General features: G+C 54.3%; 102 protein-coding genes and 2 pseudogenes (2 of these 104 running past the window's edge). 32 read left to right on the forward strand and 72 right to left on the reverse strand.

Features of this window, described 5'->3' with window-relative positions:
* Window positions 1-1,198: the beginning of a discoidin domain-containing protein gene (locus C7820_RS23010; RefSeq protein ID WP_258875357.1), read on the reverse strand. The gene continues 2,648 nt to the left of window position 1, outside the view; only the first 1,198 of its 3,846 coding nucleotides appear in the window; it begins with the start codon at window positions 1,196-1,198; its stop codon lies beyond the left edge, outside the window.
* A 537-nt stretch (window positions 1,199-1,735) separates the two neighbouring features.
* The gene (locus C7820_RS23015; RefSeq protein WP_116233005.1) at window positions 1,736-2,584 is read right to left on the reverse strand and encodes an SGNH/GDSL hydrolase family protein; all 849 of its coding nucleotides are present in this window, start codon (window positions 2,582-2,584) and stop codon (window positions 1,736-1,738) included.
* Window positions 2,585-2,953: 369 nt separating this feature from the next.
* Between C7820_RS23015 and C7820_RS33545 the strand changes: the two genes are divergently transcribed.
* Window positions 2,954-3,121, forward strand: coding sequence for a hypothetical protein (locus tag C7820_RS33545; protein ID WP_181909166.1), 168 nt, complete (start codon window positions 2,954-2,956; stop codon window positions 3,119-3,121).
* Between the two features lie 143 nt (window positions 3,122-3,264).
* Here C7820_RS33545 and melA read toward each other — a convergent pair whose 3' ends face one another.
* Window positions 3,265-4,563, reverse strand: a complete 1,299-nt coding sequence (gene melA / locus C7820_RS23020; protein WP_076173052.1) for an alpha-glucosidase/alpha-galactosidase — start codon at window positions 4,561-4,563, stop codon at window positions 3,265-3,267.
* Between the two features lie 275 nt (window positions 4,564-4,838).
* Here melA and C7820_RS23025 point away from each other — a divergent pair, with 275 nt between their 5' ends.
* Window positions 4,839-5,684: an AraC family transcriptional regulator gene (locus C7820_RS23025; protein WP_116233006.1), complete on the forward strand. Its 846-nt coding sequence runs from the start codon at window positions 4,839-4,841 to the stop codon at window positions 5,682-5,684.
* A gap of 186 nt (window positions 5,685-5,870) precedes the next feature.
* On the opposite strand, the gene C7820_RS23030 is transcribed toward C7820_RS23025, so the two are convergent.
* The 8 genes from C7820_RS23030 to C7820_RS23065 all read right to left on the reverse strand — a co-directional run bounded on the left by C7820_RS23030 (window position 5,871) and on the right by C7820_RS23065 (window position 15,123).
* Window positions 5,871-6,365 carry an SRPBCC family protein gene (locus C7820_RS23030; RefSeq protein ID WP_258875358.1) on the reverse strand — a complete coding sequence of 165 codons (495 nt, stop codon included), beginning with the start codon at window positions 6,363-6,365 and terminating at the stop codon, window positions 5,871-5,873.
* A gap of 103 nt (window positions 6,366-6,468) precedes the next feature.
* Window positions 6,469-6,783, reverse strand: a complete 315-nt coding sequence (locus tag C7820_RS23035; RefSeq protein WP_089549304.1) for an ArsR/SmtB family transcription factor — start codon at window positions 6,781-6,783, stop codon at window positions 6,469-6,471.
* 206 nt (window positions 6,784-6,989) lie between these two features.
* Window positions 6,990-8,363, reverse strand: coding sequence for an alpha-L-fucosidase (locus tag C7820_RS23040; RefSeq protein WP_116233007.1), 1,374 nt, complete (start codon window positions 8,361-8,363; stop codon window positions 6,990-6,992).
* A gap of 16 nt (window positions 8,364-8,379) precedes the next feature.
* Entirely contained in the window at window positions 8,380-10,053 is a 1,674-nt protein-coding gene (locus tag C7820_RS23045; protein WP_116233008.1) for an ABC transporter substrate-binding protein, read from the reverse strand.
* Between the two features lie 13 nt (window positions 10,054-10,066).
* Window positions 10,067-10,966: a carbohydrate ABC transporter permease gene (locus tag C7820_RS23050; protein WP_089549307.1), complete on the reverse strand. Its 900-nt coding sequence runs from the start codon at window positions 10,964-10,966 to the stop codon at window positions 10,067-10,069.
* Window positions 10,967-10,978: 12 nt separating this feature from the next.
* The gene (locus tag C7820_RS23055; RefSeq protein ID WP_116233154.1) at window positions 10,979-11,935 is read right to left on the reverse strand and encodes an ABC transporter permease; all 957 of its coding nucleotides are present in this window, start codon (window positions 11,933-11,935) and stop codon (window positions 10,979-10,981) included.
* Window positions 11,936-12,164: 229 nt separating this feature from the next.
* Complete coding sequence (locus C7820_RS23060; RefSeq protein WP_116233009.1) at window positions 12,165-14,495, reverse strand: helix-turn-helix domain-containing protein; 2,331 nt, start codon at window positions 14,493-14,495, stop codon at window positions 12,165-12,167.
* A gap of 175 nt (window positions 14,496-14,670) precedes the next feature.
* Window positions 14,671-15,123 (reverse strand): VOC family protein, encoded by a 453-nt coding sequence (locus C7820_RS23065; protein ID WP_116233010.1) that lies wholly within the window; start codon window positions 15,121-15,123, stop codon window positions 14,671-14,673.
* Window positions 15,124-15,287: 164 nt separating this feature from the next.
* On the opposite strand from C7820_RS23065, the gene C7820_RS23070 reads away from it, so the two are divergent.
* Both C7820_RS23070 and C7820_RS23075 read left to right on the forward strand, forming a co-directional pair.
* The gene (locus C7820_RS23070; protein WP_116233155.1) at window positions 15,288-15,722 is read left to right on the forward strand and encodes an Lrp/AsnC family transcriptional regulator; all 435 of its coding nucleotides are present in this window, start codon (window positions 15,288-15,290) and stop codon (window positions 15,720-15,722) included.
* 153 nt (window positions 15,723-15,875) lie between these two features.
* Window positions 15,876-16,424 carry a GNAT family N-acetyltransferase gene (locus C7820_RS23075; protein ID WP_116233011.1) on the forward strand — a complete coding sequence of 183 codons (549 nt, stop codon included), beginning with the start codon at window positions 15,876-15,878 and terminating at the stop codon, window positions 16,422-16,424.
* Window positions 16,425-16,437: 13 nt separating this feature from the next.
* Here C7820_RS23075 and C7820_RS23080 read toward each other — a convergent pair whose 3' ends face one another.
* From C7820_RS23080 to C7820_RS23095, 4 genes are all read right to left on the reverse strand, one after another.
* Window positions 16,438-16,713 carry a hypothetical protein gene (locus C7820_RS23080; protein WP_116233012.1) on the reverse strand — a complete coding sequence of 92 codons (276 nt, stop codon included), beginning with the start codon at window positions 16,711-16,713 and terminating at the stop codon, window positions 16,438-16,440.
* A 49-nt stretch (window positions 16,714-16,762) separates the two neighbouring features.
* The gene (locus C7820_RS23085; protein WP_116233013.1) at window positions 16,763-18,361 is read right to left on the reverse strand and encodes an ATP-binding protein; all 1,599 of its coding nucleotides are present in this window, start codon (window positions 18,359-18,361) and stop codon (window positions 16,763-16,765) included.
* 190 nt (window positions 18,362-18,551) lie between these two features.
* Window positions 18,552-19,400, reverse strand: coding sequence for a MurR/RpiR family transcriptional regulator (locus C7820_RS23090; protein WP_116233014.1), 849 nt, complete (start codon window positions 19,398-19,400; stop codon window positions 18,552-18,554).
* 67 nt (window positions 19,401-19,467) lie between these two features.
* Entirely contained in the window at window positions 19,468-20,604 is a 1,137-nt protein-coding gene (locus C7820_RS23095) for a serine hydrolase domain-containing protein (protein WP_116233015.1), read from the reverse strand.
* A gap of 352 nt (window positions 20,605-20,956) precedes the next feature.
* Here C7820_RS23095 and C7820_RS23100 point away from each other — a divergent pair, with 352 nt between their 5' ends.
* Both C7820_RS23100 and C7820_RS23105 read left to right on the forward strand, forming a co-directional pair.
* Window positions 20,957-21,274, forward strand: a complete 318-nt coding sequence (locus C7820_RS23100; protein WP_076173065.1) for an LSm family protein — start codon at window positions 20,957-20,959, stop codon at window positions 21,272-21,274.
* Window positions 21,275-21,320: 46 nt separating this feature from the next.
* Window positions 21,321-21,611, forward strand: coding sequence for a transporter (locus C7820_RS23105; RefSeq protein WP_089549316.1), 291 nt, complete (start codon window positions 21,321-21,323; stop codon window positions 21,609-21,611).
* Window positions 21,612-21,733: 122 nt separating this feature from the next.
* On the opposite strand, the gene C7820_RS23110 is transcribed toward C7820_RS23105, so the two are convergent.
* The 5 genes from C7820_RS23110 to C7820_RS23130 all read right to left on the reverse strand — a co-directional run bounded on the left by C7820_RS23110 (window position 21,734) and on the right by C7820_RS23130 (window position 26,778).
* Window positions 21,734-22,912 carry an MFS transporter gene (locus C7820_RS23110; RefSeq protein WP_258875360.1) on the reverse strand — a complete coding sequence of 393 codons (1,179 nt, stop codon included), beginning with the start codon at window positions 22,910-22,912 and terminating at the stop codon, window positions 21,734-21,736.
* A gap of 325 nt (window positions 22,913-23,237) precedes the next feature.
* On the reverse strand, window positions 23,238-23,837 hold the full coding sequence (locus C7820_RS23115; RefSeq protein WP_258875376.1) for a peptide-methionine (S)-S-oxide reductase MsrA: 600 nt from the start codon (window positions 23,835-23,837) through the stop codon (window positions 23,238-23,240).
* A gap of 93 nt (window positions 23,838-23,930) precedes the next feature.
* Window positions 23,931-24,437, reverse strand: coding sequence for a DedA family protein (locus C7820_RS23120; RefSeq protein ID WP_076173067.1), 507 nt, complete (start codon window positions 24,435-24,437; stop codon window positions 23,931-23,933).
* A 139-nt stretch (window positions 24,438-24,576) separates the two neighbouring features.
* Window positions 24,577-25,674 (reverse strand): threonine aldolase family protein, encoded by a 1,098-nt coding sequence (locus C7820_RS23125; RefSeq protein ID WP_116233017.1) that lies wholly within the window; start codon window positions 25,672-25,674, stop codon window positions 24,577-24,579.
* A 237-nt stretch (window positions 25,675-25,911) separates the two neighbouring features.
* Entirely contained in the window at window positions 25,912-26,778 is an 867-nt protein-coding gene (locus tag C7820_RS23130; RefSeq protein ID WP_116233018.1) for a hypothetical protein, read from the reverse strand.
* 164 nt (window positions 26,779-26,942) lie between these two features.
* Here C7820_RS23130 and C7820_RS23135 point away from each other — a divergent pair, with 164 nt between their 5' ends.
* Both C7820_RS23135 and C7820_RS23140 read left to right on the forward strand, forming a co-directional pair.
* Complete coding sequence (locus C7820_RS23135) at window positions 26,943-27,680, forward strand: response regulator transcription factor (protein ID WP_116233019.1); 738 nt, start codon at window positions 26,943-26,945, stop codon at window positions 27,678-27,680.
* Complete coding sequence (locus C7820_RS23140) at window positions 27,658-29,067, forward strand: sensor histidine kinase (RefSeq protein ID WP_116233020.1); 1,410 nt, start codon at window positions 27,658-27,660, stop codon at window positions 29,065-29,067. Before C7820_RS23135 ends, C7820_RS23140 begins: the two co-directional genes overlap by 23 nt.
* 41 nt (window positions 29,068-29,108) lie before the next feature.
* On the opposite strand, the gene C7820_RS23145 is transcribed toward C7820_RS23140, so the two are convergent.
* From C7820_RS23145 to desA, 3 genes are all read right to left on the reverse strand, one after another.
* The gene (locus tag C7820_RS23145) at window positions 29,109-29,708 is read right to left on the reverse strand and encodes a response regulator transcription factor (protein WP_116233021.1); all 600 of its coding nucleotides are present in this window, start codon (window positions 29,706-29,708) and stop codon (window positions 29,109-29,111) included.
* Entirely contained in the window at window positions 29,705-30,847 is a 1,143-nt protein-coding gene (locus C7820_RS23150) for a sensor histidine kinase (protein WP_116233157.1), read from the reverse strand. The genes C7820_RS23145 and C7820_RS23150 overlap by 4 nt, the downstream gene beginning before the upstream one ends.
* A 69-nt stretch (window positions 30,848-30,916) precedes the next feature.
* Window positions 30,917-31,975, reverse strand: a complete 1,059-nt coding sequence (desA, locus tag C7820_RS23155; RefSeq protein WP_116233022.1) for a Delta(5) desaturase DesA — start codon at window positions 31,973-31,975, stop codon at window positions 30,917-30,919.
* Window positions 31,976-32,258: 283 nt separating this feature from the next.
* Between desA and C7820_RS23160 the strand changes: the two genes are divergently transcribed.
* A complete protein-coding gene (locus tag C7820_RS23160) occupies window positions 32,259-33,227 on the forward strand; it encodes a hypothetical protein (RefSeq protein WP_116233023.1) in 969 nt (322 codons plus the stop codon).
* A gap of 204 nt (window positions 33,228-33,431) precedes the next feature.
* The gene (locus tag C7820_RS23165) at window positions 33,432-34,175 is read left to right on the forward strand and encodes an MBL fold metallo-hydrolase (RefSeq protein WP_258875361.1); all 744 of its coding nucleotides are present in this window, start codon (window positions 33,432-33,434) and stop codon (window positions 34,173-34,175) included.
* A 77-nt stretch (window positions 34,176-34,252) separates the two neighbouring features.
* Here the strand turns inward: C7820_RS23165 and C7820_RS23170 are convergent, their stop codons facing one another.
* Window positions 34,253-37,609 carry an S-layer homology domain-containing protein gene (locus tag C7820_RS23170; RefSeq protein WP_116233024.1) on the reverse strand — a complete coding sequence of 1,119 codons (3,357 nt, stop codon included), beginning with the start codon at window positions 37,607-37,609 and terminating at the stop codon, window positions 34,253-34,255.
* A gap of 467 nt (window positions 37,610-38,076) precedes the next feature.
* Window positions 38,077-39,048, reverse strand: coding sequence for an acetylxylan esterase (locus C7820_RS23175; protein ID WP_116233159.1), 972 nt, complete (start codon window positions 39,046-39,048; stop codon window positions 38,077-38,079).
* 292 nt (window positions 39,049-39,340) lie between these two features.
* Here C7820_RS23175 and udk point away from each other — a divergent pair, with 292 nt between their 5' ends.
* Window positions 39,341-39,976, forward strand: a complete 636-nt coding sequence (gene udk / locus C7820_RS23180; protein ID WP_089549327.1) for a uridine kinase — start codon at window positions 39,341-39,343, stop codon at window positions 39,974-39,976.
* Between the two features lie 193 nt (window positions 39,977-40,169).
* On the opposite strand, the gene C7820_RS23185 is transcribed toward udk, so the two are convergent.
* The gene (locus C7820_RS23185) at window positions 40,170-41,084 is read right to left on the reverse strand and encodes a polysaccharide deacetylase family protein (RefSeq protein ID WP_076173078.1); all 915 of its coding nucleotides are present in this window, start codon (window positions 41,082-41,084) and stop codon (window positions 40,170-40,172) included.
* Entirely contained in the window at window positions 41,056-42,378 is a 1,323-nt protein-coding gene (locus C7820_RS23190) for an MFS transporter (protein ID WP_116233025.1), read from the reverse strand. Before C7820_RS23190 ends, C7820_RS23185 begins: the two co-directional genes overlap by 29 nt.
* A gap of 244 nt (window positions 42,379-42,622) precedes the next feature.
* Between C7820_RS23190 and C7820_RS23195 the strand changes: the two genes are divergently transcribed.
* Entirely contained in the window at window positions 42,623-42,907 is a 285-nt protein-coding gene (locus C7820_RS23195) for a hypothetical protein (RefSeq protein WP_116233026.1), read from the forward strand.
* Window positions 42,908-43,085: 178 nt separating this feature from the next.
* Here the strand turns inward: C7820_RS23195 and C7820_RS23200 are convergent, their stop codons facing one another.
* From C7820_RS23200 to zwf, 6 genes are all read right to left on the reverse strand, one after another.
* Window positions 43,086-45,293, reverse strand: coding sequence for an ABC transporter ATP-binding protein (locus tag C7820_RS23200; RefSeq protein ID WP_116233027.1), 2,208 nt, complete (start codon window positions 45,291-45,293; stop codon window positions 43,086-43,088).
* Window positions 45,294-45,334: 41 nt separating this feature from the next.
* On the reverse strand, window positions 45,335-45,898 hold the full coding sequence (locus C7820_RS23205; protein ID WP_116233028.1) for a DUF1854 domain-containing protein: 564 nt from the start codon (window positions 45,896-45,898) through the stop codon (window positions 45,335-45,337).
* Window positions 45,895-48,189 carry an ABC transporter ATP-binding protein gene (locus C7820_RS23210; protein ID WP_116233029.1) on the reverse strand — a complete coding sequence of 765 codons (2,295 nt, stop codon included), beginning with the start codon at window positions 48,187-48,189 and terminating at the stop codon, window positions 45,895-45,897. The genes C7820_RS23205 and C7820_RS23210 overlap by 4 nt, the downstream gene beginning before the upstream one ends.
* Before the next feature lie 327 nt (window positions 48,190-48,516).
* Window positions 48,517-49,182, reverse strand: coding sequence for a fructose-6-phosphate aldolase (gene fsa, locus C7820_RS23215; protein WP_076173083.1), 666 nt, complete (start codon window positions 49,180-49,182; stop codon window positions 48,517-48,519).
* A 271-nt stretch (window positions 49,183-49,453) separates the two neighbouring features.
* Window positions 49,454-50,347 (reverse strand): phosphogluconate dehydrogenase (NAD(+)-dependent, decarboxylating), encoded by an 894-nt coding sequence (gene gnd / locus C7820_RS23220; protein ID WP_116233030.1) that lies wholly within the window; start codon window positions 50,345-50,347, stop codon window positions 49,454-49,456.
* Between the two features lie 76 nt (window positions 50,348-50,423).
* Window positions 50,424-51,926 carry a glucose-6-phosphate dehydrogenase gene (gene zwf, locus C7820_RS23225; RefSeq protein ID WP_116233160.1) on the reverse strand — a complete coding sequence of 501 codons (1,503 nt, stop codon included), beginning with the start codon at window positions 51,924-51,926 and terminating at the stop codon, window positions 50,424-50,426.
* A 310-nt stretch (window positions 51,927-52,236) separates the two neighbouring features.
* On the opposite strand from zwf, the gene C7820_RS23230 reads away from it, so the two are divergent.
* A complete protein-coding gene (locus tag C7820_RS23230; protein WP_076173085.1) occupies window positions 52,237-52,554 on the forward strand; it encodes a winged helix-turn-helix transcriptional regulator in 318 nt (105 codons plus the stop codon).
* A gap of 193 nt (window positions 52,555-52,747) precedes the next feature.
* On the opposite strand, the gene C7820_RS23235 is transcribed toward C7820_RS23230, so the two are convergent.
* From C7820_RS23235 to C7820_RS23250, 4 genes are all read right to left on the reverse strand, one after another.
* Entirely contained in the window at window positions 52,748-53,566 is an 819-nt protein-coding gene (locus C7820_RS23235) for an SDR family oxidoreductase (RefSeq protein WP_116233031.1), read from the reverse strand.
* A 75-nt stretch (window positions 53,567-53,641) separates the two neighbouring features.
* Window positions 53,642-54,220 carry a TetR/AcrR family transcriptional regulator gene (locus C7820_RS23240; RefSeq protein WP_116233032.1) on the reverse strand — a complete coding sequence of 193 codons (579 nt, stop codon included), beginning with the start codon at window positions 54,218-54,220 and terminating at the stop codon, window positions 53,642-53,644.
* A 219-nt stretch (window positions 54,221-54,439) separates the two neighbouring features.
* Complete coding sequence (locus C7820_RS23245) at window positions 54,440-55,015, reverse strand: NADPH-dependent FMN reductase (protein ID WP_116233033.1); 576 nt, start codon at window positions 55,013-55,015, stop codon at window positions 54,440-54,442.
* A gap of 180 nt (window positions 55,016-55,195) precedes the next feature.
* Window positions 55,196-55,534: an antibiotic biosynthesis monooxygenase family protein gene (locus tag C7820_RS23250; protein ID WP_181909168.1), complete on the reverse strand. Its 339-nt coding sequence runs from the start codon at window positions 55,532-55,534 to the stop codon at window positions 55,196-55,198.
* 262 nt (window positions 55,535-55,796) lie between these two features.
* Here C7820_RS23250 and C7820_RS23255 point away from each other — a divergent pair, with 262 nt between their 5' ends.
* Window positions 55,797-56,873, forward strand: coding sequence for an LCP family protein (locus C7820_RS23255; RefSeq protein WP_076173090.1), 1,077 nt, complete (start codon window positions 55,797-55,799; stop codon window positions 56,871-56,873).
* A gap of 210 nt (window positions 56,874-57,083) precedes the next feature.
* Here C7820_RS23255 and C7820_RS23260 read toward each other — a convergent pair whose 3' ends face one another.
* The 11 genes from C7820_RS23260 to C7820_RS23310 form a co-directional block, all read right to left on the reverse strand.
* Window positions 57,084-57,677, reverse strand: a complete 594-nt coding sequence (locus C7820_RS23260; RefSeq protein WP_116233163.1) for a YdhK family protein — start codon at window positions 57,675-57,677, stop codon at window positions 57,084-57,086.
* Window positions 57,678-57,981: 304 nt separating this feature from the next.
* A complete protein-coding gene (locus tag C7820_RS23265; protein WP_116233034.1) occupies window positions 57,982-58,767 on the reverse strand; it encodes an AraC family transcriptional regulator in 786 nt (261 codons plus the stop codon).
* Window positions 58,768-58,774: 7 nt separating this feature from the next.
* Entirely contained in the window at window positions 58,775-59,371 is a 597-nt protein-coding gene (locus tag C7820_RS23270) for a LysE family translocator (protein ID WP_116233035.1), read from the reverse strand.
* 189 nt (window positions 59,372-59,560) lie between these two features.
* Complete coding sequence (locus C7820_RS23275; RefSeq protein WP_116233036.1) at window positions 59,561-59,944, reverse strand: VOC family protein; 384 nt, start codon at window positions 59,942-59,944, stop codon at window positions 59,561-59,563.
* Between the two features lie 63 nt (window positions 59,945-60,007).
* On the reverse strand, window positions 60,008-60,286 hold the full coding sequence (locus tag C7820_RS23280) for an ArsR/SmtB family transcription factor (protein ID WP_116233037.1): 279 nt from the start codon (window positions 60,284-60,286) through the stop codon (window positions 60,008-60,010).
* Between the two features lie 128 nt (window positions 60,287-60,414).
* Window positions 60,415-61,254, reverse strand: coding sequence for a phosphonoacetaldehyde hydrolase (gene phnX / locus C7820_RS23285; protein ID WP_116233038.1), 840 nt, complete (start codon window positions 61,252-61,254; stop codon window positions 60,415-60,417).
* Complete coding sequence (gene phnW, locus C7820_RS23290; protein WP_116233039.1) at window positions 61,251-62,348, reverse strand: 2-aminoethylphosphonate--pyruvate transaminase; 1,098 nt, start codon at window positions 62,346-62,348, stop codon at window positions 61,251-61,253. The genes phnX and phnW overlap by 4 nt, the downstream gene beginning before the upstream one ends.
* A gap of 54 nt (window positions 62,349-62,402) precedes the next feature.
* On the reverse strand, window positions 62,403-63,407 hold the full coding sequence (locus C7820_RS23295; protein WP_258875362.1) for an extracellular solute-binding protein: 1,005 nt from the start codon (window positions 63,405-63,407) through the stop codon (window positions 62,403-62,405).
* A 223-nt stretch (window positions 63,408-63,630) separates the two neighbouring features.
* Entirely contained in the window at window positions 63,631-65,250 is a 1,620-nt protein-coding gene (locus C7820_RS23300; protein ID WP_116233040.1) for an ABC transporter permease, read from the reverse strand.
* Window positions 65,243-65,992 carry an ABC transporter ATP-binding protein gene (locus tag C7820_RS23305; protein ID WP_116233165.1) on the reverse strand — a complete coding sequence of 250 codons (750 nt, stop codon included), beginning with the start codon at window positions 65,990-65,992 and terminating at the stop codon, window positions 65,243-65,245. Before C7820_RS23305 ends, C7820_RS23300 begins: the two co-directional genes overlap by 8 nt.
* 217 nt (window positions 65,993-66,209) lie before the next feature.
* Window positions 66,210-67,103 carry a LysR family transcriptional regulator gene (locus C7820_RS23310; RefSeq protein WP_116233041.1) on the reverse strand — a complete coding sequence of 298 codons (894 nt, stop codon included), beginning with the start codon at window positions 67,101-67,103 and terminating at the stop codon, window positions 66,210-66,212.
* Between the two features lie 158 nt (window positions 67,104-67,261).
* Between C7820_RS23310 and C7820_RS23315 the strand changes: the two genes are divergently transcribed.
* The 3 genes from C7820_RS23315 (at window position 67,262) to C7820_RS23325 (ending at window position 70,554) form a co-directional block, all read left to right on the forward strand.
* Complete coding sequence (locus C7820_RS23315; protein ID WP_116233042.1) at window positions 67,262-68,644, forward strand: MFS transporter; 1,383 nt, start codon at window positions 67,262-67,264, stop codon at window positions 68,642-68,644.
* 19 nt (window positions 68,645-68,663) lie between these two features.
* A complete protein-coding gene (locus C7820_RS23320; protein WP_116233043.1) occupies window positions 68,664-69,602 on the forward strand; it encodes an NADP-dependent oxidoreductase in 939 nt (312 codons plus the stop codon).
* 187 nt (window positions 69,603-69,789) lie between these two features.
* Window positions 69,790-70,554, forward strand: coding sequence for a DeoR/GlpR family DNA-binding transcription regulator (locus tag C7820_RS23325; protein WP_116233044.1), 765 nt, complete (start codon window positions 69,790-69,792; stop codon window positions 70,552-70,554).
* Between the two features lie 99 nt (window positions 70,555-70,653).
* On the opposite strand, the gene C7820_RS23330 is transcribed toward C7820_RS23325, so the two are convergent.
* Window positions 70,654-72,045, reverse strand: a complete 1,392-nt coding sequence (locus C7820_RS23330) for an MATE family efflux transporter (RefSeq protein ID WP_116233045.1) — start codon at window positions 72,043-72,045, stop codon at window positions 70,654-70,656.
* Between the two features lie 397 nt (window positions 72,046-72,442).
* Here C7820_RS23330 and C7820_RS23335 point away from each other — a divergent pair, with 397 nt between their 5' ends.
* Window positions 72,443-74,353, forward strand: a complete 1,911-nt coding sequence (locus C7820_RS23335; protein ID WP_116233046.1) for an S-layer homology domain-containing protein — start codon at window positions 72,443-72,445, stop codon at window positions 74,351-74,353.
* 141 nt (window positions 74,354-74,494) lie between these two features.
* Window positions 74,495-74,869: a hypothetical protein gene (locus C7820_RS23340; RefSeq protein WP_116233047.1), complete on the forward strand. Its 375-nt coding sequence runs from the start codon at window positions 74,495-74,497 to the stop codon at window positions 74,867-74,869.
* A gap of 53 nt (window positions 74,870-74,922) precedes the next feature.
* On the opposite strand, the gene vanT is transcribed toward C7820_RS23340, so the two are convergent.
* The 4 genes from vanT to C7820_RS23360 form a co-directional block, all read right to left on the reverse strand.
* A complete protein-coding gene (gene vanT, locus C7820_RS23345; protein WP_258875363.1) occupies window positions 74,923-76,134 on the reverse strand; it encodes a serine racemase VanT catalytic subunit in 1,212 nt (403 codons plus the stop codon).
* The gene (locus C7820_RS23350) at window positions 76,131-76,955 is read right to left on the reverse strand and encodes a D-alanyl-D-alanine carboxypeptidase family protein (RefSeq protein WP_258875365.1); all 825 of its coding nucleotides are present in this window, start codon (window positions 76,953-76,955) and stop codon (window positions 76,131-76,133) included. Before C7820_RS23350 ends, vanT begins: the two co-directional genes overlap by 4 nt.
* A complete protein-coding gene (vanG, locus tag C7820_RS23355) occupies window positions 76,952-78,013 on the reverse strand; it encodes a D-alanine--D-serine ligase VanG (RefSeq protein WP_116233048.1) in 1,062 nt (353 codons plus the stop codon). Before vanG ends, C7820_RS23350 begins: the two co-directional genes overlap by 4 nt.
* A gap of 170 nt (window positions 78,014-78,183) precedes the next feature.
* Window positions 78,184-79,173 (reverse strand): zinc-binding dehydrogenase, encoded by a 990-nt coding sequence (locus C7820_RS23360; protein ID WP_116233049.1) that lies wholly within the window; start codon window positions 79,171-79,173, stop codon window positions 78,184-78,186.
* A 129-nt stretch (window positions 79,174-79,302) separates the two neighbouring features.
* On the opposite strand from C7820_RS23360, the gene C7820_RS23365 reads away from it, so the two are divergent.
* Complete coding sequence (locus tag C7820_RS23365; RefSeq protein WP_116233050.1) at window positions 79,303-80,169, forward strand: LysR family transcriptional regulator; 867 nt, start codon at window positions 79,303-79,305, stop codon at window positions 80,167-80,169.
* 55 nt (window positions 80,170-80,224) lie between these two features.
* On the opposite strand, the gene C7820_RS23370 is transcribed toward C7820_RS23365, so the two are convergent.
* The 5 genes from C7820_RS23370 to C7820_RS23390 form a co-directional block, all read right to left on the reverse strand.
* On the reverse strand, window positions 80,225-80,839 hold the full coding sequence (locus C7820_RS23370; RefSeq protein ID WP_116233051.1) for a DUF2812 domain-containing protein: 615 nt from the start codon (window positions 80,837-80,839) through the stop codon (window positions 80,225-80,227).
* The gene (locus tag C7820_RS23375; RefSeq protein WP_116233052.1) at window positions 80,826-81,164 is read right to left on the reverse strand and encodes a PadR family transcriptional regulator; all 339 of its coding nucleotides are present in this window, start codon (window positions 81,162-81,164) and stop codon (window positions 80,826-80,828) included. The genes C7820_RS23370 and C7820_RS23375 overlap by 14 nt, the downstream gene beginning before the upstream one ends.
* 200 nt (window positions 81,165-81,364) lie before the next feature.
* Window positions 81,365-82,474 carry a hypothetical protein gene (locus tag C7820_RS23380; RefSeq protein ID WP_181909169.1) on the reverse strand — a complete coding sequence of 370 codons (1,110 nt, stop codon included), beginning with the start codon at window positions 82,472-82,474 and terminating at the stop codon, window positions 81,365-81,367.
* 248 nt (window positions 82,475-82,722) lie between these two features.
* Entirely contained in the window at window positions 82,723-83,451 is a 729-nt protein-coding gene (locus C7820_RS23385; RefSeq protein WP_116233054.1) for an amino acid ABC transporter ATP-binding protein, read from the reverse strand.
* Window positions 83,444-84,895: an amino acid ABC transporter substrate-binding protein/permease gene (locus tag C7820_RS23390; RefSeq protein WP_116233055.1), complete on the reverse strand. Its 1,452-nt coding sequence runs from the start codon at window positions 84,893-84,895 to the stop codon at window positions 83,444-83,446. The genes C7820_RS23385 and C7820_RS23390 overlap by 8 nt, the downstream gene beginning before the upstream one ends.
* Before the next feature lie 374 nt (window positions 84,896-85,269).
* On the opposite strand from C7820_RS23390, the gene C7820_RS23395 reads away from it, so the two are divergent.
* From C7820_RS23395 to C7820_RS23405, 3 genes are read left to right on the forward strand one after another with little or no spacing between them, the layout of a single operon-like run.
* Window positions 85,270-85,935 carry an ArsR/SmtB family transcription factor gene (locus tag C7820_RS23395; protein ID WP_116233056.1) on the forward strand — a complete coding sequence of 222 codons (666 nt, stop codon included), beginning with the start codon at window positions 85,270-85,272 and terminating at the stop codon, window positions 85,933-85,935.
* Entirely contained in the window at window positions 85,908-87,053 is a 1,146-nt protein-coding gene (locus C7820_RS23400; protein ID WP_116233057.1) for a cysteine desulfurase family protein, read from the forward strand. Before C7820_RS23395 ends, C7820_RS23400 begins: the two co-directional genes overlap by 28 nt.
* Before the next feature lie 55 nt (window positions 87,054-87,108).
* Window positions 87,109-88,413 carry an MFS transporter gene (locus tag C7820_RS23405; RefSeq protein ID WP_116233058.1) on the forward strand — a complete coding sequence of 435 codons (1,305 nt, stop codon included), beginning with the start codon at window positions 87,109-87,111 and terminating at the stop codon, window positions 88,411-88,413.
* Window positions 88,414-88,652: 239 nt separating this feature from the next.
* Here C7820_RS23405 and C7820_RS23410 read toward each other — a convergent pair whose 3' ends face one another.
* The 5 genes from C7820_RS23410 to C7820_RS23430 form a co-directional block, all read right to left on the reverse strand.
* Window positions 88,653-89,129 carry an SgcJ/EcaC family oxidoreductase gene (locus tag C7820_RS23410; protein WP_251677815.1) on the reverse strand — a complete coding sequence of 159 codons (477 nt, stop codon included), beginning with the start codon at window positions 89,127-89,129 and terminating at the stop codon, window positions 88,653-88,655.
* Window positions 89,130-89,485: 356 nt separating this feature from the next.
* Window positions 89,486-90,874 carry an FAD-dependent oxidoreductase gene (locus C7820_RS23415; RefSeq protein WP_181909170.1) on the reverse strand — a complete coding sequence of 463 codons (1,389 nt, stop codon included), beginning with the start codon at window positions 90,872-90,874 and terminating at the stop codon, window positions 89,486-89,488.
* A gap of 299 nt (window positions 90,875-91,173) precedes the next feature.
* Window positions 91,174-91,620 carry an Hsp20/alpha crystallin family protein gene (locus tag C7820_RS23420; protein WP_116233060.1) on the reverse strand — a complete coding sequence of 149 codons (447 nt, stop codon included), beginning with the start codon at window positions 91,618-91,620 and terminating at the stop codon, window positions 91,174-91,176.
* A gap of 189 nt (window positions 91,621-91,809) precedes the next feature.
* Window positions 91,810-93,063, reverse strand: a complete 1,254-nt coding sequence (locus C7820_RS23425; protein ID WP_116233061.1) for an MFS transporter — start codon at window positions 93,061-93,063, stop codon at window positions 91,810-91,812.
* Between the two features lie 362 nt (window positions 93,064-93,425).
* Complete coding sequence (locus C7820_RS23430; protein WP_116233062.1) at window positions 93,426-94,370, reverse strand: helix-turn-helix transcriptional regulator; 945 nt, start codon at window positions 94,368-94,370, stop codon at window positions 93,426-93,428.
* 142 nt (window positions 94,371-94,512) lie between these two features.
* On the opposite strand from C7820_RS23430, the gene C7820_RS23435 reads away from it, so the two are divergent.
* A complete protein-coding gene (locus C7820_RS23435; RefSeq protein WP_220376669.1) occupies window positions 94,513-95,691 on the forward strand; it encodes an epoxide hydrolase family protein in 1,179 nt (392 codons plus the stop codon).
* A gap of 72 nt (window positions 95,692-95,763) precedes the next feature.
* On the opposite strand, the gene C7820_RS23440 is transcribed toward C7820_RS23435, so the two are convergent.
* Window positions 95,764-96,651 (reverse strand): ADP-ribosylglycohydrolase family protein, encoded by an 888-nt coding sequence (locus C7820_RS23440; protein WP_116233063.1) that lies wholly within the window; start codon window positions 96,649-96,651, stop codon window positions 95,764-95,766.
* A 255-nt stretch (window positions 96,652-96,906) separates the two neighbouring features.
* Window positions 96,907-97,491 carry a TetR/AcrR family transcriptional regulator gene (locus tag C7820_RS23445; RefSeq protein WP_116233064.1) on the reverse strand — a complete coding sequence of 195 codons (585 nt, stop codon included), beginning with the start codon at window positions 97,489-97,491 and terminating at the stop codon, window positions 96,907-96,909.
* Between the two features lie 243 nt (window positions 97,492-97,734).
* Between C7820_RS23445 and C7820_RS23450 the strand changes: the two genes are divergently transcribed.
* The 4 genes and pseudogenes from C7820_RS23450 to C7820_RS23465 all read left to right on the forward strand — a co-directional run bounded on the left by C7820_RS23450 (window position 97,735) and on the right by C7820_RS23465 (window position 103,359).
* Window positions 97,735-98,169 carry a DUF6526 family protein gene (locus tag C7820_RS23450; protein ID WP_116233065.1) on the forward strand — a complete coding sequence of 145 codons (435 nt, stop codon included), beginning with the start codon at window positions 97,735-97,737 and terminating at the stop codon, window positions 98,167-98,169.
* Window positions 98,170-98,194: 25 nt separating this feature from the next.
* A complete protein-coding gene (locus C7820_RS23455; protein WP_116233066.1) occupies window positions 98,195-98,686 on the forward strand; it encodes a DUF6022 family protein in 492 nt (163 codons plus the stop codon).
* The gene (locus C7820_RS23460) at window positions 98,683-99,081 is read left to right on the forward strand and encodes a DUF6220 domain-containing protein (RefSeq protein WP_116233067.1); all 399 of its coding nucleotides are present in this window, start codon (window positions 98,683-98,685) and stop codon (window positions 99,079-99,081) included. The genes C7820_RS23455 and C7820_RS23460 overlap by 4 nt, the downstream gene beginning before the upstream one ends.
* 227 nt (window positions 99,082-99,308) lie before the next feature.
* Window positions 99,309-103,359: pseudogene (locus tag C7820_RS23465) on the forward strand (glycoside hydrolase family 10 protein).
* 74 nt (window positions 103,360-103,433) lie between these two features.
* On the opposite strand, the gene C7820_RS23470 reads toward C7820_RS23465, so the two are convergent.
* The gene (locus tag C7820_RS23470) at window positions 103,434-103,949 is read right to left on the reverse strand and encodes a hypothetical protein (RefSeq protein ID WP_116233068.1); all 516 of its coding nucleotides are present in this window, start codon (window positions 103,947-103,949) and stop codon (window positions 103,434-103,436) included.
* Between the two features lie 571 nt (window positions 103,950-104,520).
* On the opposite strand from C7820_RS23470, the gene C7820_RS23475 reads away from it, so the two are divergent.
* On the forward strand, window positions 104,521-105,213 hold the full coding sequence (locus C7820_RS23475; RefSeq protein WP_116233069.1) for a hypothetical protein: 693 nt from the start codon (window positions 104,521-104,523) through the stop codon (window positions 105,211-105,213).
* A 124-nt stretch (window positions 105,214-105,337) separates the two neighbouring features.
* On the opposite strand, the gene C7820_RS23480 is transcribed toward C7820_RS23475, so the two are convergent.
* From C7820_RS23480 to C7820_RS23490, 3 genes are all read right to left on the reverse strand, one after another.
* A complete protein-coding gene (locus C7820_RS23480; protein WP_116233170.1) occupies window positions 105,338-106,414 on the reverse strand; it encodes a bifunctional glycosyltransferase family 2/GtrA family protein in 1,077 nt (358 codons plus the stop codon).
* Window positions 106,415-106,445: 31 nt separating this feature from the next.
* Window positions 106,446-107,459 carry a phosphodiester glycosidase family protein gene (locus C7820_RS23485; protein ID WP_116233070.1) on the reverse strand — a complete coding sequence of 338 codons (1,014 nt, stop codon included), beginning with the start codon at window positions 107,457-107,459 and terminating at the stop codon, window positions 106,446-106,448.
* 285 nt (window positions 107,460-107,744) lie between these two features.
* Window positions 107,745-108,374, reverse strand: a complete 630-nt coding sequence (locus C7820_RS23490) for an HD domain-containing protein (protein WP_089549375.1) — start codon at window positions 108,372-108,374, stop codon at window positions 107,745-107,747.
* A gap of 254 nt (window positions 108,375-108,628) precedes the next feature.
* Here C7820_RS23490 and C7820_RS23495 point away from each other — a divergent pair, with 254 nt between their 5' ends.
* A complete protein-coding gene (locus C7820_RS23495) occupies window positions 108,629-108,958 on the forward strand; it encodes an ArsR/SmtB family transcription factor (protein ID WP_116233071.1) in 330 nt (109 codons plus the stop codon).
* Window positions 108,959-109,024: 66 nt separating this feature from the next.
* Here C7820_RS23495 and C7820_RS23500 read toward each other — a convergent pair.
* Both C7820_RS23500 and C7820_RS23505 read right to left on the reverse strand, forming a co-directional pair.
* A pseudogene (locus tag C7820_RS23500) lies at window positions 109,025-111,610 on the reverse strand (metallophosphoesterase).
* A gap of 5 nt (window positions 111,611-111,615) precedes the next feature.
* Window positions 111,616-112,881, reverse strand: coding sequence for a class I SAM-dependent methyltransferase (locus C7820_RS23505; protein WP_116233072.1), 1,266 nt, complete (start codon window positions 112,879-112,881; stop codon window positions 111,616-111,618).
* Between the two features lie 232 nt (window positions 112,882-113,113).
* Between C7820_RS23505 and C7820_RS23510 the strand changes: the two genes are divergently transcribed.
* Both C7820_RS23510 and C7820_RS23515 read left to right on the forward strand, forming a co-directional pair.
* Window positions 113,114-114,421, forward strand: coding sequence for a helix-turn-helix transcriptional regulator (locus tag C7820_RS23510; protein WP_116233073.1), 1,308 nt, complete (start codon window positions 113,114-113,116; stop codon window positions 114,419-114,421).
* A complete protein-coding gene (locus C7820_RS23515; RefSeq protein WP_116233074.1) occupies window positions 114,408-115,253 on the forward strand; it encodes a WYL domain-containing protein in 846 nt (281 codons plus the stop codon). The genes C7820_RS23510 and C7820_RS23515 overlap by 14 nt, the downstream gene beginning before the upstream one ends.
* A 22-nt stretch (window positions 115,254-115,275) precedes the next feature.
* Here the strand turns inward: C7820_RS23515 and C7820_RS23520 are convergent, their stop codons facing one another.
* A protein-coding gene (locus C7820_RS23520) for a cation diffusion facilitator family transporter (protein WP_116233075.1) crosses the window boundary here: on the reverse strand, window positions 115,276-115,343 show its 3' end. 823 nt of this gene lie beyond the right edge of the window; 68 of the gene's 891 nt are visible here — the last part of the coding sequence; the start codon falls outside the window, past its right edge; the stop codon is at window positions 115,276-115,278.

Consider the following 115,343-nt stretch of genomic DNA (forward strand, 5'->3'; position numbering starts at 1 on the left):
CGCCCAGGCTGAGCGTCAGCGTGTTCGGGTATGCATTCGCGGCCCCTTCCCAATAGGTGGTCAGGCTGCCGTCATTGGCATTGGCTGGCACGTAGATATATTCATTCGAGGAAGCGGTGATCGGCTTGTTCAGCGCCAGATTCGTACCAGTGCCCCCACCCGTGCCGGTTCGGGTCACGGTATTGCTGGCCGCGGATACGTTGCCCGCAGCATCCTTGGCTTTGACGTAATAGGAGACGGTGGCCGATGCCGGCTGGTTGTCGGTATACGTCAGAGCACTGCCGGCAACGCTCGCACGCAAGGCGTTATTCGCGTAGATATCATATCCGGTTACGCCCACATTGTCCGCTGAAGCGGTCCACGTCAGCTTGATCTGTCCGGAAGCCGGCTCGGTAAAGGCCAGGTTTCCCGGGGCGGAAGGGGCCTGCGTGTCGCCACCCGCGGCGGAGCCGTACACCTCAAACTCGGAAATCTGCCCAGCAGGCCAGCCCGAGTTTGCCGTAAAGACCAGCTTGACGTATCGGGCAGGAGCCGCGGTAAAGCTGACCGTCACCGTATTGTTACCGGCCGGATCGAAGGTGTAGCTCTGCGAGGCGGCCAAATTTGTAAAGTTTGCCCCGTCCGCGCTGCCCTGGACCGACAACGTCTGGCTTCTCTTCTCCCAGCCGCTGACTGGAAGCTTCAGGACCACTTTGTTAACATTGTAGGACCCGCCAAGGTCAACCTGAAGCCACTGCGGAAAAGCGTTATTATTGCTCTCCCAGTATGTAGCCTGATTGGAGTCGCCTGCATTCGCCGGCGCGTAGGTCTGGGTATACGAGCTCGCGCTCATGCTTTTGCCCGCCGCCAAGTTGCCCGGCTCGGCGGACGCAGCGGCGCCCTCTGCCGTTGCTGCCGGCTCAGCGGAATTCAGCCCACCGGCAGAGCTTCCAGCCGGTATATCCGCAGCTCCATCGGCCGGATTGCCCGCGTCTGCGGAGCCTGCAGCCTCGCCCGGAGAATCAGCCGGGCCCTTACCGCCGGCCGGATCCGGAGTGTCACTGCCGCCTGGCTGCTGGCTCCCGGAGGCAGGTACAGCCCCCGCGGGTTCTGCATAACTCCAGGACGGGGAATAAAAAAACTGCGAAATGAGAAACACGAAGATCAGCGCATACAGAGCCGCCGTTTTCCGTAAAGCCTGAAAATGGTGAGCCGTCATAATCATCCTCCTGAATGAGATACTTGGACCTGGACTACCTGCGACAGGAACTGCCCCGTCTTTAAAAATAAACCGCTTTCATTTTTCTGGGAACCCGGTAATTTCTGGAGCTCACCTCCTTAGCAGCGTGGACGGATATTGGCGTTTGTTCGGACGCCCTTCTCGGGATGGGATGGTATGGGCAGACAGGCTGGACGAATTGTTGGAATGCGAAGGGGTTTTGGTTTGCTGCAGAGTCCACCACTACAAATGGTTGGGTCTGTGGCCGGGCCTTGGTGCCGGATTTGTGTTTCTGGGAAGGAGATGTCAAGTTACGCATTCACTATACTGGAAAAATCTTACGTATGACGATGCGTGTTTGTAAGCATTTTGTGTCTGTTCCTATGATTTTGGTGAATTCAACCATACGGAAAACATAAAGACCGGCAAAAGGTGTCCCCCTTACCGGTCTTCGCATGACTTGATATACTTTCGGCTTACCCAAAGCGTCTGAAAAATCACCTCGGTCGGAATGATAAACCACAGAGCGCACATAAATTATTCGTTGAATGCCATAAGAGTCTTTACAAGCAGGGTAGCGTAAAATTCCGAACCACTGCTGTTCAAATGCACGCCATCCCGGGAAAAGAAGCCATTGTTGCCTTTGCTGGCCGAATACCAGTCTACTACCGCAGCATTGCTGAATTCATTGGCAACTTCTGCGATATCCCTGTTAACGGCAGCCTCCCATTGCCTCGGAACACGCGTATTCACCAGCAGGACCCGCTTGTCGCTGCCCAGCGACTGCAGCAGAGATTTTAATTGCCTTTTGTTAAAAGGCCCGTTGGTGCCGAGCTCGATGATAATCCGGTCGCCGAGCCGGCCCTGGGCTTTCAACCGGTCGACCGTCTCCCCTGCCTGACGCATTTGCCGGCCGACCTTGCCGTCCACGACGATGCCGGGAAGCATCTTTTCCAGGAAAGGCGCGGCGTCCAGCATGACGGAATCGCCGATGGCGGTGATGCCTTTGCCGGAACGCGGCAGCGGATCAGTGGTCTTGGCTGCGGCTGCAGCCGGCCGCCCGTCTGGCTCTTTTGCTTCCGTGGCCTGAACCGGCTTGTCCGCTCTGTTGTTCGGTGCGATCGCCTCGCTGTCGGTCTTGTCATCCTTTTTTTCTTTCGCCTTTTCATTCATTTTCACATTCGTCTTTTCTTCGTCGGGCTCATATGTACGCTGCACCGGTTGAGCCTCTGTTCTTCCCGCTTCGACAACATGTGCGGCCGGCTCGATCTTGTTCAAGACGTAGTAACCGCAAGCGGCCATGATCAAAATCACGGGAATGAGAGCGCTTAGTACGATGGAGTGAGTAGTTCCTTTTTCAGCAAAAAACAATCGGTTTCTTTTCAATCTGAATCCTCCTCTATGAGACGGTACTTCTTCGATATATTGATAGGAGCATCGAAGGCAGCCCAAAACTTTCGAAGTAGGATACTTTATGATAGATAAGCCACTAATTATTCATATGAAATAGCAATGATAGAAAAGCTCCTTGCAGATCCTGTAACTTGCCGGACTCAATCAGTAATAGCCAGAGGGCAACGTAGGCAAGAAGCAGAATGTGATATTTCCAAGCGCTAGAAAATCTTCCAACAAAACGGCATCCGGAAACGTTATAATAAATAACAACCGATTGAAAAAGTGCCGGATATCCCTTCCCGTCGCCTGAGCCAGGCACTAACAAGGGCCGGATCATTTCCAACCGAAAGGAGAATGGCTATGGATTTTCGCAACCCTCCCGGACAGTATGACCCCGACATTCACAAGAAGCGCCACGATGAAAAGGTAAATCAAGGTGCCGGCCGCGGATTTCTCTGGAACCTGGTCAATCTGCTGATCGGTCTAGCCATTGTAGCCGTGATCATCCTGCTGGTATGGCTGTTTTGATGTACGGAATTAATCGGTGGGAAACGCCGGGCCTGTCCGCCAACCGGACTACCGGAAGGAATGCAAAAACGGGCTTACCCCGTCTCTGCCTCGAAGCAGCAGAGAGAGGTAAGCCCGTTCATTTTTTACATCACAGCTTGCCTTTATTTGAATTCAGGCAGCCAGCTGCCGTGCGCCTCGATGAGATCGTCGCACAGCGCCACGATATCGTCGATGGACAGCTCCGCGGATGTGTGCGGATCGAGCATGGCCGCGTGGTAGATGTGCTCTTTTTTCCCGGTGACGGCCGCTTCCACGGTGAGCAGCTGCGTATTGATGTTCGTCCGGTTCAGCGCGGCCAGCTGCGGCGGCAGATCGCCCACGTACGTCGGAGTCACGCCGGAGGCATCCACCAGGCATGGCACTTCGACGCAGGCTTCCTTCGGCAGGTTCGTGATCAGGCCGGTGTTCATGACGTTGCCGCCGATTTTGAACGGCTGGTTCGTCTCCATCGCCTCCATGATGTAGGATGCATACTCCTTGGAACGGCTGTGCCCGATGCTTTCGCTCGCAAACAGCTTCTCTCGCATTTCCTTCCATCCGTTGATCTGGTTAACGCAGCGGCGCAGGTATTCGTCGAGCGGAATGTTGTATCTTTCAATGAGTTCGGGATAATTGCGCTTGATGAAATACGGATGGTATTCGGCATTATGCTCGGACGATTCCGTGACATAGTAGCCGAAACGCAGCATCAGCTCGAAACGCACCATGTCATGATGCTTCTCCTTCTGCTTCTCGGCGGCACGGCGCTTGATTTCGGGGTACAGGTCCACCCCGTCCTTCTTGACCTCGAGCAGCCAGGCCATATGGTTGATGCCCGCGATTTTGGATTCCACGCCGGTCGGATCCATTTCGAGCGTTCTGAACAGGTCGGATACGCAGTGCTGCACGCTGTGGCACAGACCGACCGTTTTCACACCGCCCACGGTGTTCATGACGTTGGTCAGCACCGCCATCGGATTGGTGTAATTGAGGAACCAGGCGTCCGGGCATACTTCCTGAATGTCCTTCGCAAAGTCCAGCATGACTGGAATCGTGCGCAGGTTGCGGAAAATCCCGCCGATGCCCAGCGAGTCCGCAATCGTCTGGCGCAGGCCGTATTTCTTCGGTACCTCAAAATCGGTGATCGTACAAGGATCGTACCCGCCTACCTGGATCGCGTTAATGACGTATTTGGCGCCGCGCAGCGCCTCTTTGCGGTCCGTGTACGCCTTGATCTGGCACGTGCTGCCCAGCGTCTCCTTGATGCTGTTCAGGAGCCGTTCCGAATCGTTCAGCCGCTCCATGTCGATATCGAAAAGGGCCAGCTCAAACCCCTGCAGCGCCGGAGTTGACATGACGTCTCCAAGCACGTTTTTTACAAATACCGTACTGCCTGCACCGATAAACGTAATTTTGGCCATATTGATTCAATCCCTCCCGTAAATGTTGGCTTTCTTCAAGCCCGTCGCATGACCTAAATATATAGGCCCGGCCCTGGAAATAACATGGAGCAACCCCTGCAATACCTGTCATAATCCCATTTTAGAATTCGCTTTCATCTCGTTTTACAGCCGTTTTACCTGTTATAATGTAAAAAAAACGTCTATCGACTTACCTTCATAGAAGACAGACCGCGTTTTCTTGCAATATCAGGAAGTGGCAGCTCCGAAACAGACGGGAGGGACTCAGAGCGCAAATGACCCGGATCAATGTCGACTACTATATGCCCGCCTTGCAGGGCCAAACCGATCTCCGCCTGCACTTTTTCGGCATGGAGGAATGCCTGCCGAACCATTCGTGGGGGCCCGGACTGCGGGACGCCTACATCCTCCACTATGTTCACAGCGGCACGGGGACTTTCACCACCGGCGGCACCACCTACCGGCTCGGCGCGGGACAGGGATTCCTGATCGTGCCGGATATGCTGGTGCAATACACGGCCGACGAGTCGGATCCGTGGACGTATACATGGTTCGGCTTTCAAGGTGTGCTGGCCAAAACGCTCCTGCAGCGCGCCCACCTGAATGCGTCCCATCCAGTCTACGAGGCAGGTCCGGACGGCGGTTTTCCGCGGTTTTACGGACAGCTGCGCGCCGCGATGGAAGGACCCGGCGGCGACGTGCTCAGCCAGGGCATCCTGTACGGGCTGCTGGGCGAGCTGATTCGGGACTGCCGTGACAACGGCGAAGCCCCGCGGCCAACCACCTCGAAGGAAGCCTACGTCCGCAAGGCTGTCGGCTATATCGAGAGCAGCTACAGCCAGAAGATCAGCATCCAGGACATCGCCCGTTCCGTCGGGCTGGACCGGACATACCTGTCCGGCCTGTTCAAGGACCAGTTCGGCGTGTCGCTGCAGGCTTTCCTGCTGGAGTACCGGATGAAGCGCGCCGCTGTGCTGCTGCACAACCTGGAGCTGTCGGTAAGCGACGTGTCCCGCTCGGTCGGCTACACAGACCCGTTCCTGTTCTCCAAAATGTTCAAAAAAACGATCGGCTGCTCGCCCCGATCCTACCGGGAGCAGCAGATTTCCTCTGGTAGCTGAGGAGCAGATCATTCTGCAAAGATACTGCCGGCTCTGGCTTTCAGCCCATCGACTGTGCACTTTGAGGTGCCCGAAACGCCGGCTGAAGATCGTCCCCAACGCCAATGCCACGCCAAAAAAAGCCCTCTTGTCCTATTAGACTGGGGGCTCCTTGGCTGTATAACTCGGTTGCCTGCCGCTCAGGGCTTATCCCTGCCGCAGCTCCGCAAACCGATTGTGGTATTGCTCGTATTTCTCTTCCCAGATGCCCTTCCGGGAAGCAATGGTCCGGCCGTCGAGCAGTGCCTCGATAACGTCCAGGCAGACATCCCATCCGGCAACGTCCTTAGGCGTATGATCGGTGACTCGGACGATCGTCTCGATCAGGACGAGGCGGCAGCCCTGCGGCTCGGGATACAGCTCAAACCGGACGCGGTCCTCCGCCCAGGTATACTCAAGTACCGACAGGGGCTTCAGCTCCAAAATTTCAAACTTTTCATAAGTACCGTCCTGCATATCGAATGAGATGACTCCGCCTTCACGCAAATCTTCGACGCGAAGCTCCGCAAACCACTGCTTCAGCTGGTCATTCTCGGTCAGCGCCGCCCATACCTTCTCCACCGGATGCTTCAAATGCCGCACGAACCGCACACGGGTTCCCTGCTCGTCCTGCTCAACCACGGCCAATTCATTGGAATTCACGTCTGATCCTCCTTTTTCGCATGCTCCTTAAAGTTTGTCATTCCGTCAGAATACCCAATCCAACTTAAATTCTGCCATATCCCTGCAAGCAGGTATTTCCTGCTCAGGGCTCTTCTTCATCGAGGAAGCGCTCCAGGTCGTCCAGCTTGCCGGACCAGAACCTGCGGTAGGGCCCAAGCCAATCGTCAAGCTGCTCCAACGGCTTCGCGTTCAGGCTGTACATCCGCTTCTGGGCATCGCTGCGGACGGTCACAAGCCCCGCTTCCCGCAGGATCCGCAAATGCTTGGACACCCCCGGCTGGCTTAAGGACGACAGCTCCACAAGCTCGCCCACAGAACGGTCCCGCACTCGCAAATATTCCAGAATGCTCCGCCGGTTCGGTTCGGATAACGCTTCAAACAGTTTGTCTGTGTTCATGTTTATTATATTACCTTTTGGTTATATAAATGTAAAGAAATATAGTAACACCAAATCGTTCTTCCACAACAAAAGGGCCAACCCTCCAAGGCTCAGCACGTGCTTCCCCGGAAGAAAGGCTCCAAGGGAAAGCACACGGCTGCCTAGTATGAGATGGCCCTATGGTTACAGGGTCAGGGTTTGCATTTTAGTTAAATCCGGCTGAGCTACCGCTCGGCCCCATCGGCGAATACCGATGTGCCCCGCAAGCGCGCCCAGTCGGCTACCCGGGCGGGATCGCCTTCCCACAGCCGCTCCCTGCCCCACTGATTCGCCTCGGGCTTGCCTTCGCATTCCACGCGGATCACCGGGAAGAGCCGCGTCGGCGCCTCCCGCGGCAGCCCGTGAATCCACAGCTCATCGCCGTTCTGTTCGAACGCGAGCTCCTGCCCTGTGGTCAGGAGCGTGACGCCCTTCACCCGGGTATTTAAGTCGGCCAGCCTCATGTCCGGGCGGCCGTCCCAGAACCGGATGATCAAATACAAGTTATTGCCTCGGGTCGTCTGCCGTCCGCGGGTGATAAACTCGGTGACGGAGCCTCCGTCCGTGCCGTACACCGCCTCGCCGTGCACCTCCAGCCAGCGCCCGATCTCCAGCCCCCGCTCCACGAATTCAGGCGGGAGCTGACCGTCCGCCGCCGGGCCGACGTTGAGCAAAAGGTTGCCCCCGTGGCCGCCGCCTTTCTCGGCGCTTTCGCAGAGCATGTCGAGCAGCACGTCCGCCGGACGCCACCGCTCGCCGATTACATGGCTCCAGAGCCGCCACGTCGTCACCTGGCACGACTCCCACAGCCGTTTCTGCTCGGCATGGATCACATGCTCGGGGGTACCGAAATCGCCAAGCGTATCGGAATCGCCGGCACCCACGCCCCCGTCGGCCCGATACCCGTCATGAGCGGCGGAATAACCAAGCCGGTTGTTGATAAGAATATCCGGCTGCAGCGCCCGCATTTCCTCCACCAGCCTCACGCTCTGCAGATCATCTGCATTCCGCGGCCACACCCCGTCGAAGAAGAAGTGGTCGATCTTTCCGTAGTTCGTCAGCAGCTCTTTGACTTGGGCGTGAAGATAGGCACGGACCTTCTCCCACCCCACCGAATCCTTGGCCGGACCATCGAAATACGCCGGCAGCCGCCAATCGATCCACGAATAGTACAGTCCGATCCGCAGCCCCTCCTTGCGGAAGGCCTCGGTGTATTCACGGACAAAATCCCTTTGCGGAGCCTGCTTGGTGCTGGAGTAGTCCGTATAAGCGCTGTCCCACATGCAGTAGCCGTCGTGGTGCCGGGTCGTAAAGCAGGCATATTTAAACCCAGCTTTTCTCGCCGTATAGGCCCACAGCTCGGGATCGTAATGCTCCGGGTTCCATGCGCAGGCCTGCTCCGCATACTCCTTGTGGTCCAAATGCTCACGGAACAGCACCTGTTCCCCGCGCCCGTACTGCGCGTAAGGCCCCCAATGGATAAACATCCCGTAACGGCTCTCGGTAAACCACTTCCACTTGTCCGGAACGGTAAAGGCTTGCGATTGAATAGCGGTCATGATCGAAGTTTCCTCCTTACGATTGGGTGTCGGATGTCACGGATTTGCGCGCATCGTACGCTTCCTGGTAGATCTTCAGGTATCGGTCCAGCCCCATGCTCTTCAGCGTCGACTGGTACTCGTTCCACTGGGCGTTGAGGTCGGCGTCGCCGATAATGAACCGCGCCATCATTTCGTTCGTGTAATCGAAGATAGTCTTAGACAGGTCAGCCAGCTCCTGCGATTGATCCACCGTAAAATTGAGCGGCGGCAGCACCGTCTCCACCTTGACACGATAAGGCTCGTATTTGGTCTTCGTCTCGTTGTACAGGATCGATTCCAGCGGGTTCTCCTTGTCCTCCACCGCGCCGAGGCGCAGCGAATTCGGACGGTAGGCGATGCCGGTTTGCGCCCAGTGCTTGTTCTGCGTCACCCCGAATTGGGACATGTCTTTATAGACCGCCTGCTTGCCGTTTAATCCGATTTCGCCGTCTTTGGCCCATCTCCAGTCCTTATCCGGCTCCCCGATCGTTGAGCGCAGCGTCGTTTCCCGGTCGTACAGAGCGTCCGCGAAACGGAAGGCTGCTGCCGGATTCTTCGCCTTGTTCGTGATCACGAACTGCCCCGGAGCCACCTGGTAAGGATCGTACTGCGTCACCTGAAGCCCTTCCGGGCCTTTCAGCGGCGGGACGGCGACATAATCCTTCCACCGGCCACTAGCACCGCTCAGTTGGGTGAGCACGCTCATATTGGGGCCGGAGGCGGCGCCCAGAATCGGCACGTCGGGATTTTCCCCCAGCTGAACGAGCTGCGCGGGATCCCGGGTCAGCGATTGCGGATCCATCAAGCCTTCAGCGTACAGCTTGTGCAGGAAGGCCAGCCCTTCCTTCCAACCGTCCTTGACGAACGGAACGTCGACTTTGCCCTCATCATTCACATACATCCGCGTATACGGTGCAAACGTGAAAGAGTTCATCAGGAAGTTTTCCACGCTCGTCGTCAGGGTCGAATTTTGCGTCGTTTGCGGCGCTCCCGAGAACGGGATTTCGTCGGCCTTCCCGTTTTGATTCGGGTCTTGGGTCTTGAACGCCTTCAGCACCTTATAAAATTCATCGATTGTGGTCGGCATCTCCAGGTTGAGCGCCTTCAGCCACGGCTCGTAGATCCACAGTTTCTGGCGCATGGAGCAGTGGTAGCATTCGTTCGGAGCCGGCAGGGCGTATATGTTTCCGTCGGCCGAGGTGATCGTCGGTTTGACCAGCGGACTTTCCTCAAACATTTTTTTCGTATTCAGACCGTATTTCTCAATGTAATCGTTCAGAGGAAGAATGACCCCCTGTTCTCCGTACAGCGCCTGCTGCTCCGGCGTGACATTCATGCTCATAATGACGTCCGGCAGGTCGCCGCTCGCCAGCGCCAGGTTGAGCTTCTCGGCAGTGGCGATTTCCCACTCCACATGAATATTCGTTTTCTCCTCGAAGTATTTGGTGAATTCGTTCGTGTTGAAATCTTCGACGGCCGGATTGGCGCCGATCATGACCTTGAGCGTCAGTTTGTCGTTCACGATCGGGAACACGCCCGCATCGCTCACCGCTTCACCGGCACCCGGCTCCGCCGCCGGCGCGCCCCCCGAATCCCCGCTGCCGCATGCGCCGAGCAGGCCGATCATGACCGCGGATATGAGTAGCAAAGACAGGAACTTTCTTTTCACACCGATCATCTCCTTATCCCTTTAATGAGCCGATCATGACGCCTTTTACCAGAAATTTCTGAACAAAAGGATACACGACCAGAAGCGGAAAGATGGAAATCACAATCAAGGAATACTTCAGCAAAATTTTGAGCGCCTCCCTGCGGGCCGCATCCTGCGGATCGGCCGCCAGCATCGCCGTGTCGACATCGTTCTGGATCAGAATATCGCGAAGCACGAGCTGCAGCGGGTAGTGGTCCTGGGATTTCAAATAAATCATCGCGTTAAAATACTGGTTCCAGTTGGCCGACGCATAATACAGCGTAATCACGGCGAGAATGGGTCCCGACAGCCGGATGACCACCTTCCACAAAAACTGGAAGTCATTGCATCCGTCCAGCCGTGCCGCCTCGAGCAGCTCGTCCGGTATGGACATTTGAAAATACGTCCGGGCGATGATGACATTCCATACGGTCAGCGCTCCCGGAATGATCATGGACCAGATCGTATCGAGCATACCGAGCTCCCGCACCAGCAGATAGCTGGGGATCAGTCCCCCCGTAAACATCGTCGTGAACATGAACAGAATCATGAATACGTTTTTGCCGTACAGGTCTTTACGGGACAGCGGATAAGCAGCCAGCACCGTCAGGAAGACGTTGAGGGCGGTGCCTGTCACGGTGTAGACGACGGAGTTTTTAAATCCGGTCCATACCATCTTGTAGTCGAATACGGCAGCGTATCCTTCCAGCGTCGGACGAACCGGCCACAGCCATACCTTGCCGGACACGACGGCATTAGAGTCGCTGAAAGACGCGCTGACGATGTACACGATCGGATAGAGCACGCTGATAAAAAACAGGGTGACGATGGCGCCGTTCACGAGCGAGAACACCTTGTCCCCCCGGGAATCATTGCGCAACGTGCCGTTCATGGTCTTCCCTCCTTACCACAGACTTGCCTGCTTCGACTGCTGTGCGATCTTGTTGACCACGATGAGCAGCACCAGGTTAATGACCGACTTGAACAAGCCGATGGCAGTTGAGTACGAGTAATTCGCCACCTGCGAGGTCAGACCGACCTTGTACACGTACGTGTCGATAATTTCGGATGCCTTCAGGTTTATGGGGTTCTGGAGAAGGAGCACCTTCTCAAAGCCGACGTCGAGCACATGCCCGGTGCTCAGGATCAAAAGAATGATTGCCATGGGCATAATGCCGGGCAGGTCGATATGCCACATCCGGCGCAGCTTGCTGGCCCCGTCGACCACGGCCGCTTCATGCAGGGCAGGGTCGATCGCGGCAAGCGCCGCAATGAAAATGATGCAGTTAAAGCCCGCATGCTGCCAGACATCCGACCAGACATAAATAGAAGAGAACATCGAAATCTCGGCCATAAAATTGACCGGTCCCACACCGATAAAGCCGAGCAGCTTGTTGACGATGCCCGTTCTCGGGTCGAGCAGCTCCCGGATAATCCCGACGATGACGACAATCGAGATGAAATGCGGGGCATACGTGACCATCTGCACCGCCCGCTTGAATACCCGCCCCCGCAAATAGTTGAGGCCGAGCGCCAGCAGAATGGGAAACGGAAAGCTCGCAGCCAGGTTGTAAAAGCTGAGGATCAAGGTGTTTTTCAAAATCCTCCAGAAGTCGTACGAATGAACAAAACGCTCAAAGTGCTTCAGCCCGACCCACTCGCTTCCCCAAATGCCTTTGGTCACAATAAAGTTCTTGAAAGCGATTTGTGCGCCATACATAGGTACGTACTTGAAAATGATCAAATACAGGAGCGGCAGCGCCATCAGCACGTATAACTGCCAGCTGTGGATCAGCTTTTTTACGGCGGGTCTCCTTCCTGTCCTGCGCGCTGCCCTTGTCTTTCGCTCGGTCACCGACATGCTCAATTCACTTTCACCCCCCTTGATTGGACCCAGCATAGACCGGGACCGCCTAAGGTGTAAATTGCCTGTTCCCCGGCGGGTTTACCCTCGTTCAGAAAGGCCGTTGACCTTTGTCCGCCTTGTATACATTTCTTTAGATTCGGGCTTATTTGCCTTAGGCAGCCGGCCGCTGGCGGGGTATTCCCGTTAAAGCGAAAAGGCCAGGAAATCCCTGGCCCAAAAACACTTATGCATCCTGACGGTGAAGAGGGGAAGCCGGTTTCTTATGTGCGATATCGCGGTACGCCGTTGCGCTGATGCCGCTGCCGCGCTTGAAGGCCCGGCAGAAGGTGCTGGACGCGTGGTACCCGACCTGCTGCGCAATATCCCGGATCGGCAGCCTGGTCTCGGACAGCAGCTGCTTGGCTGTGTCCATCCGGAGGTTCTCAACGTATTCGGAAAAATTGACCCCTGTCTGCTCTTTAAAAAATTGCGACAGATACCCCTTGGATATATTCAGATGATCCGCCGCGGCATCCAGGCTGAGATCAGCCTGTCCGTACTGGTGATGAATGTAGTCCACCGTATCGCGGATCAATTGGACGTTGCGGCTCTTCTTGCGTCGATCGATGTCGTCCGAAATTTCCGCGAATCTCTCCGTCGCGTTATCAAACGCCTGCTTCGGGTGATTGGCCGTGCCGAGCTGATGCAGCAGCTGCCTCATGTCCGCCTGCTCCTTCACCATCAGCTGATCCTGCACTTTGACCAGGCAGCCCACCAGGTCAAGAACGAACAGCTGCTGCATCGCCAAGGGAAGGTGCCGCTCCTCGAAATTTTCCCGGTACAGGGAGGCGAGCAGCTTCCGGACCTCCTCCGTCTCGCCTGCTTTGATGTAATTCATAAGGCGGTTTTCCGACTCTGACGGAAAATAAAAACCGCGGTGATCATGGGCCAGATCCTCGAACCAGACGGACTGGCCGGTCCCGGCTTCATACAGCCGGGAGAGCGCCTGCCTCGCTTCTTCAAAGGACTCCGGCACTTCAAGGAGCGAGGTTCGGTAGCCTCCCACCGCAAAGCCCGCCTGAAGCCCGTGGCGGCTGATTTCCAGTGTCAGCTGCTGGAGCTCCCGTTCCACCGTCTTTCGGAAGGCGCCGGGACCGCCTTGTCCGTTGACGAACAGGACGGCGATTTTATCCTCGGCGACCGGGTAGGTGAAAGGACAGCCCTTCAGCGTCCGGCCCAGCATATCCTGGATGAGCACGCGTTCGATATCGAGCTCGCGCAGCTCCTCCTCCTGAAACCGGTGTCCGCCGCGGTGAAACTGAACGATTCCGACGGCGCAGCCGCTGCCCTGAATATCGGCGTTTTGATGCTTCAGCAGGGATTCGACGTGTTCACCCATCAGGTATTCGCCCTGAAGAAGCCGCCCGAAGAACGACTCCCGCAGCAGCGGGGCCTGCCGCTCGATTTCCTGCTGCAGTTCGTCGTTGTTGTCGATCAGGCGCGCGAGCGAGTGCTGGATATAGCCGTACATATCCTTCGGCCGCTTCAACTCCCCGCCGTTCAGCCGGGATGTCAGGGCAGTCGTGATGTTCACGATCGGCCTGCCGCTCCGTGTAGCGAACAGATAGGCAAGGATGAGGCCAAAAATCAGGAACGCAAGGAGAATGGTCACGGTAGTATGCTTGATGGCCAGCACTTTGCTCAGGACGACATGGGGCGGCTGGGCGACGACATAGGACCATCCGTTATAGGACGAGGTGGTATAGGTCATCATCATGCCGCCGGTAGCCGCTGAAGCTTCGATCACTCCAGATTTCGCTCCCGGCGGCAGGCTCTGCCGGGTCACCATGCCGCCGCTTGACAGGGATGTAACCAGGCGTCCCTTCTCATCCACGATGGAAACCCAGCCCCCGTCGGATATGTCGATTCCACGAAGAAGCGACTGCAGGCGCTGGTTGTCCACCAGTATCATCAGCGCCCCCTGAATATGACCGGGGTATCCGAGAGACTGGACATAGGTCAGCAGATCCGTCGTCTTGCCTTGATAAACCGTGGATCCGGACGACATGATTTCCCGGTTGCGGAAATGGCCGAGAAGATCGTTCCTCCAGGTTGCGTAATCCTTGCTGGGGTCAGAGAACATGTAACGATAGAACGAGGGAAGTTCATAAGTGGAATCCGGGGATAGCGCCAAATCGCTATTTTTGAAGATCAAATAGTAGTTAAGAATAAAACCATTGGCTGCATTGTAGCTGTAGAGGCTTTTTTGCGTCCGGTACACCTTGTACGCCGTCGTGTCCCGGAACGGTTCCTTCACCTGCTGAAAGCTCTGAACGGCTGGATCGCTTTGCAGCTGCAGGGAAATCCGGTTAATCTCGTTGAAGCGGCTGTCGACCGTTTCTTTCACCTGATCCAGCATCTGCAGATTGCTGTGCGTGACTTCCTTTTTCACCACGTCATAGGTTTGCCTGTAAAACAAGGCCCCTGCAAGCAGGGTAAACAGCATGAACAAGAAATAAGGGATCATGAATCGAACGAAAATGTACTGGATTTTCCATCCATTGGCCCATCGCATGGATCACTTCTCCTCTCTTCATTCTGGAATGCCGATTCGACAAAACACATCGCGAAACATGTCTAAATATCCATATTGTAAGTGCTTTCATATTTTTTATCAACGAGTTTGTAAGGTTATATGACATACAAAAAAGCAGCCGAAACCTTCGGCTGCCTCCATCTCATACAGAACCTCAACGGGTTCCCACGTTAAAATCCACTTCCTCGATCAATTCGATAATTTCGCCGTTCGGGCTGTGCAGGACCGCATTGCGAACCCTGAGCGGCGGCTCACCCAGCTCCAGATTCCCCGGCTCCACATAAATTCGCGCCCCGTGAGCGAGCGCCTTGTCTACCATCTCGTCCACGTTATCCACGTAGAATGCCAGATGCAGCAGGGCGCCGTGCTTCACTTCCTCGCGCGATGGCGCTTTATCCCCCTCGGCCGGAACTTCGGCGCCGCTGTCGAACACCTCAATGCAGGTCCGCCCGTCAGGTGAAACCAGCATCGAGGCCGTCTTAATTTTAAACGCAGGCAGGCTCCATGAGTGACCGACCGTAAACCCGAAAACCCGGATATAAAAATCAAGCGTTCCTTCATAATCCTCTGCCTGAATGGCCGCATGGGCCAGTCCTTTCACGCTCATAACCATCTCTCCCTTTATGCTTTTCGTATCGCTTTTATTTTATAGATTCATTACCGCGATCGACATGCATGGAATAAGGAATTGGGCCTTCCCGATTTGCATAAAATAAGTTATTTTCGTATGCTTACCTTATCTTTAGATCAAGTACAGGAGAGATGGTGAATTTGAGCACGGCAGTTGACGAGATCGACCTGAAAATTTTAAAGCTTCTGCAGCATGAAGCGCGAATGCCGATCGCCCAGATCAGCAAGCAGATTGCCATGTCCCAGCCTTCCGTGAAGGAGCGGATCGTTAAGCTCGAGGAACGAGGCGTGATCACGGGGTACAGCACCGATCTGAATTTGCGAGAGCTGCAGCGGGGAACGACCTCTTTTATCCTGATGAAGACCGAGCTATGCAGCGAGCTGGTGGAATTTTGCACGCAGTCCAAGCAAGTGACGGGCTTGTTCCGTATCAGTGGGGAGTACAACTATCTCATTCACGTCCAGACGGGGTCCGTCGACGAGGTAGCCGACTTCCAGGACGCCCTGGCAAGGTTTGGCCCGTCGAAATCGCATATCAGCCTGAAAAATATATTGGATCACCGGATTTTGCTGTGATAGAGCCGGTGTGTCCTTATTCTGCCAAATAGGAGGACAACCGTCATGACGGCACAGCTTGTATTTCGTTAAGTCAGAGCCCCGCCTCCGGATTGCAAGGTAGCATTTTGACTCAAGTTCAAAATCCAACCGCGAATCAGGAGGATACGATAAATGGATATTCAGATCAGGGAAATGACAGACCGGGACCACCCGGAGCACATTCAGATCGACGGCAGCTTTACGGTAGATTCCGAGCTCGTCCTGTCCGTTACGGACCAAGGGATCGGTTATACGGTTAAACCCGTCGTGCCCAGTTATCAAAAAAGCTACCCCGACGAGGCGGACCAAGACAGCGGAAATTTGTCGGAGTACATCGGCCGTCCGGACCGTGCGGTCTACCTGGCCTTAGCGGGAGATCGGGCCGTCGGCCGGATCATGCTGGCGAAAAATTGGAATGGCTACGCCTATATCGAGGACCTTCGGGTGGATCGGAACGCCCGGAGACACGGCATCGGCCGGAAATTGATCGAGCAGGCGGTGCTCTGGGCCAAGACCGGCCACGCGCCCGGCCTCATGCTGGAGACGCAGAGCAACAACGTGCGGGCGTGCCAATTTTATGAAAGCTGCGGATTTGTTATTGGAGGCTTTGATTCCTATCTATACCGGGGCTTTAAAGAGCATGCGCAGGAAACGGCTGTTTTCTGGTATCTGTTGTTTTAGCAGTCAACGGATGTCAGCTCAGCATATAAACCGCGATGAAAATCAGCACCGCAGCTATGATTAAATAATTCCTCGTTCTAACGGGAAGTTTGTTGGCTTTCGGGCCGATGACCTGACGGTGGAAGACGAACAGCAGCATCAGATCTGCAAGCAGCACCAGCAGCATCAGATCCATTCTGCCGTCGATTCTCGCCGTCAGTTTTTTTTCTGCAAACCCGCACACGCATAAACCAAGGAATAAATACACGACATTTCTGACGATTTCCACAAAATTCCACATGACCTTCATCTCGCGACGCCTCGCTTAACTCCATTTCTATTCATCAGGGACTGTTCGATCAGCCGATCGGCAGTCCCATTTCCACCGTCGTTCCCTTGCCGGGCTCGCTTGTAATGTTCAGGATGCCGCGGTGGGAAGCGATAATTTTCTTCACGATCATCATGCCCAGACCGTAACCTTCCAACTTGGTCGTATGGAATGGCTCCCCGATCCGCTCCAGCACCTCTTCGGGCATGCCGATTCCGTTGTCCACGAACCGGATCCGCTGGTAACCGTCGTCTGCCTCGAGCACGATGTCGATCCGGCCCCCGCCGGGCAGCGCTTGAATGGCATTTTTCAGGATGTTCAGAAACACCTGCTTGATCTGATTGCGGTCGCAGGAAATTTTCTCCTCACGGATGCAGGTGCACCGGATGCGGACATTGTTCTTCGCCGCCTCGATTTCGATCAGGCTCAGCACCTCCTGTAGAATCGTCATGCACCAATCTTCCCGGAAGCGGATTTCCTGCGGTTTGCCCAAAATGAGAAACTCGCCAACGATCAGGTTCATCCGGTCCAGCTCCGACATAATCAGGTCATAATGCCGCAGTCCCGAGGTCGGTCCCGCCAGCTGAATAAGGCCCTTGACGGTGGTCAGGGGATTGCGGATTTCGTGCGCAATGCCGACCGCAAGCTGGCCGGCGAATACCAGCTTCTCCGTATTCCGCAGCACCTCCTCGGTCCTCTTCATTTCCGTAATATCCCGCAGGGTACCGATAATGCGGCAGAGGCAGCCGCCCATATCAAAAACCGGCAGAACGTCCAGCATATAATAGCTGTCGGCGTCCATCCGGGTGTCCTGCAGCTCCACGCCGATGCATTCCTCCTGTCTGGCCAGCACCCGCTCGAAATAGGGGGAAACCAGGCGGTGCTCCAGCACCGGCGTGCCCAGGTGTAAATGTTTGTCCCCGCCGTCCAAGCGGAGCATTCTCAAGTATTGATCGTTCATGTCGATAATCCGGCCGGCGGCGTCCGTCACGACAACCCCCTGATAATTCGCCTCCAGCAGCACTTGGTTCAACGTGTGCAGGTGGGCGTTGTTCCGGCGAAGCAGCATTTCCCGCTCCACGGAATCGACCATGGTACACAGCAGGGTCAGCAGGTGAGGATGGGCCGAATCGACCCCGGTCATCAGGGAAAGCGTTCCCAGCACCGCCCCGTCCTCCCGGTGGAAAGGGGCCGAGTAGCAGGCCATGCCATGGAGCGCCTCGAAGAAATGCTCTTCGCCTAAGGTGTGGAACGGACGCTTAAACCGCAGGCACAGCGGAACTGAGCCCGTGCCGGTTTCCTCGTTGTAACGGACCCCCTTGGTAATGCCCAGCTCCGCGATGGCCTCGAGAAACATCGGCTCGCCGTAGCATTCCAGCAGATATCCCCATTGATCGGTCACCGTGACCAGGATCGGGGTCCCTTGAATGGTCGACAGAAACTTGTTGACGAAAAAAAGGATGATATCAATATATTCCTTATAAAAGGACAACCGTTCCTCCAGTTCCTCTTTGGTGTAGCGCTTGCTGAGAACGGGAAACTTGGCGGGATCGAGGCCCCGCTGCCTGTAATGCGCATTAAAAGCTGCAATGATCTGCCGATCATCCATTTGGTCTATCTCTTTATCCATTGCCTATACCCCATTTATGCCGATATTCCATCCCAAGATGACGTTCAATTCCCTCTATTCTATCATCCTTTGGGAAGAATGCGTCCGCATAATATGAAGATTTTACCTGAAAATAAATCATCCCCTTCCCGCAGAGCCGTCAATGCCCCAGGAAAGAGGATGTATTAGGATAAGCCATAACCTGTTTCGATCAGCGGCCCGTCAGGCGCTTGATAATCTCCCGGCTTTTTTTCAAATACCGGACCGATTGATCGTATTCCCGGCTGGCCACGCCCAAATATAAAATATCGATGACGTTCAGTTGGGTCATCCGCGACGACATCGCGCCGCTGCGGATTTCGTTCTCCGTCGATGACGTGTAGAGCGGATAATCGGCCTGCGCCGACACGGCATTGTTGCCGTACTTGGTGATGGAAATGGTCTTGGCTCCGCAGGCGCGCGCCTCCTTCAGGCATTCGATGACATGGGCCGTTTCGCCCGAATACGAAATGCCAACCGCCACGTCGCCTGGATTCAGCATGACCGCCGAGGTCAGCTCCAAATGCGGATCGGTAAAGGAATGGCTTGTCTTGTTGATCCGCAAAAATTTGTGATGCGCATCCTGCGCGATCAGATGGGAAGCCCCGAGCCCGTAGAAAAAAATTCGGGAGGCTTGGCTTAACGCCTCCACCGCACGGTCCACGGTTTTCGGATCAAGAATCGTTACCGTGTCCCGGATCGACTGAATGTTGTTGGCGGACACGGTTTGGATAATTTGCTCCATGGAATCGCCCGGACGAATCTCCCGGTACTCATAGCGCTCCTCGTTCTGGTTCAGGTCCCCGGCCACCTTCAGCTTCAGCTCCGGGTATCCTTTCACCCCCATGGATTTGCACAAGCGGATGATCGCCGCCTGGCTGCCGCCGCTTTCCGCAGACAGCTGCGCTACGGACATGTCGAGTATGCTGTGCGGATAGCTGATAATGTATTCAGCCACTTTGCGCTCTGAGGGCGTAAGGTCGTCCAAAATCTCTCGCAGTCTGACTAGTCCCCCGTTCATGATGCTCTCTCCTTTGCCCGTATCGTATCGTAGCAGATCTCATCACTGCTCGTTCTCGTTCGCATCGTTATCCATCTCTGACGGCGGCGGTAATCGCGTTGTGCACCGCCGCCCGCAGCACGCCGACGCTGCCGCTTCGGCCGTAATAGACCCGGTTGGTGAGCAGCACCACCGCCAGGTCCAGATCGGGCTCCACCCACAGGCTGGTCCCGGTAAACCCGGTGTGCCCGTAGCTGCGCGGGCCCATCCAGTCGCCGGAGGCGTCCCAGCGGTCCCCTTTCAGGACCCAGCCGAGCCCCCGGTTCGCCCCGGCGATGCCGGCGGTATGGGTCCGGGTCGCGGCCCTGACGGCCGCCGCCGACAGGACGCGCCGCGGCTGGCCGCCCGGCGCGGCCGGCTCCGGCACGGCGCCGCCGGCCAGCCACATCCGCGCATAGCGCGCCAGGTCGCCGGCGGTGGCGAACAGGCCGGCGTGCCCGCAGACGCCGCCGAGGGCGCGGGCTTTCTCGTCGTGGACCACCCCTTGGAGATGACCGCCGGCAGCGCGGTCATATTCCGTCGGGGCGGTCCGCGCCCGCAGCCCGGCCGGCGGGGCGAAGACGGCGCCGGCCATGCCGAGCGGCTCCCAGATCCGCGCCTTGGCTGCCTGGTCCAGAGGCATGCCCGCCGCCTTCTCGACGATCCGGCCGAGAAGGAGGAAGCCGAGATCGCTGTAGACGGCGGCCGTACCCGGCGGATGCTGCAGCGCCACGCCGGTGACCGCCTCCCACATTTGGGGCTGCGTCCAGCCGTGCGCGTGGATATTTCGATCCGCCGGCAGACCGGAGGTATGGGTGAGCAGCTGCCCGATCGTCACCTCTTCCCGCCCCTCACCGGTAAACTCAGGGATCCAGGCGGCAGCCTTTGTACCAAGCGTCAGGACGCCGCCATCGATCAGTCCGAGCACAAGCAGCAGCGTGACGCTCACCTTGGTCAGCGAAGCACAATCATACAGGACATCCGGCCCGGCCGGGAGCGGATGATCCGGACCCGGGTCTGCGCTCCCCGCTGCATAAACCCATTCCTTCCCGTGCCGGGTGACGGCCAGCACCGCCCCGGGTATCACCCCGGCGGCCATCTCCCGCTCAATGGCACGCCCGGCGGCCTCGAGCCCTTTGGGGTCCAGGCCAAGCGCCTTGGCTCCTTCCGCTATACCAGCGTACATGATCTTCCCTCCCGATTTCCGGCTCCCTCCAGGGTCGTCGGCAGACTCAAAGGCGCAAATGCTCCGAACAGACGGTGCAATCCGCAACCGCCACGCGAATGAGCCGAAAAGCCCTGTATGCTGCCTTGAGATGTTAACATTTCTGGTGCCTATTATATCGCTTGCGAAATTTTATTTCAACACAAGTGATATATTTAGAAATTTTTATTTATAAACTCAGCGACATCCATTGATCCACAGCCATTAAGGACCGTCCCTACTGATGTTTATGACATTTCGTTCATTTTAAGACACTTCCGTCTAGGCATCTGCATAGGATGCAGCAGGTCAATTCCAAACGGAGGTCAACGTCATGAGTGTGCAATATTCAAGCTATCAGCACCAAACGCTGTACCAGGCAGAGCCTCATATGAGCCAAACGCTTCATTCGGCTCGGGAACGCTTCAAGCAGCTGTGCCGCCAACATGTCAATAAGCATGTCCGGATCGAAACGCTGGACGGCGATGTATTTGAAGGAACCCTCTTGCACTGCGACAAGGGTATCGTGTATATCCAAATTCCGCAGTCATCCGGACACCGGGCTTTCATCCCCGGACGCCCCCCTTTCTTTAACCAAACCATCCTGCCTCTGGTCCTGTACGAACTGCTAGTCATCAGCTTATTAGCGTAAGCTCGCCATAACTATGCTCAAATGAGCAAAGAAAGGAGTCATTCCCATGGCATTCATGCCTCCCTTCGGCCCTCAAGGCCAGGTGCAGCCGCCTTCATCCCCGCCGCCGCAATTTACGCCTGCACAAACCGGCGCATCGGCGCTCGCCGTTGATCCCGGCGCGATCTCCGGCTGCCTTTTCCGCAATACGTTCATTTGGCCCGTACGCGGTCCGGGCTTCTGGTTCTATCCCGTCTTCGTCGGCCGGACCTCCGTTGCCGGATTCCGCTGGAACGGATTTTTCTGGATGTACTCGGGGCTCGACCTCAGAACCATCCAATCGTTCACCTGCTTCTAGAAACGCCTGCTGTACGACAAAGCGGCGGTATCCGGAAAGCGTCCCTGACGCTCCCGGCGTACCGCCGCTTTTTCATGGGTCATACACGCTCAGGATGGCAGCCGCAGCCGCAGCCGCAACCGTCACGCCAGCCTCCGGTATGCCTTCCTGCCAAGAAAGAAGCAGACGATAGCGGCTCCCAGGCCCAGCGCTACCACCGGACCCGCAACCCAAGGATTGTACAGCACGGTGGAGGTGGCACTGATCACGGCTCCTCCCATGCCTGCCCCCGCCGCCAGGCCTAAATGCGTCACCGACGTATTCAAGCTGAGTACGAGATCGGAGGATTCCGGGGCCTGCTGGATAAAGTAAGTTTGAATGGCTGGCGCGGTTACAAACATGGCGAACATCATCACGCCGATCAGAATGAGATCCGGAACGAGCCAGGAGGAAAACGCCGGCAGCAGCGCCAGGGCCGCGGCATGGACGAGCAGACCGGCCAGCAGAATGCGTACGGCCCCCCACCGGTCCACGGCGTAGCCTCCCAGACGGGAGCCGATCACCCCGAGGATGCCGAAGCCCAGCATGGTCACCGCCACGCCTGCGGCGTTCATGTGAAGTACGCTTTGCAAAAACGGGGTCATATAGGTATACATCACCGAATTCCCGGTCTCCCGGAACAGCGTAATGAACAGAGCACTCACGATAACTCCGCTGCCCAGCAGGCGCAGCTGGCGTCCCAAGGAGACGGGCTCATTACCTTCCACGGCCGGGAGAAGCCGGTAAATCGCCGCCATGATCAGTAGGCTCATCGCTCCCAGCAGGACGAAGATCATTCTCCATCCGATCCAGCCGGTAATGGCGATACCAAGCGGGACTCCTAGCACCATGGCCAAGCTGAAGCCCAGGATAATCGTACCGATGGCGCTGCCGACCTTCTCAGCCGGGACGAGCTTGGCGGCGGCGCTGAACACGACCACCAGGTACACGCCCGAACCGATACCCAGAATGATGCGCGACGCGATCAGCAGGACAAAATGGGTGCTGGCGAAGGACAGCCCACAGCCGGCTGCGAAAACCAGCAGCGAACCCAGCATCACCTTTTTTCTCCCGAGACGGGAGGTCAGCGAAATCAAGACCGGCGTGCCGATCGCAAAGGCTAAAGAATACGCCGTGATCAGCTGCCCCGCGGCACCGACGGTAACGTTCATATCACCGGCGATCTCACTGAGCACGCCGCTGACGATCAGCTCCGAGGTGGCCGTCAGGAAAACGCCCAGCGTCAGTAAGTAAATATATAAGCGATTCATTTGTTGGATCATGTTCATACCCTCCATATATACGACCGGCAGCCGGTGGATCCGAGGCATGGCCGGCACATGCCTTGGTGCACCCTGAAGCCGATACTTATAGAATCAATGAGCGCAAGACCGGTACAGCGCCGGGCCACGTCTGGCACATCAACGTGCACCGTTCTTTTCACTTGATTGAATTATATGAAAGGTACAAACAAATCGTAAGAACGCAAATGATTTGGATATAATCCTGCCATTTTGACTAACTAACAATTTGTAAGTGAATCATACGTTTACACAAAAAAACCAAAGGAGCCTGTCCTCCTTCGGTTTGTTTTCTGTCCGTTATATATCACCATTTAATCCGCTTGGCCGTTTCCAGCAGCAGGCTTCGCTCCTCTTCCGCGAGTGGCCAGGTATGGATCTCTTTTTGTATTCGCTCCAGGCTCGTGTATCCTTTGGCTAGTCCGTTCAGCCTGGCGGCCAGCGTGGAACTCACCAGCTCCTCATGCGTCGGATAGAGCCGGCTCAACTGCTCGATCGCATCCGGATGCCTTTTCAAGTAGTATTTCTGGTGGCGGTCTTCCGCCGGGTACCAGGCCGTAAGGGGAGCGATTTCCGTATCCGGCCGTCCTTTGCCCTGCTCCTCGCGCCAGGCCAGGACCTGGTGAATCGCCTTCAGCTGTCCATCACCGCGATAGAGGAGCAGCGACAAATACTGCCTGCCTTTGTAATCGTTAATATTAAAAGGGTTATGATTGTCCCAGAACGCGTTCAGCATGTCGGAAAAGGAAATGACGCCAGGGTCATACATGACCTCGACCGTCTCTGTATGATCACCCATGTTCCGGTACGTTGGGTCTGATGTCGTTCCTCCTCCGTAGCCAACCCGCGTCCGGATTACCCCAGGCATGTGGCCGAACAATGCCTCCGGGCTCCAGAAACAGCCCATCCCCAGCGTCACTATCTCCGGAGCAGCACCTGACTCTTGAGAATGATGGGATCCGGAATCCTGTATGCGCAATGGTTTCACCCCCTTCAACATTTAGGCGAACATCGTACTGATATCGTCGACCTGGAGGCCGAGTGTGCTGCCGATCAGAAAATACAGCAGCGTCCACACGAACGCCGTCGTGTAAGAGACCAGGGCAAAACGGCGGTAAGCCATCCCTTTCATGCCAACGGCATACGGCGTCACGTTTCGCAGAACAGGCAGGAATACGCTGATGCACATGGCCATATTGCCGTATTTCCGGTTCAGCAGCTCCGCTTTATCGATATACCTGGCCATCCGCTTGGACCTGGTCAGACGGTCGAGCAGGCGGCTTGCCGCCAGACGGCTGACGACAAAGCCGACGGTCAAGCCTGAACAGATCCCCAGGTAAATCGTGATAAACGAAGAGACCGGTGCCAGATGCCCCGTCCCGGCAAGCACCCCGCCGATCATGACCACCACCTCGTTCGGAAGCGGGAGGCCAATAACGCCTAAGCACAATACGAAAAAGAACGCAAAATAACCCACCTGCTCAATGAGTCCCATCAACGTATCCATACTCTTTCGGTTCCTCCCATACCCAGCAAAAATAGTCCATGCTGAAGCCCTGAAGGCACGCTGCCAGACAGGCCCCCCTTTTAACTTATGCCGCCTTCCGGTCCGTTGAGAATCCCATCCTCAATAGTTTGACCCTTTCTTAGCTCAGCTCTTCCTTCAGCTTCCGGTCAAGCGCCCGGAACGCGTCCCGGATCCGTTCTTTGGGCACCTTGGCATACAAGTCCCCGATGCTGACTTCATAGGAGGACTCCGAATCCCCGTTATCTTTTACATAATGATTCAATTGAATGCCTGTTTCGCTGATGATATCCACCAGGAGCGCCTCAAGCCGCTCTTTGCCAAGCTGGATATGGACGTGAAACATATTCGATACGGGAACAGCCGGCCTTGTGGTGACGCCGTGGCATTCGTTATAGAGCGCGGCGAGCTCCTTGGCATCCTCATAATACTGCGCCATCCGTCCAATGCGCCGGTCAAAATAGTAATCGGCGCTGACTACATACGGATACAGGCTGAACAGATCCCCGCCGTGCCGTCGCTTCCATACCTTGGACCGCTCTGTAAATTCCGGGCTTCCCGCCAAGACCGCACCGGAAATGCCTCCGATGCCTTTATAAAAAGAAACGTAGACACTGTCGAATAGCGAGCAGATTTCCGCGGCGGTTTTTCCATAGTAAGGCGTAACCTCAAACAGTCTCGCTCCATCGAGATGCAGGCGGATGCCCTTTTCGCGGCAATAGGCGGAAATCGCTTCGAGCTCGCCGTAGTCCGGCAGCTGACCGCCGATTTCGCGCTGGGGCAGCTCCAGCAGGAGACAGGAGACGTCCTCCGGCATCCGCTCAACGTCCTCCAGCCGGATCAGGCGATCCTTGTCCGCCAGAAGCACCGGTTCAATATGATGCAGCTCTTTCAAACCGTCCTCTTCGTGGATTTCCAGGTGGCACAGCGGGTGGTATGCCACCTTCTTCACCTGCTTCTCATCACACCAGATCCGCAGCGCAATCTGCTGCGCCATCGTCCCGCTCGGGAAAAAGACGGCCGATTCCTTGCCCAGGTACGCCGCCATCTTGTTCTGGAAATCCTCTATCACCGTGCCTTTGCCGTAGGCATCGCCGCCAAGGGACCCGTCCACCTCCCGGAAGGCCTCCTTCAGCACCTCCAGATTTCGGGGACCGTGCCCTCCCAGTACATATTCTGCCTGCTTGCCTGCTTCTGCCAATGTTTTACCCGTATTCATTCCTCCGGACCGACTCCCTTTCAACTCGCGCATTGCAACCGGACGATACATAAGTCCGGCCGTTCACGTGACATGTTCAACAACGATCGTTGTTTGCTGTCTTTAGCATACTAAATCTTGAAAGGGAGATGCAAAATTTTTTGCGCACGCAAACAGTCCCAGCTCCAGCCGGGGCTGGAAACAGGGACTGCCTTCATATCTCCTCTATGTGTCTGTACGGGCTGCTCAACGGAACGATTAAGATTTAGCCGCCGCTTCAAGCTCCTTGATCTGCGCCTTGTATTGAACGAGCAGCTTGGCGAGCGCTTCCTTGATGGCCGCCTCGTCCTTGGACTCCACGGCGTCATGCAAAGCGATGTGGGCCTTCATAAACGCAATGGCGGACTCGCTTGCTTCTTTGCTGACGGCAATGCTCAACGTTCTGGAATGCTCTGAGTCGCCTGCCGCCGCCGGCTCAGTCTTAGCCGCCTCCACCTTCAGGTCCCCCAGCTTGGAGATGATGACCTTAGCAGGTCCGAGCGCCTTGGCCTCATCCACAGGTTTGGCTTGGTCCGCCGCTTCGGATTTCACCAGCTCCTTAATCTGGCCCAATACCTCAGCTTTGTCCAATTCCAGGATCTGGCCTGGCACCTCGGCTTTATCGAACACCTTGATCTGACCCGGCACATCGGCCAGCTCCAGATCCTTGGCCTGACCCAGCACCTCGGCCGCCTTGTCCTTCAGCTTATCCAGGATTTCAATCCGGATCTTCTCCCCCGGAATTGCCGCACCCGCTTTTACTTTCGCTGCATCATCCACAGGAACCGCTTTGATTGCGCTGAAGAAGCGTGGACCCTCTCCTGCCACCTTTTTGAACTGCTCCAATGTCTGCTTCCAGTCCTCTACGGTGTCCGGCGCATATTCTTGGGCCAGCTCGAGCGGATCGGCTATAGCAGATTTAATAACCGCTCCCTTGATTGCCGGTATCGCAGCCACCTTGGCTGGAACATCGGAAGGAACCTGGGGCTGTTCACTCGCGTCTGCATTTGTTACAGCCGGGGCCGCTACGGCGGACATGAGCAGCGCAGAGGCTACCGTCTTTTTAAACCATGCGTTTCGAATCATTGATTCAGCACTCCTTTAATTCGGATATGGTGTTACATGTCCCAGTCTACGGAACGATTGTGGCAGCCTGCGGGAGAAATTATGGAAAAACAATGGCAGAGCTCCATACAAAGGTGCCCGCTTGATATACTGGAGATGAATTTCCAATCCGGGAGGTACATGGGATGAATAACAGTTACGTCATCGCCGTGGTCGATGATGATGTACATATAAGGGATCTTGTCGAGGCGTATTTACAAAAAGAAAACTACCGCACGGTCGGCCTCGGCAGCGCCGAAGAAGCATGGAATCTGTGGCGGACGTCACCGCCGGACATGTGGGTCCTGGATATCATGCTTCCGGGCATGGACGGCTACGAATTTTGCCGGCGAATCCGGCAGGAGGCGGAAGTGCCGATCATCATGATCTCCGCCAAAGACAACGAGGTCGATAAAATATTGGGCCTGGAGCTGGGCAGCGACGATTACCTCGTCAAGCCGTTCAGCCCCCGCGAGCTCGTCGCGCGTATCAGGCGGCAGCTCCAGCGCTGGTACAAGCTGAGCGGATCCGGCGATGCCGCAGCGGGCCTGTCCTATCCGGTCCGGATCGAAACGGGAGGGCTGCAGCTGATCCCCGACGAACGGCGCGTATTCTGGCACGGGGAAGAAGTGGACATGACCAGCAAGGAGTTCGCGATGCTTCAGGTGCTTGCCGAGCATCCGAACCGCGCCTTCACGCGGGACGAGCTGCTGACCCGGGTCTGGGGCGACGACTATTTCGGCAGCGACCGGGCGGTCGACCACTTGATCAAACGGATGCGTAAAAAGCTGGAGCATGTGCCGATCGAAGCCATCTGGGGACATGGCTACCGGTTAAGACACGAAGGAGGAGACGCTAACGATGAAGCTCGTGCATCAGATTAATTTGGCCTTCGGGATCGCGCTGCTGCTGGTCCTGTCCGTTACGGCCGTGGTGATCCATTTCGTCCTGCTGGACCACCTGATCGGCTCCCAGAAGGAGGACCTGAAGGCCATGGGCGCCGTCATATCCGCCAAGCTGCGGGTCGACAGCATTCAAACCGTTGCGGCGGAGCTGTCCACAGCCCCTGCCCTGCCGGTTAAAATGGCGGAAACCAGCGGAGTTGCGGCCATTTTTACGGATATCCAGGGAAAAAGCATGCCCGTGACCGCCCCGAATCCCGCCATGAAGATCGCCGAGGCCGTGAAGGGCGTCTCAGGCGAGCAGGCTTTCAAGGACATTGTAGAGGGGACGGACAAAAGGTTTATTACGTCCGTGAGCGTCATGCCGCAGGGAACGCTTACGCTGCTTACGCCGGTAAGCCGCGTCAAAACGATTGAACAGGCGCTGCTGAAGCGGCTGCTGATCATTTTCGGCGTCGGAGGCGCGTTCATGGTCGCGTTCAGCTTGTTTATTACAAAGAAGCTGATCAGACCGCTCATGAGCCTGCAGGAGGAGCTGATCAAGGTCAAGGAGCGCCGGTTTTCCGAGGTTCGCTTCGTCAGAGCCGGAGGAGAGATCGGCTCCGTGGCGGAGTCCGTGTATGACATGGCCGGGGAGCTGGACCGGTTTAACCATGTGCAGAAGCAGTTTTTCCAAAACGCGTCGCATGAGCTGAAAACCCCGCTGATGTCCATCGCGGGTTATGCGGAAGGCATTCGTGACGGGGTATTTGAAGGTGAGCGCATCCGCAAAGGCCTCGATATCATCATCAGCGAAAGCGGCAGGCTCAAGAAGCTGGTGACGGAAATGACCCTTCTTGCGAAGCTGGACAGCGAAGAGGATGTATTCCGCAAAAACGCTGTATCCCTGAAGGAACTGATCACTGAAGCTTCGGAACGCATGAATCCGCTGCTGGTCAAGAAAGGGATCCGGCTGCAGATCGATTACGCCCCGCCGTCCGGGCCGTTCGAGGTCGTGGCCGACCGGGACAAGCTGCTTCAGGCACTGCTGAATATCATGTCCAACGCTGCCCGCTATGCCGTTGAGCAAATGAATGTACACGCCAAGGTCGTGGAGGGTCGGATCGAAATGACCATCAGCGACGACGGGCCCGGCATTCCGGATGAGCTTCTCCCCTTTCTTTTCCACCGATTCGTAAAGGGCAAGGACGGGGAGTCCGGCCTGGGGCTGGCGATCTCGCGGGCGATTGTGGAGCGTTGCGGCGGGATCATTGCCGCAGGCAACCGGCAGGAAGGCGGGGCTGTGATCTCGATGAGCTTTCCGGCAGCTCCAACGGCTGCAGGGTCCAATACAAAAATGCCCCCTGGAAACGGACCCGGTAAACCTTAAGGTTCATCCAAAATCCATTCCAAGGGGCCATCGGGATCGAATCATTTGAACCAGCCCTTCTCTTTAAAGCGCGTGATGGCTTCCACCCGATTCGTGACTTGAAGCTTATCCAGAATAACGGAAATGTAGTTCCGGACCGTTCCTTGCGTGATATCCAATTGACTGGAGATTTCCTTTGTGTTCTTGCCATCGGCAATGAGGCCGAGCACGTCCTTTTCCCGTGGGGTAAGCGGGTTCTCCTGACCGGAAGCATCGTCCACGAGCTCTGTCGCATAAATCCGTCTGCCCGCCATGATGCTCCGAATGGAACTTGCCAATTCTTCGCTGGGGCTGTCTTTTAACAAATATCCATATGCCCCGGCCTTAATGGCCCGCTCGAAATAGCCAAACCGTGCAAAGGTCGTCAGAATCATCACCTTGCAGCCGCTTCCTTTCAGTTCCTCGGCCGCTTCGAGCCCGCTCTTCCCCGGCATTTCGATATCCATGATACAAATATCCGGCTTCAGCTGCTGAACCAGCTTCACGGCATCCTCGCCGTTGCTCGCTTGGCCCACAACCTGCATATCCTTTTCCAAATTGACCAGCGAGGCAAGCGCGCCCCGCACCATTCGTTGGTCCTCGGCTATAACGATTCGGATCATATGATGACCTCCTTATCCGGGTGTTTAACGGCGTTCGGCACTTTAATGATCACCTTCGTGCCCGGATCGATGCCCGTGGCGATTTCCATGCTGCCGTTTACGAACTCCAGCCGTTCTTTCATTCCGCGCAGACCGCTTCCTCTGACCAGGACCGAGTCCGTCTGGATTCCAATCCCGTTGTCGATGATCTTCATCGTCAGCTCGGTTGCAGACGACTCGATGACGATCGAGCAGACGGTGGCGCCGCTGTGTTTGACCACATTCGTCACCGCTTCTTTCAGGCACATGCTCAGCACATTTTCAACCAATAACGAAGTATTGCTGAGAATCGGGTCCCCTGCCATGACAAATTCAATCTCGGCCGCCTTAAGGATCTGTTTGATACGAAACATTTCATCTTCGAGGCGCGTGCCGCGCATCTGCGTGACCATGTCCCGCACTTCTTTCAAAGCATTTCTTGCCGTTTGACGCACATCATTGATCTCGGACTTCGCCTGAGCCGGGTCGGTGCTGATTAATCTGCCGGCCAAATCACTCTTCAGCCCGATAAGGGACAGCTTCTGACCGAGCGTATCATGGAGGTCGCGGGCAATCCTTTGGCGTTCCTCCAGCTTCACCAGTTCGGAAATCCGCTTATTCGCATCCTCCAATTGTGTCTCCAGTTTCCCTCGCTTGTTCCGATAGTATGTGGTGACAGGCAGCAGAATCACCGCGATCAGACTGATCAGGACGAACGGAATTTGGGTAATCATGACGGGATTCTGCGTCACATATTCATAATTCACCGTAACCATTGTTGTGACGAGATGAATCGTATACAGCGTAACGAATCCAACCCGGTGATGAATATTTCCGATAAAGAACGCAACGAAGAGCGCGAAATAGACATATCCGAAGATCAGGGTCATGGCCAAGGATATCAGAATCTGAATGGACGTCCAAAAATATAACCACCAGCCCTTGGATACAAACGACAACACATAGCAGCCGAAGAACGCTAAAATCATCAGGGTGCCAAACACCACATGAACCGTGGACGAAGAACGAAATATGAAGTAAAAAGGGAAAATATAAAAGATGACCCATACATAAGGACTCAGTCCTGTGCTCCTGTGGAAAATTTGGTACCATTTCTGCAAGGCCGCTGCCCCCCCGATGTGCGAACGATAGTATTCCTTGTAGTTTATCATAAACGCGGGATCACAGCGCTATTCCCCTTGTATGCTTGCTCTGTTGGCTTTGATCGGTTTAGCTCCACGCTCGGTTTGCCGCCGACCAAGTTTGATCTGCTTAAAGCTGACAAATGTTTTGTTCTCCTCATCCCACAGCCGGAATTTAAGAGAGGCCAAGCTCGTCGCGAGCGTAATAGTCGTAGCCTTCTGAAGCGGCGGCGTCGAATTATGCGCCTTCTCCAAATTGTAATTGGGCACCTTCGGGCTCAAATGGTGGACATGATGGAAACCGATATTGCCTGTGATCCACTGCAGCACCTTGGGCAGCTTGTAGTACGAGCTTCCTTCCACCGCAGCTTTTACGTAGCTCCATTCGTCTTCATTTTCAAAGTAGGAATCTTCAAACTGATGCTGCACGTAAAACAGCCAAATGCCCAGCATCCCGGATACGAATAAAATCGGGAGCTGTACCATCAGAAACGCCTCCCAGCCTACCGCCCAGCACATCACTGCATACAAACCGACAATCGCTGCATTCGTCACATGGGTGTTGATGCGTTCCTTCCGCTTCGCTCCTTTACGGTTAAAACGGTACGATATGACAAACACGAAGATCGGCCCGAGTCCGAGCATAACAACCGGGTGGCGATAGAAACGGTAAGCGAGTCTCCTCGTCCATGACGCCGCGGCATATTCATCCACGGTCATCACCCACATATCGCCGATCCCCCGTTTATCCAGGTTGCTGCTCGTGGCATGATGAATGGAGTGCTCGTTCTTCCACTGCTGGTACGGAACAAGCGTCAGAATCCCCGTAATCATACCGATGATTTCATTGGCCCGCCGATTCTGAAAGAATGAATAGTGGCAGCAGTCGTGAAAAATAATAAAGGTCCGAATGGCGAATCCGGAAGCAATCAGGGTTATAGGAATCGTTATCCAATACGATACGGATAAGCTTAAATATGCGGCGTACCAGAGTAATAACAGAGGTCCTAGGGTTGTCACGACCTGCATGATGCTCGATTTCGTATTGCTTTTCTCATAGGGGGCCATTTCTTTTTTTAGATTGGTGACCTTGGTTTGTGTTTTCATCTGTCTTCCTCCCTGAATGAAGCATGCCGTCATACTCGGGGCTTCCGAGGACGTCTTCTAGCCTAAGTATAGAAAACCAGACCGTCACCGAGTAGTCATGAACATCAGGTAGGGAGTATGACAAACGTCATATACCGGGGGTGTGAGAGACAAGCGAATAGGCACCTTAGCGAGGCTCGGAAATAATACATCTTCTCTTTCGAAGAAACAACCCATAGGCGGGTGTCATCACGGGCTCCATGTGAATAGGTTATAGTATTAAATTCAAATATGGAGGTTCCCCATGATTACGAATGGACATCCGTACGGGCCGTGCTGGCAGCCATGCGTGGACCCGTATGCTTATGCTTACAACCAGCGATCCTCTTATCCATACGCCCTTCCCTATACGTGGCCCCAGTACGTTTATCCGGTTCCCTACCGCACGTACTACGCATACGACACGAACGGGCAGCTCAACTCCTATCCTTATCCGTTTGCCCCCATCGCTCCACAGCCGTTCCCCTATGATTGGAACCGGGTTGAACCTACGCCCCAAGGCTACAAATTCAAGATTAACCCTACTACCGAGAAAACAGAGCTGGCAAAGCCCGAGAATACGGCAGTCAAACCTGAGGCCGTAAAGGAAGCTCCTGTGAAAAGTGAAGCGGTAAAAAGCGAACCCGTCAAGGAAAAGGCCGCGAAAGAAGAGCCAGTGAAAAGCGAAGCCGTAAAGGGTGAGCAAAAAGCCGAATCCACAAAAGGTGTTCAGATGAACACCTCGATGGAAATCGGCGGCAAACACGGCGTTGGAGTCAGCGCCAGCGGCCAGATGGACAGCACCGGCGTCAGCACCCAAGCCGGCACGCATGTCGGCGGCGAAGCCTACGGGCTCGGCGTTCAAGGTGAAGCCGGGGTAAGCGGCAGCCATGGCCTCAGCTTCGATACCGGCGCCCAATTGGGCGGCAAGTACGGCCTGGGCGTCCACGCCGACGGACATGTCGGCATCAAGCAGGGAATCGGCTTGAATACGGAAGCCCAGCTTGGCGGAGACCACGGCATCGGTGCCTATGTGAACAGCCAGGTTGGCGGCGGGCAGGGGGCCGGCGTCAGCGCAGGTGCCCATGTGGGCGGCGATCACGGTCTCGGGGCACATGCCGGGGCGCAAGTTGGCGGCGGTAAAGGCGTCAGCTTTAAGGTCGGCGGCAATGTCGGCAGCCATGACGGCGAGCTCGGCCTGAACTTTGGAGGCTCCGACAAGAAAAAATCCTAACGCTTTGCGAGTTTAGCGGGAGGCCCATGGGCCTTGCCGCTTTTTTTATGTGGGGTCGGGTCCTTCGCTGCCTGGACCGGTAATGTTTTTTTTCGAGCGGCACGCTGTTCACGTATCCTTACGCCTGCTTGGAACGTTATTCTGGTAGGGAGGTGTATCTTCGCAGCCCATTCGCTATGAACTGACTATAAAGGAGGTGTTCCCTTGATCATTGAACATGGTGCAATCATGCTAGAACTGCAGATTGACGGATTTGGAGGCCCCCAGACGTTACACCCTACGCTTGTTTGGGACGGACTTGATGCGGTGCTGATCGATACCGGTACGCCCGGCCAGTGGGGGAAGATCCGGACCGAAATGGAGCGGCACGGCGTTCCGGCAGAGCGACTGCGGGCCATATTGCTGACCCATCAGGATATCGATCATATCGGCAGCCTGCCGGAGATTCTGGAGGAAGCGGGATTCAGCATCAACGTATACGCCCACCCGTTGGAGAAGCCGTATATCGAAGGCGAGCTCCCATTAATGAAGGCCACCATGGAGCACATGGCCTGGCAGCTGGAAGGCTTGCCGGAAGGTGAGCGCAGGCAGATTGTCTCCTTCCTGATCGCCAACCTGCCTAAGGGCAGGGTCGATCACCCGCTGGAAGACGGGCAGGTGCTGCCCTATTGCGGAGGAATCGAGGTGATCTATACACCGGGACATACGCCGGGACACCTCAGTCTGTATCTGCACCGGAGCCAAACGCTGGTTGCCGGGGATGCGATGTTCAGCGTTAACGGCAAGCTGATGGGACCCCACCGCCCTTCCACGCCGGATATGGACGCGGCGGTACATTCGCTGCAGAGGTATCTGAATTACGAGATCGAGAACGTCATTTGTTATCACGGCGGATTCGCCCGGGGCGCCATTCGGGCTCAACTTGAAGCGCTGGTGGGTATGGACTGAGCCCCATCGGCTGGAACAAAAAAGCTGCCGGGATATTCCCGGCAGCTGCTTCTGCATGTTCTATAGTGTTTATACGATCAGATGAGGCCTGACTTCTTCAGCAAACGCTGAAGGATCTCGGCCGTTTCCGCTCGGGTGATCTCTTTTTTCGGCTGCAGCTGAGCGCCAAGGCCGTTCAAGAGCTCGTTCTGAGCCGCTTCGGCCACGGCCTGGGCCGCCCAGCCCGACACAGCCTGACTGTCTGTAAATGCGGACAATGCTTGGCTTAAGCCTTCCTGATCGGCACCGGATTTCAGGCGGGCCAGCTTACCGGCCCGGTTGAACATGACCAGCGCCTCTTCGCGGGTGATCGTATGGCCGGGACGGAACGTGCCGTCGCTGTAACCGTTCACGATGCCGTATTTTTGGGCAAGCGTGACGGCCTCCGTATACCAGTCGCCCGGCTTCACATCGGCATAGCTGCTTGATTGGCTTCCGCCGGCAAGCCCTAACGCGCGGACCAGAATGGCCGCGAATTCTGCGCGGGTCACCGTACGGTCAGGACTGAATCGGCCATCCCCCGTTCCCTGCAGAATCAGGCGGGAGGCAAGGTCCTGTACGACCTCTTGGATATGCCCGCTCACATCGCTGAAGCTTGTGCTGTAGCCAACCAAGGCGAACGTACCGCCGGTTACGCTGCTCACGACCGCACTGCGGCTGCCATTCTCTCCGGTCAACCGGGTAGGCACCGGATGCATGGTTCCGTTCTCGTCCAGCATGACACCCGTGGACACCATACCTTCACTTGCTGCCGGAATCGGCAGGATGTGCTGCACATAAGTGCTGTACGGGCTAACGTTCAAGGTTTGACCCTGGAACGAAGCGGCAATCCGGAAATCGACCGGTCCGGTCACCAGCTGCAGCCCCATTTTTTGGGCGGCTGCCTGCAGCTGTGCTGCCTTTGCCGCGTCATACCCGGCGATGGTGATCTGGACGTTCATGCCCGTAACATCACCTGAAGCTTGGAAGAGCCGGGTTAGTCTTGACGTGCCGATCTCAGAAACCGGAATCTGATAACTTCCGTTTGCGGTTTGGATCACCAGCTGACTGGCGCCGTTTTCCAGAGCCCTCAGCGATTCTGCTGTCAGCCCCACCGTCGTTGTATTTGCCGCCTGCATGACCGGAATGGTGACGGATTGTCCCGGCCCGGCCTGGCTCAGCATGGCCTGCAGCTTCGACGAATCAAGGACCGCCGTTACGGACGTCTGCCCGTTATTGGTAGAAGTCGTCGTTTGAAGCACTCCATCGTAAGACTTACCGTTCACCACGATCGGCGCAGGAACGCTGGCAGTCGAATTTCCCGAAGACGCTGGCGTGGTTGAGCCGCCAGTGCTGCCGCCGCCGTTATTCGATCCGCCGCTGCCACCCGAGCTATTGTTGCCACCGTTACTTCCACCGCCGTTAGATCCGCCGTTATTGCCGGAGCCGTTATCTCCTCCTCCGCCGTTTCCGTTATCGCCACCGCCACCTGGAGGAGTTACCGGCGCCCATACCGCATAGAGCGTTATATTTTCCGAGCCGACCGAAATGGTGTCGCCTTCCTTATACAGCGTGCCGCTTCCGTCCGAATGCTGGCTCCACCCGGCAAAATCGTACCCATCCTTCTTAAGGCCGCCGGAGTTCCCCTGAACGGTTACGCTATCCTCAGTACCATAAGCTTGTCCGTCCACAGGGACTACGCCTTCTGTGCTGCCATTACCGTTGTAGGTCACTGTGTACTGGCCATGACCGGGATCGGAGGGATTCTCATCCGAGACCGTTACCGGGCTGAAGCGGATCGCCTGGTTGCTTTCGATCATGGACATGCGATGCGAATAGAGGAGGTAATTTAGGGACAAGCCCTGAGCGGCTTGAATGCCGATCGTTGAAGCCTCGCCGTCATCGTATTCGCCGTTTTCTATCGTGATGTTCGGATACTGATATTGCACATCGCCATTTTCGAATAGAATCGCCTGGAACGTAATCGGGGCATCGGCATTATAAAAATACATATTGTTCCATTGGACGATAAACTTCCGGTCCCCTTCCTCCCCGATCGTTTTCGTCAGGATTTGGGAACCGGGATCGTTAGGATTCAGCCTCAGACCGGATACATAGGACTGCAGAGCAGGCGGTGCATCTACATCTGGATAATTCTCTGGACCCGGAGTGGAATAATTGTCAAAATAAATTCCTCCGTTGATATCGATCCAGATCTGGCCATGCTTCTCCCCATAAAACGGAAATTCGAACGGAAGTTCGACCTCCTTGGACGTATTGTAGGTTTGTTCGCCGAAATCGACCGCCTGTCCATCGTCCGCATTCAAGCTGTCGTCCATCCCATTCAATTGTTCTACGGTGTACGGGACAAGAGGATCAGCGTCTACTTCAAAGTAAGTATGGATCTCGTTGCCCTCGAGCAGCGTTTTACTTGGGAAACGGTTCACCCCGGTAACCGGCTTCACCAGAGCCGATCCATAAGGGTCACCGTCAACGGTGGCCTCGACGAGGTAAGGTCCGCCCTTCGACAGGCTTACCTTATAATGGACCATGTGTGTTTCTTCATCGTATTTAAATCCTTCATCGCCTTCGCCTACGGAGGTCCCGAGGCTGTCTCCGCTCGCCACCAGCACTCTCAGGTCGTCCACCAATCCGGGTTCAACGGGGATATCCCCTTCGACGGTCGCCATTGGGCTCCACGTATAATCGACGCTGTCCACAATCTCTTCGCTGTTTTCATTGCCGGGAACCGCCGCCACACTTGTGCTATCCCCTTGAGGTACATCGGAGCTAATCGATTCGATACCGATTCCAGGCAAACCCCCAGGCTCCCCGGAGTTCCCGGGAATCGGATCGCCTTGCCCCGCATCTCCGGTTTCACTTTCGCCGCTTTCATTTCCGCCGGTGCCGCCGCCGGTTTCTCCGGAATCCGAGCCTACAGTTCCCTCATTGCCGCTGCTCGTGCCGTCGCCGACTTCGCCGCTAGAGTTGCCCGGCTCTTCACTGCCGCTATCTGCTCCGCTCGATCCGCCAGTCCCGCCAGAGGTCTCAGGGGATGATCCATCCCCTTCCGAACCGCTGCCGTTCATTTTAATCGTCTCCACCCGGAACGTAACTGGATGCGGGTCATCCAGATCAACGTGCGGAATCCATTGATTTTCGTACGGATTAATGGAAATGACGAAAGGCTCATTCGGCGGGCCCCCGCTGGTCTCCTCGTGCAAAAGGTCTTCCTGATCGTTATAGGAGCTAACCCTCAGCTTGTATCCCTCACCATAATCGTTGTCGCTAACATAAAAAACAAACGGGTCCTCCTGCGGCTCCACTGCAATTTCGGCAAATGCCGCCACCGGGTACAGCTGCTGCAGGCCAAACATAAGCACGGCTCCCAGACTTAGCTTTCTTAATCGGTGCATTTCCTATCTCTCCTTGCTCTTTCAGATATGAAAATTGTCCCAACCCCAAGCCAGCATGAGTCTTTCCGTCTAGGTCTTTTGAATCGGGATCAAAAAGGCATCCCTATCGTAGCAAGGCAAACAGGCACCAACAATTAACGAAAGTTAACTGGGCCGCCAAAATTCGATATTTTTTTCTATCGGGTCGTACCCCCATTCTAAAAACTATCCATTTCTGTAACCCGTACCATTAAACAGACGCCAAAAGGCATTCCCTGGCCAATATTTAGCCTCAAGGAATGCCTTTGATTAAGGAGCATGTAAGTTAGAAAAACAAAGGAGTGCAAAAAAGTCCGCTCAATGACAGCCGGTTGTCGAACGATGCAATGCATCCGATCACAGCAACGCCGGAATGAAACGCAGCCCCTTTTACAGCCTAAGAGCTAGCCAATCAATCCACCGCTATCATCTGCGGCTATGATACGCGACTATTCCTGCTGGAGCCCCTTCATAAACTGCACGATCTTGTCGTTCAAGCCAGGGAGACCTTCGTGGCCGAAATCCGGATAGATTTCAAGCTTCACAGGCGACTTCATTTTGTTAATGGCGGCGAACTGGGTCGATGGCGGGCAGATCGTGTCCATTAGTCCTACGCCAACCATGACGTCGGCCTCAATGCGCGAAGCCAGGTTCTGAATGTCAATATAGCCAAGCTTGGTGAAAATTTCGTCCTCGCGCTGATGCTGCGGGTCGAACTTGCGGAAATAGGTACGGAGTTCCTCGTACGCATGAACGCTGAGATCCATCTCCCATACCCGCTTATAATCGCTCAGGAACGGATATACCGGGGCCGCCCTCTTGATTCTCGGCTCCAGCGCGGCGCATGCAATCGTCAGTGCTCCGCCCTGCGACCAGCCCGTCGCCCCCACGCGGTCTGCGTCGACCTCCGGGAAGCCCATCACGATCGCCGCCAGCTGTGCGGTGTCCAGGAACACGTCACGGAAAAGCAGCTTGTGCGGGTCCTTGTCGCTTAGGCCGCGGATAATATGTCCATGGTGCGTGTTGCCGACCACACCGCCCTTATCTTCGGACAAGCCGCCTTGGCCGCGGACGTCCAGCGACGCGATGGAGAAACCCATCGCCGGGTAGACCATTTTATCCATCCAATCCCCGCTGTCTCCCGTATAACCGTGAAATTGCAGCACGGCCGGGTGAGGCTGGGCGGCTCCTTTTGGCCTGGCATACTTGGCATGAATTCTCGCGCCGTTCACCCCGGTGAAATACAGCGAAAAGCATTCGGCAAACGGCACTTCAAAATCCGCTGGAACGAGTTCCACCTGCGGATCAACAGCCCGCATTTCTTCCAGTGCCTGCGACCAGTATGTATCAAAATCATCCGGCTTCGGATTTCTTCCTTCATACTGCTTCAACTGGGACAGCGGCATATCTACGAGTGGCACAATCATCAACCTTTCTTTGTTTACAAAGTCAATTTAGTAATTTTTAATCTTACTTACATTCGCCCGTTAACGTTTTATTTCCTGCCCGTGCTTGCAACCAATAAGAAACGATCCTCGACAAGGTTTGCTAACCCATCCTTAACAAGTTTTTTCCATGGCGCTCGCCTTGCTCACTCAACTACCTTACCATTTTTCTCATAACCCCGATAAGGTGAAAAAAAGCAGCAGCTGTGCTACAATACTTGGGTTATAGTTGCAGGTGGCAATTCATTTAGGGGGTACACGACTCGTCATGCTTATTATTGGTATCGCCGGCGGCACTGGCTCCGGCAAAACGACGGTGGCCCGTTCGGTCATCGATCGTCTCGGTTCGGGAAAGGTCACCTTCATTTCCCAGGACAATTATTACAAGGACAACCCTCATCTTAGCCTGGCGGAACGGGAGCTGATCAACTATGATCATCCGTTCGCCTTTGATAATGAACTACTTATCGAGCATTTGAGCCAGTTAAAAGAAGGCCAAACCGCTTACGCGCCGGTGTACGACTTTACGGTTCACGCCCGCTCCTCGGTCGACAAGGTGGAGCTGACGCCGAACAATATCGTCATCATCGAAGGCCTTCACGTCCTCTCGGACGAGAAGCTGCGCGAGATGCTCGACATCAAGGTGTTCGTCGACACCGATCCGGACGTCCGCATTCTGCGCCGCGTCCTGCGCGACATTGAGGAACGCGGACGCAGCATCCAGTCGATTCACCAGCAGTACCTGGCGACGGTAAAGCCGATGCACGAGGCCTTTATCGAGCCATCCAAAAAATACGCCGACCTCATCATTCCCGAAGGCGGGGAAAACGAAGTCGGCATTCAGCTGCTGTCGATCCTGACGGAGAAGTTCCTGACGGGCGACCGGAACTGGTCGGACATCTAAACTCGGCTTGAGCGGTTTATAGAACCGTTGATTCCCAGCGGGCAGCGAACAATAAACCGGACAAGCCAATACAGCCCTTCGCAATCGTGTGCGAAGGGCTGTTTTCTATGCACGAAAGGAACATATTTATGCCAAAAAATTGAAGCCTTATCCTCTCCGCACAACCGGCAGCCGCGCCCTCTAATCCGCCGCCCTATTTCCGGGTCAGCTCCCGAATCAGCCGGAAAGCCGACCTGAAGCGCGGCCGTCTTAGGTGCTCATGGACATAGCCGTAATGGGTCAGCTCCACGCCGGCGTCCTTCAAGCCGTACGCAAAGTCGTCATCAAAGGGCAGCCGGAACTCCCACACTCGCTTCTCCCACTGCGGAATGTTGGCCAGCATCCACGCATCCTCCGCGCCGGGATGAATGTAGGTCTCTGATACCCCTTCCGGCAGAGCGTACAGCTTGGCGATGATCGACCGTTTGAAGCTGTCATACGTTTCCCCTTCCACCAATCCGAAGGGATGGGACAGCAGATAATCGGGGATTGGCACCCCGAAGGTGTCCGCCAACGCCGCTGCTTTGGCTACCGGACGTTCAATGCCGCTCAGCGAACGAAGGAGCGGGTCATCGGGGTGGATGTAGCGGAAAAAGCGGGAAGGCAGGCCCCAGCGTGAAATTTTCCAAAAGGTCTGGGGTAGCAGGCTGCGCCCCGTCTCCATGCCGTACAGACTGCCCATGTGGTTGTCGACATGGCTGATTCGGATGCCGGCCTGCTTGACCCGTTCGTACTGGGCGTCAATCTCCTTTACGACGGCGCCTGTCTCTGCACCCAGCTCAAATTCCCTGACCGTCCGGTACTGCTTGCCTTCGGCGTCATGCAGCGACGGGTGCCCGGTCAGACTGCTCCAGCGCAGGGCGTCGAACTCGCTCGTCAGGGTCAGGTGCAGCCCCACATTAGGCTGCTGCCGGCGCGCGGCCCAGTCGGCCGCCTCTTCAAAACCGGGCGCCACCGCCATGATCGTCGCCGAGGAGACCTTGCCCTCCTCGAGCAGATGCATGATGGCCCGGTTCATCGCCGGGCTCTGCCCGAAATCGTCACAGTTGATGATGAGCCTCTTGGCCATGCTTCACCTCTCCTTTCCCCGTCATATGAAATTCAAACCGGGCCATAAAAGATATCACAACCGATATGACCAATAAGCATAATGGCACGACACTGATCAGGTAACGAAACGTCGCTTCCGGATTCGATCCCGGATTGTCACCGCTTTCATAACCAAAGATCAGGCCGACCACGTAAAAAGCCAGCGCCGAAATCAGCCCGCTTGACCGGGTAATGAACCCGCTGACTGCCGTATAAATACCCTCGCGCCGCCGTCCGGTCCGCTCCGCATCCTCGTCGATAATACGTCCGCTGACCATCGCCGGCGTGACGAGGAAACCGGCCAAACCAAAACCGACCGCAATACCGGCCGCCACGCCGCTCACCAGGTTGTAACCGAACCAGAGCGGAATGACCGACAGACCGTACAGGATGAGCGACAGCCGCCAGGCTTTCACGCCGTCCATCCGGCGGACGATCCAGTACCATACACCAACGAGCGGAATGACCGATACAAACACGGCCGCCAGCAGAATCGACACCTGGCCCTCCGAAATCCGCAGCACGTATTTGGCGTAGAACGGGATCATGGAGCTGACCAGTCCGTTCACGGTCTGGGCAAACGAGTTGGAAATGTTGAAGACCCAAAACTTCTTGTTGCTCAGTGTTTCCTTAAAGGCGGCGGCCAGCTTCATCGGCTCCTGCCTGTCAGGGTCCCGCTGCTCCCGCACGCTAAGCATGCAGATGAGCATGCAGATGCCGAACACGAAAGCATACACGATCGCCATATTGGAGAAGTTGATCGCCGCGTAAATGATAGGCGTCAGGGCAGTGGCGATGAGAAGAGCCAGCACCTGATAGCCCTGCTGGATGGCGGAGGCTTTGGCCCGGATCCGGTCGCCGCGGAACAGCTCGGGAAACAGCGCCCCGTAGTTGACCCACAGAACGGTCGCTACCGCCTCATACAGCACCAGCGTCACCAGAAACCAGGTGAACAGCCCGTTTTGCGATAATCCTCCCGGCGGGGAGAAGACCAACACGAAGGTAAGCATAAACAGCGGAATGGAGGCAAACACCCACGGCCTGCGCCGGCCGTAGCGCGTCTCGGTCCGGTCCGACCAATAGCCGAACAGCGGATTGTTCACCGCATCCCAGATCAGGAAAATGGTTCTGGCGAGCGTGGCGAGCCCGACGCCAAGTCCCAGCTTTTCCACGTAAAAATAGCTGTAAAACGAACTGAATGCCTGACTCGGAACCATCATCGCAAACATCCCCAGCGCAAAGGCGTACGGCGAATTTACCCATCGGCGCGCCATGTGTATTCCTCCCCTACGAGAATAGGCTTCTTGGCCTAAGGCCTTACTGAAATACTATTCAACAAATGGATGATTTTACCTTTACAGAGCAGCGAAAAACCATTTTTTAACCAACCCTCTGGATGTTAAGGCGTTCTATATCATAAGCTATAATTTGGATCAGCAGGCCATCCTAAGCTTTGTCGCCATGCAGTTCACCTATGACAAGCAAAAAAAAGACAATCAACTACCAGGAGGGATACCAATGGCATTGGTCGTCGGAGCGATCATCGTACTCGCTGCGTTAAGCTTAGCCTTTGAGCTCAGCAGGGGGAAATCGGCGAAAAGAAAATACATGGTGTGGGGAATCACGACGATGCTGCCAATCGCATTTGTATTTTCGTGGCTCGTTGCGTTAATATACGGGGACTGGATCGCCCATGACGGGTTCGCCGCCATCGGCCTCATGATGCTACTGATTCCGCTGTTCTTTTTGACCGGGGTGGTTCTTTTGCTCGTCGGTCTCTTTACGAAGGAGGAGCAAAGCTAGATAACAAGCTGTTATCCTTCCTCATTCGGATACATTCGCAATAAGTACAAATGCCAAGACATCCCGTACTAAAACAAAAATACTCCGGCTCTACGTGGTAGAGTCGGAGCGCGATGAGCAACTATACATTTTCCACAAACATCAATCTCGGCCACCCGGCGCAGCCATCCCCACCGATCTACCCCACCGCCTCGGCCTTCTTGGACATGTTGCGCTGCGCGGTGATGAGGTTGTAGTAGATCCCTCTTTTGGCCACAAGCTCGGCGTGCGTGCCGATTTCGGCGATCTCGCCCTTGTCGAGGACGATCAGCCGGTCGGCATGCCGCAGCGTAGACAGGCGATGCGCGATCGCCAGCGTCGTCCGGTTGCGCGTGACCCGCTGCAGCGCCTCCTGGATGGCGCTCTCCGTATCGATATCGAGCGAGGCCGTCGCCTCGTCGAGGATCAGGATTCGCGGGTCGTTCAGCACCGCCCGGGCAATCGCCAGCCGCTGCCGCTCTCCGCCGGACAGGTTGCCGCCGTTCTCCTCCAGGCGTGTATCATAGCCGTCCGGCAGGCGCAGGATAAAATCATGCGCATTGGCGATCTTCGCCGCCTCAAGCACTTCCTCATACGTCGCTTCCGGCTTCGAGTACCGGATATTGTCCAGGATCGTGCCGCTGAACAGAAATGTCTCCTGCAGCACGACCCCGATCTGCGAGCGCAGATGCGCCTGCTCGATCCGGCGGATGTCCACTCCGTCGATGAGGATCTCGCCTTCATTTACGTCATAGAACCGGGAGACGAGGTTGATCAGCGTCGACTTCCCTGACCCGGAATGTCCAACCAGACCGATCATTTCCCCCGGCTTGATCTCCACATTAATTTCTTTCAGCACCGGCTCATACGATTTGTAGCCGAATATTACATTCCGGAACGTAATCGTTCCCTGAATCGAATGCTTGACGGACGCCTCGGAGTCCATTACCTCCGGCTGCTCATCGATCACCGAGAAGATGCGGTCCACCGAAATAATGGCATTGGACAGCCATCGCGGCATAAACATCAGCCACGCAATCGGTCCGTAGATCATCCCGGCGTAACCGCTGAACTGCACCAGCTCCCCGAGGGACATCTGCTTGCCGAGAATCATACTGCATCCGATGAGGAGCACGAGATACTGCCCCATCTGGATCAAATAGTTGGAGATAGGCGACAAAATGCTGAATACCTTCTCGGATTGAATGGTCGCCGCCGCAAACTCGGCGTTGTACTGTTTGAACCGCTTCACCTCGCGCTCTTCCTTGCCGAACGCCTTGACGACACGGATCCCGCTCAGCACGTCGTGAAGAAAGGAGTTTGCCTTGTCGTACACCCTCCACTGCTTGCGGAACAGCTTCCACAGCACGCTTTTCCAAATATACCGCTGGATGTACGCGACAAGCGGCGCCGGCAGCAGCACGACGCAAGCCAGGCGCCAATCGGCTGAGAAGAGCAGCACGCTCGCCGACACGAGGATAATGAGCTGAAAGACAGCCGTCGTAAACAGCTCCTGGACCAGATTGCGGATCCGGTCCGTATCCGAGGTGACCCGGTTCATAATGTCCCCGGCCCGCTGCGTGGTCAGAAATCCGAGGGACAAGCTCTGAATCCGCTCATAGACCAGCTTGCGCAGGTCGGCCGCGATTTGCGAGCTGACCCCCGCCATGATCCGCCCTTTAATGATGCCGAGCCCCTCTCCGCCGACGAGGACGAAGAGCAAGCCGAGAATGGCCCAGACGAACACGGGAACGCTCGGTGATTGGCCGGGAGGGGGCTGCAGCGAGGAATTCACCAGCAGCTTTTGAAAGTAAGGGCCGGCCATCGATATGGCGGAAGCCGCAAATGTCACTGCAAGCCCGATCGCGAAGGTTTTTTTGTGATTCATCGCCACCGAGACCAGCCGCTTGAAAGCAGCTGCCTTGTTCATGCACTTCGGGCACACCCTCGTTCCCGGAATGAGCGAACCGCCACAGCTGGCACAGACCGGCTCCTCTTCATCGTTGTATATGCGGATTGTCCGCTGCCTCGACAGATCGTTCAGAATTTGGGCGATATAACCGTACCTCGCAGCGTGCTTCATGGACAGCCTCGTAAGAATAAATTTGGTGCCGGCCTCGTCCCCTTCCAGCACGGCGCTGCCGATCAGCGGCACCACCTTGTATTCCTTCGCGTCGGTAATCAGTCGGCTGTCGACCACACGGCCCTCCAGCAGCAGGGCCCATTTCTGCTCTCCAATTACGAAATAACCTTCCGTCCGCTGCCCGCCCAGCGTCAAATCGACAGGCACGCAGTAACGGATATGCTCCCCCACAGCCTGCGAGGCGGCCCCCAGCTCGCGCTCCGGCAGTGTAAAATTAAGGTTCATGAATACCTCCGTCCTTGTATCGACAGGCGTCGAAATTCAACCTACATGCATACCTCAACCATCTTGTATTCCTTGTCGCTCAGTCGGTCCAGATGCGGGATGATAAACCGGTTGCCGTCCACATCCACGATCAGCAGCCGGTTTGCGGTCATCAGCTTGACGCTCCCGCCGCCGCCGCGAACCGTAAAGCGGCAGCGGCCCGATGTGGTTTCCGCATCCCAATACGAATATCCGAACTCCTCTTTGACGGAGAGAACCTTCGAGATCTCAGGGGCAAAATACCGCAGCTTCACCTGCTCCTCCAGCATCCGCTGCGTTTCCTCCGGGAACTCGTCCAGGGAGCGGATCATCCCGATCTCCTCATTCTCAACGGTTCGAATCGATAGATAGATCCGCTTATTCGTATGCGGAAAAGAGCAGTGCACGTACACTCCGGCGTGCTCCTTGCCCCCCGCCTTCACGTTCAGCATATGGCCTTCCGTCAGGGTAAACTCCGTATCGTCCGGGGACAAATAACGGATTTGTGCCGCCTCCGCGAGGCCGGGGCTGCTCCCGCCGTCCTCGGGCCTTAGAATCTCGCTAACACTTATATCCTTAAGCGTCATGCCGTAATCACCTCATTCATCTTCAGCGCCTCGTCATGCTTTTTGACCAGGTCGTAATAAGCCCCTTCCTTCACCAGCAGCTGTTCATGCGTCCCTTCCTCCACGATCTTGCCTTGCTCCAGCACGACCAGATAGTCGGCGTTTCTTAGCGTGGACAAGCGGTGCGCAATCGCAATCGTCGTTCTTCCCTTGATCAGCGTATCGAGCGCCTCCTGGATTTGCAGCTCGGTCTTCGTATCGAGCGAGGCGGTGGCCTCATCCAGAATCAGTATTTTCGGATTGTGCAAAATGGCCCGGGCAATGCTGAGCCGCTGCTTCTCGCCGCCGGACAGGTTATGCCCTCCGGTCCCGACAATGGTATCGTAGCCGTCCGGCAGCTTCTCGATGAAGTCGTGTGCGCCGGCCACTTTGGCAGCGTGAATCAGGTCGGCCAAGGTGCAGTCCGGATCGGCATAAGCGATATTTTCCGCGATGCTTCCAGACATGACATAGACGTCCTGGGATACGATGCCGATATGCGTCCGGAGGGACGCCATGGACACATCCTTGATCGGGATGCCGTCGATCCGGATCTCTCCTTCATTGACGTCATACAGCCTCGGAATCAGGTTGACCAGCGTCGATTTTCCGGCCCCCGAGTGCCCGACGACGCCGATCATTTGACCGGGCCTTGCATGCAGCGACACCCCTTTCAGGATCGCCTTGTTCGGCTCATAGCCGAAGGTGACATTCGATATGCGGATTTCGCCCTGCATTTCCGTAAGCTGCATCGCGTTCGGCTTTTCCACTACGTCGGGCACAGCATCATGGATTTCAAAAATCCGCTGCGCCGCGGACATACAGTAAGACCACCAGTTCATAATATTGTTCATAAACTGGATCGGTCCGTACAGCAGGAGCATGTAGTTCATGAAGGTCATGACTTTACCGAACGTAAAATCCCCCTGCATGACCTTCCAGCCGCCGAAGGCCCAAATGAGAATGCCGCCAATTTGCGTCAGAATGTTCAATACGGGAAACAAGGTTACGCCCATTTTGTTAAAAGACTGCTCCGCATCGGAAAAAGCCCCGCTGGCCCGCTGGAAACGGGTATTCTCCATCTGCTCCTTCCCGAACGCCTTCACCACCCGCGTGCCGCGGATCGTGTCGCTGATGATGGCATTCATCGCGCTGACCCGCTTATGCCGCCTGATGGACAGCCTCCACAGCTTGGGAAATACTTTGCGGACGAGCAGGAACACGAAGGGGAGAGGAAGCAGGCACAGCAGGGTCAGCTTCCAATCCATGATCAGCAGAACGGTGACGATTCCGATGATGTTCATGGCGTTGACCACGAAATACGAAATGCCGTCAACGAAAAAATACTGCAGTTCGGTCGCATCATTGTTGATGCGGGTCATCAGCTGCCCCGTCTGCTTCTTCTCAAAGAAGCTTAAGGAAAGCCGCTGCATGGCATGGAACACGCTCGACTTCAGGTCAAAGGCAATATTCGCCGCCATCTTGGCGTTGATGACGCCGAAGATGACCCCAAATAACAGTGAGAGCGTCCGGAAAACGATAATTAGCGCGATGACCAGCCCGATTTGGCCTGCAAACGTGCCTTTGCCGCCCAATGCCTGGTCGAACAGCAGCGTACCTTGAAAATAAGGAATGACCAATCCCGCCGCCGAGTTCAGCAGCATAAACAGCACGATCCAGAACATTGAAACTTTATACTTGCCCGCAAAGGACAGCAGCCTGCCGAAGACGGCATGCTTTTTCATGCATTTGGGGCAAACTTGGCGCCCCTCTTCCGGGTAGATCATGCCGCATTTCGGGCATGTGGCCCGCTCCTGGTCGTCCCGCAGTTCTTCCGGACCGAGCTCTTCGCTTTTCTTCAGCTTCTCGAAAATTTGGGCCAGCCTGGCTGCGCTCCGCATGCCGCCGTTCGTGAACGCGGCAACGGCCCTCTCCTCCGGTGCCTTGATGACGACCATGCCGGAGGCGACCAGATTGACGATGCTCAGCGATTCGATGTCCCGAATCTTCAGCGCCTCCAGCTCCCAGTGGGCCTCTTTTTCCGGAGAAAGCCCTTTCAACGGGGTGTTTGCCGCATACCCGCTGTATGTCTTCTCCCGCGCTGGCGCCTCGTCATGGGACAAGATCAACAGCTCCTCACGGGTCAAAAGTACATACGTATCCCTGAACCCGTTCTCCAGGGCCCGGTCGCACAGCAGCCAGCAGAGCACGCTTTCACTTGCCACGCCGTGCTGCGCCAGTGCGTTCATGATTGCCTTTGGAAGTGTATCCATGAGTCCTCCAAATTCTGTTGTCTTTTCAGTCGTCTTATTAGGTACGAAATATCATACACCCTTTGTCTCTCCCAAGAAAGGGAAAATTTACTTAATACAAAAATTTTACACACTAAACTTTTGGCAGCACCAGCTCCCTTCAGTTTACAAGATTGCTAAATTCCCCGTACTAGCGGGAGTTTGCACCGGTTTTGTTTCAGATCCTTTAGCGTAAGCCTATTGAGCACATCCATTTCTATAAGCTAAAAAGGCCCCCCTCCGCCGCGGCCCGGCAGGAAGGAAGCCTTTTTATCCTAATATATACTTATTCAGCTGCTCTGCTGAATATTACTTCGTTGCGTTTTTCCAGTCGGCAGCAAATTTCTCGATGCCTTGATCCGTCAGCGGGTGTTTTACCAGTTGAGCGATGACGCTGAATGGAACGGTAGCAATATGCGCACCGGCCATAGCTACGCGGGTTACGTGGTCTGGATGGCGAACCGAAGCAGCGATGATTTGAGTGTCCAGGTTATGAACGCGGAACAGCTCAGCGATTTTGGCCACGAGCAGCACGCCGTCTTCCGAGATGTCGTCCAGGCGGCCCAGGAATGGGGATACGTACGTTGCGCCTGCGCGTGCAGCCAACAGAGCCTGGTTCACGGTGAAGATCAGGGTTACGTTCGTTTTTACGCCTTTTTTCGTCAGGTAACGGCAAGCTTCAAGACCAGCCAGCGTCATTGGCAGCTTGATCGTGATGTTTTTGTCTCCGCCGTTGATTTTGATCAGTTCATCAGCTTGTGCGATCATATCTTCCGCAGTTTCCGCATCCGGAGTAACTTCTGCCGATACGGATTCCACTTCAGGAACAGCCTTCAAAATTTCTTCGATGCGGTCTTCGAACTTCACGCCTTCTTTGGCAACCAGAGAAGGGTTTGTCGTTACGCCGGAAAGAACGCCGATTTTATATGCTTTTTTAATGTCGTCCAGGTTTGCAGTGTCGATGAAAAATTTCATGATTTCACTACCTCCACTTATTTTTTTCTTTTATATAAGTTGAACCATTAAAATGGATAATGGGGCAAGTACGCAAAATGTTCCTACGATCGCTCTTGTTTTCGGATTTCTTGATCGTACAGAGCCCGCTTAAGGTAGAAATCCGAAAGCCAAAGCATATGCTTTCGATGTTAGCTTTCCTTTGGAAAGCTTTTACGACCGCTTCGCTTCTTCGGAATCCTTTTACTCCCTTGCCTGCATCCTATTCATTAGTTCAACTTATTTATTAGGATTAGTTCTTAACTACAGCATGGCCGCCAAATTCGTTACGCAGCGCGGCAACCACTTTACCTGTGAACGTATCGTTCTCCAGGGAACGGTAACGCATCAGCAGGGACAGGGCGATAACCGGTGTAGCGGTCTGCAGGTCAAGAGCTGTCTCCACAGTCCATTTACCTTCGCCGGAAGATTGCATAATTCCTTTAATTTCGTCCAAGTTCGCGTCTTTGGCAAAGGCTTTTTCCGTCAATTCCATCAGCCACGAACGGATAACGGAGCCGTTGTTCCATACGCGGGCCACTTTTTCGTAGTCAAAATCGAAATCGCTCTTCTCCAATACTTCAAAGCCTTCACCGATAGCAGCCATAAAGCCGTATTCGACGCCGTTATGCACCATTTTCAGGAAGTGGCCGCTGCCGGATTTGCCAGCATACAGATAGCCGTTCTCTACAGCGGTGTCCTTGAAGATCGGTTCAACGATGTCCCATGCTTCCTGATCTCCGCCGACCATGTAGCAAGCGCCGTTACGAGCGCCTTCCATACCGCCGGAAGTACCTACGTCGAGGTAGCTTACGCCGAATTCCTTCATTTGATTGTATCTTGCAATCGACTCTTTGTAGTGCGAGTTGCCGGCTTCGATCACGATGTCGCCTTTGGACAACAGTGGTTTCAGCTCGTCAAGAACCGAGTCTACAACGGAGTGAGGCACCATGATCCACACGATTCTTGGTGTTTCCAGCTTAGACACAAGCTCTTTGATGCTTGCAGCGCCTTCGGCGCCTTTGCTCTTCATGTCTTCAACAGCGGCTGTGTTCAAATCGAATGCAACGACGCTGTGGTTGTGATCCATCAAATTTTGTCCCAAATTCAATCCCATTTTGCCTAATCCAATCAATCCGACTTTCATTATAATTCCCTCCACACCATGCATTTTCTCTATTTTTGTTTATTGAAACCTTTACCAGTATGGTTTACAACCTGGATCAAGATTGACCCACAAGTACCTTTTCTTCTTCTTTCACAACTTCAGGCTCTGTATCCAGCCACCATTTGAAGCCATCCTCGGCCAGCAGCTGGTCAGATGCTTCAGGTCCGTTCGAACCTGCAGGATACTGATGAAGCGGAACGCTGTCCTCCTCGAAAGCATCCAGAATCGGCTGCACGTACTGCCAGGACAATTCGACTTCATCCCAATGGGCAAAGAACGTGGAATCTCCGCGAACCGCATCGAAAATCAGGTTTTCGTAAGCTTCCGGTACGTCCTTTCCATTTTCATGGAAGTGAATGCGCATCGGCTCCAGCTTGGAATCGTTCCGCGGATTCTTTTTGTTCAATTGCATAAAGATGCCTTCGTTCGGATTGATTTCAATCACGAGAAGATTCGGATCGTTGGTGGTATTTTGTCCCTTCAACGGCTCCTTAAATTCAATGACGATCCGCGTAGATTTTTCCTTCATTCTCTTGCCTGTGCGAATGTAGAACGGAACGTCGCTCCAGAAGTAGTTATCGATCCAGAGGCGCGTAGCGATAAACGTATCGTTCTTCGAGCCCGCAGGGACGCCAGGCTCATCCAGATAACCGGGAACCGGCTTCCCTTGCATTTGACCGGCGGCATATTGGCCGCGGATCACGTTCTTCGCGATATCTTCCTTCTGCAGCGGGCGAAGGGACTGCATGACGTTCTTCTTCTTCATGCGGACTTCGTTCGCATCGCCTCTGCCGGGAAGACGCATACTAACCATCATCAGCACTTGCAGCAAATGGTTCTGCACCATATCGCGGATTGCGCCCGAGTTGTCGTAGTATCCGGCTCTCTCTTCCACGCCGACGGTCTCACTTGCCGTAATTTGGACGTTGGCAATGTGATGATTGGACCACAGCGCTTTGAGAATCGGGTTGGAAGACTCGAGGATTTCCAGGTTTTGCACCATCGGCTTACCGAGGTAGTGGTCGATGCGGTACACTTCGCTTTCATCAAACGCTTTGCTGAGCTGCTCGTTCAGATGGCGTGCAGACTGCAGGTCGTGTCCGAAAGGCTTTTCGATAATCAGACGTTTCCATCCGCTTGTCGAACCAAGTCCGCTGTCTTTAATATTTAAGGCGATCACGTCAAAAAACTCCGGCGCCACCGAGAGATAAAACATGCGATTCTGAGGAATGTTCAATTCCTGTTCACGCGACTCTACTAGGCTCCGCAGCTTATGGTAATCCTCCACTTGATTGGCATCAAGGACGGTATACCGGATCGTTTGGAGAAAAGCTTCCAAAGCGGCCGGGTCGTTTACGGTTCTTCTTGAAAAAGTTTGCAGCGATTTCGCTACGTTTTGCTGAAAATCTGCACTAGATTGTTCTCTGCGGCCCAAGGCGATAATCGAGAACGCTTCAGGCATCTTTTTATCTATAAACAGATTGTAGAGTGCAGGGTATATTTTTCTCTTTGCCAGGTCCCCTGTTCCTCCAAACAAGACAAATGTCATGTTGTCCACGTATGACTCCTCCATTCCATTCCCACCAAAAACCATGCGCATGCTGGCAGATAAATCCGTTGCAACAAGGTTACTTTTAATAACCTGTTGAATTCACATTGGCAATCATAAACCCATTTAAGCGATTAGTCAACAGATTCTTGTCCAAATTATGAACGGAAATAAAATCCCTTTGATGACAGCGCTTTCTATGATATTATAATGGCAATGTATGACCATTGACGGCTGGATTTGGGAATCTTTTGGAATCCTTACAGAGATCATAACTTGTTAATATTAAGTAACCAGTGCACACAGGGGGGTCAGCACTATGGATGAGAAACGCGCCAGGCTTTTATGCGAAAAGGTCGAGCTCGCACACCAGATTACGGGAAAGAAGTGGGTCAGCCTGATTGTTCATACCCTAATGGAGGAACCAAAGCGTTTTAGCGAAATTCATGCATACATCCCTGATCTCAGCAAACGCATGCTCAACGAACGCATTAAAGAGCTGGAGGATAACGGGATCATTATCCGCAATGTCATTACCGAGCGGCCGATCCGTACGGAGTATTCTCTGACACGCAAGGGAACCGAACTCGGCAGAGCGCTTCAAGCCGTGGAAGAATGGGCCGAGAAATGGTTCTAACCGAGCCGGTATCACCATGTCTTATCATTTGCGAAAAGGAAAAAGATCAACCCCACCGGAGTTGATCTTTTTTTAGATATGAAATGGCCGCTGTTACCGATAGAATGTTCATTCTAATCTGGTTGGAACAAAGCCGTACAGATTTGTTTATACATGACATGCCGCATGCTGCGTTGAACAGAGAGATCGATTTTTACAAAAATGTCTTTCGCATCGTCTCCAAGTATTCCTCAATCGGCACGGACTGTCTGAGCCGCATCAATTCATGGGCCGCATTCCCCACGAGCGTACGGAACTGCTTGTTCTTGCCGGTGGCCAGATCCGAAATGACATCCACGATCGTTTGAGGATCATCCGCGTCGGCCCCCTCCGGCTGCTCTAACCGCTTCTTCAGCTGGGCCGTTAGCTCATCGTAGTCGTGAATGTCGGGATTCGTGCTCCAGACCATATTGTTCATAAAGTTATTCCCCGACGATCCTCCCTGCTCCACTAGCCTCAGTTCGATATTCAGCGGTTTCAGTTCGTAATAAAGGCCCTCCGTCAGTCCCTCAAGGGCAAACTTGGACATGTTATACAAGGAGCCCAGCGGAACCGCGCTCGTTACGCCCATGAAGGAGCTGATATTGATGAACATCCCTCCCCCGTTCGCCCGAAAATGCGGCAGCAACGCCCGGATCACATTGATCGGTCCCCGTGTGTTTACGGCAAACTGCCAGTCAATCGCCTCTTCTTCCGCCAGCTCAAGCGCCCCGTAAGTGCCCATACCGGCGTTGTTTACGACGACGTCGATGGTGCCGAAAGCCTCGATTGCCTGCTTCGCGGCGGTTTGAACCTGGTCTACATCCGTCACATCCATTTTGAACAGTTGAATGTTGCTGTATGCCGTCAGTTCCGTTTCTTTTTCCGGCGTGCGCATCGTCGCCGCTACATTCCAGCCCATTTTCGCAAAATGGATGGCCGTTAATTTACCCAGACCCGAGCTGGTTCCGGTAATTAATATCGTTTTGCTCATTGTATAAGCTCCTTTTCTTCTCTATATCGAACGTTCACTCTAACAGGCTGAAAAAACCACACCTATGGTGCGGCGTTATTTGGCAACCGACTTCCAACAGGAGTTAATGACCGTCTGAATCACTTCATCCGTCAGCGTAAAATGCTTCTGTAAATGACCTTTTACCAGGTAAGCCATCGTGCCGTAATGCATCTGGACCATCATGGCCGGCTCCTGCTCAATGAACAGCTGGTAATCGATCGCTTTGGCGTACAAAGCCGCCATCGGCTTACACCAGCCGCCATCGTATGATTCCCGCTTGACGGCATCGTTAATATACGGGGAGAACGAATACTGTTCGATAAACTGAAAACCTTCCGGATGTGTAAGGCTGACCTGGAACACCTTCTCCCAGGCGCGGTTAAAACGGGTCCGGATCGGTTCCTTGGCGTCCATCCCCCGTGTAACATACTCTCCGTTGTATAGAACGATCGCTCGATACAGTTCGTTTATAATTTCTTCCTTACTTGAAAAATAATGATAAATACTTCCGGTAGACACGCCCGATTCCTTGGCGATCAGCGCCATCGACGTCGCCTGCAGCTCTTTTTCGATAATAATGCGCAGCGTCGTTTCCAGCACTGCCTGTTGAACTTTGTTATATTTCTCAAACATGATCGGTTTAGCCTCCAGCCTGCTTTCGAAATTCGAATCACGATAGAACGTTCATTCTAATCTTAACGATCCCTGGTCGTCTTGTCAAGGGACACTCGGTCGGAGGATAGACGCCCTGCTCGATGCCCTGCTCCATACCCCATTATATATAGTAGAAAAAAAGCCAACCCGGCATCATCCTCCGGATTGGCTTTAAAGAGCATAACTTGGAGAGCCATTTTAGGCGTGAGCTTTCTCCTTCTGCCGAACGGTGTGCAGCGCCTCGCTCCAGGACACAAGCTGATCCAGCATGGCGTGAACCGCCGCTTCCTGATGGGCGCCCGGCTTCAGAACCGTGTAATTTTCAAAATCGGTATGCAGGGACAGCCCCACCTGTGCGCGAACATCAGCTACCATCAGCTCGCCAAGGATCAATCGAAGCGCCTCCGCTGCACGCGAGCCTCCGCCGCCGCCATAAGCCACAATGCCTGCCGCCTTGTTGTTCCATTCATGGTACAGGAAATCGATGGCATTCTTCAGTGCTCCGGGTATGGATTTGTTGTATTCGGGAGTCACGAACACGAAGCCGTCAAACTCGGCGATTTTCTTCGACCATGCCACCGTATGTTCCTTGGAGTACTGCCCCATAATCGGGGACATCGGCTCATCAAACAGCGGCAGCCGGTAATCCGCGATATCGACCAGTTCAAATCTGGCGTCGCTCCGACTGCTTGCGATTTCATGCACCCAGCGGCCGATCGCCTCCCCGTTGCGTCCCGGTCTGGTACTCCCAATAATAATTCCAATATTCATCATGACTTCATAACCCCTTCCATGATTCAAAATAGATTAGTAGCTCATAAATAGATTAGTAGCTCATAAATAGATTAATAGTTTATTCATAGGTTACAGTAAGTACTTACTGTCATACAGGGTACATTTCATTCACAGGCACTCACTCACAGCTATCCCGTCACCCGGCACTCGCCGCCTTGTTTACTCAATGGTTGCCCCGTAGGCGGCCTCAACCGTATAATAATCGCCTTCCGCCCCTTCGATCAGATCCTTGATCTTGTCGTAATGCGCTGAGAAATCCGCCTGTTTAAGCCAGGATTGGTGGGCCTCTATACTCTCGAACAATGCAATGGCTATGGCCCGGTCCCGATGGGATGCGCGCAGAAGGCGGCTCCCAAGCGCTCCGTTTACGGTGTCCTGTTCTGCAAAAGAACGCAGCTCCTCAGACTGAATCCGCATGAATTCTTCCAGCTTGCCCGGCTTCACTTGAAAGGCATTAACCCACACGACCGGTTTTCCGCCCATTTTATCATCTCCCATTTCCATTCCTCCTTTATTTTAAACAATGCCAAGCCAATTATGACTGTCAGTACTTACTGTCATTTATGGAACCATCTTATTCCAGAATATGCCGATTGTCAAGAGATGGAATCATCTTTCCGTTGAAGGTTCATTGCCGGCTGTATTCAACGCTAAGTTTTATACATTGTATAATGAAACCTATGTAAAGTTGCTCGCTTGTAATAATTATAGTATACATATGTATAGTGCTTTTTTTGATAGAATAGGATTGGAGGATGTTATGCAACCACGTTCCAAAAAAAAGAAGAAAATGAGCCGGCTCCGCAAGTGGATGCTCAGCATCACGGCTGTAATCGCGCTCCTGCTGATCGGAGTAGGCGGATTCCTTGGATTTTTGCATCATAAAGCGATATCAACCTTACATAAAATATCGGCTGCCGCCGAATATTACGCACCCCAGTCCCAGCAGCAGGAACAAGGGGAGGCCGTCAGCGAACCGCCGGTTGAAAGCGTAACCGAGGCCGACATGAAGCCGATGACTTTTCTGCTCGCCGGAATCGACAACCGCGAAGGCAGCGGGGGAACGATCAATACCGACGTGATGATTTTGGGGGCGCTGAATCCTGAAAAGAAATCGGCCAGCTTAATATCCATCCCCCGGGATTTAAAAATCAGCCAATCCCAGCTGGGGACGCACAAAGCCAACTACTATTACGCCCATTACTATATCAAGGACAAAAAGGCGGCCATGGCCGACACGAAGGAGTTCTTTGGCGACTTGTTCCACATTCCGGTCGATTATATGGTGATGATCAACTTTGAAGGATTCCGGCAGATCATCGATGCCGTCGGCGGCGTCGATGTTGACGTCGACATGGACATGCGCTACAAAGATACGGCGGACGGCACGGATATCAATCTGCGCAAGGGTATGCAGCATCTGGACGGCAAGCAGGCGCTCGACTTCGTCCGCTACCGGAAGTCCAACGACGGATCGTCGCCGTCTTCGGATTTTGACCGGAACCGGCGTCAGCAGCAGGTGCTGAACCAGGTCCTGGACAAGCTCACTTCATTTAAAGGCATCAGCCAATGGGGGCAGGTGCTGGACATTATCGGGGAACAGGTCCAGACGGACATTCCCGCCAAGAACATGGAACGTTGGCTCCTCAATTACAAAAAAATGAAACCGGACCAAATCCAGATGCAGACCGTCGAGGGCCAGTGGAAAAGCCCCTATGTGTATTGGAATGAGCAGCAGCTCAAAGAAGCACTGACCGTCTTGGCCGGTGAGCTGGACCAAAAGCCGAAGAGGCTGTCGACCCTCGGGAACCGTATCGGCTTATATTCCGGAGAGTAACTCATTAGCCTTTCCGGAAAGTAGGGATGGGGATCCGACACAAATTTGCGTGAGCACCCTTAGAGGGTGCTTTTTTATTTTCGATGCTTATCCAATGTTGCGAGGAGGGCGATGAATCCGTAATAGAAATTCTTCTACGAGCATCGGCCTGGAAAATAACAAAGGGCCACTTGTTTGTGGCCCTGGATGGTATAGGGGTATTCGGGACGGTTATTTGGCAGCCGACAGCTCGCTTCCCGTAACCCACATATGGTTTTTGACCGGATCGCCGCCCGTCGTTGGCTCATAATCCACCATATACACCGTCGTTTTCTCGGCGGAATCGATCGTCGCCTTGGCGCCCTTCATTCCCGGCATATGGTCCGCCTCCAGAACGACCTCGTCCCCTGGCTTGAACGGCTCGGCCCCGGCGTTCTCGATCTCCTCGTGGATTACCCATTTGTGGTTCGTCACCTTGGGCCCGCCGGTTGTCGGCGTGTAGGAGACAGCATAGGCCGTCGTGTCATAGGCACCGACAATGGTAGCCTTGGCGCCCTTCATCCCTTTCATGTGGCCGGCCTCGATGATCGCCCGGCTTCCTACTTTGAAAGCCGGATTCGCCGCTTCTTTCAGCCCTGCGGGAACTTCCCCGGAACCGGAATGATGCATCTCGTCCATCTGGTCCATGTTCTTGTCCGAATCGTCCGCTGCCTGCTCGTGCTGCGACGGGGTCACGGATGCCGGCTCCGACGCGGAGTCATTATTTTGGCACCCTCCAAGCACCAGCATGGCTGCGGCGATGAGCATAAGCCATTGTTTTTTCATCATGTCAGCACTCCTTTTCGTCTTCAGAATGACTGTCCTCTTTTAATATACCCTAGTACCCTATACTATAATCATGAACATTGCATGACATCCATTGTGCCCATAACGTTTTCTTTTAAAACTCCGCTCCAATAAGCAGCCGTTCAATCCGAAGATCCATGGGAAATGACGAAAGAACCTCCCTTTCAGACAGGGCCACTATCCGGGAGCCAGTCCGGTGTCTCCAACGCAAAACGCAAAAAAGCATGCCATCCTTTCGGATGACATGCCGTATAACGAACTTATTAGAACGAATCTAACGAGGTCAGAGCTTCCCCTCCAAGTAAGACAAAAACTCGAATGCCGTCGTGCCGTACACATGCTTGTAATGGCGGTTCAAATGGGCCAGATCCACAAAACCGCAGCTGCTCACCGCCAGGTAAATGTCCCGGTGCTTTTCAATCAGCTGCCGAGCCCGCTCCAAGCGGCAGTTCAGGAAGTACTGGTAGGGTGAGAGCCCGGTATTGGCCTTAAATGCCCGGATGAACTGGTATTTGGACATCCCGAACTCTCCACTGATTTCGTCCAGGCGAAGCACATGCTCCAGGTTCTCGTGGATCCGCTCCTTGGCTTTGCGGGTGAACGACGGGGCCTTGATGTCCATCGGCCGCAAAATGTCCTGCGAAAAGTGGCCTGCAACCCGAAACAGCAGCTCGCTGCATACATCCTCGGATTGGCCGCCGGCAATGGCGGTGGACAGATCGAGAATGCTGCGCCGCAGCCCCGCGTCGTACACGATCGGGTCGGAAAAGCGGAGCACTTCCTTTTTCCCCAAAGCCTCCAGGAATTGATCCGGGTGAATGTACAGCATGACATAATCGATGCCGGAGCGTTCCAGCGACCAGCCGTCATGCGTCTGCTCAGGATGAAACAGCATCACACCGCTGCGGTGGGAGGACTGCAGGCTCCCTTCCAGGTCGTACTGCTGAACGCCGCGGAGGGTGACGCCGAGCGCGTACTCCTCGTGGCAGTGCTTTTTGTACGTAAAATCGGCAATGCTCGCCGACAGCGCGGTAATGCCCGCCGCCTGCTTATACTCGAACCGTTCCATCCTCCGCTCACCCCCTCGCGATATCTGTGATCCCGGATACCATTACGGCCGAGTATACCAGAAGCAGGGCGAAAACGATATTCGAGATTTTTTGGTGTTTTTGCAGAATGCCCTTGAGCAGCGTGCCGAACAGTCCCCAGGAAAAATAGGCGGCAACACCGATCAGCGAGACCAATCCCACAAACAGGGCCAAGACCCAACCTGAAGAATAATAGGGCATGACGTAAATGGGAATGACGGTAATGGTGAACAGCACCACTTTCGGGTTCAGAAACTGCATCCAAAATCCCGACATAAAAGACGCCGTCTGCTTGGCCGCCGCCTTGGACACGTCCATGCGGTAAATCTGGTATGCCAGGTACAGAATGAACAAGCTGCCGGCGATCCGCAGCACCGTCAGGATCACAGGCATACCTGTAACCAGCTCCCGGTTCACCACGACCGAAGCGGCCACCAGCAAAGAGTAAGCGATAGAAGCACCGACAATATATTTGGCCGCCTGCCTGAAGCCCTCCTGCCGGACCGCCGCCAAAATGACGATATTCGATGGCCCCGGCGTAAAGGTTACAATGACACAGTACAGCAGAAAAGAAGCAATGTTCATGTTAGATACTCCTCACACCGTCGTTTTTTAGCATTATAGGGTGCGGGGCCGGTAAGCGGATAGTACATTATTGCAGGGGGCTTCTTCAGCCGACCTCTAGAATATAAAACCTATAATAATAAAATAACCCCATCCTTACAAAAGGACAGGGTTAGCATCAAAGTTAAGCCTACAGAACCGGCCATGGAGTTACTTCTGCACAATCTGAATAAGGTTGCCGCATGTATCGTCGAAGACGGCTATCGTAAGATCGCCCATTGTTGTCGGCTCCATCGTAAACCTCACGCCGTTTTCCAATAGCCGCTTATACTCAGTATGAATATCCTCCACGCCAAACATCGTTGCCGGGATGCCATCAGCAAATATCCTCGATTGGTACTCTTTGGCGGCAGGATGGTCATTCGGTTCGAGTAAGAGCTCGGTACCGTTCTGCTCTTCAGGTGAAACAACCGTGATCCACCTGTATTCACCGGCAGGAACGTCCTCCTTTTTGATAAACCCGAGCTTTTCCGAATAAAACTTCAGTGCCCGGTCTTGGTCTGATACAAATATGCTGGTCACAACGATTTTCATCCTTTTTTGCCTCCTTTGAAATTAGTGGTGCTGGTGCTCTCGTCACAATCCGGCGCCATTAAATTACTCTACCCATCCTTCAAGCAAATTTTTAAGCGGCTCGTTGTTGAATATAATGACTCGATATTTTCCTTTTTTTTCTGTCTTGACAAGCCCTGCCTCTTCCAATGCAGCCAGATGTTTGGCAATCGCCTGCCGTGAAATGGAGAGCTCATGCTTCATAATGAGACGTGCGGTAAGTTCATACAACGTCAGCTCGTTGCGCTCGGACAGCTCGTCTAACATAAGCCGCCGAGTCGAGTCGCCAAGAGCTTTGAATATAGCGTCTTTGTCCCAATTCATAAACCTATTATAAGCAACCCCGTGGTTGCATGTCAATGATAAGCAACTTTAGAGTTGCCTGAATTAAAGAAGACAATACAAAAAAACCGCGCCGAAGCGCGGTTGGATGACAGCTGCACGGTATGCGATTAAAGCTCTGCGGTCTGCAGCCGCTGTGCTTGGCCCGGGCGTTCGCCCTTGGCCAGCAACTGGTTGATCGTTCCGATGAGGGCCGGCAGATCGGCCAGCGTATCGATCGTAAAATCGGCCCCGTTCGCCAGAAAAGCCTGTCTAGTGCGCTCAATCGCTTCGGCCCGCTCGGCCGCGGACAAACAGTCGTATTCCTCCTGGCTCAAGCCCATCTCCGAACTGCCGATGACGACGCCGACCGACCATACGCCGGCCTGAACGCCTTCCTGGATATCGGAGGCCGTATCGCCTGCCTTGACCACCTTCCAGGATGCGGACAGCTTCAGATGCTCCATGTTGCGGAAAATCATATATGGATACGGTCTGCCGTAAGACCCCGTTTCGTCGGGGGTGACGAGATGGTCGGGAAAGTACCCTTTTTCCCGTGCGCCCTGAGTGACGACGTCCATCATGGATCGCGTATACCCTGTAGTCGAGCCGATCTTCAGTCCGTCTGCCCGCAGCGCTTCCACCGTCTCGATGACGCCGGGGATCGGAGCCGTATATTCGGACAAAGAGGCCATCAGCGCAGGCTCAAACGCGGCGTACAGCCGGCGCACGTCCTCTTCGCTGAAATCCCGTCCGTACTTGTCCTTCCAGAGAGCAGAAATCCTCGGCGTAGCCAGCATGGCGCGGATGTGGTCGATTTTGAGCATGCCCATCGGTGCTCTGGCTTCCTCCATCGTAACCTCAATGCCGGCTTGGCTGAAAATATCGACAAAGACGTTCACCGGCGCAAAGCAGCCGAAGTCCACGGCCGTTCCGGCCCAATCCAAAATCACGCCCTCAATCCGGTTCATCGCTTCATCCCTCCCATATATTCCTCGATTATATCGCACAACTGCTCGATGTCTTCCTCATAGATCTCCCCGATGTTGCCGATGCGGAACGTATCGACGTCCGTCAGCTTGCCGGGGTAGATGACGAAGCCCCTTTCTTTCACATAGGCGTAAAAGTCGGCAAAGCTGAAATGCTGCCCCTCAGGGAACAAAAACGTCGTAATGATCGGCGACTGCTTCGCTTCCTCGATATAGGCGAACAGCCCGATGCCGGCAAGCCGGTCGCGAAGCAGCCGGTTGTTCCGGCGGTAGCGTTCAAACCGGGCTGGGACGCCGCCTTCCTCCGCCAGCTCGTCAAGCGCCTTGGCAAAGGCAGCCACGACATGGGTAGGCGAGGTAAACCGCCATTTTCCGTCCTTATCCATACCCTTCCACTGGTCGTAGAGATCGAGCGACAGGCTGCGCGCCGTGCCTTGGAGCTCCTTCAGCTTCTCCAGTCTGGCAATGACAAATCCGAAGCCGGGTACGCCCTGAATACATTTATTGGCGCTGCTGATCAAATAGTCGATTCCGTGGCCCGGCACATCGATCGCGATGCCGCCGAAGCTGCTCATGGCGTCGATGATTAGTGTTTTGCCATACGCTTGGGACAGCGCAGATACGGCTTCGAGCGGATTTAATATACCTGTCGTCGTCTCGCAGTGAACCATCGCGATATGGGTAATGGAAGGATCGGCTTCAAGCAAGCCGCGAAGCTCCGTTTCTTCGGGATGCCGGTCATAGTCGATGCGATATTCCGCATAGTTCAAGCCAATATACTGCGCCATCTGGACGATCCGCTCGCCGTAGGCGCCGTTCGTAATGATCAGCACCTTGTCCTGATCGGAAATGGCCGAGGTCATGACCGATTCAACCGCAAACGTGCCGCTGCCCTGCATCAGCACCGCGGTGTATTCCGCGGGATCGGCGCCCGCAATGCCGAGTAATTGGGACCGGATCCGCTGCGTGATCGATTTATAATCATCGTCCCAGGTGCAGCGGTCCAGGAGCATTTCCTCTTTCACCGTTCGGGTCGTGGTCAGCGGCCCTGGGGTTAACAGCTTGTAATGGTTCATGGGTAAGTCACTCCCTGCGGTGTATTGGGTTCCTTCTTGGGTCGTCGCCACTTGTTATTTGGCATCGTTAAAAAACTTCTGGTGCTCCTCCAGGAGCTCCACCGTCAGCGGTTTGGCGAACTTCATCGATTGGGCCGGCTTGTTGATGTCTTCGACCGTCTCACCTTGGTAGAGGGCGACCGGATAGTTCGTGATCAGGTCCTTGCGCGCATCCTTGATGATCGTCTCGGCCATTTTCATGGCGAGGTCGGTCGTGGCATTCTTCTTATCGACCACCGCGATCGACTCGGTCAGCGAGAAGTTGCCTTCCGACGGGTCGACATAATCGATCGGCGCGCCCGAAGCCTTGGCTTTGACCGCCTGATGTCGCAGTCCGAAGCCTGCGGCAACTTCGCCGGCTTCGACCTTCTTGATCGGGCCGGAGCCCGAGCTCTCCAAATGCGGGCCGACGTTTGCGATCAGATCGTGCAGCACCTGTTTGCCTTCCTCTTCTCCGTACTGCGTGATGACGGCCTGCACGAGCAGCCAGCCGGTGGAGGAGTCCATAATGTTCGGAATCGATACCAGACCTTTGTATTCCGGCTTCGTCAAATCCTTGATCGATGCCGGCTTCTCCAATCCTTTTTGCTTCAGTACCTCGGTATTCACAAAGATCGATCCGGTATTGGCCAGAATCGGCATATAGTAGGACGGATAGGAGTCCATGGCGTTTGTGGTAAAAGACAGGTCCTTGTACATGTGATACTTGCTCTGCGAGCTGTCGATAAAATACGAGCTCATCGTGATGAGATCGGCCTCGATGTCGCTTCCCTCCGCCATCAGCTTTCCGCCGAGCTCGGAAGTGCCGAGTGACTGCAGCACGTATTTGCCGTCGTAGCCGGCATTTTTCAGTGCGGTCTCCATTGCGGCCACCGCTTCTTCGTCGCCGTTGGTGTAGATGACGACCTTCTTGGATTCCTCCGCTTTACTGCTGCTGCATCCGACTAGAGCGAATACGAGGCTGATGGCGAGCAGGGTGAGCAGAAGGCCTTTGAACGTTTTGGACTTGGACATGGACATGGGTAAATTCCCTCGCTTCAAATAAAATGATGGTAATGCTGGCTTGCTGCTTGCGTGCCTTCTGGGGCCGCTCCGGGTCCGAATCGGTTTTCCGATCGCTGCGCTTCTCCAAACCGATTTCGGCCCCTCCGCTGGGGATGTGTTTGAGAAAATGTGATGAAAACATTTCAAGTCGTTTCATTATCAAAGTCGCAGTCTCTCTGGTGATGGGCAACCCCCGGGCTCACCGCCGCACCGCCCTCCGTCTTTGCAATATTTCGCACAGCACCTTGATAAACAGGTTGGTTGCGAAGATCAGCATGGACAGCACGAAAATTTCATTAAACTTGGCGAAATGCTGCAGTTCTTTGATTTTGCTAGCCACCACCGACGTCTGCGCCGATACCAGAAAGATGATACCGCTGATTGTCACCATCGCGTTGACGAAGAAGTATCCGAACATTTCGACCACCGTGGCGGCCGAATTCGGCAGCACGACCCGCCGGACGGTCCGCAGCCAGCTGTCCCCGAGCAGTTCCCCGGTCGTTTCCCAGGACGGGTTCATCCGGGAAAGGGCATTTTTGGCCATCAGGTATGGTGTTGTGAACAGATGGACGATGTTGCACAGCACGAGAATCGTAAATGTCCCCTTCAGACTACTCCCGTTCAGAAACAGCAGGTACGCAATCCCCAGCACCATGCCCGGCACCGTGTTGGTGATCATCGAGATCGTATCCGTGACTCCCCGCCACCGCAGGTTCGTGCGCACATTGAGCAGCGCTGCGGCATAAGCAGCCAGGGTGCCGAAGACGGACGTCAGCAGCGCGACCCACAGCGAATGCTTGTATACTCCTGTGAGATCTCCGGATTCCAGCACACTCGCCACATGCTTGAAGGTAAATGTAAGATCGTAGGGGTATCCATTCATCCACGGTGCGATAAACATAACCGCAAAGATAGAGAGCATGCCGAGCACGACCAACAGGGAAATGATCCCGAAGCCTGTATCCCGTATGCGGTGCTTGGGCAGCGGCGTATCGGCCATTTTATCGACGTGGAAATTGAGCTTCTCCAGCGTCTGCAGCAGCCAGATGCCAAAAACCGCAGGGATCAGCATGACGATCGCAACGACCGCCCCCTGGTTAAAATCCGGGATGGAGCCGAGCATCACCTGGTACAGCTGTCCTGCCACAACCTCGTAGGTGCCGCCGACCGACGCCGGAATCCCGAAATCGGTAAAGCTCAGGATAAAAGACAGGATCAACGCACCGCCCAGCGCTCCTGCCAGCGGCCGCAGCACCGTATTTTTGAAGCTGCGCAGCGTGCCGTCCCCCATCAACCTGGAGACGATGATAAACTTCCGGTCCACGTAGCGGAACGCATTGTGGATCAGCAGAAAGGCCGGCGGCAGCGTGTAAATGACATAGCCGAGCAGCAGTCCGTTGAAGCCGTAAATTTCAAACCAGTTTCGTCCCGTGATCCGGGTGATCAGCCCCTGGTTGCCGAAGGAGTACATGATGGCGAAACCGTAGGTAATCGTGGGCAGGAGCATCGGGAGCGCGACCAAAATCCTTACGGCGCCCTTGATGGGGCGGAACACGTTGGTACAGTGAATACCATAAGCGAGAATAAAGCCGAGCACCGTCGTGATGAGTGCGGTCAGCGCCGATACTTTGACGCTGTTCAGAATGGAACGGGCCAGGTCCCGGTTGCTCCACACATCGATATAGTTTGCGAGCGTAAAGCCCTGGTCATTTTCCAAGGAGCGAATGAGCAGCACCACCAGCGGGATGAACAGAAACACGGCGAACAGCAGCACGATCAGGATGAAGATCACCCGCATTTCAGGCTTGACTTTATGCATGGGCCGCACCAAAAAGCTGGTAAATGTTCTGCCGTTTGATCTGCAGCTGCCGGATAATAAACTGTTCCACGAAAGCATCCGCCGGCTGCTGGATGAGGTCCTGCGGTGTGCCGTATTGGGCGATTCGGCCCTGGTTGATAATCAGAATTTTGTCCGACAGGGTCAGCGCCTCTTCCGGATCGTGGGTCACAATGATCGTCGTAAGCTTGAACTCCCGCGCGATCGATTGAATCCGCTGCTTGATCGATTCCTTGATCACCCCGTCGAGGGCGCTGAGCGGCTCGTCCAGCAGCAGGATTTTCGGCTTGGTGACCAGCGTTCGGGCCAAAGCCACCCGCTGCTTCTGGCCCCCGGACAGCTCGCTGATTCTTTTTTTCAGATGGGGCCCGAGCTCCAGAAAATCGATCGTTTCCTGAACCTCCTCCTTGCTGATGCCCTTCTTGTTGCGAAGCCCGTATACGATATTGTCGTAAGCGTTCAAATTCGGGAACAGGGCATAATCCTGAAACACGATATTGAAACCGCGCTTGTTCATAGGCACCCGGCTGATGTCGTTGCCATTGAACAGGATCTTGCCTTGATCCATATCGGTTAACCCGAGAATAATGCCGAGAAGGGTCGTCTTCCCGCTTCCACTCGGACCGAGGAGCGATACAATTTCGCCCGTGCCGATCTCGAGACTGATGTCTTCCAAAACTACTTTTTCGTCGAATTGTTTACGAATATGCTGCAGCTTGAGCAGACGGCTCACCTCCCATAAACACAACCCCAGTATAAAAAGCGAATGTCAATCCACATCGTCCATTGTGTAAATTAGAAGTAAATTATGCATATGTTATTCATATGTTTTGACTAACTTCATCCTAAATCACCTTAATTTCTTCTCATATATACGTAAAAAAAAGCGCCCAACCCGTACTTTGGAGTACCGATTCGGCGCTTTGACGTTTGACCAAGGCTTACTGTGCTAATTCTGTTGTGAGGTCCGCATAATAGCGGATCAGGAAATCACGAAACGTATGAGCCGCTTTGGATAGGTAATGATGTCTCGACCAGGCCAACAGAAAAGTGCGCTGGCATACAGGCTGCTCAATCGGAAGCAGGACAAGTGAGGGTTCTTTTAATTTCGCCGGCTCGGTTAATAAGGCAACCCCCATTCCCGCTTTGACAAAAGCACTCATAACGGTCGTATCGTCAACCTCGCATGAAATCTTTGGTTCAAACCCCGCCGATTTACACAATTGATCGGTTAACACCCGGTAGCTGTGTTTCCTGTCCAAACCGATAAAGGGTTCCCCGACCAACTCGCTCAAGCAGATCCTGGTGCGATTCGATAAAGGATGCCCGGAGGGTACAGCCAGAAAAATCTCCTCCCGCAAAAATTCAATACTTTCGATCTCCTCATGTTCAATCGGCAGTGAAGTAATGCAAAAGTCCAGTTCGCCATCAAGAAGGAGCTCGATCTTCTCCTCGTGCGAGGTCGTTTGGGTAAGGCGGAGATTGACCTTCGGGTACGCCGATAAAAATGAACTGATAAACTCCGCGTCACACTTGTGGTTCGTTGTGGCCAACACAATACGTCCCTGCTCGAGGCCAGCCTGATCGGCAACCTGGCGTCTCCCCTCTTCCAGCATCGTCAGGGCCGGCTCAACCTGCTGTAAAAACAGTCTGCCATACGAATTAAGGCGGATTTTTTGTTTGTGGCGGTCAAATAGCGGAACTCCTATATCCTGCTCCAGCCGGGCGATCGTTTTGCTGAGGGCTGGCTGGGCGATATGCAGTTCCTCGGCTGCCTTCGTCATATGTTCCAGCCGGGCGACGGTTTGAAAATACTTCAATTGCAATAATTCCATGGATTCCACCCTTCCATTCTGATGGACCGAATCAAGTTTATATCTTTAGAGTTATGAACTTATGACCAATTTATATTTTTAACGGTCATTTATCAACTTTATAATGTGGATGAATCTCATCTTCACGATGGAACGCAAAGGAAAGGGGACTTACGGAGATGGAGGGTCAAAAGGATGCGGCCAATAAGCTGCTTCATATCATGTACTTCACCTTGATCATATCGGTCATGAACGCAACGATTTTTAACGTGGTGCTCACATCCATTCGCGAGGAGTTTATGCTGACGGCTTCACAGGTGAGCTGGATGACCACGGGCTATGGAATCATGTATGCGATCGGTTCTGTGACCTACGGTAAATTGGCAGACCGTTACCGACTGAAGGATTTGCTGACTTTCGGCTTCATCCTTATGGTCACGGGCTCGCTCTTAGGGCTGTCGGCACAGCATTACGGGATGATGGTGGCTGGACGGATGCTGCAGGCTGCCGGAGGAGCGGTGATCCCCGCCGTATCCATGATTATACCGGCCAAATATTTCCCCCCGGAAAACAGAGGCCGGGCCATTGGCACCATGGTAAGCGGGCTGGCTCTTGGGACGGCCATTAGCCCTATAGCGGCCAGTCTGGTGACAGGTATGCTTCATTGGCGTATGCTCTTTTGTTTTTCTTTGTTCATCCTGCTGGTTCTGCCTGTATTTCGCAAATATTTGCAGGAAGAACCGGAGCGGACAGGGAGCAAGCTGGATTGGGTCGGCGGATTTCTGCTCGCAGGTACCATTGCCTTAATCCTTCTTGCTATCACTTATAGTTCATGGCTGTTCTTTGGTGCCGGCTTCGTCTTCTTTGCTCTATTCATCCTTCGCATCCGGTCCGCAGAGGAGCCGTTTGTTCAGTCCGCCCTGTTTCATAATCGGCGTTATGTCCTGGGCGTAGGGATTGCTTTGTTAGCGGCCAGCCTGAGTTCCGGCATGCCCTTCATTATGCCGCAGCTGCTCACGAACATAAGCCAAGTATCTCCCGCATTCATTGGTTTTGTCATGTTTCCGGGAGCCATGGCATCCGCTTTGCTGGGAAGAACAGGCGGGAAACTCGCCGATGAAAGGGGAAATGGCTTTCTTTTCTATCTGGCTGCAGCCCCGCTCTTGGTTTCCTTTGGTATCTTGTCCGTATTCCCCGGGATGCCGCCCGCCTATATATGGATCTTCCTGATTCTAGCCAGCACGGGGCAGACCTTTATCCAGGTAGCTACGTCAAACAGCGTCTCCCTCACTTTGTCACAGGAGCATATGGGTATCGGGATGGGCTTTCTTACCATGATGACATTCATCATCGGAGCCGTCTCTACTTCTTTGATCGGCAAAGTACTTGATTGGGGAGCTCCCGTTCAGCTGAATCCGCTGCTCTTTCACGAGCAAGCGATGAGCTACAGCAACGCGTTTTCCCTGCTGTTCACTGTCCTGGTCGTGGTTGTCGCGCTTTATTCTATGCTGGTGCAAGCCCGTAAAACCATTGGATCCTCAATATCCAGCACACAAAAATGATTTCGAAGGAGATGGAAGGATGACTTCAAACCTGATGCAAGCTGTTCGTATTCACCAGTATGGAGGTCCGGAGGAGCTGAGACTGGAACAACTGCCTGTACCGGTTCCTAAACCGGAGGAAGTTTTGATTCGTGTTCATGCCGTCGGCGTACTGCCTGTGGATTGGGCGTATCGTCAAGGACTGATGAAGGAGCATGTCCCGCTGCAGCTTCCTTTTATCTCGGGTTCAGCTGTAGCGGGAGTCGTCGCCGATGTCGGTTCCCATGTATCGAAGTTTCGGAAAGGTCAGGCGGTATTCGGCAGAGCCAGTCAAGGCGCATGCGCGGAGTTCATTACAACAACGGTGGACACCCTCGCTAGCTTGCCGCCAAATCTCTCCTTCCGCGAAGCAGCCACCATATCAGGAGGTGCTACCACGGCATGGATGGCGCTGTTCGCTCATGGCCATTTGCAGCCAGGCCAGCGTGTTCTGGTTCATGCGGCGGCCGGAGGGGTCGGGTCGTATGCCGTTCAATTGGCCAAATGGAAAGGCGCCGAAGTCATCGGCACATGTTCGGGGGACCATATCGATTATGTCAAATCGCTGGGTGCCGACACCGTCATCGATTATCGTACAACCCGATTTGAGGACAGAGTACACGACGTGGACTTGGTTCTGGACGGGGTTGGCGGGGACACGCTGGAGCGCTCCTGGTCCATCGTGAAACGCGGGGGAACCTTGCTCTCGCTTGTAGACGTCCCCTCTACGGAACGGGCTCAACAATTGGGCATTACTGCGCGGTTCAGCAATGAGCTCGCACCCGATACCGTTTTCCAGCAAATAGGACAGTTGATCGCAGACGGACAAATAAAGGCACCGGTCGGAAGGGAATTTCCTCTGCATGAAATTAGGCAAGCTCACGAGCTATGCCAAACCGGCCATGGACGGGGACGAATCGTGCTTCGGGTCGCGGATTGAATTCAGAAGGGCCGGCAGCGGCCCTTTTTTAGCTGGTGCAAGACCATGCAGTTTCGGGCAGGATGCTCAACAGAAACCTGTGATTCCAAGATATAAACGGTATTGAAGTTGCAAGGTGTAATCAGTACACTGGAATTGGCTTAACTTGAATATCGAGGCTTCCACGTCACAAATACAGGTGAAGAACATGCTGCCATTAGAACGACAAAAGAAAATCATCGACCTGCTGACCGTCCGCAAGGTGCTGAAGATGAACGAGCTGACCGAAGAGCTGGACATCTCCGTGGACACGCTGCGCAGGGACATCAATGTGCTGGCCAATCAGGGGAAAATCGTCAAAATCTATGGCGGCATCAAGCTGGCCGAGCCCAAGTATGGCGAGCCTTCCATGGATGAGCGCATGATCGACCGCCTGGAGGAGAAAGAAACCATCGCCCGGAAATGCTGCGAATACATTCAGGACGGGGATTGTATTTATATCGACAGCGGCTCGACGACATACCATATTGCCAAATACATCAAGGACAAGAAGAAGCTGACGGTCATTACCAACTCCATCCCGGTCATTACCGAGCTGATGAACACCGACATCGAGCTGATGATCATCGGGGGAAAAATCCGCAAGGACGAGCAGTCGGTCGTAACGTTTGAGTATATTTTCAACTTTCATGAGCTTAACGTCCTCAAGGCGTTTATTTGCTGCAGCGGCATCACAACCGAACGGGGAATTTCCGATTACAATCTGGAGGAAGCGACCACGCGCAAAAAAATGATCGAGCTGTCCAAGGAGGTTTTCGTCGCCGCCGACAGCAGCAAATTCGGCCGGGACGTCACCATTGCGATCGCGCCGCTGGACAAAATCGATGCGATCGTGACAGACAACCTGGTGGACCGCAGCTATGCCGCCAAATTCAAGAAGACGCAGACGAAGCTTATTATTGCGGACGAATAGCGGAGCAACCGCCTAACGCAAAAGGACTTTCCCTGATCGGCTGGCAAGCCGGGGAAAGTCCTTTTTTACCGTAATATTCGGAATGGATATCGTATATATTCAATCGATCAAGCGGTGCTGATACCACTTCTTGCCCATGAAACGCAGCAGAAAGACGGTGCCGCGCACACCCCACTCACAGTTCATCGCCAGCCAGACGCCGACGATTCCCCAATGCAGCACAATGCCGAGCACATAGCCCAGGATGACCCGGAACAGCCACATCGACAGCATGGAGACCAGCGAGGTGAACTTGGAGTCCCCGGCGGCCCGCAGCGCCGACGGCATAATAAAGCTGATCGCCCAAAGCGGTACTTGCGCGATCAGGTTGATGAGCAGGACCGTGAAGATGTCCCCGACGATCTCTTTCGGCGGGTGGAACAGGCTGACGAGCGGATGGAACAAGGCCATCATGATCACACCCGTCAGCACGAAGGAGAAGGACGCCAGCCATAGGAACGTCTTGGTGAACTTGCGTGCGTCGTCCACGTTTCTTCGTCCGATGCACTGCCCCACTACCGTCACCAGCGTGAGCGAGAGAGCGTTCGCCGGAATTTGGGATACGCCTGCCAGCGACCCGCTGATCGCATTGGTGGCGATGGCATAAGTGCCAAGGCCGACGATGAAGATCTGGGTCAGCATTTTACCGCCGTTAAAGAACATCTGCTCCGCTGCAAACGGGATGCCGATGGAAAAGATTTTGCGGAGCATCTTCAGGTTCACCTGAACGATGGACCGGAGCTGGAAATGCAGATCGGTGTCCCTTTTCACCAGGAAGTACAGCGCGCAGGCGGCCGCCAGGTACCGGGCGATGTTGATCGCGATCGTCATGCCGAGCACGCCCATGTGCAGCAGGTTGATAAACACCAAATTCAGCGCGACGTAGGTCAGGTTCATGAACAGGGACAGCATGAGCGAAGCCCTCGATTTGCCGATCCCGCGCAGCGCCCCGCACACCGCTTCAGTAATGGCGATCCCCACAAAAGACACGCCGCCTCCGAGCAGATACACTTTGGCATTGTCCATGACTTCCGGCGAAGCTGCTCCGAACAGCACGCTGAGCAGCGGTTGGTGGAACAAGACCAGGATCAGACTGAGAGCCAGCGCCAGGATCGCGCAGGCGGAGACGGTGCTGGACGCTGCTTTGGAAACCATCAGGTCGTTGCCGCTGCCCTTATACTGCGCGACGACGACCGTTCCGCCCGTCGACATGGCGATAAAGACGCTGACCAGAAAAATATTGAGCGAGTCGACCATATTGACGGCGCTGATGGCGGCGACTCCGGCCGAACTGATCATGGCGGCGTTGACCATGTTCAGCGAAATAATAAACGCCTGGTCGATCAGGATCGGAATGAACAGGGAAATAATCTGCCGGTAATCGATCGATTCACCGGTAAGATGTTTGTCTAGCAGGCGCTCGGTGTTCGCCTTAAACTTTAGCTGATACAAGGGATCACTTTCTTTTTGTCGGATTAGGCATCTGGCGGTATGCCCACGTTTTTATAAAATGAAAAAACCCTTCGGAAAGAAGAGTCGGCTTGCCAGGTATGCGGATCTAGGGGTCCACAAAGGACATAACGTCATATGCAAAACGTCTATCGACGTAATCTTAAAAAACGGCTCCTCAAGGGTCTGCCGCGTTAATCAATCATACATATCGTATAGCAGGTTGGCTTTTTTCCTCTGGTTGAGGTTATCACCGGGGGTGGCCCCTGTCAACGGTTAATTTCTGTGTTTTTTCAAAGGTATGAAAATATAGTTTATTCCGGTCCGTTTAAGAGGGATTTCGTTGGTCTGCAGCGAATACAATGGAGTTTTGAAACGAATAGGGATGGAGGATTCATCGATGGCAAGAAAAAAAAGGCCGGGCATTGTTGCAGCGTGTCTTGCCCTGATCATGCTGCTTACGCTGGCCTTTCCGCAGCGGGCTTTTCTGGAAAGTGGCATGATCATTTTCATTAAAACGCTGACCGGAAAAACCATTACGCTGAACGTTGAACCGTCGGATTCAATAGAGCAGGTTAAACAGAAGATCCAGGATAAGGAGGGCATTCCACCCGACCAGCAACGCCTGATTTTTGCCGGGAAGCAGCTTGAGGACGGCCGGACGCTCGCAGATTATAACATTCAAAAGGAATCCACGATCCATTTGGTGCTTAGGTCCTCTCTCCAGGCAAGCGATTTTGATTTGGCGACCACGAAGAATTCGGTTCTAGCGTTTACGGAAAACATGTTTGAAGGCCACATTAGCGGGAACGGAGAAGACGCTTTGAACAGCGTGCAGATCGCCACACTGCCTGATCCTGCTATGGGAAAACTGGAGCTTACAGACGGGGACACCTCGAAAGACGTGGTCGAGGCTGAAGAAATTGATGTTTCCGATTTGGGGTATTTGAGATTTGTCCCTGCACCCGATTTCATAGGCATGGCTTCATTCACCTGGAGAGGTAAGACTAATGCAGGCCTGGTCTCCACGGAAGCTAAAGTCAATATTACGATCCAAGAACAACCATTGAGTAATAATGCTAATTTGAGTAGTTTGACTTTTTCGGCGGGGCAGTTGAGCCCGGAATTTGCTCCGATCGTCTCGGCTTACAAATTGTCGGTGCCCTGCGGCGTTTCAGAAGTAACGTTGAAAGCCACGGTGGCGGATTCGAAAGCAACGATGACGATCAACGGCAGTCTGGCGGTAAGCGGACAGGAGACTCATGTCTCGCTAAGACCCCTCACGACGGAAGTTTCCTTGATCGTCACGGCACAGGATGGGACGACAGGTCTATATACAGTGGAAGCATCCCATCCGGACGACTGCACGGCTCCCGCGTGGCCGGCCGATAGCCGCTTGACCTTTTCCGGCGTCACGTCAGAAAGCCTGACCCTGAACTGGCCGGCGGCAACGGACGTCACCGGCATAGCATCGTACCGTGTCGTGTCCGGTTCAGGCGACGCAGTGACAGTCGGCAGCAGCGTATATGCGTATGACGTCGCCGGGCTGGCGGCCGATACCGCCTATACGTTCAGCGTCACCGCCCTGGATGCAGCCGGCAACGAAAGCCTGCCGCTGAAGGGAAGTGCCGTAACCGCCAGCAAGCCTGGCGGAGGATCCAGCTTCTCGAGCAGTTGGCCTTCTACTACGCCTGCCCAGCCGGTTCAGGAGCCGAAGCCTCCTGCCAAGCCGGACCCAGAGCCGGAACTGCCGACGCCTGAACCGGATCCGTTCAGCGATATTGCCGGCCACTGGGCCAGTGCGGATATCCTCCGCGCGGTGAAGCTTGGGCTGGTCCGCGGTTACCCCGATGGTACATTTGAGCCAAACATGCCGGTTTCGCGGGCGGAATTCACCGTCATGCTGGCGCATACGCTGAATTTGCAGCCTCGTCAGGATAACTCTCCGCACCGGTTTACCGATCAGGACTCGATCGGGTTCTGGGCCGTAGATGCGGTGAACGCCGCGTACCAATCAGGCGTGACTGCCGGATATCCGGACGGAAAATTCCGGCCCTGGGCACCCATATCCCGTGCGGAGATGGCGGTCATGACCGCCAAGGCACTGGGCCTGACGCAGGAAGCCGCGGGGCGCACCTCGTTTAACGACGACGCCCTGATTCCGGCGTGGGCGAAGCCCGCAGCGGCCGCCCTGGAGGAGCGTAGCCTGACCGTGGGCCGCGACGGCCGGAACTTTGCGGCCGCGGCCCGGACGTCTCGAGCCGAGGCCATTGTACTGCTGCTTCGCCTGATGGACGATCAGCAAGCCTAGGGTTCTGCGCTTAAAAATGGGCTAACGTGTAAAGAACCACCGCCTGCATTGAACTATTCTCTCGTAGTTAGGCATCCGCTAACCGCTGGAGGTTCATTCACAAGGCGGTGGTTTTTTATTACATCAAGAAAGGAGAGCCAAATGAAACGGAGTCGAATTAAGGCTGGTCAAATCGTTCTTACACTGATCTATCCCATGGCTTTCTTCTGCTTTTTGAGTCTGGATCAACGACTAGATTCGTGGACGACCCCTATTGCTGCTTTGATTCTATTCAGCTTGCTGTGGGAAAACCTGACCTATTTGCTGATCTCCAACCTATTAACCTGGGTGGTCGCGATCCCTTTATGGTTGGTCATCGCAGCACCAAAGGAAGAACAAACCTTCGCTATTTTCACGGCCTCCCTTCCATTCATCATCCTGCTATACATCGGGTGTGTTCTCATCCCGGAAGTGCTAATCGTCTCTGCAAAAAACTTCATCATAAAAGAGTTCAAGCGCCGAAATACAACGAAGTAACGGGGTAACCCCGACCACAGCCATAAGCGCAAAAAAGCCGCTGTCTCCAGCGGCTATTCAACATATATGCGCTGCACCCGGCTGCCGATCCGGCTCACGATTTCGTTGGTGACCGTACGGCAGCGTGCGGCGATCTCGCCGGCGGTGATCTGCTCATCGCCATCCTGGCCGATCAGCGTGACGGTGTCCCCCTGCCGCACGCCATCAATGCCGGTCACGTCGACGGTCAGCTGATCCATGCAGATGCTGCCGATGATGGAGGCCCGCTGCCCGCGGATCAGGACTTGTCCACCCCCGTCCGACAGCATCCTTGGAACGCCGTCAGCATAGCCGATGGACACCGTGGCGATCCGGATATCGCGTTCCGGCACGAAGCGGCGTCCGTAGCCGACCGGCTGGCCGGCCTGCACCTCCTTCACCTGCGTCACGGTCGCCTTGAGCGCCAGCACAGGCCGCAATTCGGCCTGACACCGCACGGCGTCGCCCTCCTGGCTGAGCAGGCCGTACAGCGCGATCCCCGGCCGGGCCCGGTCATAGCGCAGCTCAGGGTAATTCAGCATGCCGTAGCTGCTCTGAACATGCACAAGGCCTGGATCGATGCCCGCTTCCTTGATTTGCGCGACCACACCATCAAAATGAGCGATCTGCCGGCGCGTAAATTCGGTCTCCTCCGGACCAAGTCCGTCCGACATGGACAAATGACTGAATATACCCGTCACCCGAAGATTGACAAAGTCATAGCACCGCAGAATCGACTCCATATCCTGGTGGGGCACGCCGAGCCGGTTCATGCCGGTATCGATTTTGACATGAACCTCCAGGTCGATACCGAGCGCTTCCAATGCCTGCCCGTATTCCAAACTTACCATCGTCTGCGTCAGATGGTACCTGGCTAAATCGGCGGCCCTCTCTGGATCGGTGTAGCCAAGGATTAGAATCTCCCCCTGGATGCCTTGTTCCCGCAAAAGGATCCCTTCCCCGATTTCCGCCACAGCGAAGCTCCCCATCCCCGAACGGTTCAAATGCCCCGCGATCTCCGTCATACCGTGTCCGTATGCATTAGCTTTAACCACCGCCATCAGGCGGCACCCGGAAGGGAGATGCCGCTGGAGCTCTGCGGCGTTATGCCGCAAGTGATCCAGGCTGATTTCTGCCCACGCCCGGTGGGATAGGGAAGGCCGGGCCTCTCTCTTTTCGCCTGGAGAAGTAAGCGAGTATCCCCATCTCACAGGGAACGTCTCTGCCCGAAGACGATGCGCCCTCAACCCACCATCCCCTTCCGCAAATCATGGAAGATGGTGATGATGCAGCCGTCCACATTGTTCCCTGAGCACTCCACCCTCGTTTCGGGGCGGACCTTGATCGTCAGCACCTGCTCTTCATCATGTACGGGGACAAAATATATCTCCACGAGATGCTCCTTGACCTTTTTGAACAAATGCGGACCATCTAGGGTGAACTGCTTCAAGTAGTCCGTGTATTCCTCCAGGCACATCCCATACTGCTCCATGATGATGGCATGCGGCACGCCCACATAGCGAAAATGCCAAGGCTCGCAGGCAATGTGCGTCAGATGCTCTTTGCCCTGCTTGTAACGCTGGATGAAGCCATGCTCCGCTGCCAGCTTCCGGAAAGAGGCATAAACGCCGCCCTCCGGAAACGAAGGGCATAAATAGTCGACCCCCGTATGCTTATCGCCCACATCGGCCGCCAGTCCGGTCTGGTGTTCGCTTTCTCCGGGACGAGCCACGTAACTCGCAGTAAAAATCTCCCCGTTCTCCACCAGCGACCGGTCGTAGATGCGCTGCTGCTCCATCGCGGTGCGGTAGCCGCTGACCACTCCGATGCCTCCCCGGCCCCCGCAGGCGTCCAGCAGCGCCTCCAGCTGCTGCAGGCAGCTGCGTTCCAGACGCATCACCCGCTCATGAGTGCTGGTATGAGCGAGTGATTCCACGGGAGCGAGGCTCTTGGAATAAGGCGCCTGGCGGAGCGGATGCTCGCTGTTAATGAGGACCAGGTGTCCCCGGTACACCATGCTCGGCTGGATGTGAATCACGCGGCCTTCCGTGCCTACAACCCCGATCATCGGACCACCTCCATCGCTTCGGCCAGCTGGATCAGCCGGTCCATCAGGTCCGGGTACGGCAGGTGGCTGGCCCGCATCATGTTCGGATAGCGGCTGGCGGCCGTGAAGCCGGGCATTGTGTTCACCTCATTGAACACAATCCGTTCCCCTTCGGTAATAAACATGTCCACCCGGGCCAGGCCGCGGCAGCCGAGCGTCCGATAGACGCGGCGCGCGGTCTCTTTGACCCGGTTCGCCGTTTCTTCCGAAATCCGCGCAGGCAGATGGATCTTAGACGAAATCAGCTGGTATTTTTCCGTATAGTCAAAAAACTCGCCCTGCAGCTCGATCTCATCGATTTCTCCGATAAACGGTTCCCGATGACCCAGAACCGCGCAGCCCACCTCAAACCCGGCAATGTTCTGCTCGACCACCACCTTGTCGTCATGCTGCAGTGCCTCACGGATGCCGTCCATGAGCGCCAGCCTGTCGTACGCCTTCGTAATACCGAAAGAGGAACCGGACTTGGCCGGTTTAACGTAGACGGGGTAGCCAAGCGTCTCGGCCGATTTGGCGGCCGCATACAAGTCGTCTCCTGCGAGGACCGTGACCGAACCCGCCACTTCCACTCCGGCCGCTTTGACCAGCTTACTGGCAACCTCCTTGTCCATACAAAGGGCAGAGGACAGCGTGCCGCAGCCGACAAAAGGAATGCCCGACAGCTCCAGGAGCCCCTGCAGCGTGCCGTCTTCCCCATTTTTGCCGTGAAGAACCGGGAATACGACGTCCACCGGCGTCAAACGGTATTCCGTCCCGACCAGCTCCACGATTCCGCCCGTATCCCTGCTTGGCGGCAGAAACGCCGGGATGCACCCCGGATGCTGATGCCAGCGGTCCCTGCGGATCTCCTCCGGATCTCCGTAGTACCTCAGCCAGGCTCCCTCCCTGGTAATGCCGATGAGCACCAGCTCATATTTGGCCTTGTCCAAATGATCTATAACGGAAGCCGCCGATTGCAGCGAGACTTCATATTCCGTTGAGCAGCCGCCAAACAGCACGGCGATCGTTTTTTTCTGCATCTCTTTCTCCCCATTTCCGGTCCGGTGCCCGCTCCGCGTGAGCACCTGAGCGTGAACCTAAGATGCTTTTGATTATAGGGGGAGGATGTTAAGCAAACAGAAATTAATATTAAAGGAAATCTAAAGAAAAATTAAAGAGCCGGTCCACTGGCATGAACGGGCATCCATGCTCAACCGATGCAGAGCCCGATGTTGCCAAACTGCTCGCCGGCGGTCATTCTCCGGAACGCAGCCGGCGCTTCGTCCAGCGGATACATCCGGTCGATCAGAGGCCGAATGGCGTGCTCCTCCATGAACCGAAGCATCTCTCCGAACTCCTCTCGGCTTCCCATCGATGTACCGATCCATGACAGCTGCGGAAAAAACAACGCCCTTAGCGGGACCTCCACCGTGTCACCGGAGCTGGCCCCGAAGCTCACGATCCGCCCGTTCGGCTTGATCACTTCCAAGTATTTGGAAAAGGTGGCCGGACCGATGCTGTCGAGGATCACGTCCACCTTCTCTCCTTGCAGCCCCTCGTTCCAGTCTCCACTGCTGGAAAAAGCTCTCCGCACAGCATAACGCCGCGCTTCTTCAAGCTTGGCCTCGCTTCGGGAAGTGACGCTGACGACAGCCCCCGCAGCTTGGGCCATGAGCATGGCGCAGGTTGCAACCCCGCCTCCAATGCCCGGGATAAGCACGTGCTCGCCAGCCTTGATTTGCGCCCTCGTAAACAGCGCCCGGTAGGCCGTGAGCGCGGATAAGGGCAATACTCCTGCCTCCTCCCAGGTCAGGTACGCCGGCTTCCGGAAGGCGTTGTCCACGGGGATGATGACCGTCTCGGCAAACGTCCCGTCCGTAGGCCCGCCCAGGATTTGCGGCACCACCGGTACCGCTTCGGTTCGATCCCAACCGATCGTCGGATGGATGATGACCTCCATACCGGCGGTCAAACCAGCCACTCCATCGCCTACGGCATCGATGACGCCTGCGCCGTCGGAGCCCAGAATGAGCGGTGCATCCGCCGCACGGCGTCCCTTCATCAGAAACAGATCACGATGATTGAGTCCGGCCGTCTTTAAACGGACCCTGATCTCCCCGGGACCCGGCCGTTTCGTCTCCGCGTCGCCGACCCGCAGTCCGTCCAAACCGCTCCGGCCATGATGAATAGCTGCTTTCAAATGAATCTCTCCCTTTTTCCAGCCTGTGGGGCCGTTTTGGGATTCATTGTATAGGCCGCTGTAGAGCATGTAAAATGATTAGTAGTGAATATGGCGTTCAGTCAAAATGAAGTCAGGAAGGTGAGCCGAATGGAAAGTGGAGATTTGCGTATATTCCGCGCGGTAGCGGAGGAAGGAAGCATTACGCGGGCGGCCCAAAGGCTGCAATATGTTCCCTCCAACGTCACCGGCCGGATTCGCCAGCTGGAGGAAGGATTGCAGACTCCGCTGTTTATCCGGAGCAACCGGGGGATGGAGCTGACCCCGGCCGGCGAGCGCCTGCTTGGATACGCGCGTCAAATTCTGAACTTGCTCGATGAAGCGGAGAAATCCGTGCAGGCGGAGGATGCCCCGCGGGGACCGCTGCGCATCGGGGCGATTGAATCGGCCGCGGCAGCTCATCTGCCGGGCCGTCTAGCCGCTTACTACGCCCGCTACCCTCATGTCAGCCTGTCCCTCGCCACAGGCAATTCCCGCGTGCTCATGCAGCAGGTGCTGGACCGCGAGCTGGAGGGCGCTTTTGTGTACGGCCCTGTCCCGCATTCCCAGCTGGAGCAGATTCCTTCCTACGATGAGGAGCTGGTGCTGCTCTCCGAGGCCGGAGCGGCCAGCCTGCAGGAACAGCTGCAAAAGCCGATGCTCATTTTATCGACAGGCTGCACCCACCGCTCCAGAGTGGAGCGCCTGCTGGCCGAAGCCGGAGTTCAGCATCCGCAAATCATGGAGTTTGGTTCGCTTGAAGCCGTGCTTGGAGGTGTGGCTTCGGGCCTCGGCGTAGCGCTTCTCCCAAGGTCCAACACACTTCAGTCCCCCAACGAGAAGAACATTGAAGTCTTGACCCTGCCGGAGTCCTACCGCGAGGTCGTGGTCTATTTTATCTATCGCCGGGATGTGCCGCTGAGCAGCGCACTTCGCGCTTTTCTGGAGCCGGAGAAATACACCGGGCCGTCTGCCTGAAAAAGGGAGGATGGCTGCAAGCGCAGTATCCTCCCTTGGCTCCCTATCGGCATGATTACTGCTGCTGGGATTTGTCGTATTCCTTTTTGGCTTTATAAGCGAAAAACGAGTAGATGATAATCATAACCGGAATGACCATCCAGACGATCCCGCGGAACAGCGCGAACGGCGTCTCGAACAGGAACGCCTGCCAAAATCTTGGGCCGCTCATCTCCCACAATCCCGGCGTGTAATACAGCGCTTGGGGCTTCAGAATGACGGACGCGTCAATGGCATCGGTCGAAATCAGCGCTGCGAAAATCGGGATAAAGCAGCAGCACAGCGTCATCCACATGTCGGATATCCGCTTATACCGGGCCGCTTTGGAGTCGGCATCGGAGAAAATATCTTCGTTCCCCTGGTCACCGTTCTGCTTGAAATATTGAGCCCCCGACCCCTTCGTGCCGGCGACATGCGTCCAGCCGCTGTCCTCGAACAGGGCAACATAATCCTCAAAGTCCCGCTGATTCTTAAACGTGCGGAAGTCGATCCGGTAATTGGCTTCCTCCGGTACGCTTCGCTCGAATTGATAGCCAAAGGACTTCCGCACGAGCGAATAGCCCTGCCGGGCCATGTCGTTCAGCCACTGTTCTTCCTGGTCCAAATTCGTGAAAAATTTATATTTTTTCATGCAGCAACTCCTCCTTGCCCCACTGCATATTGGTCACTTCGATCATATGGCGCATCCGCTCGTAATCCTGTCTCAGCATTTCCCGTCCCAGATCCGTGATGACATACACCTTGCGGCGGCTGTCCTCGCTCGCCGTCGGCTGGATGAATTTCTGCTTCAGTAGATTGTCCACCGCCCCGTACAGCGTGCCGGCCGCCATCCGGACCTGCCCCGCGCTGAGCTCCTCCACCTTCTGCATAATCAGGTAACCATGCGCCGGCTCCAGCAGCGCCAACAAAATATAATATACCGTTTCGGTCAGCGGTAAATGTTTATCTCTGCTCAATGAAGTGCCTCCCTTTTGCTAAGTCACACTTTATATCGTTCAACTGTATACTTACACTATATACAGTGTCACTGTATATTGCAATAGCAAAAAGACCAAAACCCGAAAGTATCGGGCTGGTCTTCTTTTTAAATAAGCCTAGTTCTACCCCCACACCCAAGCCTTCCTGTCGCTCCAAACCAATCGAAGGTGAGGCTTCGTTATTTTACTATCCACCGCACCACTCTAAAAATCACAAACAAAACAGCACTAATGCCCACTAAAAGCAGCCCCTCCACCACGATGGAGTCAAGCAGCCCGGCGGGCGCATTTTCAATAAGCGCAGCGATGCCCGCACCCGCGAACTGCGCTGCAATCACCACTACCGAATCCAGCAATGAACGGTACCACCGGACGCGTTGGCGCCAGTATGCGCCGGTCAGCACCAACAGCCCGACATTTACCAGGGTAACGGCCGTCGACGCGGAATTGTCCGCGAATGAGCCGTCTGAAATGGGCCAGGAAGGCATCCACGCTGCAGCCAAAATCAAGTTAACCACGGTAACGCCAAGAAAAACTGGCCGGAACAACCGCTTATCCCTTCGTTTTTCTTCTGCTTCCATTCTTGCCTTCATGTCCGGGCTGATCCACGCAGGGATGTCTCTTCGCTCGCGGCTTCCGATATGCAGCGGGTTGGCACCTGGCTCATACTCGGCCTTCGGGAGCTCGGCATACGCTGTTTGGTAGTTCTCCACCCTAACGAACTTCACATTCGCCTCTGTCCCGTACACCGGAATCCCGTGCTTTCGGAACTCCGTTACCCAGGCCTCCAATTCATCGGGATTCTCTAATCCGAAGACGGAATATTGGATATGACCCTCTTCATCAACCCATTTCATGACGATGTTGGCACCGATCACATAAAACCCGATGCTGCCTTCCCCCTTGGGCTGGTACCTTGTCGTCCGGCCGATCAGCACCTCCTGCATTTGAGTGAACGGCACCAGATGCTCTGACTCTTCGCCGGTCTTGATTTGCTTAACGTATGTATAATATCCTTCCTCCTGGAGTTCGTACCGCAGCAGCACCTTTTGCGGCATCCGGACGATTCTGAAGATCAGCCACAGCATGCCCGCCAAGAACAGTCCAATCACCGTGATAAAGCTGCCCACCACCCAATCTCCCTTGATGAGCCAAAAGACACCGTACCCCAGGAATCCAAGAACAAGGGCTCCCATCAATCCAACAAGTCCCCAATTCAACGTTTTAGCCGTCCGGGACGGCTGGTTGGAATATTTCAGTCGGCCTTCCTCACGAAGCTCTACCATCATCGTCCTCCTGTACCTAAGTGGATTTTCCTGGAATATTTCTACGCAGTAACTGGCGAAAATGTTTCATCGCAACGCCGTACCTTTCGGATTCGTTTTCAGCGGTTACGGCCCAACATATGTGCAGGGACGAATGCATAAAAAGCCCGGTCAAGCAGCCAACGCTGCCCGACCGGGCTTTTATCCAAACCGCTGTAATCACCGGGAAACGGTTCATCACGTACGCGGCTTCACTCATGCTTATAACGTGCTTACAGCACCTTCTCCAGGAAGCTGATCGTACGCTCGTTTTTCGGCCGGCCGAACACTTCCTCCGGCGGTCCTTCCTCAACGATGTAGCCGCCGTCCATGAAGATGACCCGGTCCGCCACCTCGCGGGCGAAGCCCATCTCGTGCGTGACGATCATCATCGTCATGCCTTCGCGGGCCAGATCCTTCATGACGCCGAGCACTTCGCCAACCATCTCGGGGTCGAGCGCCGACGTCGGCTCGTCGAACAGCATGACGTCGGGATTCATCGCGAGCGCGCGGGCGATCGCCACCCGCTGCTTCTGCCCGCCCGACAGCTGGCTCGGGAACGCCTCCGCCTTGTCGGCGAGTCCGACGCGCTCCAGGAGGCGCATCGCCGTTTCGCGCGCCTGCTTCGCGTTCATTTTGCCCAGCTCCATCGGAGCGAACATGATGTTCTTGAGGACGCTGAAATGCGGAAACAGGTTAAAATGCTGGAACACCATGCCGATATTCTCACGCGCTTTGTTGATGTCCGTCTTCGAATCGTTCAGATCCTGGTCATCAACGATGACACGGCCTGCAGTGATGTCCTCAAGCCGATTGATGCAGCGCAGAAACGTACTTTTTCCCGATCCGGAAGGACCGATCACGCATACGACTTCGCCTTCCTTCACCTGCATATCGATTCCTTTCAGCACCTGATTGGCGCCGAAGCTCTTCTTTAATCCTTCAACCCTGATTTTACCCACGGCGCAATCTCCCTTCCAAGAAGCCTGAAAGTTTCGTTAAGATCGTGATCACAATCAAATACATGATGGCTACAACCAGCCAAATATCAAATGACGAGAACGTTCTTGCGATAATAATTTTGCCGGACTGCGTCAGCTCGACCAGACCGATCGCCGACAGAATCGACGTATCTTTCAGCGTAATGACCAGCTGGTTGATAAACGCCGGAATCATGACGCGGATCGCCTGCGGGATGATGATCTTCATCATCGCCTTGCGGTACGGCAGACCGAGCGAACGGGCCGCTTCCATTTGTCCGCGGTCAATCGACTGAATACCGCCCCGGATGATTTCCGTTACATAAGCGCCTGCATTCAGGGTCAGCGTCAGAATGGCCGCCAGGAACAGCGGCATCGTGAAGCCGAAGGCCTGCGGAATACCGAAGTAAATAAAGAAAGCCAGGACGATCAGCGGAATGCCGCGGAAGACGTCGACGAATACCGTCGCCAAGCCGCGAAGGAACTTATTGCGACTCACCTTCATAAAGCCGAAGATCAACCCCAGGATAAAGGCGAAGAACAGCGATACGATCGTGTACAGCAGCGTCTTGCCCAGACCCGTCAGCAGTGGCGGCAGTGAATCCTGAATCAGCCCCCAGCGGCTTTGATTCGCCGGTCCGGACGCATTTTCACCCAGATATTTCTCGAGAATCTGGTCATACTCCCCGCTGGCTTTGAGATTGGTCAGGCCGGTATTGAACTTTTGCATCAGCTCCTGGTTCTTGCCTTTGCCGACCGCAAAGCCGTAGGAGCCGCCTGCTTCCTTCTCGGTTACGATCTTGAGTCCATTGTTCTGGTTCACGCCATAAGCCAGTACGGGATAATCATCAAAGCAGGCTACGGAGTTCCCTGTTTTGACATCGTCATACATTTGCATGGAATCGTCGAACGGGACGATCGTGAACCCGTATTTGGAGGCGATGGATTCGGCGAAGCTGTAGCCTTCTGTACCTGTCTTTACGGCTACTTTCTTCCCTTTTAAATCCTCGTAGCTCTTAACATTGTTATTGTTTTCGCTGATGGCCATCACCACGCCGGATTGGAAATAGGGCTCGGAAAAGTCGAATTTCTGCTTCCGTTCGTCGGTAATGCTCATCCCTGCGATGACGCCGTCCACCTGGTTCGACTCCAGCGCCTGGACGGCTGCGTTAAAGCCCAGCGGCTTGATCTCATACTTAAAATTCTGATCCTTGGCGATGGCCTCCATCAGATCCATGTCGATCCCGACAAACTTGCCGCTGACGTCCTGAAACTCAAACGGAGCAAACGTAATGTCGGTACCGATGACATAGGTTTTGCCGGAATCCGGCGCAGCTGCGGCGCTTCCCGTCCAACCGGACCATCCGGTCACCACGAGGAGCAGCAGCGCTAATGAAAATAATGATACCTTTTTGGATGATTTCATGTGTCCTCCCCTTCTCGGTCAACGCCGAATGTTGTCCCCTTCATACTTTTTCTTTTTGGTGGCAGGTATTCTCCCACCTAATATCCTATTTTACCAAAAAACCAATCATTCCTAAAAATACATTTTCAACCATTTACTTTAGTTCAATCTAACCATTAACCAAGAAATTTACTACTAAGACTAACACAGTCTGCAGATAAAGGAAGCAAGTTAGCTACAATTCATTACCCATTCAGGACAAGTTTGCCTAACCATCATTAGAACTTTCATAAAATATAGTCAAGCTATGAGCTCATTATGATCTTGACGGTCAAAGATAACCGCGACTATAATTCAATCAATTCATTGAATATTTTAGCAAGGTGGGAATAGAGATGGACCACGATTTTCCCGTTCGTGCTTTCAAAGACGACTTGTACCGGCAGTTTGCCCGAATCGGGAAATGCTTGTCCAGCGATAAACGGCTCGAGCTCATGCATTTGTTATCCCAAGGACCCAAGTCTGTTGAAAAATTGGCCGAGGCCACAGAAATGAGCGTAGCCAACGTATCGCGGCATCTCCAAATTTTACTGGATGCCAACCTGGTGAAGTATAGCAAGCGGGGGACGTATGTCATCTACTGCTTGGCTGGTCCCCATATTGAGGGCTTTTTGAATGCTCTATGGCGAATGAGCGAAACGCAGCTGGCCGACATCACCCGGGTGAAAAACGACTTTCTGAGTCAGTGCGAGGATGTACAAACCCTGTCTTTAAATGAAGTATTGCGCAAAATGGACGAAGGCAGCATGATTTTACTGGATGTACGCCCGGCCGATGAATTTGAGGCAGGACACATTCCCGGGGCGATCTCTGTTCCGATGGAGGAGCTTCATCTATATCTGCAAAGTCTGCCCAAGGAAACTCCAATTGCTGCATATTGCCGCGGACCTTACTGCGTTGCAGCTGCCGAGGCGGTTGAGAAATTGCAGCGTGAGGGCTTTACAGCATTCCGGTTGGAGGAAGGAGTTTACGAATGGCGGGAATTTCAAGCACAGAGGTAACGAAACGCATTTATCTGGACTATAACGCGAGCACCCCGTTAGATCCGGAAGTGCTCCAGGAAATGCTGCCGTTTTTCGAGCAGCACTATGGCAATCCTTCTTCGTCGCATTGGGCGGCGGCTTCACTCAAAGAAACGATCGAGCACGCCAGAAGCCGGATCGCCGCAGCGATCGGGGCGAAATCCAGTGAGGTGATTTTTACCAGCGGAGGAACCGAGGCCAACAATCACGCTTTAAAAGGGGTTTACTTTGCATCCAACCTGCCCCGCAGACATATCATCACGACAACCATTGAGCATCCCGCGATTCTCAATCCCTGTGCCTTCCTCGAAACGTTGGGCGCTGAAGTGACCTACGTTCCCGTTGATCACTGGGGCCGGGTGTCACCGGCAGATATTGAGCGTGCCATCCGCGAGGATACCATCCTCATTTCGGTCATGCACGCCAACAGCGAGGTCGGAACGATTCAGCCTATTGAAGAGGTGGCCAGTATCGCCAAACGCTACGGTATCCTCATGCATACGGATGCTGCACAGTCTTTTGGCAAAATCCCGGTGAAGGTCGATGCCTTGGGCGTCGATTTGTTATCCATCGCCGGTCACAAGCTGTACGCCCCCAAGGGCATCGGCGCACTGTATGTGCGTGAAGGTACGGCGCTTGCCCCGTTCGTGCATGGGGCAGGTCATGAATCCGGCCGCAGGGCAGGAACGGAAAATGTGCCTTATATCGTCGGTTTGGGTAAAGCCGCAGCACTGGCAGCGCAGAAGGTCGGTTCCCTTGAAATCCGAAACCTCCGGGAGTCATTGAAGGAAGGGCTCAAGGAAGCCTTTGGAGACCGGGTCCGGTTTAATGGCGATCCCGGTAACCATCTGCCCAACACGCTCAACGTAAGCTTCCTCGGGCTGAGCGGGCAGGAGATTTTGGGTCGTTTTCCGGAAATCGCCGCTTCCACCGGATCCGCCTGCCACTCCGGAAGCACAACCCTTTCACCGGTGCTGCGGGCCATGGGCCTTAGCGATTATGAAGGGCTGGGAGCGATCCGGTTCAGCTTGGGCCGGTACACCACCACAGAAGAAGTGGAGACTGTCATTTCTTTATTCAAGGACCGTCTGCAGTGAGGGGAACAGCAAATCATTTATGAATCGGTTCGTCTAATATAGGGAGGAACAATAGATGTCAGAGACCACGGTTGTAGAAAGGGTGAATCCCCTCCCTGCACCTCTAAGGCAGTGCGTTGAATCGCCTGAGAGGCAGCGGCAGCTCCATAAAAGGACGATGTTGATCGTCATCATTTCGCAAATTTTCGGCGGGGCCGGTTTTGCTGCAGGGGTTACGGTAGGGGCGCTGCTTGCCCAAGACATGCTTGGATCCGACAGCTATGCCGGGGTCCCTTCCTCCTTAATTACGTTAGGATCCGCAGCGTCAGCCCTGATCGTCGGCCGTCTGTCCCAGCGGTTAGGGCGCCGGACAGGGCTGGCAGCGGGCTTCCTGGCGGGTGGGCTTGGTGCGCTAGGCGTCGTTTTGGCAGCCCTTATAAGCAATCTGGCACTTCTCTTTATTTCTTTGCTGGTGTACGGCGCCGGAACGGCAACAAACTTACAGGCTCGATATGCCGGAACGGATTTGGCCTTGCCAACGCAGCGGGCTAAAGCGATCAGTGCCGCTATGGTCTTCACCACATTCGGTGCAGTGGCCGGACCGAATCTGGTCAATATCACGGGACGGTTTGCCACTTCCATAGGTTTCCCAGCGCTTTCGGGTCCATTCATGCTGGCTGCTGCAGCATTTATTATAGCCGGCGTCGTCCTCCTCATCTTCCTTCGGCCAGACCCGCTGATCGTGGCCAAGGCCATGGGGGAGGCACAGCGGGCAGATGAAAGCCTGAATGGCACGCAGTACACCGGCATAAAGGACGCAGCCATGAATAAAATGGGAATCATGATCGGTGCGACGGTGATGGTGCTGACCCAAATCGTGATGGTGGCCATTATGACCATGACACCGGTCCACATGAAGCATCACGGACACGGGCTTGGCGAGGTCGGCCTCGTCATCGGCATCCATGTGGCTGCGATGTTTCTGCCTTCGCTGATTACCGGCGTTCTGGTCGATAAGTACGGACACACTCTGATGTCCTATGCTTCCGGAATCACCTTGCTTGCGGCAGGCTTGTTGGCTGGGCTCGCGCCCGGAGAATCGATGGTATTTCTCGTTCTTGCGCTTGCGCTCCTTGGGCTGGGCTGGAACTTTGGCCTGATTAGCGGAACAGCAGCCATTGTCGACGCGACGTCTCCGCATACTCGGGCGAAGACCCAAGGCACGGTGGATGTGCTCATCGCCTTAGCCGGGGCTTCGGGAGGAGCTTTATCCGGCATGGTTGTGGCCCAATCCAGCTACTCCGCACTTTCTTTGGCCGGAGGATTCCTTTCCTTGCTTCTAATTCCGGTTATTGTCTGGTCGCGGAAAAAGAAGGCCTGATGCGTTCTTCAACCGATACTCCCTTCGTGACTTTAATTAGGAACCGCCGGGTTTGGTATTAAGGTGATCATCATAATCGTTTCCCCTTTCGTTTTTTCGGTTAGATGCAGCGGCAGCCGGCAGACGAAAGGGGTTCTTTGGTGAGGGAGTGAAAGACCGGCTGCTCTGCTGCTCTATCGGGTAATGCTTCAATCGTTCTCAGGCTGATGCGCCGATCAGGCCATCCTCCTGTACCTGTCTCAACGAAGCTGCTGCTGAACAGCCCGCCGCGAGCTCATCTTCGTGAATATTTTTTGCATCAGACCCGGTCCGGAAATCCGGCTGTTCTGAAACGCGGCGATGCGCCATTCGCCGTTTTGCTTTACAACCACATTGGTGTTAATGGAGTCACGTTTCTTTGGCGCCTGCTTCTGCCATCTCATTTTGACGGCGCCCAGCCCGTGAAAGATCGCCAGCTCCGGCGTAATAAAATCGATTTTGACAATCTCCCCGTCCAGCGTAGACCCTCTCAATACGCCGTTCCACAGCTCCTGATGCACATCGGCGATCGCCTTTCTTCCTTTCAGATGCTCGCCTTGAAAAGTAACGTAGTCGGCCTTGTCGGTAAAGCATGCCCCGTAAGCCTCGCCATCCCCTTTTCCCCAAGCCCATTTCAGCTTTTCAAACAGCTGCTCAATTTCCTTCCGGTCTTGCGCCTGATTTGTATTCATGTTCATCTTCCTTCATCTCCTTTGATTGAATGGCTGCCTGATTAAGCGGATTTCTTTGCTATTCAAGAAGCGATTTGCTGACATTAACTGGACCAGTTAATTATCTTGATTTATATAATATCTTGATTAATTAAGATAGTATGCGGCCGGAGGTAATTTGTCAATAGATCCCTTAAGTTTTTTTAAAAAAATAATGAAGCACATCCCGCCCCGTCAGCGAAAAAGCAAAAAAAATCCCGGCCCCTTCGGGCCGGAATCAAGTATGGTTATGGTGTTGGCAAGAAGCAGGCTGGCAATCCCGCTTCCCGCCGGAATGGAGTTCCTCGTGGTTGGAATGGTTCATTAAATGACTCGTGATTACATTACACGGCTAATTTCGTTTGGACCGCGGCTTCCGGAGCCGTCTGCTCCTTCTTCAGTTCCTCCATGGCAGCCAGTCCGGCCGTATTCAGCACATTCCACGGCTTGTTGTAATGCGGCTGGAAGAAGAAGTCTACAAACGCCAGCTCCTGCACCGTCATCCGGTTCTGGATGCACACCGACAGCGTATTGGCCGCTTGGGTCATATCCGCCTTCGACATCACCTGTGCTCCGACGATCCGGCCGCCGTCCGCTTCGAAGACCAGCTTCAGCATGACATCATCGTAGGTCGGCATAAACTCCGGACGGTTGTTTTCATGGATTGTTACAGTTTTCACATTCAACTCTGCAGCAAGCGCGGCGGCCTCAGTCATGCCCGTCGAAGCGATGTTCCAGTCAAACAGCCGGATGGCCGACGTTCCCTGAGTACCCTGGTAGCGCACGGTTGGCTGCACCAAGTTCATGCCGGCCAGTGTACCCATCCGAACCGCATTGGTGGCCAGCGGAATGTACATCGCCGTTCCCGTCGGATTGTAGCGTACGGCGCAGCTGTCTCCAGCGGCAAGCACATCGGGGTTGCTGGTGCGCATATAGTCGTCAACGATAATCGCGCCGTTCGGCAGCATGTCAACCTGGCCCTTCAGCAGATCTGTGCCGGGGCGGAAGCCGATGCACAGCACAACCATATCGGCTTCAAACGTGCCGTCTGTGGTGACGACCTCGCGCACTTTGCCTTCGCTGCCGCGGAAGCCTTCCACCGTCCGGCCCAGCGCCAGCTGCACGCCGCGAGCCTTCAGCGCCTGCTCGGCCAAGTCGGTCAGATCGCGGTCAAGGTACTTGGCCATGACACGGTCCATGTTATCGATCAGAGTGACCTGCTTGCCAAGCTCGTGGAACGCTTCGACGAGCTCGATGCCGATATACCCGGCGCCGATGACGGTGATGCGTTCTGCATCCGCAGCGCGGGCAATGATTTCCTGCGCGTGAGCGTAGTTTTTGCACAGCTGGACATTGTCCAGATCAATTCCTTCCATCTTCGGAATAACCGGCCACGAGCCTGTGGTGACCACCAGCTTATCATAGCTGTCCGTAAATTCTTCGCCGGTCACCAGGTTGCGGACATTCAGCGTCTTGGCGTTCGTGTCGACGGCCAGAACTTCGTGCCGCATCCGGGTCACAGCGCCGAGTCCGGCCAGCTCTTCCGGATTGCTGTAGAACAATCCGCCAGCGTCCTTAACGACGCCTCCGACGTGAAGGGCGATGCCGCACGACAGGAACGAAATGTTATCGTTGCGTTCGTACACCGTAATTTGGGCTTCCGGGTGCTGTGCGGCAATGCTTTTCACCGCGGCGGTTCCGGCATGGGTACATCCAATGACTGCGACTTTCATGGTAATTCCTCCTTATAGGGAATGAAATGGATAATGTGAACGGAATGGATAACTTAATGGATAAGCAGCGGAATGGAGGTCACTGCTTATTTGTGAAATAATGCACAATATACCTTAAAAAAATATTTCCGATGATTTATCTGCCTTGATCTATTTGTGATTTATATCACAACCTCTTTATGGCTTAATCATACACCTTCCCTTTCACCTTTGCAAGGGGTTTGTGAAAAAAATCTCAAAATTATAATCTTAACAAAAAGCACCCCGTCCGGGGTGCTTCATATCAATTTATAATATGATTAGATGTCATCGCGAATTTGAATGCGTTTGGTGCGTTGGTTAGGTTGTTTTGGTATTTCCATGTTCAGTACGCCGTCTTTCAGAGACGCGTTAATTCCGTCTGCATGAATATCGGGAACGTAGAAGCTGCGCGTGTATTCACCATAGCGGCGTTCTCTGCGGACGACTTTTTCGTCTTGGTTGTCCACGCTATGGTCTCCCTTGCGAACGGCTTTGATCGTCAGGTAAGGCTCAGCGTAGCTGATCTCGATATCTTCTTTTTGAAAACCGGGCAGCTCCGCCTCCACCAGATACGATTGCTCCGTTTCCCGGATATCGGTCTTGAAGGACGTCAACGATCCTTTGAAAGATGTAAACCAATCGTCGCTGAACACGTCGTTAAAGGATTTCACCAATGGTCCAAAGGCATCTTCTCTGCGTTTTCCAAAAGGAATCAAGTCAAACATGCTTCATTTCCCCTTTCGATTTGACCTTGTTTGACCTTACGACTTTATTATATGCCCGTGGGTGTGAAATGACAAAAACGATTACAGCTGATTACACGCGATTATAGCCTGATTTGACTCGTATTATGGTGGATTTATCGTGAAAATTAAAATTTTGACCTTATTTGACCTTTAAATAAAAGAGTTCATTTACCCGGAATGACCATCCTCCCCATGGTCTGGCTGCCGCAGCTGATCCAATTTTCGAATGGACGGTATGAACTGACAAAGTGCAGCCGTTGCGAACATCATCACGCCAGACAGCATAAACCACCCATTCACACCAATTTGATCCGCTACCATGCCCCCAATGATGAGTCCAAGCGGCATGGCCAAAGCCATGACACTGCCAAACAAACCGAACACCCGTCCTAAATATGCCGGCTCTATCCGTTCCTGAAATAATGCGACCTGCACTCCATTATAGAACGGCCCGGAGAATCCCATTATGGTGCAGCATGCCAAAAAGGCAATAAAACCATCTGCCGGCAATACGCCCGCCGTAAACAGGGCAATACCCATGACAAAAATGGCCGCCATGATGGTTAAGGAACGATTCTTGAATCCTCCCCATCTTCCAAGCAGTATACCGCCTGCCAGCATGCCGACGGCAAAAACAATTTCCGCAGCGGATGCTTCTTTCATCGTTCCCCCGAAATAATCCATCGTCATCAGAGGAAATAAAGCATTGATCGGCATGAAAGCAAAAATGAATAACCCGCCAATCCATAGAAGCGCAATCAAGCCTTTGTGCTGTTTGAGGGCGTCGTACCCCTCTCTCAGTTCTTTAACAAATCCACTTCCCGCAGCGGATTCCCTTGCCACCGGTCCAGGGATCTTAACCAGGAGCACCGCCATAATCGCGATAGCCGCCCCTATGATATCGATGGCAACCACTGCATTCAAGTCCCATACCGAATACAAAAAGGCCGCCGCCGCCGGACTTATGATGTAGCTGACCGACTGCACAGATTGGGTGTATCCAGCGCATTTGGCTAACTGTTCGGCCGGTACGATCAACGGCGTTGCGGCATTCAGCGCAGTGGAATGAAAAGCCGATCCGATGCTGCGGATAAACAATACAATCATAATCACCCAAACCGGTAGTTCCGTATAAAAAGCGATCAGCGTCAAAACGGCGGCGGCGGCCGCAACGACCACATCGGCCAAAACCATGACGGTTTTACGGTTCCAACGGTCGACTAATACTCCAATGACCGGTCCGCCAAGCGCCTGCGGTAAAAATCCAACCAGTGTCGCCATCGACAGCACCATAGCCGACCCGGTTTTCTCTGTGAGGTACCAAATGATCGCCATTTGCAGAATGGCACTCGTAATCAGAGACACGGCTTGCCCCGCCCATATCGTAAAAAAGCTGTGTTTCCAGTTCTGTTGCTTGTTCATATTCTTCTCTCCCCGCATTTTTTATTGGCGTTTATTGTTTTTAGGCAATAAAAAATGCAGGCCGAAGTCCATATGACGGGCTTGGGTCTGCATACCAACGAAAAGGCATGGAGAAATAAGGCATAACAAATCAACGCCTGATATTCCTTAGCGATCCATAAGCCCACTCGAAAAATAAGCACAACAAAAAAGCCCCATAACATATAGAAAAGCTTGCTTTTTTATTGCCAACTTATCTCCAGCGAATGGAATGCATGGATCAACTAACCTCCTTCAAAACATCCAGAATTGCATATTATGCTAACATAGCGAATTGCCCAAAGTCAATGCGAGATAAATGATAATAGGGCCAAAATCGCAGTTCAGTCGTGTTCGTAATTCCCCGCCGTTTGCACCGCCATATGCCGGATCCTCTCGGCTACATAAGCTGGCTCAAGCACCCGCAAATCCGGCCCATAGCTCAGCAGCATGCCGTACATCCAATGATTATCCGGGTAACTCGCCCGGACCAGCAGCGATCCGTCCGCTTCCGTCTCCACGTTCTCGACGCCAAAAGCCTCCTCCACCCGTACTCTCAGCCGCGGCTTAAAACTCAGCAGGAGGGAAACCGCCGGTCCGGTCTCCTGGTTGCCCCACCTTGCATCCAGCTCTTCCATGCGCACGCCGCGGGACGGAAATTGTTCCAGATGCACCTTCAAGCCGCTCAATCGGGAAACCCGAAACGTCCGATAATCCTGACGGGTTCGGCAGTAGGCGTATAAGTACCAGGCGTACCCTTTCCAAGCCAGGCCGATGGGCTCGACTTCGCGCTGCTCGGCCGTCCCTTCCGTATTGATGTATAGGAAGGATACCACCGACCGGTGCTTGGACGCCTGCCTTAGCGAAACGAGGACCGACTTGTCCTTGATTCCTCCTCCATGCCACAGGTTGGTGTCAAACACGAGCGTTTCGCCCTCATCCTCCATTTGGTCCTGCTCGGATTTGGCGACAAGCGCCTTGATTTTGGTCAGCAGATCGTCCATTTCCCGGTCATCCAGCGAAGCCTGTACGCCTTTTAAGGCGACGAGGATCGATTTCAGGTCTTCCAAGGTGACAATCTGCCGCTCGATCCGGTACTTCTCCATAATTTCATATCCGCCGTCCGTTCCCGCGTACGACACGATGGGGATGCCCGCAGCGTTAATCGTCTCGAGGTCGCGATAGATCGTGCGCAGCGATACCTCGTACTTATCGGCAAGGGTCTGGGCGTTCACCCTGCGCCGGCTCAGCAGGATCATCGTAATGCCAAGCAGCCGTTCTACTTTCAAGCTACCCCTCTCCTTTGTCAAAGAAATGGCGATTCACAAAAAAGTTCACTTTTTATATCCACTGCATTTCTCGCTGACATCCTGTTGTCAAGGTGGGGCGCCTACAATAAAGACATAAGAACCCCCAAGGAGGATGTTAAAAATGAAAATGTTCGCTAGTAGCCAAACCAATCCAGGTACGATCCGCCCCTTCCGCTTGGAAACGACGCCGGCAGAGCTCCAGGACCTCAAGCAGCGCCTAAGCATGACCCGCTGGCCGGATGAGCTTCCGGGGGCAGGCTGGAATTACGGAGCACCGCTCTCTTTTGTGAAGGACATGGCGGCTTATTGGGAGCATTCCTTTGATTGGACCAAGCAGGAACAGCGCCTCAACAGCTATCCTCAGTTCACGACGACGATTGACGGTGCGAACATCCACTTCTTCCATATTCGTTCCTCCGAGCCAGGTGCGGTGCCGCTCATGCTCATTCACGGATGGCCCAGCTCCCCTGTGGAATTCCTGGAGCTGATCGGTCCGCTGACCGATCCGACATCGTATGGCGGCGATGCGGCAGATGCCTTTCACCTCGTTATCCCTTCGCTGCCGGGTTTTGGCCTGTCAGGCCCGACAACCGATACGGGCTGGAGCCCATCCCGGGCAGCCCAAGCGCTGGATGCGCTCATGACGCTCCTCGGCTATGAGCAGTACGGCGTGCAGGGCGGGGATATGGGCGCCATGATCGCACCGGAAATCGGCCGCATCGCCGCCGGCCGCGTCATCGGGGTGCATGTCAACGCGGCGACCATGGGCTTTGTGCCGTTCGGGGCTATCGAAGACGACGTATTTGCATCGCTGACCGATGCTGAGAAGGTGCGGGTCGGTCGGTTGGGGCATTTTATGAAGGAAAGATTCGGGTTTAACATGATCCAGTCCACCAGACCGCAGACGCTCGCTTACGGGCTTCACGACTCTCCGGCCGGACTTCTAGCCTGGACCTGCGAATTGTTTAACGGTTTTGGCGATACGGTCGATGCCGTGGACCGCGATACGTTCCTCACCAACCTTATGCTGTACTGGCTGACGGGAACGGCAAACTCATCTACGCGCATGTATTACGAAGGCGCACACGACCCGGGTGCCTGGGCTCCGAAAGACATGTCGCCAACTCCTGTAGGTGTCGCGGTATTCCAGTTATCCGATGTGGCGATCCGCCGCTTCGCCGAGCAGGGGAACCGCATCGTACATTGGAGCGAGTTCGAGCGGGGTACGCATTTTGCCGCGATCGACGCACCGGATCTGATGATCAAGGACATCCGTACGTTTTTTCGGAATGTGCTGTAACCGTTAAAGTGGATAGAGGTAGGGTGGGCACCTTAGGTGTGCCCTTTTCCCTTTTATTGCTGCGGCTTCTTTTTACGCTGACGATGAAGTCCTCAACGCATACAGCTGCGAGACGACCCGGTCGAGCCGATCCTTGATCAGGATGGCCTCCGCATACTTCGCCGGAATCCCCTCATAGCCGTAATAGATGCCCGCCAACCCGCCTGCGATCGCTCCAATCGTATCGGAATCGCCGCCCAGGTTGGCCGCCCGCTGCACCGCATCGCTGAAGTCGGACGCGTGAAGCAGAATATGCAGCACCCAACGGAACGTATGGACCACGAACCCGCTGGGAGGACAGTCCGGTTCGTCTTCGATGATTCCTTCATACTCGCTACCCTTGATCTCAGTCAGGATGGCTTCGCTCAGGTCCTCACCCCGCAATAGACGATCGGCAATGCGATTATAAATAACGCAGGCTTCCGCGCACCTTGGATCGTAATGCGTCATGCGTGATTGCATGATCGTCACCCGCTCAACCTCGGCCGGGTCGTTATAAGCCAGCGCAACCGGCAGGCATCGCATCAAGGAGCCGTTCCCGCCGCTTTGACCCATGTCTGCGTGAGCAATAAAAGCGGATTCGAACCAATCACCCTCATATTTTTCAAACACATGCCGGATGATATTCCCAATGTCCTTGGGCCGCGATTGATACCATTCGAGAAAATAACGCCCGATCGCCTCCATCGGCTCCAAGGGATTTTCCAGAATCCCTTCCGCCACGCAAAGCGTCATCATCGTATCGTCGGTGACTTCCCCCGTTTCGAGCTGCCATACTCCGCCGCCGATGATCTCCGTCAAATAGCCGTACTGGGCTTTTACTTCCCGGACACTCATAAACTCCGTCGTTCCGCCAAGCGCGTCACCTACAGCCACACCGTAGAGGCCGCCCTTCAAGCGGTCGAGCATTGGGTCCTGCATGCCAACACCCCCTGTTCTGATCATCTGGAAAAGAAGTCCATCTGTCTAATAGTTATGATTATATTAAAAATATCTATCGACGTACATTCATAGAAGACAGACCGCGTTTAGCGGAAATTTTTATTGCGAGATCAGGATGTTTAGCCTCGGAAGTTTAAACCTTCTGATCTCTAAGCAAAAAGAAAGGCTGACGTTTGGGCATGCAATTCACAGACAACAAAAAAACCCGGCCTGGGGAGGCTGGGTTGGACTTATTTATAGTACGGCAGATAGGGTATCCAAAACGCGGGCCGCAAATTGTGCCCGTTCTTCGGGCGACTCCTCTTTGCCCAAAAAGTTAATTTGAAACGCATGCTGGAAGCAGCTCCCCAGGAGTAAATCGGCAATCGCTCTCGAATCCGTGCCCTCCCCGACTCTGCCCAGCTGCTTCTCTTGATTCAAATAAGCTTCCACGGCCTCGTTTGCTCTGTGAGGACCTTCATTCCGCAGCTCAAAGCCTTCCCGCTGACGAAGCAGCAGACCCGGCTCAGAGAAAATGGAACCGATCAGGGACATGGAGCTATGAAAATCCTCCAGCGCCGCAAGAGCAACCTGCTCCAGATTGCGCCCCACAGTTTCTTTACCCGCCATGGTCTGCAGCGACGATAAAGTTCTCATCAAATGCTTCAATTGTCCCCGGATCACATGGAGAAATAAATCTTCTTTGCTCGAAAAGTGGTTATACAGCGATCCTTCCGAACAGCCGGCAGTCCGGGCGATTTCCTTGGTTGTCGTCTTGGCAAGCCCGTTCCTTAATAACACCTGTTCTGCGGCGTCGGCAATTTTATTTTTTAGGTCCAATGGTATCCCTCACTCTATTGACATAGCAGTAATTACTGGTTATGCTTCCATTATGAGTGTGCACTCACTCATTGTCAAGCCAACCAATCTGGCGGTTGAATGGGTTTATTTAGACAAAAATGAGTGTGTACTCACTCACATCGACGGTGAGGATGAATATGCTAGCCTGTTACATTTATGCATACTTCGTCCCTCCTCGAGTGAGTGTGCGCTCACTCAAAATACCAAGAAAGGAGGTTTAAGATGAAATCACAAAATTATAAAACTCACGTCAGGATGGTTCCGGCGTTCCATTTTTTCCTGGTGCCCCTAGGTATCATTACGCTAGTCGCTTCCATCATCCATTTATTTGTCGCAGAGCTGCGCGGGATATCCTTGTTTTCCTCACTGCTGTTCGTGTCGGTCTCCCTGATGGCGGTCATGACGATGATCTTCGCCCGGAGGTTCGCCTGCAAGGTGCAGGACCGCGCCATTCGGGCCGAGGAAAACTTACGCAGCTTCGCACTCACCGGCAGGCTGCTTGATCCCCGTCTGTCAATGAATCAAATTCTTGCGCTGCGATTCGCTCCGGATGAGGAATGGATGGCTTTATGCGACAAGGCTGTGAAAGAAAATCTGCCCCCTGAGCGAATCAAGCGGTCCATTAAAGCCTGGAAAGCCGATTTTGAACGCGTATAATCCCCTAATGAATGGAGGACGAAAAGTGAAGCATCTATCCGAAACATTAAGAGAGACGACCCTGCATGTGCTAGCTGCCCATGCCCAGCAATATATCGATAACCAATGGAAGCCGGTTTGGGAAAGGCATCTTGAAGAAACGGAACGAATTTTTGCAAAAGGCGGCGATTCCGCTTATGGCTTCTACTGCCTTAAACTGTTCCAGCCCTTGGCTGCGGAAATCGCAGAAGCGGGATGGGTCACCCAGCCGGTTCTGCCGGGGACTTTTCCTCAATCGGAAGAGCACTGGGGACCATGGGAAAACCGGGAAAGGCGATTTTGGAGCGTCATCCAACAAGACAGCGGAAAAGCGCTCGGTACGCTGATTACGCGTATTTTTCACGATCATACCCAACTGCGTCTGCCCAGACCGCCGCATATCTACGCGATCCATGAAACGGACCCCTCAGAAATTTCCCATATTCTAATTCACGCCGACCCCAATGTTCTGGATTCTCGGACGGACGGTGAGTCATGATGGTAGACAGATCCTATCCGCGGATGGCCCGAGTCTGTTTTATGGCGCTCGCATGGCTGTTCACCGTCTCCGTCGCAATCCAGGTATTTTTCGCTGGGCTCGCCCTCTTCGTCAGCCCGGATAACTGGCTAATCCATGCCAATTTCGCCAGGTATTTCTCTTTGCTGCCTCTAATTATGGCTGTGTTAGCCTGGACCGCCCGTTTTCCCGGTAAAATGATCCGGAGAAGTTTAGGGCTGCTCGGCATGACAATAGGCATGTTTCTGACCGCGGTGCTGTCATCCCGAATCGGTATGTTATCCGCGCTGCACCCGGTCATTGCGATCATGCTTTTTGGGAGCAGTATTGCCATCCTCCGCCGCTTCGGGATCCTAACCCAAAGAACGCATCGTTAATCGTGGATAGATAAAAACGCAAGTAAGGGCACCTTGAAAGGTGCCCGTTTTTCATTCCTGCCGATGCAGCGGATTCATTTATATAAAAAAAGCACGGTATCTCCTTTCATTTGCTGTAAGACGCGCGTTTCAGGCGAGTGGTATCATCTTGGCGGGAAAGGAGGATTCGTCGAGTAAAGATGTAAGCGCTTAATCAGCAAACCATTGGTGCAGGGGGAGTGCAATGAATGAGTAAATGGATGAAACAAGCCTTTTCGGCCGTAATCGCCGCGGCTCTGATCGTTCCTTCGGGCTGGCTGGCCTCCGATGTAAGCGCGGATGCAGAGCAGCCGGATGCCGATACAGTAACGGTAGTGTACCATGAAACCTTTGCGGACGGGATTGGCAAAGCCGTTCAATCGGGAGGCGCCAGCCTTGAGCGGGTATCGGGCAAAGAGTTTGACGGGAACGAAGACGGAGGTGCTCTTTATGTAAGCAACCGTACCCACGATTACGATGCGGCTGATTTCAACTACACCGACTTAGGAATCCAAAACGGCAAAACTTACACGATCACCGTTAAAGGATATGTGGACGCTGAAGCCACCGTTCCTGACGACGCCCAAGCGTATCTTCAAACCGTTGACAAAAGCTACGGCTGGCTGGCCGGCGCAGCTTTTAGAGCTGGGGAAGCTTTTACGTTGACCAAAGAATTCACCTTGGATACCAGCAGCGGCGATACTCGACTGCGTGTTCAATCCAACAGCGCCGGTGCCACAGTCCCCTTCTACCTCGGCGACATCCTCATCACTGAAAAGGTTGACTCCGGCGGGGACGGAAACGAAGAGCCACCTAGAGATCCGGCCTTGCCTTTCAGCACGATCACTTTTGAGGATCAGACCCCCGGTGGCTTTGAAGGCCGATCCGGCACGGAGAAGCTGACCGTCACCGATGAAGCCAACCACACACCGGACGGTGCGTACGCCCTCAAAGTGGAAGGACGGACCGCTACCTGGCATGGACCATCACTGCGCGTGGAGAAATACGTGGATAAAGGCGCCGAGTATAAAATATCCGCCTGGGTCAAGCTAATCAGCCCCGCCAGCTCGCAGATTCAGCTCTCCACCCAGATCGGCAGCGGTGGCAGTGCAAATTATGTGACCCTGGCCCCGAAAACGATCAGCACCGATGACGGCTGGGTCCAATTTGAAGGAACCTACCGTTACAACAGCGTGGGCGGCGAATACTTAACCCTCTATGTGGAAAGTTCAAATAACGCGGAAGCCTCCTTTTATATCGACGATATCAGCTTCGAAAAAACCGGCTCGACGCCAGTCGAAATCCAGAAAGAATCTGATTCCGGTCAAGAAAGCGTACCAGAGCGATTTTCTGATCGGAAACGCCATCTCAGCGGAGGATCTGGAAGACGTACGGCTGGAGCTGTTAACCATGCATCACAACGTCGCCACGGCGGGGAACGCCATGAAGCCGGATGCGCTGCAGCCGACGAAGGGCAGCTTCACGTTCACCGCAGCCGATGCAATGGTCGATAAAGTTCGGGCTGCAGGCATGCAGATGCACGGGCATGTGCTGGTATGGCATCAGCAGTCGCCGGCGTGGATGAATACGGCTCAGGACGCGCAGGGTAACACGGTCCCTCTGAGCCGCGAGGAAGCGCTGAACAACCTGCGGACCCATATTCAAACCGTCATGGAGCATTTCGGAGACAAGGTGATCTCCTGGGACGTCGTCAACGAAGCGATGAACGACAACCCGCCAAATCCGGCGGATTGGGAAGCGTCGCTGCGCAAATCCCCTTGGTATAACGCGATCGGGCCGGACTACGTTGAGCAGGCGTTCCTTGCGGCCAGGGAAGTGCTGGACGACCATCCGGATTGGGATATCAAGCTGTATTACAACGATTATAACGAGGACAACCAGAATAAGGCCCAGGCCATTTATAACATGGTCAAAGCCATGAACGACAGATATGCCGAAACGCATCCCGGCAAGAAGCTTGTCGACGGTGTCGGCATGCAGGGGCACTACAATGTGAACACGAATCCGGAAAATGTGAAGCTTTCCCTGGAGAAGTTCATCTCCTTAGGGGTCGAGGTCAGCATCAGCGAGCTGGACATCCAGGCCGGCAGCAACTACGAGCTCCCCGAGAAGCTGGCCAACGCCCAGGGCTACTTGTACGCGCAATTGATGAAGATATTCAAGGACCATGCCGCCGACATCAGCCGGGTCACCTTCTGGGGGATGGACGATGGTACAAGCTGGAGGGCCTCTTCCAACCCGTTGTTGTTTGATAAAAATCTTCAGGCCAAGCCGGCATACTACGGTGTCATTGATCCGGACAAATTTATCACGGAGCATCCGCCCGAGTCGGGCAATGCCAACCAATCCACCGCGGCGTACGGCACGCCGGTGATTGACGGGACGGTCGACGCGGTATGGAACCAAGCGGCCGCCATGCCGGTCAACCGCTATCAGATGGCGTGGCAGGGCGCGACGGGCACAGCCAAAGCGCTCTGGGACGACCACAACCTGTACGTGCTGATCCAAGTCAGCGACACTCAGCTGGACAAATCCAGCGCGAACGCATGGGAGCAGGACTCCGTCGAAGTTTTCCTGGACGAGAACAACGCAAAAACTACGTTCTACCAGGATGACGACGGGCAGTTCCGCATCAACTTTGATAACGAAACTTCCTTTAATCCGCCCAAGATCGCAGATGGCTTCGAGTCGGCGACCAAAGCAGCCGGCACAAACTACACGGTAGAAATGAAAATTCCGCTCAAGACGGTAACGCCAGCCAATCAGCTGAAGCTTGGTTTCGACGCCCAGGTCAATGACGCGAAAGACGGGACCCGTCAAAGCGTCGCCGCCTGGAACGACACGACCGGCAATGGCTACCAGGATCCATCCGTGTTCGGCGAACTGACCCTCACCGGCAAACCCGCCAATCCGGGTGATTGTGGCTCGGGCAATGAGGGCGGTTGCGGAAACAACGGTGGTAACGGCGGAAGTAACGGAAACGGCGGCAATAGCGGAAGCGGTGATGGCAGCAACAGCAGCGGCAATAACAGCAACGGCGGCAGCCCGCAAACCGGGATTACCGTGAGCACCGATGGTGTCGTTACAATCAAGCCGGAAGCGAAAATCCAAGACGGACGTGCCGTGAGTACCATTTCTGCCGACAACCTGAAAAAAGCGCTGGAGCAAGCGGCGGCAACAGGCAGCGGGAAGAGGCAAATCGTGATCGAGGCGGCAAAGCTGCCCGTCGCCAGTTCTGTTGAAGTCCAGCTCCCGGCTCAAACCCTTAGTGGAAAAGAATCCTTCGAGCTGCTGCTGAAGACGGATTCCGCTGTTCTTCGAATTCCAAGCGGCATGCTGTCCAATCAGACAGATCTATCCGGACAGGTATCCGTCCACATCGGAACCGCCTCGACGGACCATTTGTACCTAAGCGCAGCCGATCGTGAACGGATCGGCAGCCGTCCGGTGATCGAGCTGAGCCTTGCAGCAGGCGGCAGAACCTTGGATTGGAACAATCCTGCAGCACCTGTTACGGTGGAGATTCCATACAAGCCGACTGCTGAGGAGTTAAGCCATCCGGATCAGATTGTAGTTTGGTATGTCGACGGCCAAGGCCAGGCGACCCCTATTCCTAACGGCCGCTATGATGCCGCCACTGGAAAGGTGGTTTTCCACACCACCCATTTCAGTACTTATGCGGTCGCCTATGCGTCCACTGCCTTCACAGACCTGCAAAACGTCCCTTGGGCCAAGCCAGCCATTGACGCCATCGCTGCCCGCGGAGTCATCCATGGAATGTCCGAGAGCCGCTTCTCTCCTGAAGCGTTAATCAAGAGGGCCGACTTCGTGGCCCTTCTGGTTCGGGCGCTGGAGCTCCAAGGTACAGGCGTCCCGAAAACCGCATTCAGCGATGTCGATCCAATCGCTTATAATCGTAGCGAGCTGAACACTGCCAATGAGCTGGGCATTGCGGTTGGTTTGCCAGACCGTACCTTCAAGCCAGACAGCCCGATCACCCGCCAGGAGATGATGGTGCTCACTGCACGTGCTTTAGCCGCTGCCGGAAAAACAGTTGGGGGCAGCGGAAGCCTGAGCGCATACGCCGACGCCGCAAGCATTGCCGGCTATGCCAAGGATAGTGCGGCTGCGCTCGTGAAAGCCGGCATCGTCACCGGCAGCAACGGTAAGATCATGCCGCAAGGTCCGCTCACCCGGGCTGAGGCGGCGGTCATTTTGTATCGGATTTGGAAGTTGTAGCATTGGGGAGTCATACTTTGAAATGGGAGGCACCGGTTAGTTGACCGGTGTCTCCTTTTTAACCCCAGATCATCTTATCTGTGAACTGGTTCAAATCTGATTTGATCAGCAATCAATTCATTTTCTGCAGGATCGAACTTATAAGTGATCTGAAAATCGCCTACGTATTGCGGAGAAATGCCAACGCTCGTGCCTAACGTGGTGACGATTTGTTGATTCTTCATCCAATAATAGATGACGCCGCCAAAACTAAGCTTGTCCTGTTTAAAGTTTATACCGGCAACCTGATAATCAAATTGATGTTCTTTTCCCTGTGACTTTACCTTAATGGCCAAAGTCTGATCATTTTTCCGGGTAACCCCCGTTTCGATCTGGCCGGCGACAATGTCCTGGTAGCTTTGCACTTTGATTTCGGAGAGATCCGTCCCGTCCAGCACATGTAACTCATCAATATTCAGTCCTGTCCCTTTTCCCTTATTAAGGATGATCACCGCTTCTCCCTTCCCGTCGCCGGTAACATCCGTGTAGTAAATCCGCGGGTCCTCAGTCGTCGAAAAGCTCCAGTCGAACGCCTTGTTCACACCATTCACATCAACGGCTACCGATTCATACGAATAATTGCCCTTCCTTAACCGGCGCCAGCTTTACCTCCTTGTTCTCCGATGACCAAGATTTCGTATCCAGTGACCGATCCGCCGTATTCATAGGATTCTCTAGTTGTGAATTCGTTGTTACCCGAGATTCTATTGTTGCTTCGGTACCTGTTGAGGGACTGTTTATCGTCTGATCTTTGCTGCAACCCACAAGAAAACCGAACATTAAAATCGAAGCCGAAAATAATGCGAGCTTGTTAATGACCATCCTCTCACTTTCGCTAGTTGATGCACATCATGATATACGTTCTATTTTCCATATCATTTAAAAAATGGTTGTTATGATTTGAAAATATCGTAACCTCTTATCTATAAACGCTGCTAATCATGAGAAGTAACGCCCCGGGAGCGCCGAAGGCTGAATATTCCGACTCCTGAAGTCTTGAAGTCCAGCCACCCCAGCCGTGAACGATTGAGTGAGCCTAATTGCTCCACACTCGAAGGAAAAAGCCCCCCGCGTCCAGAATATATCAGCTATGAGCGTATGATGATGGGAGAGTGAGCGCACATGAGCGATGAGCAATGGCTGAAAGTTTCCGATTTGGCGGGACAGCTTGAAATCCCTCAGCCAACAATCAGGCGATACATGGACCGGCACGGACATCACTTGCATACGAAAAAGCAGCATAAAAGTTATCTGATATCTTCCGCGTCTATTCCTACGCTGGCCCGGATCCGTGACGAATACTCCAAGGGGCTGAACGGGGAGCAGGTCGAGGAGGTGCTGCTGGGCCAGTCATCCACGATAACGACCGTGAGCGATACCCGCGTCCATAAGGATGAGCGCGTGAGCGATAATCTTGCCGAAGCCTTGTCCGAATTGGAGAAATCCGTGATCGATCGCTTTAACAACCAGGAGCAATTTAATCAGCATCTGCTCGAACTGCTGCAGCGTGAGCAGGAAAAAGTCGAACGTCTTACCGAGCTCCTTATGAAGCAGACCGAAGCGGCGGCGGCCTTGTCCCCGGCGGTTCAAACCCAGAGCCGGAAACAGGCGGATCACCTAACGGAACGACGGGTGAAGCGACAGCTGGAGAGCGAGGCCTTGGAGCTCTGGCTTAACAAGCCTGCGCCGGAACGAACGAAAAGGAACGTGCTGTTTCAAAGGAAAGAGGACAGCGAGGCTAAGGAAAAATTTGTGAGGGATTACGTGTTGGAACATTACGTGAGCCGTTTAAACGAGGAATTTAATAGAAGCTAACCCTGTTCGAACAGCATAATTAGACGAAAAGAGCGGTCCGCATAGGATCGCTCTTTTTATAGAAATCCGGCCCGCATTTAGTGGAACTTTCTTTTGCGAAATAAGGAACCTGAATTTCGAGAGCTCACACTTTTTTATATCTCTTAAAAAAAGCTTTGGGCGGCCTGCCCCCGGCTTGCGACCTGGAACGGAACACGAATTTGCGCTGGCACCAGTAGCTGAACACGAACAAGGAGCCCTCGGTGAGCAGCTTGGCGATGAAAAGCGAAATCCCCACTATTTCGTGGAACAATACCAACAGCCCGTAATTCAATCCCATGATCAGCGCGACCAGCGCAAAATATTTCGGAGCCGATTCGATCAGCCGGGGGGCGTCCTTGTTCACAAATACATAGCGGCGGTTCATGGCGTAATTGAATATGGCGCTGCACAACCGTGAACCGACTACGGCGGCCAGCAGGCTGCCGGTAACGAACTGAAGCACGAAGAGCAGCAGGAAGTCCAGTCCCGCCGAGAGTACGGACGAAGAGCAAAACTTTAGGATAGGGGCATAAATCCGGATGGAGTCCGCAACCGGGCGGAAATGGGAAGATTTGTTTTTTTCCAAATAGACGGTATCAATGGGGACCTCATAGATCGGGTAGCCGTCTCCGCGTGCCTGCAGCAGCATGTTCATTTCATACTCAAAACGCTCCCCCGGGATGCTGCACAGCCAGTCCAGCATCGCCGGCGAGAAGCCGCGAAGGCCGGTCTGCGTATCCGTGACGGAGCGGCCGGTCGTCAGGGCGTACACCAGACGGGTCGCTTGGTTGCCGAATCGGCTTCGCAGCGGTACCCTGCCGGTAAAATGTCGGCAGCCGAGTACGATATGGTCCGGATGCTCATCGACGGCCGCGGCAATCCGGACGATATCGGTCGGAAGGTGCTGTCCGTCGCTGTCCGCACAGACGATCCCTCCCGTCTCACCCGCCTTCTTCAGGAAGGCGAAGCCGGTCTTCAAGGCTCGCCCTTTGCCAAGATTGTGGTCATGGGTCAGCACGATGCAGCCGGCCTGGCGAGCCGAATCAAACAGCTCCCCATAGTCCTCCCCACTGCCGTCATCGACCACGACGATCCTGCAGCGGCAAGCCGCCTTTAGGTCGGCAATCAGCTGCAGCAGTCTCTCGTCAGGCTCATAGGCCGGAATCAATACGGTTGTCATGTCGGTAGCCTCCTTCAGCTTCGTCGGTCCGTTATTCGCCAACATAAATAATGTCGCTGACGCCGCGCTCCTGGCCTTTGCCCCCAGGACTGTTGACGACCCGGCCCATAAAGTACAGGGTCGATGAACCGCCGCCGTCGAGGTTGTAGGCCTCGGTCGCTCCCAGGTCCTCAAACAGATTCGCAAACTCGTTCAGCGTCATGCCCCGGCTGTAATTCTGCTGCCGCCCGTCCACCACGACAAACACGTAGTGATTCGGCGAAATGATGCCGATCCCCGTCCGCGGATTCGCCTCGTCGATCGTGCGGTTGCCGAAGTTGGTATCGATTTTGACGTTATCGAAGTCCTGCACCGCGGTACCGTCTTTCACCAGAACCGGTCCAAACGAAAAGGTATTTGTTACCCCTTGGGCAAGCAAGTCCTCGGCGGCAACCTCCTCCTCGTTATACGATTTCATCGTGCCGTCACCGAACAGCGCCAATCCGTCACGCGCAGGCTCATCACGGTACAAGGTGCCGTTACGGATGACGACACCGTCATTCCGAAACCCGTAATAGTCCCCGTTGATGGCAAAAATGGCGTTGTTGGCGGACGCGATCTCCGAGGTATGCTCGGTAATGTTGCGGCCGAAGGAATTATCCGCGAAGGCTGTCCGGAGATTGGACGCGTCCTTCAGCTGAACATCGGCGACGTAATACGTAATTTGATCCGCGCCTGTACCGGTCTCCACTTGCTTGATCGAAATATTGACGTTGTCGCTCTTGTAGTTCCAATCGTCAGAGGTTGCCTCCGCTGAGGCCGTGGATGCCGCAGATTCTGTATTCGTCGATGTATTCGTAGCAGCTGTTTTCGTTGTACCCGCCGACTGCCTACCGGAAGCGGACGACGATATGGCTGCTGCCGTGCTGGGCTGGGCAACGACCTCCTCCACATGCGGGATCAAATACCGGTCGGCCAGTCCGTACAGGATACTGCCGACTGTGGCAACGGACAGCGTGAGACTGATGAGCAGAATGCGCTTGGATTTCTTTTTCTTATTGTTCATGGATGATTACTCCTTGTGGCTATAATGGGATAGCCCTAGAGTAAACCCGAATATTTAAATAGAACTTAAATGGGATACGAAGCTGATGGAATGGTGCAAAAAGCGGGGATTTGACGAAGGTGGCCATAGAGCGGCATGGCCTCATCTTGGTTCGAGGCGTATATGTAGGGAAATATTTTTAAAAAAAGAGGAGAAATCTATTGAAGCTGTAAAGCTTGAGAGGATGAACTGAGGTTCAAAAAGATTGAAAGGCAGGAGGATACTATCAATGATGCAAATCATGACTTATGTGGCTAAGGCTTCTTTCGTAATTTTCTCGATATCGATCGGGGATCTGGACCCTTCGCTGACTAAATCGGGGAGAATATGCTGCAAAAAGTAGTCGACGCAATGAAGCTTGATTCCTTTAATTTTGATGAGAGCATCTCTATACATGACGACGAACTCTTTTTCCGTGTTTCCGCGCTGCAGTTCTGTAAAGGCCTCGTAGATTTGATCCAGTTTATCGGCTACTTCCAGGATTCTGCCTTCAACGGAATCGTCCTTGCCTTCGCGCAGTTGTCTGCGAAAAATCGGCTGAAACTCAGACGGAATATGCTCATCAATGAAATGAGCGACCATGCCTTCCTCCACTTGCTGAAGCATTGCACGCAGTTCGAGGGAGTGGTGCTTCACGGGCGTTTTGATATCCCCGATAAAAATCTCGCCGTAATCATGACTGCTGGTAATTTCGTACAGCTTCTTCCAGTCCACCGTGACTCCGTTAGTTTCCTCAATGTCAGCCAGCGTTTTAGCGTACTGGACAACCTTCCAGGAATGGGCGGAAACGCTGTGCTCCTCAAATTTGAACTTGCCGGGACAACGAATGATGCGTTCGAGGTCGTTCAGCGATTGAAAGTACGTATGAATTCCCATAGCTGCACCCTTTCTTTGTGTAAAATGGTTGATATACTGCTGTATTTCTAGTATACATTCGGTTTGTAAAGCGACCGTAAAGTGACGCAAGAAGTTATTGGGAACCAACGGATGGTTATGCACGGGATACCCCGGCGGCGGTCCCATTTCACATGGCAAAAACGTTGACACGACACCAAATGGTGTCATACAATTAAATTGTCACCAAAAGGTGTCACATCATGAGACGACAATAAGGCTTAGGAGAGAGTGCTGTGAGCGAGAACAATGAGAACCGGGATATATTTGACGCCGTTGCAGATCCAACCAGACGCCGACTGATTCGTCTGTTATCCGAGGCGGAGGAGCTCCCGCTTCATGAACTGACGCCACATTTCCAGATGGGCCGGACAGCGGTTTCCAAGCATTTGACCATCCTGAAAGAGGCCGGACTGGTCGTTGACCGGAAAGTCGGCAGAGAAACACGATTCAGGCTGAACGCCTCCCCGCTCCAAGAAATTCAAGATTGGGTGGCTTATTATACCCAATTCTGGAGTACAAATATGCTGCGCTTGAAGCAGCTATTAGAGGAGGAAGAAGAATGAGTCTTTAAAAAGACCACCTATAGAGGTGGTCTTTCTCATTGGATCTACATGGGGGAGAATCGAACGCTACAGCCGTGGATCGATCTCCTGCTCCTGGGCGACCTCAAACAGCAGATTGGCCGCCGCTTCCTGGTACGCCGCATGCATCGGTTCGATCTCGTCGTATTTCACGCCGAGCATCCGGAGGCCAAGCCGGTATTCGTTCTGCGAGGTCCGCAGCTTGCGGGAGATGCTTTTCTGCTTCAGCAGCTTCCGGTACTTATGCGGGAACCGGTAGTCGTAGCCGTAAATAATGGACAGGTAGTCCGGGTTGCGCACTTTCATGTACGGCACCGTCCGGCCGTCCCAAGCCTCGGGCTTGATGACGACGCCTTCCATGTGCTTCTCCGTCGTCAGCTTGGCAAAGAACCGCCCCGCCTCTGCATAACTCTCCGGTTCGGATAAATCAAGCGAGACCGATTCATCGTCCGACAAGAAGCCGTACATCTCCGATGTCGACCACTGCGGCAATTCCTCCCCGCCGTTTTCAAAGACGATTTTCAAGATGGCGAACGGTCTATACTCCATCTCCCCTGCTTCGGCATACAGCTCCAGCTGTCTTTTGTACGTTTCGTAAGCTTCGATATGCTGTGCCAACGATACGGACCTCTCCACAATTTCGTGTATATGCTTATAGTTCTGGTACACGCTGGCGCCGTATTTGTCGCTTAGGTCTTTTTTAGGCATGCGGTATTGATCCTGCTCAAAGCCGCTCGCCTGATACTGCTCGGTCAATGACTGCAGAGCGGTTTCGAAACCATGGTCCTGCAAAAAGGAAAGCTCGCCCTCCAGCGCCTTCTCGATCGGCTTGAACTGCCGCTGGATCAGCCCTTCACCGAGGGCGTTCCACGGCATCAGCTCGCCGTCCAGGATGATCATGCGGATTCCCCGCTCCTGCATATAAGGGCCGAACTTGGCCAGCAGCCGATGGTAGACTTCCGTCAGATCCACCTGCTTCACCTTGTAGCCGTTACGGCTTACCGCGAAGCACTGCTCTACGTCGAGATGCAAATAAATATTGCAGCGCGATCCCATATATTTGGGCTGCAGCGCCACCTTCAGGACGCCGTTCTCCTTGAAATAGTCCAAGCCCCGCTTCAGCGACTCCAGTTCATTCGCCTCCATATCCTTATCCGCCGGGGACATCGTGCCGGAAATGAAGTTAATTTTATGCCGGGAACAGTAGTGCAGCCGGCGGATATCGTCCTCCCCCAAATCCTGCACGGATACCTTCCGCTTTTCCTGGAACAGCACCGGAAGTTCCTCGGTCAGCACGGACATACGCGACTTATGCGACTTCATGAACGGTTTGAACGAGACCGTCACGGACGTCAGCCCGTTTCCATGCACGGCGCCAGTGTCGAGATGGATTTTGTTGCGGATCCGGAAAGCCTGCTTGGCGGCCACGTGACCAAAGATATGATATGGGTGGTTTCCGACCGCCTCATCCTTCAGGAAAGACAGCTGCTCTTCCAGCGGCGCCTCCCGGTCGATGCGGAAATTGCGCTGATGGCGGGCCGATTGGGCGTCCAGCTTGCCGATATACTTTTTCATGCAGGGTGCATGCGTTACATAATAGGAAGGGCCGTCCGTTCCTACATAGCGGTAAAAGGGCTTTGCCTTTTCCACCAGTTCGTTAAACATCACAAGCAGCTTATCATCGTTTGCCAATGTCTCGGTGGAATCAAAATACGTCTGCAGCAGCTCCCGATCCACGCCCTGGATCTCGCCCCGCAGGTATTTGTAGACGAAATTTTCGTGATTCCCCAGCACGAACAGGAAGCGTTCCTGATTCTCATACAGAAATTCGATGATTTCACGCGTCTGCTTGCCTTTATCGATCCAGTCGCCAGCCAGGATGACCTTCGTAGACCTTAGCTTCTCCCCTGCGAGCAGCTTGCCTGCCTCGATCCGGAAGCCGTAACTCAGCAGCAAGCCCTTCAGCTCTTCCACGCACTCATGAACATCCCCCACGATGATGTACTGCGGGCCATGCGGGAGAACCGTCTCCCGGTAAGCCTCCAGATCCTCGATAACAACGCGGTAGTCGGGATTGGCCTTGCTTTCTTCAGGCCGGTAAAAGTCCTTGGCCCGCACCTTATGGATCTTCTCCTAGCCTTCGCGCGGCAGAGCGCCGAGCACGTCTTTTTTCAGGCGGTTGATATGATTCGTGATGAGCCGTTTGGAGCGCTCCGATGCGTAGTAATCCTCCCTTTTCCGGTAATCGAAGACGATCACCTCAAGGTTGTAGTGATGGCTGCGGGCGATCTCCCGCACCTTTTCGCGAAAATCCTCCGCCAGCCCCGTCGTATCCACCACCACGAAATCGGCATTGACCGGAAACGACGTAACCATCTTCAGCCGCTCAAACAGCAGGTGAAAAGCCTGCTCGCTCGCCTCCAGCATCACTTGGTCGTATTTATCGTAATCATATCCGAGCACCTTCTGGCGGATCCGGTCGGAGGACAGGTATTGTATGTTTGCTTTTAAATTCGATGTCTCATCCTCAAACCGCAGTCCCGGAATCAGCACGTCTTGGGCAAACGTCGTTTTGCCGCATTCCGTGGAACCGACGAGCATGAAGATGGTATGCATTTTTGTGCGGATTTCCATGAGCTTTAAGCCCCCTCTTTCTTCAAAATAACGCCCTGCGTCGTCCGGATCTGGTCGACCTCATCCCCGATCGCCGCGAATTCATGCGACAGTCCGAGCCCCTGAATCACATCCAGCATCCACGTCTGGAACTCCTCCTGCCCCATCTCCCACTTGTGGTCGTCATGGCGGAAGCCGGACAGCTCGTAATAACGGTTAAAGTCCGCGTTCGGCGTAGTGATCACCAAATGCTCAAAATCGACCCCGGCCACGATCTGCCGAATCAGCTGCGCCGCCTCCTCTCTGCTCATATGCTCGATCACTTCCGTCAGGATCACGTCGACCCGTTCGCCGTTATAGTCCTCGAGAAAATGGTCCAGCGAGTGGAAGGGTGCAATGTTATCGATTTGCCGGGACTCCGCTTTGCGGGTCAGGGCCGCCAGGCTCTCTTCGTCGATATCGACCGCATAGTAGCTTCCTTCGATTTTGCCGGCAAACGGCAGCGCATAAAAACCTTCACCGCACCCGATGTCGAGAATGGACTTATCGAAAGGCAGCACGCCGCCGATGTAATTTCGGCGCTGCAGCGCCGTACCCCCGTAAGCAAATTGGATTCGGTAACGGGTCGATGCTTCAAGCTCCGCCTTGTACTTGTTATACCGCTCCCGGGAAGCCAGGAAATTGCGGACAAACAGGCTGCGGATGTAAAACGGTGCGTCGATCACGTTGATGCTGCGGATGTATTTGTCCAGCACATGCTCGGAAATGTCGATATATTCGTTGCCGAACATGGACAGGAACAGGCACAGCACGCTTACGACGTGAAGGAGCTCATAAAGGCTGCGCTGCGTCGCCACCGTGAGCGAGTAGCTCTTATGCGCCTGATGCGTAATCTGAAACGTGAAGTCCTTGAGATGCTTTTCAAAAAAATCGATGTAGCGCGTGAGCTCGATATGAATCATGCCGATCATCAACGTATGCTCATACCCCTCCGTATCACGTTCGTCATGGTGCTTGAGCGGGTGAGCGAAAAACTCGCTGATCGCGTTGAGCGGAAATAACGGCGTGTTGTAACGCGACACGTTCAAATATTCGAACTGCTCGTCGGCATGCTGCTTATAGGAAATTTCATTATCGGCGTCTTTGAAATAGACGTTGAACGTCTGCTCATCCGAATACCAGCCGTAGGCCATGCCTTTGCGGATGCTGCGGAGAATCATGCCGGAATGCGGGTTCTTTTTGATCAAAAATGAAAACTGCGGGTTCGTGGACTTGATTTGCACGATCGCCATACTGCACTCTCCTTGCTTGAGGGTTTCAATTCCTTGCTGTCATCATCGCTTATTTTCGTGCGCACGAACATGGCGCAAGTATTACGACCCGACATAGAAATCTGGGGAAACAAGCGTCATTCGCGTTATCGCTCACACGATCACGGCACGCTCATGGTAAGGTTCACGTGTTAACTACCCGGTTTGCCTGCTACAATAGAATGAGATCGATACGGAAAAGGAGAACCGTCAGATGGCCAAAGAGAGCTTTGATAAAGAAATCCAGTTTTTGCGCTTGCTGGTGCTGACGAGCGGGGCATATAACCGGCAGCAGTTCGCCAAGCGGCTGGGGATTTCGGTGAACACGTTCGATAAGACGATCCGCCGCCTCAAGGAGATTGTCCAGACCACGTACCAGCAGCTGCCGGAGGAACAGGGTAAGGAATTCAGCGAAGGGCTGCGTTACAACTACTACGATTCGGCCGACCCGATGCTGCTGTTCCTGTTCCGCGCCAAGTCGCTGAAAGAATCGGAAAGCGAGCGGCTGTCCCTGCTGCTTGGGGCGCTTGGTACGCAGTCCCTTACGGCGCTGGAACTGCTGGACTGCTGCACGAACGCGCTGGCCGCCCATCTCCCGCTCCCGGATGAGAAGACGATCCGTAAGGACTTGAAGTACCTGGAAGAAGTAGGGGTGATCCGCAAAATAGGCGGAGCGCGCCCTTACAAATACGCCATTCGCGGCGAGCTCGTTCAGGAGCTGACCGAGGATGAGCTGCTGGATTTGTATGATTTTGTGGACGTCATGGCGGGCACCCAAATTCCTTCCGTGCAGGGCTACCTGCTGCGGGACGGACTCAAGAAGCAGCTGCTGCGAAGCCATTCGGAGAAGCATGCGGTCGAGCCCTTTTTATATAAATATCACTACCACTCGCGGATTTTGGACGAAGCCCATTTGTTCTCCATTCTGGATGCGATCCGCAAGCACCGGAAGGTCCGGTTCCTGTACTTCTCGCCCAAAGCGGAAAAAAGCTACGCCTCCCAGAACACTAACCCGCTGTTTGAACGGAAAACGCAGGGCAAGTTGGAACAGACGCTGCCGCTAAAGGTCGTGTACGACCATCAGTACGGCCGCTGGTATCTGCTGTCCTATGGCCGGGAAGGCATCCGGAAATACCGGATGGAGGGCATCACACAGTTTGAGGAAGCGGATGAGGCGGATCCCGTCTGGTTTGCGGAGAAGCAGCAGGAGCTGCTGGAGAAGCTTCGCTACAGCTGGCTAATCGACACCGGCGCACCGGTTACGGTCCGCGCTAAATTTTACAATCCCGGCGACGGACCGAACTTCATCAAAGAGCGGGTGCTGCTGCAGGGTCAGTGGGGGCAAATCGTCGAAGAAGATGGCGAAGCCTTTATTTACGAGATTACCGTAAACGGCACGACGGAAATCAAGCCGTGGCTGCGGAGCTTCGGTTCCAGCTGCGAGGTGCTTGAGCCCATTCGGCTGCGCCGCGAAATGATCGCGGAATGGAAGGAGATACGCGCCTATTATGAATCTGTTTGAAAAGATTTTTAACTACCAGATCATCTCGCGCCTCGACGATTCCGGCACCTTCATGGTCACCGCCCACGAACGCGCCTGGCTGAAAACCGTGCTGGAGCACCCCGCCGCTTCCGAAGCATTTACGCCCGAAACGCTAGCGAAGCTGGCGGCTCTGCTGGCCGAAGATGAAGCGATGGACACCGGGGCTCACCTGATCGAGAAAGCGCGGAGCCGGGAAAAGCAGGTGTACCACCCCCTCCTGCGGCCCTTGCGCCGCCTGATCATGAACCGGAGCGGCATCCGCGTCACCCACGCCCTGAAAAGCGGGCAGGTCTACTCCAACCAACTCGGCGTGCCGTATCGGCTGGAGTATTCCATGGTGAAGCGGGAATGGTACCTGCTGTGGCATCATATCCGCAATCGCGCCTTCATGGCCACCAAGCTGGATAACATCCTCTCTGTCACCGAGCAGGAGCTGCCGCTTGAGCGGGTGAGCGATATTTTGGCGCGGATCAGCGAGACGCTGGAGAACCGCAAAGCCGAGGTGCTCGTCCAAATTATGCCGCAGTATAACCAAGAGATGTCGCGCATTTTGTACGCGCTGTGCTGTTTTGACAAGGAGGTGCAGTATAACGCTCAAACCAATACCTATACGGTGAAGGTGTGCGTTATGGGGGATGAGAGGGAATTTCTGCTGTCCAAGCTGCGCTTCCTAGGCAAACGGGTGCGGGTGCTTGAAGGAGACTATGTGAAGAGACGCATGCTGGAGGCTTCGGTGAAGGCGCTGGAACGGTACGGCGTGGTGACGGAAGTTACGGATAAGGATGAAGATGCGCTAAACCCCGCTCAATGAGCGGGGTTTAGCTATTTGCGGATTACTCTTCATACCATGGATTTAAATGAACCATAACCTCTCCGACATCGGAGCAATGCTTCATGATCG

Origin of the sequence: Paenibacillus sp. VMFN-D1 (assembly GCF_003386155.1) — a bacterium.
In the GTDB taxonomy this organism is placed as follows: domain Bacteria; phylum Bacillota; class Bacilli; order Paenibacillales; family Paenibacillaceae; genus Paenibacillus_AQ; species Paenibacillus_AQ favisporus.

What these genes read in the sequence shown, in the direction of transcription:
- C7820_RS33545 (WP_181909166.1), top strand. Translation starts at nt 2,954, where the DNA reads ATGGATTTTCGCAACCCTCCCGGACAGTATGACCCCGACATTCACAAG.
- melA (WP_076173052.1), bottom strand. Translation starts at nt 4,563, where the DNA reads ATGGCCAAAATTACGTTTATCGGTGCAGGCAGTACGGTATTTGTAAAA.
- C7820_RS23025 (WP_116233006.1), top strand. Translation starts at nt 4,839, where the DNA reads ATGACCCGGATCAATGTCGACTACTATATGCCCGCCTTGCAGGGCCAA.
- C7820_RS23035 (WP_089549304.1), bottom strand. Translation starts at nt 6,783, where the DNA reads ATGAACACAGACAAACTGTTTGAAGCGTTATCCGAACCGAACCGGCGG.
- C7820_RS23040 (WP_116233007.1), bottom strand. Translation starts at nt 8,363, where the DNA reads ATGACCGCTATTCAATCGCAAGCCTTTACCGTTCCGGACAAGTGGAAG.
- C7820_RS23050 (WP_089549307.1), bottom strand. Translation starts at nt 10,966, where the DNA reads ATGAACGGCACGTTGCGCAATGATTCCCGGGGGGACAAGGTGTTCTCG.
- C7820_RS23055 (WP_116233154.1), bottom strand. Translation starts at nt 11,935, where the DNA reads ATGTCGGTGACCGAGCGAAAGACAAGGGCAGCGCGCAGGACAGGAAGG.
- C7820_RS23060 (WP_116233009.1), bottom strand. Translation starts at nt 14,495, where the DNA reads ATGCGATGGGCCAATGGATGGAAAATCCAGTACATTTTCGTTCGATTC.
- C7820_RS23065 (WP_116233010.1), bottom strand. Translation starts at nt 15,123, where the DNA reads ATGAGCGTGAAAGGACTGGCCCATGCGGCCATTCAGGCAGAGGATTAT.
- C7820_RS23075 (WP_116233011.1), top strand. Translation starts at nt 15,876, where the DNA reads ATGGATATTCAGATCAGGGAAATGACAGACCGGGACCACCCGGAGCAC.
- C7820_RS23080 (WP_116233012.1), bottom strand. Translation starts at nt 16,713, where the DNA reads ATGAAGGTCATGTGGAATTTTGTGGAAATCGTCAGAAATGTCGTGTAT.
- C7820_RS23085 (WP_116233013.1), bottom strand. Translation starts at nt 18,361, where the DNA reads ATGGATAAAGAGATAGACCAAATGGATGATCGGCAGATCATTGCAGCT.
- C7820_RS23090 (WP_116233014.1), bottom strand. Translation starts at nt 19,400, where the DNA reads ATGAACGGGGGACTAGTCAGACTGCGAGAGATTTTGGACGACCTTACG.
- C7820_RS23095 (WP_116233015.1), bottom strand. Translation starts at nt 20,604, where the DNA reads ATGTACGCTGGTATAGCGGAAGGAGCCAAGGCGCTTGGCCTGGACCCC.
- C7820_RS23100 (WP_076173065.1), top strand. Translation starts at nt 20,957, where the DNA reads ATGAGTGTGCAATATTCAAGCTATCAGCACCAAACGCTGTACCAGGCA.
- C7820_RS23105 (WP_089549316.1), top strand. Translation starts at nt 21,321, where the DNA reads ATGGCATTCATGCCTCCCTTCGGCCCTCAAGGCCAGGTGCAGCCGCCT.
- C7820_RS23110 (WP_258875360.1), bottom strand. Translation starts at nt 22,912, where the DNA reads ATGATCCAACAAATGAATCGCTTATATATTTACTTACTGACGCTGGGC.
- C7820_RS23115 (WP_258875376.1), bottom strand. Translation starts at nt 23,837, where the DNA reads ATGGGCTGTTTCTGGAGCCCGGAGGCATTGTTCGGCCACATGCCTGGG.
- C7820_RS23120 (WP_076173067.1), bottom strand. Translation starts at nt 24,437, where the DNA reads ATGGATACGTTGATGGGACTCATTGAGCAGGTGGGTTATTTTGCGTTC.
- C7820_RS23125 (WP_116233017.1), bottom strand. Translation starts at nt 25,674, where the DNA reads ATGAATACGGGTAAAACATTGGCAGAAGCAGGCAAGCAGGCAGAATAT.
- C7820_RS23130 (WP_116233018.1), bottom strand. Translation starts at nt 26,778, where the DNA reads ATGATTCGAAACGCATGGTTTAAAAAGACGGTAGCCTCTGCGCTGCTC.
- C7820_RS23135 (WP_116233019.1), top strand. Translation starts at nt 26,943, where the DNA reads ATGAATAACAGTTACGTCATCGCCGTGGTCGATGATGATGTACATATA.
- C7820_RS23140 (WP_116233020.1), top strand. Translation starts at nt 27,658, where the DNA reads ATGAAGCTCGTGCATCAGATTAATTTGGCCTTCGGGATCGCGCTGCTG.
- C7820_RS23145 (WP_116233021.1), bottom strand. Translation starts at nt 29,708, where the DNA reads ATGATCCGAATCGTTATAGCCGAGGACCAACGAATGGTGCGGGGCGCG.
- desA (WP_116233022.1), bottom strand. Translation starts at nt 31,975, where the DNA reads ATGAAAACACAAACCAAGGTCACCAATCTAAAAAAAGAAATGGCCCCC.
- C7820_RS23160 (WP_116233023.1), top strand. Translation starts at nt 32,259, where the DNA reads ATGATTACGAATGGACATCCGTACGGGCCGTGCTGGCAGCCATGCGTG.
- C7820_RS23170 (WP_116233024.1), bottom strand. Translation starts at nt 37,609, where the DNA reads ATGCACCGATTAAGAAAGCTAAGTCTGGGAGCCGTGCTTATGTTTGGC.
- udk (WP_089549327.1), top strand. Translation starts at nt 39,341, where the DNA reads ATGCTTATTATTGGTATCGCCGGCGGCACTGGCTCCGGCAAAACGACG.
- C7820_RS23185 (WP_076173078.1), bottom strand. Translation starts at nt 41,084, where the DNA reads ATGGCCAAGAGGCTCATCATCAACTGTGACGATTTCGGGCAGAGCCCG.
- C7820_RS23190 (WP_116233025.1), bottom strand. Translation starts at nt 42,378, where the DNA reads ATGGCGCGCCGATGGGTAAATTCGCCGTACGCCTTTGCGCTGGGGATG.
- C7820_RS23195 (WP_116233026.1), top strand. Translation starts at nt 42,623, where the DNA reads ATGGCATTGGTCGTCGGAGCGATCATCGTACTCGCTGCGTTAAGCTTA.
- C7820_RS23200 (WP_116233027.1), bottom strand. Translation starts at nt 45,293, where the DNA reads ATGAACCTTAATTTTACACTGCCGGAGCGCGAGCTGGGGGCCGCCTCG.
- C7820_RS23205 (WP_116233028.1), bottom strand. Translation starts at nt 45,898, where the DNA reads ATGACGCTTAAGGATATAAGTGTTAGCGAGATTCTAAGGCCCGAGGAC.
- C7820_RS23210 (WP_116233029.1), bottom strand. Translation starts at nt 48,189, where the DNA reads ATGGATACACTTCCAAAGGCAATCATGAACGCACTGGCGCAGCACGGC.
- fsa (WP_076173083.1), bottom strand. Translation starts at nt 49,182, where the DNA reads ATGAAATTTTTCATCGACACTGCAAACCTGGACGACATTAAAAAAGCA.
- gnd (WP_116233030.1), bottom strand. Translation starts at nt 50,347, where the DNA reads ATGAAAGTCGGATTGATTGGATTAGGCAAAATGGGATTGAATTTGGGA.
- C7820_RS23230 (WP_076173085.1), top strand. Translation starts at nt 52,237, where the DNA reads ATGGATGAGAAACGCGCCAGGCTTTTATGCGAAAAGGTCGAGCTCGCA.
- C7820_RS23235 (WP_116233031.1), bottom strand. Translation starts at nt 53,566, where the DNA reads ATGAGCAAAACGATATTAATTACCGGAACCAGCTCGGGTCTGGGTAAA.
- C7820_RS23240 (WP_116233032.1), bottom strand. Translation starts at nt 54,220, where the DNA reads ATGTTTGAGAAATATAACAAAGTTCAACAGGCAGTGCTGGAAACGACG.
- C7820_RS23245 (WP_116233033.1), bottom strand. Translation starts at nt 55,015, where the DNA reads ATGATGAATATTGGAATTATTATTGGGAGTACCAGACCGGGACGCAAC.
- C7820_RS23250 (WP_181909168.1), bottom strand. Translation starts at nt 55,534, where the DNA reads ATGGGAGATGATAAAATGGGCGGAAAACCGGTCGTGTGGGTTAATGCC.
- C7820_RS23255 (WP_076173090.1), top strand. Translation starts at nt 55,797, where the DNA reads ATGCAACCACGTTCCAAAAAAAAGAAGAAAATGAGCCGGCTCCGCAAG.
- C7820_RS23260 (WP_116233163.1), bottom strand. Translation starts at nt 57,677, where the DNA reads ATGAAAAAACAATGGCTTATGCTCATCGCCGCAGCCATGCTGGTGCTT.
- C7820_RS23265 (WP_116233034.1), bottom strand. Translation starts at nt 58,767, where the DNA reads ATGGAACGGTTCGAGTATAAGCAGGCGGCGGGCATTACCGCGCTGTCG.
- C7820_RS23270 (WP_116233035.1), bottom strand. Translation starts at nt 59,371, where the DNA reads ATGAACATTGCTTCTTTTCTGCTGTACTGTGTCATTGTAACCTTTACG.
- C7820_RS23275 (WP_116233036.1), bottom strand. Translation starts at nt 59,944, where the DNA reads ATGAAAATCGTTGTGACCAGCATATTTGTATCAGACCAAGACCGGGCA.
- C7820_RS23280 (WP_116233037.1), bottom strand. Translation starts at nt 60,286, where the DNA reads ATGAATTGGGACAAAGACGCTATATTCAAAGCTCTTGGCGACTCGACT.
- phnX (WP_116233038.1), bottom strand. Translation starts at nt 61,254, where the DNA reads ATGAACCGGATTGAGGGCGTGATTTTGGATTGGGCCGGAACGGCCGTG.
- phnW (WP_116233039.1), bottom strand. Translation starts at nt 62,348, where the DNA reads ATGAACCATTACAAGCTGTTAACCCCAGGGCCGCTGACCACGACCCGA.
- C7820_RS23295 (WP_258875362.1), bottom strand. Translation starts at nt 63,407, where the DNA reads ATGTCCATGTCCAAGTCCAAAACGTTCAAAGGCCTTCTGCTCACCCTG.
- C7820_RS23300 (WP_116233040.1), bottom strand. Translation starts at nt 65,250, where the DNA reads ATGCATAAAGTCAAGCCTGAAATGCGGGTGATCTTCATCCTGATCGTG.
- C7820_RS23310 (WP_116233041.1), bottom strand. Translation starts at nt 67,103, where the DNA reads ATGGAATTATTGCAATTGAAGTATTTTCAAACCGTCGCCCGGCTGGAA.
- C7820_RS23315 (WP_116233042.1), top strand. Translation starts at nt 67,262, where the DNA reads ATGGAGGGTCAAAAGGATGCGGCCAATAAGCTGCTTCATATCATGTAC.
- C7820_RS23320 (WP_116233043.1), top strand. Translation starts at nt 68,664, where the DNA reads ATGACTTCAAACCTGATGCAAGCTGTTCGTATTCACCAGTATGGAGGT.
- C7820_RS23325 (WP_116233044.1), top strand. Translation starts at nt 69,790, where the DNA reads ATGCTGCCATTAGAACGACAAAAGAAAATCATCGACCTGCTGACCGTC.
- C7820_RS23335 (WP_116233046.1), top strand. Translation starts at nt 72,443, where the DNA reads ATGGCAAGAAAAAAAAGGCCGGGCATTGTTGCAGCGTGTCTTGCCCTG.
- C7820_RS23340 (WP_116233047.1), top strand. Translation starts at nt 74,495, where the DNA reads ATGAAACGGAGTCGAATTAAGGCTGGTCAAATCGTTCTTACACTGATC.
- C7820_RS23350 (WP_258875365.1), bottom strand. Translation starts at nt 76,955, where the DNA reads ATGATCGGGGTTGTAGGCACGGAAGGCCGCGTGATTCACATCCAGCCG.
- vanG (WP_116233048.1), bottom strand. Translation starts at nt 78,013, where the DNA reads ATGCAGAAAAAAACGATCGCCGTGCTGTTTGGCGGCTGCTCAACGGAA.
- C7820_RS23365 (WP_116233050.1), top strand. Translation starts at nt 79,303, where the DNA reads ATGGAAAGTGGAGATTTGCGTATATTCCGCGCGGTAGCGGAGGAAGGA.
- C7820_RS23370 (WP_116233051.1), bottom strand. Translation starts at nt 80,839, where the DNA reads ATGAAAAAATATAAATTTTTCACGAATTTGGACCAGGAAGAACAGTGG.
- C7820_RS23380 (WP_181909169.1), bottom strand. Translation starts at nt 82,474, where the DNA reads ATGATGGTAGAGCTTCGTGAGGAAGGCCGACTGAAATATTCCAACCAG.
- C7820_RS23390 (WP_116233055.1), bottom strand. Translation starts at nt 84,895, where the DNA reads ATGAAATCATCCAAAAAGGTATCATTATTTTCATTAGCGCTGCTGCTC.
- C7820_RS23395 (WP_116233056.1), top strand. Translation starts at nt 85,270, where the DNA reads ATGGACCACGATTTTCCCGTTCGTGCTTTCAAAGACGACTTGTACCGG.
- C7820_RS23400 (WP_116233057.1), top strand. Translation starts at nt 85,908, where the DNA reads ATGGCGGGAATTTCAAGCACAGAGGTAACGAAACGCATTTATCTGGAC.
- C7820_RS23405 (WP_116233058.1), top strand. Translation starts at nt 87,109, where the DNA reads ATGTCAGAGACCACGGTTGTAGAAAGGGTGAATCCCCTCCCTGCACCT.
- C7820_RS23410 (WP_251677815.1), bottom strand. Translation starts at nt 89,129, where the DNA reads ATGAACATGAATACAAATCAGGCGCAAGACCGGAAGGAAATTGAGCAG.
- C7820_RS23415 (WP_181909170.1), bottom strand. Translation starts at nt 90,874, where the DNA reads ATGAAAGTCGCAGTCATTGGATGTACCCATGCCGGAACCGCCGCGGTG.
- C7820_RS23420 (WP_116233060.1), bottom strand. Translation starts at nt 91,620, where the DNA reads ATGTTTGACTTGATTCCTTTTGGAAAACGCAGAGAAGATGCCTTTGGA.
- C7820_RS23425 (WP_116233061.1), bottom strand. Translation starts at nt 93,063, where the DNA reads ATGAACAAGCAACAGAACTGGAAACACAGCTTTTTTACGATATGGGCG.
- C7820_RS23435 (WP_220376669.1), top strand. Translation starts at nt 94,513, where the DNA reads ATGAAAATGTTCGCTAGTAGCCAAACCAATCCAGGTACGATCCGCCCC.
- C7820_RS23440 (WP_116233063.1), bottom strand. Translation starts at nt 96,651, where the DNA reads ATGCAGGACCCAATGCTCGACCGCTTGAAGGGCGGCCTCTACGGTGTG.
- C7820_RS23450 (WP_116233065.1), top strand. Translation starts at nt 97,735, where the DNA reads ATGAAATCACAAAATTATAAAACTCACGTCAGGATGGTTCCGGCGTTC.
- C7820_RS23460 (WP_116233067.1), top strand. Translation starts at nt 98,683, where the DNA reads ATGATGGTAGACAGATCCTATCCGCGGATGGCCCGAGTCTGTTTTATG.
- C7820_RS23475 (WP_116233069.1), top strand. Translation starts at nt 104,521, where the DNA reads ATGAGCGATGAGCAATGGCTGAAAGTTTCCGATTTGGCGGGACAGCTT.
- C7820_RS23480 (WP_116233170.1), bottom strand. Translation starts at nt 106,414, where the DNA reads ATGACAACCGTATTGATTCCGGCCTATGAGCCTGACGAGAGACTGCTG.
- C7820_RS23485 (WP_116233070.1), bottom strand. Translation starts at nt 107,459, where the DNA reads ATGAACAATAAGAAAAAGAAATCCAAGCGCATTCTGCTCATCAGTCTC.
- C7820_RS23490 (WP_089549375.1), bottom strand. Translation starts at nt 108,374, where the DNA reads ATGGGAATTCATACGTACTTTCAATCGCTGAACGACCTCGAACGCATC.
- C7820_RS23505 (WP_116233072.1), bottom strand. Translation starts at nt 112,881, where the DNA reads ATGGCGATCGTGCAAATCAAGTCCACGAACCCGCAGTTTTCATTTTTG.
- C7820_RS23510 (WP_116233073.1), top strand. Translation starts at nt 113,114, where the DNA reads ATGGCCAAAGAGAGCTTTGATAAAGAAATCCAGTTTTTGCGCTTGCTG.
- C7820_RS23515 (WP_116233074.1), top strand. Translation starts at nt 114,408, where the DNA reads ATGAATCTGTTTGAAAAGATTTTTAACTACCAGATCATCTCGCGCCTC.